The organism is Rhizobium sp. NZLR11 (assembly GCF_019685115.1).
Classification (GTDB): domain Bacteria; phylum Pseudomonadota; class Alphaproteobacteria; order Rhizobiales; family Rhizobiaceae; genus Rhizobium.
This window is the reverse complement of the sequence record NZ_JABDWD010000020.1, coordinates 1-113,461: the sequence shown is the minus strand read 5'-3', so window position 1 is coordinate 113,461 and position 113,461 is coordinate 1. Positions and strand designations below refer to the sequence as shown.

112 protein-coding genes, 1 tRNA gene and 1 other RNA gene (1 of these 114 cut by a window edge) are annotated in these 113,461 nt (G+C 61.6%); 64 read left to right on the top strand and 50 right to left on the bottom strand.

Going from position 1 to position 113,461, the window contains the following annotated elements:
* A protein-coding gene (locus HJB83_RS27365; protein WP_207582494.1) for a tetratricopeptide repeat protein crosses the window boundary here: on the top strand, nt 1-148 show its end. It extends 689 nt beyond the left edge of the window; the window shows 148 of its 837 coding nt (coding positions 690-837); the start codon falls outside the window, past its left edge; the stop codon is at nt 146-148.
* Between the two features lie 7 nt (nt 149-155).
* Here the strand turns inward: HJB83_RS27365 and HJB83_RS27360 are convergent, their stop codons facing one another.
* From HJB83_RS27360 to HJB83_RS27315, 10 genes are all read right to left on the bottom strand, one after another.
* The gene (locus HJB83_RS27360) at nt 156-788 is read right to left on the bottom strand and encodes a LysE family translocator (protein ID WP_221132981.1); all 633 of its coding nucleotides are present in this window, start codon (nt 786-788) and stop codon (nt 156-158) included.
* Between the two features lie 76 nt (nt 789-864).
* The gene (locus HJB83_RS27355) at nt 865-1,851 is read right to left on the bottom strand and encodes a type II secretion system F family protein (protein WP_207582492.1); all 987 of its coding nucleotides are present in this window, start codon (nt 1,849-1,851) and stop codon (nt 865-867) included.
* 17 nt (nt 1,852-1,868) lie between these two features.
* Complete coding sequence (locus HJB83_RS27350; RefSeq protein WP_207582491.1) at nt 1,869-2,876, bottom strand: type II secretion system F family protein; 1,008 nt, start codon at nt 2,874-2,876, stop codon at nt 1,869-1,871.
* A 5-nt stretch (nt 2,877-2,881) separates the two neighbouring features.
* A complete protein-coding gene (locus HJB83_RS27345; RefSeq protein ID WP_207582490.1) occupies nt 2,882-4,357 on the bottom strand; it encodes a CpaF family protein in 1,476 nt (491 codons plus the stop codon).
* Between the two features lie 31 nt (nt 4,358-4,388).
* Entirely contained in the window at nt 4,389-5,666 is a 1,278-nt protein-coding gene (locus HJB83_RS27340) for a CpaE family protein (RefSeq protein WP_207582489.1), read from the bottom strand.
* A gap of 14 nt (nt 5,667-5,680) precedes the next feature.
* Entirely contained in the window at nt 5,681-6,439 is a 759-nt protein-coding gene (locus HJB83_RS27335; RefSeq protein ID WP_221132980.1) for a CpaD family pilus assembly protein, read from the bottom strand.
* Entirely contained in the window at nt 6,436-7,935 is a 1,500-nt protein-coding gene (locus HJB83_RS27330; RefSeq protein WP_221116500.1) for a type II and III secretion system protein family protein, read from the bottom strand. Before HJB83_RS27330 ends, HJB83_RS27335 begins: the two co-directional genes overlap by 4 nt.
* Before the next feature lie 12 nt (nt 7,936-7,947).
* Complete coding sequence (gene cpaB, locus HJB83_RS27325) at nt 7,948-8,763, bottom strand: Flp pilus assembly protein CpaB (RefSeq protein ID WP_209879989.1); 816 nt, start codon at nt 8,761-8,763, stop codon at nt 7,948-7,950.
* A 110-nt stretch (nt 8,764-8,873) separates the two neighbouring features.
* Nucleotides 8,874-9,386: a prepilin peptidase gene (locus HJB83_RS27320; RefSeq protein ID WP_221132978.1), complete on the bottom strand. Its 513-nt coding sequence runs from the start codon at nt 9,384-9,386 to the stop codon at nt 8,874-8,876.
* A 123-nt stretch (nt 9,387-9,509) separates the two neighbouring features.
* Nucleotides 9,510-9,695: a Flp family type IVb pilin gene (locus tag HJB83_RS27315; RefSeq protein WP_007634070.1), complete on the bottom strand. Its 186-nt coding sequence runs from the start codon at nt 9,693-9,695 to the stop codon at nt 9,510-9,512.
* A gap of 380 nt (nt 9,696-10,075) precedes the next feature.
* On the opposite strand from HJB83_RS27315, the gene HJB83_RS27310 reads away from it, so the two are divergent.
* The 7 genes from HJB83_RS27310 (at nt 10,076) to HJB83_RS27280 (ending at nt 15,546) form a co-directional block, all read left to right on the top strand.
* Entirely contained in the window at nt 10,076-10,486 is a 411-nt protein-coding gene (locus tag HJB83_RS27310; RefSeq protein ID WP_221132977.1) for a pilus assembly protein N-terminal domain-containing protein, read from the top strand.
* 111 nt (nt 10,487-10,597) lie between these two features.
* A complete protein-coding gene (locus tag HJB83_RS27305) occupies nt 10,598-11,233 on the top strand; it encodes a TadE/TadG family type IV pilus assembly protein (protein ID WP_221132976.1) in 636 nt (211 codons plus the stop codon).
* Nucleotides 11,233-11,814 carry a TadE/TadG family type IV pilus assembly protein gene (locus tag HJB83_RS27300; RefSeq protein WP_207582482.1) on the top strand — a complete coding sequence of 194 codons (582 nt, stop codon included), beginning with the start codon at nt 11,233-11,235 and terminating at the stop codon, nt 11,812-11,814. Before HJB83_RS27305 ends, HJB83_RS27300 begins: the two co-directional genes overlap by 1 nt.
* Before the next feature lie 109 nt (nt 11,815-11,923).
* The gene (locus HJB83_RS27295; RefSeq protein ID WP_221132975.1) at nt 11,924-13,144 is read left to right on the top strand and encodes a phosphopentomutase; all 1,221 of its coding nucleotides are present in this window, start codon (nt 11,924-11,926) and stop codon (nt 13,142-13,144) included.
* Nucleotides 13,141-14,109: an adenosine deaminase gene (locus tag HJB83_RS27290; protein ID WP_221132974.1), complete on the top strand. Its 969-nt coding sequence runs from the start codon at nt 13,141-13,143 to the stop codon at nt 14,107-14,109. Before HJB83_RS27295 ends, HJB83_RS27290 begins: the two co-directional genes overlap by 4 nt.
* A gap of 111 nt (nt 14,110-14,220) precedes the next feature.
* Nucleotides 14,221-14,850, top strand: coding sequence for a uracil phosphoribosyltransferase (gene upp, locus HJB83_RS27285; RefSeq protein ID WP_003544477.1), 630 nt, complete (start codon nt 14,221-14,223; stop codon nt 14,848-14,850).
* Between the two features lie 126 nt (nt 14,851-14,976).
* Nucleotides 14,977-15,546 carry a TIGR02281 family clan AA aspartic protease gene (locus tag HJB83_RS27280; protein ID WP_221132973.1) on the top strand — a complete coding sequence of 190 codons (570 nt, stop codon included), beginning with the start codon at nt 14,977-14,979 and terminating at the stop codon, nt 15,544-15,546.
* A 5-nt stretch (nt 15,547-15,551) separates the two neighbouring features.
* Here HJB83_RS27280 and deoA read toward each other — a convergent pair whose 3' ends face one another.
* From deoA to HJB83_RS27235, 9 genes are all read right to left on the bottom strand, one after another.
* Nucleotides 15,552-16,859: a thymidine phosphorylase gene (gene deoA / locus HJB83_RS27275; RefSeq protein ID WP_221132972.1), complete on the bottom strand. Its 1,308-nt coding sequence runs from the start codon at nt 16,857-16,859 to the stop codon at nt 15,552-15,554.
* 1 nt (nt 16,860) lies between these two features.
* Nucleotides 16,861-17,637, bottom strand: coding sequence for a deoxyribose-phosphate aldolase (deoC, locus tag HJB83_RS27270; protein WP_207582477.1), 777 nt, complete (start codon nt 17,635-17,637; stop codon nt 16,861-16,863).
* Nucleotides 17,630-18,439, bottom strand: a complete 810-nt coding sequence (locus HJB83_RS27265) for a purine-nucleoside phosphorylase (RefSeq protein WP_221132971.1) — start codon at nt 18,437-18,439, stop codon at nt 17,630-17,632. Before HJB83_RS27265 ends, deoC begins: the two co-directional genes overlap by 8 nt.
* Nucleotides 18,436-18,825 (bottom strand): cytidine deaminase, encoded by a 390-nt coding sequence (locus HJB83_RS27260; protein WP_207582475.1) that lies wholly within the window; start codon nt 18,823-18,825, stop codon nt 18,436-18,438. The genes HJB83_RS27265 and HJB83_RS27260 overlap by 4 nt, the downstream gene beginning before the upstream one ends.
* Before the next feature lies 1 nt (nt 18,826).
* A complete protein-coding gene (locus HJB83_RS27255) occupies nt 18,827-19,798 on the bottom strand; it encodes an ABC transporter permease (RefSeq protein ID WP_207582474.1) in 972 nt (323 codons plus the stop codon).
* Between the two features lie 10 nt (nt 19,799-19,808).
* Nucleotides 19,809-20,912: an ABC transporter permease gene (locus HJB83_RS27250; protein WP_207582473.1), complete on the bottom strand. Its 1,104-nt coding sequence runs from the start codon at nt 20,910-20,912 to the stop codon at nt 19,809-19,811.
* Between the two features lie 7 nt (nt 20,913-20,919).
* Entirely contained in the window at nt 20,920-22,431 is a 1,512-nt protein-coding gene (locus HJB83_RS27245) for an ABC transporter ATP-binding protein (protein ID WP_207582472.1), read from the bottom strand.
* A gap of 88 nt (nt 22,432-22,519) precedes the next feature.
* Nucleotides 22,520-23,512, bottom strand: coding sequence for a BMP family protein (locus HJB83_RS27240; protein ID WP_207582471.1), 993 nt, complete (start codon nt 23,510-23,512; stop codon nt 22,520-22,522).
* A gap of 316 nt (nt 23,513-23,828) precedes the next feature.
* Entirely contained in the window at nt 23,829-24,146 is a 318-nt protein-coding gene (locus tag HJB83_RS27235; RefSeq protein WP_207582470.1) for a hypothetical protein, read from the bottom strand.
* A 227-nt stretch (nt 24,147-24,373) separates the two neighbouring features.
* Between HJB83_RS27235 and HJB83_RS27230 the strand changes: the two genes are divergently transcribed.
* Nucleotides 24,374-24,463 (top strand) — tRNA-Ser (locus tag HJB83_RS27230).
* Nucleotides 24,464-24,716: 253 nt separating this feature from the next.
* On the opposite strand, the gene HJB83_RS27225 is transcribed toward HJB83_RS27230, so the two are convergent.
* Complete coding sequence (locus tag HJB83_RS27225) at nt 24,717-25,454, bottom strand: hypothetical protein (protein ID WP_207582469.1); 738 nt, start codon at nt 25,452-25,454, stop codon at nt 24,717-24,719.
* 221 nt (nt 25,455-25,675) lie between these two features.
* On the opposite strand from HJB83_RS27225, the gene HJB83_RS27220 reads away from it, so the two are divergent.
* Both HJB83_RS27220 and HJB83_RS27215 read left to right on the top strand, forming a co-directional pair.
* On the top strand, nt 25,676-25,885 hold the full coding sequence (locus HJB83_RS27220; RefSeq protein WP_207582468.1) for a KTSC domain-containing protein: 210 nt from the start codon (nt 25,676-25,678) through the stop codon (nt 25,883-25,885).
* A gap of 378 nt (nt 25,886-26,263) precedes the next feature.
* On the top strand, nt 26,264-26,503 hold the full coding sequence (locus tag HJB83_RS27215) for a CrpP-related protein (RefSeq protein ID WP_207582467.1): 240 nt from the start codon (nt 26,264-26,266) through the stop codon (nt 26,501-26,503).
* Here the strand turns inward: HJB83_RS27215 and pncB are convergent.
* The 8 genes from pncB to HJB83_RS27175 form a co-directional block, all read right to left on the bottom strand.
* A complete protein-coding gene (gene pncB, locus HJB83_RS27210) occupies nt 26,485-27,789 on the bottom strand; it encodes a nicotinate phosphoribosyltransferase (RefSeq protein ID WP_207582466.1) in 1,305 nt (434 codons plus the stop codon). The genes HJB83_RS27215 and pncB overlap by 19 nt on opposite strands.
* A gap of 187 nt (nt 27,790-27,976) precedes the next feature.
* Nucleotides 27,977-28,342, bottom strand: a complete 366-nt coding sequence (locus HJB83_RS27205) for a hypothetical protein (RefSeq protein WP_221132970.1) — start codon at nt 28,340-28,342, stop codon at nt 27,977-27,979.
* A 130-nt stretch (nt 28,343-28,472) separates the two neighbouring features.
* On the bottom strand, nt 28,473-29,429 hold the full coding sequence (locus HJB83_RS27200) for a glyoxylate/hydroxypyruvate reductase A (protein WP_207582464.1): 957 nt from the start codon (nt 29,427-29,429) through the stop codon (nt 28,473-28,475).
* Between the two features lie 8 nt (nt 29,430-29,437).
* Nucleotides 29,438-31,075 carry an ABC transporter ATP-binding protein gene (locus HJB83_RS27195; protein WP_207582463.1) on the bottom strand — a complete coding sequence of 546 codons (1,638 nt, stop codon included), beginning with the start codon at nt 31,073-31,075 and terminating at the stop codon, nt 29,438-29,440.
* A complete protein-coding gene (locus HJB83_RS27190; protein ID WP_207582462.1) occupies nt 31,072-32,220 on the bottom strand; it encodes an ABC transporter permease in 1,149 nt (382 codons plus the stop codon). Before HJB83_RS27190 ends, HJB83_RS27195 begins: the two co-directional genes overlap by 4 nt.
* Nucleotides 32,220-33,308, bottom strand: coding sequence for a microcin C ABC transporter permease YejB (locus HJB83_RS27185; protein ID WP_221132969.1), 1,089 nt, complete (start codon nt 33,306-33,308; stop codon nt 32,220-32,222). Before HJB83_RS27185 ends, HJB83_RS27190 begins: the two co-directional genes overlap by 1 nt.
* 150 nt (nt 33,309-33,458) lie before the next feature.
* Nucleotides 33,459-35,288, bottom strand: a complete 1,830-nt coding sequence (locus HJB83_RS27180; RefSeq protein WP_221132968.1) for an extracellular solute-binding protein — start codon at nt 35,286-35,288, stop codon at nt 33,459-33,461.
* Nucleotides 35,289-35,304: 16 nt separating this feature from the next.
* A complete protein-coding gene (locus HJB83_RS27175; protein ID WP_207582459.1) occupies nt 35,305-35,508 on the bottom strand; it encodes a hypothetical protein in 204 nt (67 codons plus the stop codon).
* Between the two features lie 46 nt (nt 35,509-35,554).
* Here HJB83_RS27175 and mepA point away from each other — a divergent pair, with 46 nt between their 5' ends.
* The 6 genes from mepA (at nt 35,555) to HJB83_RS27145 (ending at nt 41,599) form a co-directional block, all read left to right on the top strand.
* Nucleotides 35,555-36,631: a penicillin-insensitive murein endopeptidase gene (gene mepA / locus HJB83_RS27170; protein ID WP_207582458.1), complete on the top strand. Its 1,077-nt coding sequence runs from the start codon at nt 35,555-35,557 to the stop codon at nt 36,629-36,631.
* A gap of 111 nt (nt 36,632-36,742) precedes the next feature.
* Nucleotides 36,743-37,123, top strand: coding sequence for a methylglyoxal synthase (locus HJB83_RS27165; RefSeq protein WP_164006080.1), 381 nt, complete (start codon nt 36,743-36,745; stop codon nt 37,121-37,123).
* 17 nt (nt 37,124-37,140) lie between these two features.
* Nucleotides 37,141-38,166 carry a glucokinase gene (locus HJB83_RS27160; RefSeq protein ID WP_221132967.1) on the top strand — a complete coding sequence of 342 codons (1,026 nt, stop codon included), beginning with the start codon at nt 37,141-37,143 and terminating at the stop codon, nt 38,164-38,166.
* 148 nt (nt 38,167-38,314) lie between these two features.
* The gene (locus HJB83_RS27155; protein ID WP_207582455.1) at nt 38,315-40,102 is read left to right on the top strand and encodes an ABC transporter ATP-binding protein; all 1,788 of its coding nucleotides are present in this window, start codon (nt 38,315-38,317) and stop codon (nt 40,100-40,102) included.
* A gap of 15 nt (nt 40,103-40,117) precedes the next feature.
* The gene (gene dapB / locus HJB83_RS27150; RefSeq protein WP_207582454.1) at nt 40,118-40,942 is read left to right on the top strand and encodes a 4-hydroxy-tetrahydrodipicolinate reductase; all 825 of its coding nucleotides are present in this window, start codon (nt 40,118-40,120) and stop codon (nt 40,940-40,942) included.
* 21 nt (nt 40,943-40,963) lie between these two features.
* Complete coding sequence (locus HJB83_RS27145; RefSeq protein ID WP_164006076.1) at nt 40,964-41,599, top strand: 2,3-bisphosphoglycerate-dependent phosphoglycerate mutase; 636 nt, start codon at nt 40,964-40,966, stop codon at nt 41,597-41,599.
* Between the two features lie 44 nt (nt 41,600-41,643).
* On the opposite strand, the gene phnF is transcribed toward HJB83_RS27145, so the two are convergent.
* On the bottom strand, nt 41,644-42,381 hold the full coding sequence (gene phnF, locus HJB83_RS27140) for a phosphonate metabolism transcriptional regulator PhnF (RefSeq protein ID WP_207582453.1): 738 nt from the start codon (nt 42,379-42,381) through the stop codon (nt 41,644-41,646).
* 106 nt (nt 42,382-42,487) lie between these two features.
* On the opposite strand from phnF, the gene phnG reads away from it, so the two are divergent.
* The 15 genes from phnG (at nt 42,488) to HJB83_RS27065 (ending at nt 55,180) form a co-directional block, all read left to right on the top strand.
* Entirely contained in the window at nt 42,488-42,964 is a 477-nt protein-coding gene (gene phnG / locus HJB83_RS27135; protein ID WP_207582452.1) for a phosphonate C-P lyase system protein PhnG, read from the top strand.
* The gene (gene phnH / locus HJB83_RS27130; RefSeq protein WP_207582451.1) at nt 42,964-43,572 is read left to right on the top strand and encodes a phosphonate C-P lyase system protein PhnH; all 609 of its coding nucleotides are present in this window, start codon (nt 42,964-42,966) and stop codon (nt 43,570-43,572) included. Before phnG ends, phnH begins: the two co-directional genes overlap by 1 nt.
* A gap of 4 nt (nt 43,573-43,576) precedes the next feature.
* Complete coding sequence (locus HJB83_RS27125) at nt 43,577-44,683, top strand: carbon-phosphorus lyase complex subunit PhnI (protein WP_221132966.1); 1,107 nt, start codon at nt 43,577-43,579, stop codon at nt 44,681-44,683.
* Complete coding sequence (locus HJB83_RS27120) at nt 44,680-45,555, top strand: alpha-D-ribose 1-methylphosphonate 5-phosphate C-P-lyase PhnJ (protein WP_207582449.1); 876 nt, start codon at nt 44,680-44,682, stop codon at nt 45,553-45,555. Before HJB83_RS27125 ends, HJB83_RS27120 begins: the two co-directional genes overlap by 4 nt.
* Entirely contained in the window at nt 45,552-46,328 is a 777-nt protein-coding gene (gene phnK, locus HJB83_RS27115; RefSeq protein ID WP_207582448.1) for a phosphonate C-P lyase system protein PhnK, read from the top strand. The genes HJB83_RS27120 and phnK overlap by 4 nt, the downstream gene beginning before the upstream one ends.
* Before the next feature lie 80 nt (nt 46,329-46,408).
* Complete coding sequence (gene phnL, locus HJB83_RS27110; RefSeq protein ID WP_221132965.1) at nt 46,409-47,116, top strand: phosphonate C-P lyase system protein PhnL; 708 nt, start codon at nt 46,409-46,411, stop codon at nt 47,114-47,116.
* Nucleotides 47,113-47,730 (top strand): DapH/DapD/GlmU-related protein, encoded by a 618-nt coding sequence (locus HJB83_RS27105; protein ID WP_207582446.1) that lies wholly within the window; start codon nt 47,113-47,115, stop codon nt 47,728-47,730. Before phnL ends, HJB83_RS27105 begins: the two co-directional genes overlap by 4 nt.
* 128 nt (nt 47,731-47,858) lie before the next feature.
* The gene (phnC, locus tag HJB83_RS27100) at nt 47,859-48,704 is read left to right on the top strand and encodes a phosphonate ABC transporter ATP-binding protein (protein ID WP_221132964.1); all 846 of its coding nucleotides are present in this window, start codon (nt 47,859-47,861) and stop codon (nt 48,702-48,704) included.
* Between the two features lie 86 nt (nt 48,705-48,790).
* Complete coding sequence (phnD, locus tag HJB83_RS27095; protein WP_221132963.1) at nt 48,791-49,696, top strand: phosphonate ABC transporter substrate-binding protein; 906 nt, start codon at nt 48,791-48,793, stop codon at nt 49,694-49,696.
* Nucleotides 49,697-49,761: 65 nt separating this feature from the next.
* On the top strand, nt 49,762-50,721 hold the full coding sequence (gene phnE, locus HJB83_RS27090; protein ID WP_221132962.1) for a phosphonate ABC transporter, permease protein PhnE: 960 nt from the start codon (nt 49,762-49,764) through the stop codon (nt 50,719-50,721).
* A 7-nt stretch (nt 50,722-50,728) separates the two neighbouring features.
* Entirely contained in the window at nt 50,729-52,072 is a 1,344-nt protein-coding gene (gene phnE, locus HJB83_RS27085; protein ID WP_221132961.1) for a phosphonate ABC transporter, permease protein PhnE, read from the top strand.
* Nucleotides 52,073-52,216: 144 nt separating this feature from the next.
* Entirely contained in the window at nt 52,217-52,912 is a 696-nt protein-coding gene (locus HJB83_RS27080) for a DUF1045 domain-containing protein (protein ID WP_207582441.1), read from the top strand.
* A gap of 13 nt (nt 52,913-52,925) precedes the next feature.
* On the top strand, nt 52,926-54,065 hold the full coding sequence (locus HJB83_RS27075) for an alpha-D-ribose 1-methylphosphonate 5-triphosphate diphosphatase (protein ID WP_207582440.1): 1,140 nt from the start codon (nt 52,926-52,928) through the stop codon (nt 54,063-54,065).
* The gene (phnN, locus tag HJB83_RS27070; RefSeq protein ID WP_207582439.1) at nt 54,062-54,658 is read left to right on the top strand and encodes a phosphonate metabolism protein/1,5-bisphosphokinase (PRPP-forming) PhnN; all 597 of its coding nucleotides are present in this window, start codon (nt 54,062-54,064) and stop codon (nt 54,656-54,658) included. The genes HJB83_RS27075 and phnN overlap by 4 nt, the downstream gene beginning before the upstream one ends.
* Nucleotides 54,659-54,676: 18 nt before the next feature.
* Nucleotides 54,677-55,180, top strand: a complete 504-nt coding sequence (locus tag HJB83_RS27065; protein WP_221116486.1) for a GrpB family protein — start codon at nt 54,677-54,679, stop codon at nt 55,178-55,180.
* A 29-nt stretch (nt 55,181-55,209) separates the two neighbouring features.
* Here the strand turns inward: HJB83_RS27065 and HJB83_RS27060 are convergent, their stop codons facing one another.
* Both HJB83_RS27060 and polA read right to left on the bottom strand, forming a co-directional pair.
* Nucleotides 55,210-57,555, bottom strand: coding sequence for a DNA translocase FtsK (locus HJB83_RS27060; RefSeq protein ID WP_207582437.1), 2,346 nt, complete (start codon nt 57,553-57,555; stop codon nt 55,210-55,212).
* A gap of 267 nt (nt 57,556-57,822) precedes the next feature.
* Nucleotides 57,823-60,822: a DNA polymerase I gene (gene polA, locus HJB83_RS27055; RefSeq protein WP_207582436.1), complete on the bottom strand. Its 3,000-nt coding sequence runs from the start codon at nt 60,820-60,822 to the stop codon at nt 57,823-57,825.
* A gap of 509 nt (nt 60,823-61,331) precedes the next feature.
* On the opposite strand from polA, the gene HJB83_RS27050 reads away from it, so the two are divergent.
* Nucleotides 61,332-61,748, top strand: coding sequence for a MarR family winged helix-turn-helix transcriptional regulator (locus HJB83_RS27050; protein ID WP_164006058.1), 417 nt, complete (start codon nt 61,332-61,334; stop codon nt 61,746-61,748).
* A 19-nt stretch (nt 61,749-61,767) separates the two neighbouring features.
* Here the strand turns inward: HJB83_RS27050 and HJB83_RS27045 are convergent, their stop codons facing one another.
* Nucleotides 61,768-64,146, bottom strand: a complete 2,379-nt coding sequence (locus HJB83_RS27045; RefSeq protein WP_221132960.1) for an EAL domain-containing protein — start codon at nt 64,144-64,146, stop codon at nt 61,768-61,770.
* 222 nt (nt 64,147-64,368) lie between these two features.
* On the opposite strand from HJB83_RS27045, the gene HJB83_RS27040 reads away from it, so the two are divergent.
* From HJB83_RS27040 to HJB83_RS27010, 7 genes are all read left to right on the top strand, one after another.
* Nucleotides 64,369-65,757: a dipeptidase gene (locus HJB83_RS27040; RefSeq protein ID WP_207582434.1), complete on the top strand. Its 1,389-nt coding sequence runs from the start codon at nt 64,369-64,371 to the stop codon at nt 65,755-65,757.
* A 360-nt stretch (nt 65,758-66,117) separates the two neighbouring features.
* A complete protein-coding gene (locus HJB83_RS27035) occupies nt 66,118-66,786 on the top strand; it encodes an SH3 domain-containing protein (protein WP_221132959.1) in 669 nt (222 codons plus the stop codon).
* Between the two features lie 459 nt (nt 66,787-67,245).
* Entirely contained in the window at nt 67,246-67,467 is a 222-nt protein-coding gene (locus tag HJB83_RS27030) for a hypothetical protein (RefSeq protein ID WP_164006054.1), read from the top strand.
* Between the two features lie 333 nt (nt 67,468-67,800).
* The gene (locus tag HJB83_RS27025) at nt 67,801-70,140 is read left to right on the top strand and encodes a transglycosylase domain-containing protein (protein WP_207582432.1); all 2,340 of its coding nucleotides are present in this window, start codon (nt 67,801-67,803) and stop codon (nt 70,138-70,140) included.
* A 381-nt stretch (nt 70,141-70,521) separates the two neighbouring features.
* Complete coding sequence (gene dnaK / locus HJB83_RS27020) at nt 70,522-72,438, top strand: molecular chaperone DnaK (protein ID WP_007634141.1); 1,917 nt, start codon at nt 70,522-70,524, stop codon at nt 72,436-72,438.
* A gap of 86 nt (nt 72,439-72,524) precedes the next feature.
* Complete coding sequence (dnaJ, locus tag HJB83_RS27015; RefSeq protein WP_207582431.1) at nt 72,525-73,652, top strand: molecular chaperone DnaJ; 1,128 nt, start codon at nt 72,525-72,527, stop codon at nt 73,650-73,652.
* A gap of 384 nt (nt 73,653-74,036) precedes the next feature.
* The gene (locus HJB83_RS27010) at nt 74,037-74,237 is read left to right on the top strand and encodes a hypothetical protein (RefSeq protein ID WP_007634143.1); all 201 of its coding nucleotides are present in this window, start codon (nt 74,037-74,039) and stop codon (nt 74,235-74,237) included.
* A gap of 145 nt (nt 74,238-74,382) precedes the next feature.
* Here HJB83_RS27010 and HJB83_RS27005 read toward each other — a convergent pair whose 3' ends face one another.
* Nucleotides 74,383-74,748: a helix-turn-helix domain-containing protein gene (locus HJB83_RS27005; RefSeq protein ID WP_221132958.1), complete on the bottom strand. Its 366-nt coding sequence runs from the start codon at nt 74,746-74,748 to the stop codon at nt 74,383-74,385.
* Between the two features lie 376 nt (nt 74,749-75,124).
* On the opposite strand from HJB83_RS27005, the gene recF reads away from it, so the two are divergent.
* Genes recF through HJB83_RS26990 form a run of 3 tightly spaced genes read left to right on the top strand, consistent with a single transcriptional unit; the run spans nt 75,125 to nt 77,555 of the window.
* The gene (gene recF / locus HJB83_RS27000; RefSeq protein ID WP_207582429.1) at nt 75,125-76,249 is read left to right on the top strand and encodes a DNA replication/repair protein RecF; all 1,125 of its coding nucleotides are present in this window, start codon (nt 75,125-75,127) and stop codon (nt 76,247-76,249) included.
* Nucleotides 76,246-77,070 carry a molybdopterin-synthase adenylyltransferase MoeB gene (locus tag HJB83_RS26995; RefSeq protein ID WP_221132957.1) on the top strand — a complete coding sequence of 275 codons (825 nt, stop codon included), beginning with the start codon at nt 76,246-76,248 and terminating at the stop codon, nt 77,068-77,070. Before recF ends, HJB83_RS26995 begins: the two co-directional genes overlap by 4 nt.
* Entirely contained in the window at nt 77,067-77,555 is a 489-nt protein-coding gene (locus tag HJB83_RS26990) for a GNAT family N-acetyltransferase (RefSeq protein WP_207582427.1), read from the top strand. The genes HJB83_RS26995 and HJB83_RS26990 overlap by 4 nt, the downstream gene beginning before the upstream one ends.
* A 22-nt stretch (nt 77,556-77,577) precedes the next feature.
* Here the strand turns inward: HJB83_RS26990 and HJB83_RS26985 are convergent, their stop codons facing one another.
* On the bottom strand, nt 77,578-78,579 hold the full coding sequence (locus HJB83_RS26985) for a D-glycerate dehydrogenase (RefSeq protein ID WP_221116479.1): 1,002 nt from the start codon (nt 78,577-78,579) through the stop codon (nt 77,578-77,580).
* A gap of 184 nt (nt 78,580-78,763) precedes the next feature.
* Here HJB83_RS26985 and HJB83_RS26980 point away from each other — a divergent pair, with 184 nt between their 5' ends.
* Nucleotides 78,764-79,303: an SH3 domain-containing protein gene (locus HJB83_RS26980; protein WP_207582425.1), complete on the top strand. Its 540-nt coding sequence runs from the start codon at nt 78,764-78,766 to the stop codon at nt 79,301-79,303.
* Here the strand turns inward: HJB83_RS26980 and HJB83_RS26975 are convergent.
* On the bottom strand, nt 79,296-80,288 hold the full coding sequence (locus HJB83_RS26975; RefSeq protein WP_221132956.1) for an adenosine kinase: 993 nt from the start codon (nt 80,286-80,288) through the stop codon (nt 79,296-79,298). The two genes, HJB83_RS26980 and HJB83_RS26975, sit on opposite strands and share 8 nt — an antisense overlap.
* 510 nt (nt 80,289-80,798) lie before the next feature.
* Between HJB83_RS26975 and HJB83_RS26970 the strand changes: the two genes are divergently transcribed.
* Nucleotides 80,799-81,746, top strand: a complete 948-nt coding sequence (locus HJB83_RS26970; protein WP_207582423.1) for an AEC family transporter — start codon at nt 80,799-80,801, stop codon at nt 81,744-81,746.
* A 72-nt stretch (nt 81,747-81,818) separates the two neighbouring features.
* On the opposite strand, the gene HJB83_RS26965 is transcribed toward HJB83_RS26970, so the two are convergent.
* Nucleotides 81,819-82,376 carry a cytochrome c family protein gene (locus tag HJB83_RS26965; protein WP_221116478.1) on the bottom strand — a complete coding sequence of 186 codons (558 nt, stop codon included), beginning with the start codon at nt 82,374-82,376 and terminating at the stop codon, nt 81,819-81,821.
* A gap of 153 nt (nt 82,377-82,529) precedes the next feature.
* Here HJB83_RS26965 and HJB83_RS26960 point away from each other — a divergent pair, with 153 nt between their 5' ends.
* Both HJB83_RS26960 and HJB83_RS26955 read left to right on the top strand, forming a co-directional pair.
* A complete protein-coding gene (locus tag HJB83_RS26960) occupies nt 82,530-83,285 on the top strand; it encodes a 3-deoxy-manno-octulosonate cytidylyltransferase (RefSeq protein WP_207582421.1) in 756 nt (251 codons plus the stop codon).
* Between the two features lie 10 nt (nt 83,286-83,295).
* Entirely contained in the window at nt 83,296-84,150 is an 855-nt protein-coding gene (locus tag HJB83_RS26955; protein ID WP_207582420.1) for a prephenate dehydratase, read from the top strand.
* A 65-nt stretch (nt 84,151-84,215) separates the two neighbouring features.
* On the opposite strand, the gene HJB83_RS26950 is transcribed toward HJB83_RS26955, so the two are convergent.
* The 5 genes from HJB83_RS26950 to HJB83_RS26930 form a co-directional block, all read right to left on the bottom strand.
* Nucleotides 84,216-84,584, bottom strand: a complete 369-nt coding sequence (locus HJB83_RS26950) for a VOC family protein (RefSeq protein WP_207582419.1) — start codon at nt 84,582-84,584, stop codon at nt 84,216-84,218.
* A 131-nt stretch (nt 84,585-84,715) separates the two neighbouring features.
* Entirely contained in the window at nt 84,716-84,976 is a 261-nt protein-coding gene (locus HJB83_RS26945; protein WP_207582418.1) for a hypothetical protein, read from the bottom strand.
* A gap of 72 nt (nt 84,977-85,048) precedes the next feature.
* Complete coding sequence (locus HJB83_RS26940) at nt 85,049-85,741, bottom strand: YafY family protein (protein ID WP_049731259.1); 693 nt, start codon at nt 85,739-85,741, stop codon at nt 85,049-85,051.
* A 4-nt stretch (nt 85,742-85,745) separates the two neighbouring features.
* Nucleotides 85,746-86,705, bottom strand: a complete 960-nt coding sequence (gene nudC / locus HJB83_RS26935) for an NAD(+) diphosphatase (RefSeq protein ID WP_207582417.1) — start codon at nt 86,703-86,705, stop codon at nt 85,746-85,748.
* A complete protein-coding gene (locus HJB83_RS26930; RefSeq protein ID WP_207582416.1) occupies nt 86,702-87,112 on the bottom strand; it encodes an HIT domain-containing protein in 411 nt (136 codons plus the stop codon). Before HJB83_RS26930 ends, nudC begins: the two co-directional genes overlap by 4 nt.
* An 88-nt stretch (nt 87,113-87,200) precedes the next feature.
* Between HJB83_RS26930 and ffs the strand changes: the two genes are divergently transcribed.
* From ffs to HJB83_RS26915, 3 genes are all read left to right on the top strand, one after another.
* Nucleotides 87,201-87,297: signal recognition particle sRNA small type (ffs, locus tag HJB83_RS26925), an RNA gene on the top strand.
* Between the two features lie 45 nt (nt 87,298-87,342).
* The gene (locus HJB83_RS26920) at nt 87,343-89,220 is read left to right on the top strand and encodes a DNA polymerase III subunit gamma/tau (protein ID WP_221132955.1); all 1,878 of its coding nucleotides are present in this window, start codon (nt 87,343-87,345) and stop codon (nt 89,218-89,220) included.
* 22 nt (nt 89,221-89,242) lie between these two features.
* On the top strand, nt 89,243-89,566 hold the full coding sequence (locus HJB83_RS26915; RefSeq protein ID WP_007634163.1) for a YbaB/EbfC family nucleoid-associated protein: 324 nt from the start codon (nt 89,243-89,245) through the stop codon (nt 89,564-89,566).
* A gap of 28 nt (nt 89,567-89,594) precedes the next feature.
* Here the strand turns inward: HJB83_RS26915 and HJB83_RS26910 are convergent, their stop codons facing one another.
* Nucleotides 89,595-90,224, bottom strand: coding sequence for an MOSC domain-containing protein (locus tag HJB83_RS26910; protein ID WP_207582414.1), 630 nt, complete (start codon nt 90,222-90,224; stop codon nt 89,595-89,597).
* A 57-nt stretch (nt 90,225-90,281) separates the two neighbouring features.
* On the opposite strand from HJB83_RS26910, the gene recR reads away from it, so the two are divergent.
* On the top strand, nt 90,282-90,887 hold the full coding sequence (gene recR, locus HJB83_RS26905; protein ID WP_003589338.1) for a recombination mediator RecR: 606 nt from the start codon (nt 90,282-90,284) through the stop codon (nt 90,885-90,887).
* An 11-nt stretch (nt 90,888-90,898) separates the two neighbouring features.
* A complete protein-coding gene (locus HJB83_RS26900; RefSeq protein WP_221132954.1) occupies nt 90,899-92,137 on the top strand; it encodes a lytic murein transglycosylase in 1,239 nt (412 codons plus the stop codon).
* Nucleotides 92,138-92,143: 6 nt separating this feature from the next.
* Here HJB83_RS26900 and HJB83_RS26895 read toward each other — a convergent pair whose 3' ends face one another.
* Both HJB83_RS26895 and HJB83_RS26890 read right to left on the bottom strand, forming a co-directional pair.
* On the bottom strand, nt 92,144-92,599 hold the full coding sequence (locus tag HJB83_RS26895) for a GNAT family N-acetyltransferase (protein WP_221132953.1): 456 nt from the start codon (nt 92,597-92,599) through the stop codon (nt 92,144-92,146).
* Between the two features lie 8 nt (nt 92,600-92,607).
* Nucleotides 92,608-94,239: an MFS transporter gene (locus tag HJB83_RS26890; RefSeq protein ID WP_221132952.1), complete on the bottom strand. Its 1,632-nt coding sequence runs from the start codon at nt 94,237-94,239 to the stop codon at nt 92,608-92,610.
* Between the two features lie 244 nt (nt 94,240-94,483).
* Here HJB83_RS26890 and rimP point away from each other — a divergent pair, with 244 nt between their 5' ends.
* From rimP to HJB83_RS26840, 10 genes are all read left to right on the top strand, one after another.
* A complete protein-coding gene (rimP, locus tag HJB83_RS26885; RefSeq protein WP_012559489.1) occupies nt 94,484-95,089 on the top strand; it encodes a ribosome maturation factor RimP in 606 nt (201 codons plus the stop codon).
* Nucleotides 95,090-95,148: 59 nt separating this feature from the next.
* Nucleotides 95,149-96,756, top strand: coding sequence for a transcription termination factor NusA (gene nusA / locus HJB83_RS26880; RefSeq protein WP_221132951.1), 1,608 nt, complete (start codon nt 95,149-95,151; stop codon nt 96,754-96,756).
* Nucleotides 96,753-97,451, top strand: a complete 699-nt coding sequence (locus HJB83_RS26875) for an RNA-binding protein (protein WP_207582409.1) — start codon at nt 96,753-96,755, stop codon at nt 97,449-97,451. The genes nusA and HJB83_RS26875 overlap by 4 nt, the downstream gene beginning before the upstream one ends.
* Before the next feature lie 101 nt (nt 97,452-97,552).
* A complete protein-coding gene (infB, locus tag HJB83_RS26870; RefSeq protein ID WP_221132949.1) occupies nt 97,553-100,309 on the top strand; it encodes a translation initiation factor IF-2 in 2,757 nt (918 codons plus the stop codon).
* Nucleotides 100,310-100,468: 159 nt separating this feature from the next.
* Nucleotides 100,469-100,873 carry a 30S ribosome-binding factor RbfA gene (gene rbfA / locus HJB83_RS26865; RefSeq protein WP_164006026.1) on the top strand — a complete coding sequence of 135 codons (405 nt, stop codon included), beginning with the start codon at nt 100,469-100,471 and terminating at the stop codon, nt 100,871-100,873.
* A gap of 13 nt (nt 100,874-100,886) precedes the next feature.
* The gene (truB, locus tag HJB83_RS26860; protein WP_221132948.1) at nt 100,887-101,819 is read left to right on the top strand and encodes a tRNA pseudouridine(55) synthase TruB; all 933 of its coding nucleotides are present in this window, start codon (nt 100,887-100,889) and stop codon (nt 101,817-101,819) included.
* A gap of 99 nt (nt 101,820-101,918) precedes the next feature.
* A complete protein-coding gene (locus tag HJB83_RS26855) occupies nt 101,919-102,770 on the top strand; it encodes an alpha/beta fold hydrolase (RefSeq protein ID WP_207582406.1) in 852 nt (283 codons plus the stop codon).
* 153 nt (nt 102,771-102,923) lie between these two features.
* The gene (gene rpsO / locus HJB83_RS26850) at nt 102,924-103,193 is read left to right on the top strand and encodes a 30S ribosomal protein S15 (protein WP_007634179.1); all 270 of its coding nucleotides are present in this window, start codon (nt 102,924-102,926) and stop codon (nt 103,191-103,193) included.
* A 357-nt stretch (nt 103,194-103,550) separates the two neighbouring features.
* A complete protein-coding gene (gene pnp, locus HJB83_RS26845) occupies nt 103,551-105,689 on the top strand; it encodes a polyribonucleotide nucleotidyltransferase (RefSeq protein ID WP_207582405.1) in 2,139 nt (712 codons plus the stop codon).
* A gap of 132 nt (nt 105,690-105,821) precedes the next feature.
* Entirely contained in the window at nt 105,822-106,838 is a 1,017-nt protein-coding gene (locus HJB83_RS26840) for a class I SAM-dependent methyltransferase (protein ID WP_221132947.1), read from the top strand.
* Nucleotides 106,839-106,936: 98 nt separating this feature from the next.
* Here the strand turns inward: HJB83_RS26840 and fabI are convergent, their stop codons facing one another.
* The 3 genes from fabI to fabA are packed head-to-tail and all read right to left on the bottom strand — an operon-like array spanning nt 106,937 to nt 109,539.
* The gene (gene fabI / locus HJB83_RS26835) at nt 106,937-107,743 is read right to left on the bottom strand and encodes an enoyl-ACP reductase FabI (RefSeq protein WP_221132946.1); all 807 of its coding nucleotides are present in this window, start codon (nt 107,741-107,743) and stop codon (nt 106,937-106,939) included.
* Between the two features lie 4 nt (nt 107,744-107,747).
* A complete protein-coding gene (gene fabB, locus HJB83_RS26830) occupies nt 107,748-108,980 on the bottom strand; it encodes a beta-ketoacyl-ACP synthase I (protein ID WP_207582402.1) in 1,233 nt (410 codons plus the stop codon).
* 43 nt (nt 108,981-109,023) lie between these two features.
* A complete protein-coding gene (gene fabA / locus HJB83_RS26825) occupies nt 109,024-109,539 on the bottom strand; it encodes a 3-hydroxyacyl-[acyl-carrier-protein] dehydratase FabA (RefSeq protein WP_007634186.1) in 516 nt (171 codons plus the stop codon).
* 300 nt (nt 109,540-109,839) lie between these two features.
* Between fabA and irrA the strand changes: the two genes are divergently transcribed.
* Nucleotides 109,840-110,259, top strand: a complete 420-nt coding sequence (gene irrA / locus HJB83_RS26820) for an iron response transcriptional regulator IrrA (RefSeq protein WP_164006019.1) — start codon at nt 109,840-109,842, stop codon at nt 110,257-110,259.
* Between the two features lie 13 nt (nt 110,260-110,272).
* On the opposite strand, the gene HJB83_RS26815 is transcribed toward irrA, so the two are convergent.
* Nucleotides 110,273-110,908, bottom strand: coding sequence for a trimeric intracellular cation channel family protein (locus tag HJB83_RS26815; RefSeq protein ID WP_207582401.1), 636 nt, complete (start codon nt 110,906-110,908; stop codon nt 110,273-110,275).
* Nucleotides 110,909-111,087: 179 nt separating this feature from the next.
* Between HJB83_RS26815 and HJB83_RS26810 the strand changes: the two genes are divergently transcribed.
* Nucleotides 111,088-111,561 (top strand): hypothetical protein, encoded by a 474-nt coding sequence (locus HJB83_RS26810; RefSeq protein ID WP_207582400.1) that lies wholly within the window; start codon nt 111,088-111,090, stop codon nt 111,559-111,561.
* Nucleotide 111,562: 1 nt separating this feature from the next.
* On the opposite strand, the gene HJB83_RS26805 is transcribed toward HJB83_RS26810, so the two are convergent.
* Both HJB83_RS26805 and HJB83_RS26800 read right to left on the bottom strand, forming a co-directional pair.
* Nucleotides 111,563-112,351 (bottom strand): YdcF family protein, encoded by a 789-nt coding sequence (locus HJB83_RS26805; protein ID WP_207582399.1) that lies wholly within the window; start codon nt 112,349-112,351, stop codon nt 111,563-111,565.
* 68 nt (nt 112,352-112,419) lie between these two features.
* Nucleotides 112,420-113,142 (bottom strand): YoaK family protein, encoded by a 723-nt coding sequence (locus tag HJB83_RS26800; RefSeq protein WP_221132945.1) that lies wholly within the window; start codon nt 113,140-113,142, stop codon nt 112,420-112,422.
* Nucleotides 113,143-113,461 lie beyond the last annotated feature (319 nt).

The following is a 113,461-nucleotide window of genomic DNA, read 5'->3' as shown; positions in this document are numbered from 1 at the left end:
GCAGATCGCCCGGCGCGAACTTTCGCCGCAGCAGGCCGATGCCAATGTCGCCTATCTCAGAGGCATGCTCTCGCAGCAGAATTCCTGGCAGAAACTCGCCGCCAAGGACAAGACGCCGGGTGCCGCGGAGGCCAGCAATACCAACTAACAGTGGTCTAGCGGACACTCAGGCCCGAAAGAATGAGACGAAGTCCGAGGCCGCCCATCACGGCACCGGCGGCCCGGTCTATCCAGCTCTTCGCAGCGAGATAGAGCCGCCGCGGATGGCGGGCCGAAAAGGCGAAGGCCACGATCGAATACCACCCCGCTTCCACCGCAAAGACGCCAAGCGGCAGCGCAACCATTAGATCGAGCGGCACCGTCCTCGGTAGAAGCGCGGCAAAGAGGCTGGCATAGACGATGATGGTCTTCGGGTTGCTGAGTTGGGTCAGCAGCGCGGTCGTGAAGCTCAGCATCGGCGCGCGTTGGCTATCGCCGGCGTCGGAAACCTCCAGCGGCTGGCCAGCACCTCTCCAGATATTGACGGCGATATAAATGAGATAGGCGCCGCCTGCGACCTTCAGCAAGACATAGAGCCATTCGAACTGAGACAGCAGCGCCGTCAGCCCGGCGAGTGCCAGCACGGCAAAAACGACGCCGCCGGCGCCCATGCCGAGTGCGGCCGCAAGACCATCCAGCCGTGACCGCGAAATGGCAATCCTGGAGACGACGACGAAGCTCGGGCCGGGGCTCATCGCGCCGACCATCAAGGCTGCCATGATGCTGATGAAAACGCCTGCGGAAGACATCCGAAAACCCTCGTTTGAGATCGGAGGTTTACCGCATAATTCCTCAAATCGGAATCGATTTAAGCGGCGGCAATCATCAGAACTTGTCTGAGACCTGAATGCCGGCCGGGCCAAGAATAACAGCGATCAGCACCGGCAGGAAGAACAGGATCATCGGCACCGTCAGTTTCGGCGGCAGGGCGGCCGCCTTCTTTTCGGCTTCGTTCATGCGCTCGTCGCGGCCTTCCTGGGCGAGGACACGCAGCGCCTGCGCGACCGGCGTGCCGTAGCGATCGGCCTGGATCAGCGCTTGAGTGACCGAGCGTACCAGCTCGATCTGGGTGCGCGTGGCAAGATTTTCGAGCGCCATGCGGCGATCCGGCAAGAAGGAGAGTTCAGCCGTGGTCAGCACCATCTCCTCGGCGAGCGCCGGCGACTGCTCGCCGAGTTCTTCCGACACGCGACGCATCGCGGCCTCGATCGAGATGCCGGATTCGACGCAGATCAGCATCAGGTCCAGCGCATCCGGCCAGGCACGTTTGATCGAGTGCTGGCGCTTGCCCATGCGGTTCGAGACATAGATGTTCGGCGCGTAGAAACCGACATAGCCGATGGCGATGACAGCGAACATGCGGATGGGCAGGCCCCTTTCGGCGAGATGGCCGAGACCGAAGACCCAGAAGACGGCAAGCGCCAGGAAGAGGAAGGGCAGCAGGAAACGCGCCACGAGGAAGGTATTCAGCGCATTCTCGGAGCGAAATCCGGCAGCACGCAGCTTGTTGACGGTATTCTCGTCGACGAGCGCCTTGCGCAGGTTGAAGCGTTCGACGATCTGGCGGACCGAACGATTGTTCTGGCTCCGGAGCGAGGCTTTGCCGGCGCCGGTTTCGGCGTTCATGCGGGCGCGTTCGCGAGCGCGGATCTGCTCGCGCTCGGTCGAGACGGCCTTCATACGCTTGTTGAGATCGCCGCGCTCGAAGAAGGGGATGGCGATCGTGTAAAACGTGGCGAAGACGGCGACCGCGACGAAGAGCGCGATCAGCATGCTCGGATTGGTCAGGGTTGCGGCAAGGTCCTGCGACATGGGGTGCGTCCTTCCGTCTAGATGTCAAAATTGACCATGTTGCGCATGACGAAGATGCCGATCGACATCCAGATCGCCGAGACACCCATGATGAAATGGCCGCGCGGATCGGTGAAAAGGATCATCATGTAGTTCGGCGACGTGAGATAGACGAGGGTCGCGACGATGAAGGGCAGAGCACCGATGATGACGGCCGACGCCTTGGCTTCCATCGAAAGCGCCGAGACCTTGGCCTTCATTTTCCTGCGCTCGCGTATCACCTTGGAAAGGTTGCCGATTGCTTCCGACAGATTGCCGCCAGCCTGCGACTGGATGGCGATGACGATGGCGAAGAAGCTGACTTCCTGGAGCGGCATTTGGGTCGTCATGCGGGCGCAGGCGTCGGGGATGCTGAGGCCCACCTGCTGCGCCTCGATCACGCGCCGGAACTCGCTCTTCACCGGCTCGGTACCTTCGGTGGCGATGAGACGGATCGCATCGTTGAGCGGCAGGCCCGATTTGATCGAGCGGGTGATGACGTCAAGCGCATTGGGGAGCTCGTTGAGGAACTTGTTCTGGCGGCGCTTGATCAGGAAACCGACGATCCAGCGCGGCAGGCCGAGACCGGCGACGACGGCAATACCGATTATCACCATCAACGATACACCGATGATGAAAGCCATGAGCAGCAGCACGCAGGCGAAGATGGCGCTGATGAGATAGAATTTCCCGACCGTGATCGTCAGGCCGGCCTGCACCAGCCGGGATTTCATCGTCAGGGTCTTCTTGGTCTTTTCGTGCTGGCGCTTTTCCAGATCCTTCAGATTGTCCTGCACCGATTTCCGGCGCTTCGACATTTCCTGCACCCGGTCGCGGGCGGCCTTGACCTTGACCCGGTCGCTTTCAGCCGATTTGACGCGGTTGATGCGGCTTGCCGATTTCTTGTCGGCCTCGATCCGGGAAAACATCAGGGCATAGGCGACCGCCGCCGCGGAGATGGCGGCGAGGACGACGATTGCCAGCACTATCGGATCGAACCCGAACATCTCGCCTAATCCTTCGTTTTCGCTTCCATCGCGTCAAGGGCAGCGGCAAGACGCTTTTCCTCGTTGAAGTAACGGGCGCGATCCCAGAAATGCGGCTTGCCGACGCCGGTCGACATGTGCCGGCCGATCAGGCGGCCGCCCGCATCCTCGCCTTCGATCTCGTAACGCATCAGGTCCTGGGTGATGATGACGTCGCCTTCCATGCCGATCACCTCGGTGATCTGGGTGATGCGGCGCGAACCGTCGCGAAGGCGCGCCGCCTGGATGATCACGTCCACCGAGCTGGAGATGATCTCACGCACCGTCTTTGCCGGCAGGGTGAAGCCCCCCATGGCGATCATCGATTCGATACGGCTCAGGCATTCGCGCGGCGTATTGGCGTGGATGGTGCCCATCGAGCCGTCGTGACCGGTGTTCATCGCCTGCAGCAAGTCGAAAACCTCAGGTCCGCGCACTTCGCCGACGATGATGCGCTCGGGACGCATACGCAGGCAGTTCTTGACGAGATCGCGCATGGTAATCTCGCCCTCGCCTTCGATATTCGGCGGGCGCGTTTCGAGACGTACGACATGCGGCTGCTGCAGCTGCAGTTCGGCGGTATCCTCGCAGGTGATGACGCGTTCATCCCTGTCGATATAGTTGGTGAGGCAGTTCAGCAGCGTCGTCTTGCCCGAGCCGGTACCGCCCGAAATGACGACGTTGCAGCGCACGCGCCCGATGATCTGCAACACGGTCGCGCCTTCCGCCGTGATCGCACCGAAACGGACGAGCTGATCGAGCGTCAGCTTGTCCTTCTTGAACTTGCGGATGGTGAGCGCCGGCCCGTCGATCGACAGCGGCGGCGCGATAACGTTGACACGCGAGCCATCGGGCAGGCGGGCATCGCAGATCGGGCTCGATTCGTCGACACGGCGGCCGACCTGGCTGACGATGCGCTGGCAGATCGAGAGAAGCTGCGCATTGTCGCGGAAGCGGATCTCCGATTCGATCGTCTTGCCGCCGACTTCGATGAACGTCTGGCCGGCGCCGTTGACCATGATATCGGCGATATCGTCGCGCGCCAGCAATGGCTCCAGCGGACCGTAGCCGAGAACGTCGTTGCAGATATCCTCGAGCAGCTCTTCCTGCTCGGAGATCGACATCGCATAGTTCTTGATGGTGATGATGTCGTTGACGATGTCGCGGATTTCCTCGCGCGCGCTTTCGCCGTCGAGCTTGGAAAGCTGCGAAAGATCGATCGTATCGATCAGCGCGGAAAACACCTGCGCCTTGGTGTCGTAATATTCATCGGTACGAACAGGGCGCTTGCGCTGCGGCGTCTGCATCGGCGGCGGCGTCACCTGCTGGCGTGCGGGCTCGCGAGCGGGTTCGACCAGAATCGAGGGGGAAGAGGCCGCAGGGGCAGCGGCCGGAGCCGGCGGCGGGGGAGCAATCGCCCCTCCAACCTTTCCGGAACCTTCGTTTCCGCGTTTTCCAAACATGCCGCTTAATCCAATCTGCTTGTTCTACTTGCTACTTGCGCTTCAGGAGGCCCAGCAGTCCGCCCTTCTTCGCCTTCTTGATCGCGACACGGCCGGTGACGATGTGCGATATCTGCGAAAAGGTTTCCGCCGTCGGCGACTTCGGGTCGACTTCCGAGATCATCCGGCCGCTATTGGCGGCATTGCCGAAAAGATGGATGTCGAAGGGAATGATGGCGATCGGATCGATCTCCAGCGGCTCACAGAAATCCGATGGTGAAATCTCCGGACGTTTCGGCATGCCGACCTGGTTGAGGATCAGATGCGGCGGCTTGTCGTTCGGCCGCATCTTGCGCAACGCGTCCAGCATGTTCTTGGCATTGCGCAGGTTGGCGAGATCGGGAACCGCTGTGATGACCACTTCGTCGACACTCGACAGCACCGAGCGTGTCCATTCCGACCATGTATGCGGAACGTCGAGCACGGTAACGGGCGCGCTGCGCTGCAGCACATCGAGCACCGGCTGGAACGCCTGGCCATCGAAATCATAGGCACGGTCGAGCAGCGAGGGTGCCGCAAGCAGGGAGAGATGTTCGGAACATTTCGTCAGCAGGCGGTCCAGGAAGACCTCGTCGAGACGGTCGGGCGCGAAGACAGCTTCGGCGATGCCCTGGGCCGGATCCTGGTCGAAGTCGATGTTCGCGGTGCCATAGGGCAGGTCGAGATCGGCGAGGATCGTCTCGGATGAGAAGAGGTTGGAAATGCCGAAGGCACAATTATGCGCGATGGTCGAGGCGCCAGTACCGCCCTTCGAGCCGATGAAGGCGATGCTGCGGCCGAGCGGCTCGGCTTCCGGATCGACGAAGATCGAGGCCATCGACGCCAGGATATCGGGCATGGCAACGGGCTGGACCATGTATTCGGAGATGCCGTTGCGGATGAGGTCGCGATAAAGCCCGATATCGTTGTAGTAGCCGATAATGACGACTTTGGTCGTCGGATCGCAGACGGCGGCGAGCGGCGCGAGTTCGGAGAGAAGGTTTCCGGCATTCGCCTTGGTCTCGAGGATGATGAGGTTCGGCGTCGGGGCGCCGGAGAACATATTGGCGGCAGCGGCGATGCCGCCGCTGGTGATGCGCATGCTGACCTTGGCCACGCGCCGATCATTGGCGCAGCGTTCCATGACCTGCTGCAGAGCCTCGCTCTCACAGAAGGCATGCACGGAGATGCGCGGCAGCGGCCGCATGTTTTCCAGATCGGCCATGCGCACCGCCTCCTCGGCGTGGCGAAGCTCGCTTTGATTCTTGATTTCGTACTCTATCGCGCTCATCGTCCCGTTCCGCCTCAGAAGCTGCTGTCGCTGCCGGCGACCTCTTCGATCGTCGATGTCGTCGTCCGATATTCCTGGATCGCGTTGTTGCGGCGCTGCGCGTCGATCGGGGTCATGCCGCGGGGCGCCACCAGATCCTCCGGATTGGCGATCTGGGCGGCGAGGTTGTTCTGCGAGGCGCAGCCGAAATTATAATAATTCTGGTTGGTCAAATCGCTAGAGATGTCCTTCGGCCACTGGCCGCATTGCGTGGTGATCGCCGTGGTGCCGGTAAAGCTCAGCCGGATCGGCGCCGCATCGCCGGGGCCGACGGCGGCGTAGGAGGTGTTGACGATTTTCGAGCTTGCGATCCCCCTCCTCGCCAGCTCGGCACGGACCTGATTGCGCAGTTGATAGGCTGCCGCCGAGTTGGGCGAGCCTTGCGGCGACAGCACGTAAACCGGACCCGAGGCGCGCGCGATGTAGTTTGCGGCAAAACCGCGAATGAGGTCGCGCTGGGCGTTGGTCAGGCGGCGATCGGTGGAGGCGACGGGAATGTCCACCGTCTGCTCCGCTTCGGTCACGATGATCGGGTGACGCGCGCGATAGTCGTCGGGAATACCGCCGGTCGTCAGCTGGTCATGTGGGCCGGCGCATCCGGAAAGGACGGCCAGCGACATGGCAACCGTGGCAAAAAGCGCCTTCGAGATTCCGAGGCGGGGTGTCGTCGAATTGATATGGGCCATCACCTGATCCCTGTTCTCTTCCATTGCTGCCGACCATGCGCCGCTCATTTGTAGATGAACCCAATTGAGCCGTGGAACTGCGCGTCGGCAACGGGCGCCTCGCGGCGGCCATAGACTTTGTTGACTCGGTTGAGGAAGAAGGTTGCACCGTCATTCTCAGGGCTGAAATTGTCGTCCGGCCGGTTGAGCTGATTGCGCGCCACCGGACGCACGAGATAGGGCGTTGCGATGATGACGAGCTCGGTTTCCTGACGCTCGAAACCCTTCTGACGGAAGAGGGTGCCGAGCAGCGGGATCTTCGAGACACCAGGCGTGCCGCCCATCGTCTGGGAAACGTTGTCGCGGATCAGGCCGGCCAGCGCGATCGAGCCGCCCGAGGGCAGCTCCACCGAGGTCTCCGCCGAGCGGCGCTGATAGGTCGCGCCGCCGCTGCCGGCCACCGGTTCGGAGACATTGGTCTTGATCTGCAGGCTGATGCGTCCCGATGAGAGCACGACCGGCTTGAAGGCGAGGTTGATACCGTAGTTGAACGGCACGACGGTGACGTTGCCGTTGCTGTCGGTTGTCGAATAGAGCTGTTGGCCGCCGGAATTGAAGGTCGCGGCCTGGCCCGATATTGCCGTCAGCGTCGGCTCGGCAAGCGTCTTGACGACCTTGGCCTGCTCCAGCGCGTTGAGGTAGGTCGAAATGTCGTATTTTCCGATCGTGCTCTTGAACAGCGCCGCCAGGCCGCCGCCAACGACGGATGTGGCGCTGTCGGCGCTGGGGCTGCCGAGCTGTGCGACTGTCATGCCGGAGGAATTGGAAACCAGATTGTCGAAGCCGAGCTGCTTCAGCACCTCGCGGCGGACCTCGGCGATCGTCACCTTGAGGGTGACCTGGTCCTCGCCCTCGATCTGCAGCAGGTTGACAACCTGCGAGCTCTGACGGGCTTCGGCAAAGAGCGCCACCGAACTGTCGCCGCCGGTGCCCGATGCCGTCTCGCTTCTGGTCGTCGCTTCGCCGCCCTTCAGGAAGACCTGCGCCAGATCGGCCGCCTGTGTGGCATCCTGCGGGGTGCGCACGGTGCCGGTCAGCACGATGTTGTCGGAGACGATTTCGACGTTGATGTTGGAGTCTGGAATGAATCGGCGGAGATTGACTTCGAGGCCGGAAACGTCGCGCTCGATCTCGATGTCGAGATTGACGATTTCCTGTCCACCGGCGCCGAAGACGAAGATATTCGTCTGGCCGACCTTTTTGCCGAACAGGTAGATGCGCCGCGAGGTGCGGGTCACGGCATCGGCCATGGTCGGATCGGATACGAGGATATCATGCGCATCCTCGGGCAGATCGACGACGACAGCCTTGTTCAGCCCGAGCTTCAGCCGGCGGTGGGCATCGCGGCCGGTTTGCGAGATGCGGACCAGGTTTTCGGAATCGGCGCGCGCCTCGCCTGGTACAAGAAGCAGCGCGAAAGAGGCCGACACTATACCGGAGACGGCGACTGCCAGCGACAGGCAGCCTGTCAGGAGAAGTCCGGCGCGCCGCGTAGAATTGCCCATGTGCACGTCCCTTTACTCCGCCTTCGGCGCTGCGCTGGCATCGGTGACGATGGCGCCGGATTTGATGACCTGGATGCTCGCACTGCCGTTATCGCCGCTCAGCAGATAGTCGGCTGCGCTGGTGTCCTGCTCCTGCGCATCAGCGACCGAGCGTAGCGCGAGCGACAGCCGGTCCGCCATCTGCTGGGCGACAGCGAGCACCTTCGTTTGATCGGGGGTGAGTTCGAGCGTCGCCGTCGTGCCGACCACGGCCTTCGAGCCGTCGTCTTTTTCCTGGATCTGCTGGTCGATGGCCAGAACGCGGACATTGCTCAGCACGGTCTCGGTGATGAGCTTGTTGGCTTCGGTGCCCTTGCGGACCATGATGACGTCGACGCGGTCGTTCGGCAGGATGAAGCCGCCGGCACCTGTTGCCACCGATATCTCGGTCGCGACGGCGCGTTTGCCGGCCGGCAACAGCGAGGAAAGGATGCGGCTGCTGGAATCGGCGACCTTTTCCGGCCGGATCGGTTCGCCTTCGAAGATCGGCAGGCGCACGACGGCACCCTGCAGATCCTTGATCGCATCCGGCTTGTCGGCTTCGGTGATCAGGCCCGGGACAACGGCGCCCTGTGGCCAGGCCATCCAATGAACGGACTGGTCGCCCAGCCTTTCGCCGACCGCCAGATTGGCGCTCGAGACCAGGACGTTGACGGTCGGTTCCTTCTCGATGACCGACTGGACCTGGGTAACGACACCGCCACTGCCTGCCATGCGCATCGCCAGGAGGCCGGCGAGGCCGGCTGCCACCACGGCGACAGCAAGGATTATAAGGCGGGCCGGTTTCATCGATCATTCCTCAGGGCACGATATGTTCGCCCTGCAGAATGCTCAGCAATTGGTATAATTATGGTTAATGGAACGCTTACATTTTAAGTTAACGGGCATTTAAAATGCCGTTATTTCAGGCTTTCCAGCGCAGCTAGGAAGAGCGGCGAAGAAGGGAAGGCCATGAAGCCGCCGATCGCGATGGCGATGCCGTAGGGGATCTTCTTGGCCAGCAGGACCGAATTCGGCACCGGCAGGCCGATGGCAAGGATGGTGTTCGATTGCGCTCTCACCAGCAGGATCAGCAAGGTTATCAGACCGCCGATCATGGCGACGTCGACTATCAGAAAGGCGAGCGATTGATTCAGACCAAACCAGAGCGCGGTGGCGCTCAACAGCTTGGCGTCTCCGCCGCCCATCACATTGAAGGCAAAAAGAGCGAAGCAGGCACTAAAGACGATTGCCGCGCCGGCAAGATGCATGCCGATCATCTCCCAGCCCAGGCCAGACAGCGGCGCGAGGATGAAGAAAGAGGCAATCAGGATCAGAGAAACGCGGTTCGGAATCGTCATGGTGAACAGATCGGAAAAGGCCGCCATGGCGAGGCAGAGCGGCAATATCACAAACACTGCAGCGGCGATCATGTGTATACCCCGTCATAACGAGATGCGAAAAGGCTCACGGCCATTCAGCCTGTGAGCCCGCTCGATAGATCAGTCGGAGCCGATCCGGCCGTATAATATGGGCGCCAAGTGGCTGCCCCTATCTTAGTTCGACGCCGTAACGCCGGTGTTCATCTTGGTGCTCAGATTGTTGAACGTGGTGCTGATGCTGTTGCCGAGAGCCGTTGCGCCGGTAATCAGCGCTACGGAAATGAGGGCAGCGATCAGGCCGTATTCAATTGCGGTCGCGCCGGATTCGTCCTTCAGAAAACGGCTAAAAAGCTTGGTCATGGTAACTCCTAACTCCAGTTGATGTTCAGCACGTCCGCCAACTGTTTGCCGTTGATCGGATGGCATCAACCTAGCGAATGGGCGTTTCCATCGGCTTAAAGAAAAGAGTTAACGAGGCGTCAACGAGACACCAGCCCCTTGCAGGGTAAGTATTTTCTTATGCGACTACTTCAATATTTAACAATCTTCCCGGAATAACCGCTGGATTCATCCGGTAATAGCACAGGTCTTACTTCCAACCGGAGCGTGTGCGGTCCTGAGGCCGTGCCAAATCGGATCATTGCGCCTCATCCCGGAACAGGGAGGCGGGCTTAAGGCTTCGTTCACCATTTTTTTCCATTCTATGCGGATATTGCGCTGTGATCGTGAAAGAGGACCAAATGTCATCGAGCGGCAAAACCATTTTCTTTGCCGGCATGATCGCCGTTTTCGGTATTTCGGGAGTTTCCGCGGCCGCAGACGATGACATGCTGCGCGTCTATATGGATCACGCGCGCGTATTGAAGCTCGACCGCCCTGTCAGCAAGGTCATCGTCGGCAATGCCAAGGTCGCCGATGCAACCGTCGCCGACGCCAAGACCATCGTTCTCACAGGACGCAGCTTCGGCACCACCAATCTGGTGCTGCTCGATGCCGATGGCAATGCGATCCTCGACGAGCGTATTCTGGTGTCGATCGATGAGGGCAATACGGTGCGCGTCTACCGGCAGACCGAACGCTCAGTGCTGTCCTGCACGCCGAACTGCGAGCAGCATGCACAGCAGGCGACCACCAGCACTACCTCACCCTGATTGTCTTACCTCTCTTCGGCCATTCGTTAAAATCGTCGCCTCAGACTGAAACGGAAAATCAACGAACGGACCCTAGTGTGGCGGACAGAGAATGTCGCTCGGGTCCAGGCAATGACGGTAATTGATCAGAAGACGGAAAAAGCGCGCGTCTCCGCGCCGTTCCGTTTCTCACGGTTTCGCGCTCTCGGCCGATCGCGCGAGGGTTCCGCGGCGATCGAATTCGCCTTGCTTGCTATTCCCTATTTCCTGGTGATTTTCGCAGTCCTTGAAACCTTCGTCGCCTTTGCTGCCGAGGAACTCGTCTCGAACGCCGTCGATACGATGAGCCGCAAGATGCGAACCGGGCAGATAACCTATAATCTTGGCCGCACGACCGATATGAACCAGGCGCAGTTCCGCCAGGCTTTCTGCGATGAGATCTCGATCCTGATCCGCTGCTCGACGAGCGAAGTGGCTACGCCGAGCAAGCTCTACCTGGATGTACAGACATTCAGCACCTTTTCGGCCATTCCGACGACGATTCCCAAGCTTTCGACCGACAAATATGCCGACCTCAACACGGCGGCCTTCAAATACGCGCCGGGCGGCGCCGGCACCATCAACATGGTCCGCGCCTACTACCGCTGGGAAATCACCGCGGATCTGGTTCGGCCCTACATCACGACCATACGTCCCTCCGACGGTTCGATGCCGAGGGAATATCTGATCATCGCGACCGCGGCCTTGCAGAACGAGCAGTATCCATAATGGCGTTACGCAACCCGTTCAGCAGACTGGTATTGACGGCGCGGCGGCTGGCCCGAGATCGCAAGGGCGCCGGGGCGATCGAATTCGCGATCCTCTTTCCCGTGCTCGTCATGCTCTATATCGGCGCTTTCGAGATCACGATCGGCCTCAGCGTCAGCAAGCGGGTGACACGCGCTGCAGGGACGGTGGCCGACCTCGTCACCCAGCAGCAATCCATCACGAAGAGCACGCTTGCACAGATGCCGTCGGTCGCAACCGCGATCTTCGTGCCTTACAACAACACGTCGCTGACGCTGAAGATCACCGGAATTACGATCGACGCCAGCGCCAATGCGAAAGTGCTGTGGTCGTGGGCGCAGGACGGGACCTCGCCCTATGCCAAGAATACGGCCGTGAGCAATGTGCCGTCCGACATGAAGACCGCCAACAGCTTCCTTGTTCGCACCGAGCTCAGCATCCCCTATACGATGTTCCTGTTTGCGCCGAATTTCCTGCCGGACGGCATGCGCACGATCACCATCAGCCGCAGTTATTTCTACCGCCAGCGGCAAGGCGACTCGATCGCCTGCAGCGACTGCTGACAGCCCTCCCCTTCTTCCCGAATTTGCCAAGCCGGCCGCAGCATTATATGCCTGAGGCTCTGCCGCTCCGACGTCCCTGGGGCCGGCGATCGGCTCTCTCGGGTGTAAAATGGCGCGTGCCTTTCTTTTCGTTCTGGATTCTTTCGGCGTCGGCGGAGCGCCGGATGCGGCGGCCTATGGCGACGAGGGCGCCGATACGCTCGGCCATATCGCCGAGTTCTGCGCAGCCGGAGCCGCAGATCGTGCCGGATTGCGCAGCGGGCCGCTTTCCCTGCCCAACCTGTCGGAACTCGGGCTGATGCAGATCGCCCGATCGGCCTCCGGCCGGTTCCCGGCCGACATGCCCGTTCCCGAGAAGGTCTACGGCATTTATGGTGCCGCCACCGAAATCTCCCGCGGCAAGGACACGCCATCAGGCCATTGGGAGATCGCAGGAACACCTGTCAGTTTCGATTGGGGTTACTTCCCGATGGAGGGCGAGGCCTTTCCTGCCGAATTCATCGAGGCATTGTGCAGGGAGGCCGATGTGCCCGGCATTCTCGGCAACTGCCATGCCTCTGGAACGGAGATCATCGCCCGGCTCGGCGAGGAGCATATCCGCACCGGCAAGCCGATCTGCTACACCTCCTCGGATTCGGTCTTCCAGGTCGCTGCGCACGAGGTGCAGTTCGGTCTCGATCGCCTGCTCACTTTCTGCCGTCTAGCCCGCGGGATGCTCGATCGCTACAATATCGGTCGCGTCATCGCCCGGCCCTTCATCGGTCAGTCCCCCTCGACCTTCCAGCGCACCGGAAACCGGCGCGACTTCTCCGTGCTACCGCCGGAGCCGACGCTGCTCGACCGGCTTATCGAACACGGCCGGCACGTGCATGCTGTCGGAAAGATCGGCGACATCTTCGCGCATCAGGGCATTTCCAGGGTCATCAAGGCAAATGGCAACGATGCGCTGATGGATGCATCGCTCTCAACCATCGACGAGGCCGAGGACGGCGATCTCGTCTTCACCAATTTCGTCGATTTCGACATGTTTTACGGCCATCGCCGCGATGTGCCGGGTTATGCCGCGGCACTCGAAGCCTTCGATGCCCGCTTGGCCGAAGTCCACAAGAAGCTGAAGCCAGGCGATCTCGTCGTGCTCACCGCCGACCACGGCTGCGACCCGACCTGGCGCGGCACGGACCATACGCGCGAGCGCGTGCCCGTCATCGCCTATGGCCCCGGCATCCGGTCGCGTTCGATCGGCGTGCGCCGCAGCTATGCCGATATCGGCGAAAGCATCGCGCGCCATCTCGGGATTCCGGCAGGACCGCATGGAAGGAGTTTTCTGTGACGTCGCATTTGAAGAAGGTCGAACTGCACTGCCATCTGGAGGGTGCGGCACCTCCTGAATTGACCGAGGCGCAGGCGCACAAATACGGCGTCGACATCAGCGGCGAGCTTCGCGGCGGCGCCTATGTCTGGCATGATTTCGCAAGCTTCCTCGACTGTTACGACAAGGTTTCCGAGGTCTACAGGACCGAGGAGGACTATGCGCTTCTGACCGAAACCTATCTCGACCAACTCGCCGGCATCAATACGATCTACAGCGAACTGATCGTTTCGCCCGACCACGGCAAACGCATCGGGTTGGGTGCCGACGCCTATATATCAGGCATCTGCGAAGGCGTCCGGCGGGCCAGGGAAAAGAGCGGTATCGAGGCCCGGCTGATCGTCACCGGCGAGCGGCATTTCGGTCCGGAGAGCGTGATCGGCGCCGCCGAATACGCGGCAAAGGCCGGCAATCCTCTGATTACCGGCTTCAACCTTGCCGGCGAGGAGCGGATGGGGCGCGTCGCCGACTATGCCAGGGCCTTCGATATCGCCCGCGATGCCGGCCTGGGGCTCACCATTCATGCCGGCGAGGTCTGCGGCGCCTTCAGTGTCGCCGACGCGCTCGATGCCGTGCGCCCCTCGCGCATCGGCCATGGCGTGCGCGCCATCGAGGATCTCGATCTGGTGAAGCGGCTTGCCGATCTCGGCACCGTGCTGGAGATCTGCCCGGGCTCCAATATCGCGCTTAAGGTCTTTCCCGATTTCGCTTCGCATCCGCTGTGCCGGCTGAAGGACGCCGGCGTGCGCGTGACGATAAGCTCGGACGATCCGCCGTTCTTTCATACCTCACTGGAGCGGGAATACGAACTTGCCGCCGAGGCTTTCGGCCTCAGCGACGACGAGATCGATGCCATGACGCGCACGGCGATCGAGGCGGCCTTCGTCGACGATGAGACACGCAAGGCCCTGCTCGCCCGACTTTGAGAGCCAAATGTGGAGCGAGGCTGGGGATGATCGGCGCAAATTGGCCGCCACTCTTGCAGTCGGGCCGATTTCCGTGAAAGAAACATTCGATAGAAAATGAAAGGCTTCCCCATGGACGGCGTCACGGTCATCGATCACCCGCTGGTGCAGCACAAACTCACCATCATGCGGCGCAAGGAGACATCGACGGGAAGTTTCCGGCGGTTGCTGCGCGAAATCTCGACGCTGCTCTGTTACGAGGTGACCCGCGATCTCGAACTGACAATGGAAACGATCGAGACGCCGCTGCAGACGATGGAATCGCCAATCCTCGAAGGCAAGAAGCTGGTCTTCGCCTCGATCCTGCGCGCCGGCAACGGCCTGCTCGAAGGCATGCTCGATCTCGTGCCTTCCGCCCGCGTCTCGCATATCGGCGTTTACCGCGACCACGAAACGCTGCAGCCGGTCGAATATTACTTCAAGGCTCCGGAAGACGTGGCCGAGCGGCTGATCATCGTCGTCGACCCGATGCTTGCAACCGGCAATTCGTCGATCGCCGCGATCGACAAGCTCAAGGAACGCGGCGCCCACAATATCCGCTTCCTCTGCCTGCTTGCCGCTCCCGAAGGCATCCGCAACTTCCGCGCCGCGCATCCCGATGTTCCGGTGTTCACCGCGTCGATCGACAGTCATCTCAACGAAAAGGGCTATATCATGCCCGGCCTCGGCGATGCCGGCGACCGCATGTACGGCACCAAGTAGTTTCAGCTTTCGTTTACCAAATCGAAAGACTTGAAGGCCCGGTGGTTCATTCCGGGCCTTTTTGTTGGCGATATTAGCAACTTGTCAGCACTTGAGGTTTAGCAATTCCGAAGCATGAGGCCCCGCATGAAGCGGGGTTTATACAGGAAGGATTTCTGTTTCATGCTCGTGCGTACCGTCCTATTCGCCAGCATCGCCGCGGTGCTCGCAACACAGGTGCCTTCCTTCTTCGGAGACACCGGCCAGCGGTCTGCTGACGCGCTTTCCGCCAATTACCTATCGACCGAAAGCGACAAGCCCGCGGCACCCGCACCGGTCTCAGGCAGCAATGCGATCCGTCTGCAAGCGGATGCCCAGGGCCATTATACCGGCGGCTTCAAGATCAACGGCAAGCCGGTGCAAGGCCTGATCGATACTGGCGCCACCTATGTCGCGCTTAACGAGACGCTCGCCCGCCGACTGGGCTTCACCGCCAACCAGCTCGATTTCCGCTATGGGGTGAACACCGCAAACGGCCAGACGAAGGCGGCGCATGTGATGCTCGACCGGGTGGAAATCGGCGGTATCCGCGTGCGCGATGTCGAAGCCTTCGTTCTCAAGGACGAAGCGCTGACGACGACCCTGGTCGGCATGAGCTTCCTGCAAAAACTCGCCTCCTATTCCGTCGCCGACGGTTCGCTCAGCCTGAAGCAGTAAAGCGATCAGATCCGGGTCGAAATCACCGGCTCCAGCTCCGGCTTTTCCTTGGTGATGCGGTAATGCGCGGCGAGTGCCGCCGCTGCCCGTTCCGCCGCCGCTTCGTCGGCGGCGTGAACCAGCGCGATCGGTTCGCCGGCGCTGACACGGGTGCCAAGCGGCAGAAGTTCGGAGAAGCCGACGCGATGATCGATCCGGTCGGCCGGATGACGTCTTCCGCCGCCGAGATCGATGACGCTGATGCCGATACCGCGCGCATTGCAGGCTGCAAGCCAGCCAGATCGGGCGGCGAGGACAGGTTTTTCCACAGGCGCCCTGGCCAGATATTTGTTCGGGTTTTCAATGAGATCGGCCGGGCCGCCGAGCATCGAGACCATGCGGCCGAAAACCTCGGCCGCCTGTCCCGATGACAGCGCCTTGCGCGCCATCCCCTCGCCTTCATCAGCGGAAGGCACAATGCCCGATTTCACCAGCATCTCGGCGGCGAAGGCAAGAACGACGGTTTCGAGCCGCGTGTCTGCCTTCCCACCCGCCAGGAAATCAAGGCAGTTGCGCATCTCGACCGCATTGCCGGCGGCATCGGCGAGCGGCTGGTTCATGTCGGTGATCAGCGCCGACGTCTTCACGCCTGCGCCATTGGCGACCTCGACCAGCGACTGCGCCAGGATCTCCGCCTGGGCCCGGTCGGACATGAAGGCGCCATTGCCGACCTTGACGTCCAGCACCAGCGTCTGAAGCCCGGCCGCAAGTTTCTTCGACAGGATGGAGGCGGTGATGAGGGGAATGGAATCGACGGTTGCAGTCACATCGCGCACGGCATAGAGCCGGCCGTCGGCAGGCGCAAGGGCCCCAGTCTGGCCGATGATGGCGCATCCGACCTCCTTCACGACCTTGTGGAACAGGTTCGCATCCGGGGTAATCATATAGCCGGGAATGGATTCGAGCTTGTCCAGCGTGCCACCTGTATGGCCAAGGCCGCGCCCGGAAATCATCGGAACGGCGAGACCGCAGGCGGCAGCGATCGGCGCCAGCATCAGCGAAACATTGTCGCCGACGCCACCGGTCGAATGTTTGTCGGCGATCGGGCGGTCGATATCGGCCCATTGCAGCCTGTCGCCGGAGTCGGCCATCGCCAGCGTCAGGGCGACGGTCTCGGCCCGCGACATGCCCTTGAACCAGACGGCCATGGCGAAGGCGCCGATCTGGCCTTCCGACAGCTGACCGGCAGCGAGTGCTGCGATGAAGGACCGGATATCGTCGGGGTCGAGCTCGTCGCCATCGCGCTTACGCCGGATGATCTCCTGCGGGATCATCTCAATAGCTCGACGCCGCAGCCGGTGCAGACTGTGTTCCGCTCAGAACCGCCAGGATATCGTCAAGCAGACTGGAAGCGCCGAAACGGAAGGTCGACGGCATCGCCCAGTCGGGCGCCATGATGGTTTCGGCAAGACTCAGATAGAGCGCGGCATCAGCCACCGAACCGATGCCGCCGGCTGGCTTGAACCCGACCTTGCGGCCGCTTTCGCGAATGGCGCGGATCATGATGTCGGCGGCCTCGAGTGTCGCATTGACGGCGACCTTGCCGGTAGATGTCTTGATGAAATCGGCGCCGGCGTCGATGGCGAGTTCAGAGGCGCGGCGGATCAATGCCGCATCCTTCAACTCGCCGCTCTCGATGATGACCTTCAGAAGGACAAGGCCGGCGCATTCGGCGCGCACGGCCCTGACCATATCGGTCACCGCCTTCTCATTGCCGGAAAGCAGCTTGCGATAGGGGATGACCAGATCGATCTCGTCGGCGCCGTCGGCAATCGCCTCGCGTGTCTCGGCGGCGACGTCGGCCACTTCCATATCGCCGGAGGGGAAGTTGACGACGGTAGCGATGCGCACGGCATGGCCGATGCCGAGGATATTGCGGGCCTGAGCGACGAAGCGCGGCCAGATGCAGATTGCAGCGCTGTTGCCGTAGGGCGTCTGCGCGCGGGCGCAGAGCACATCGATCTGCGCCTCGGTGCAATCGTCCTTCAAATTGGTGAGATCGAGAAGGGAAAGGGCGACAGCCGCCGTTTCCCGGATGGAATGGCTATTCATCTTTACTTCCTCCGGCCGCAATCATGTCTTTCAATATGGCGGCGAGACGGGCGCCGCCGATGGGCGCCATGTCCTTGGTTTCTTCATGGCTGAGCTCATTGCCGGTCATGCCAGCCCCATAGTTGGTGATAACCGAGGCGGCGGCAACCCTCAGGCCCAGCATTCTTGCAATGATGACCTCGGGCACCGTCGACATGCCGACGGCATCGGCGCCGAGGATGCGGGCCATGCGGATTTCGGCCGGCGTTTCGAAGCTCGGGCCCGAAAACCACATATAGACACCGCGCGCCAGCTCGATTTCGAGTTTGGCCGCTGCCCTTTGCATCGCCCCAGCAAGGCCCGCATCATAGGCATTGGTCATACCGACGAAACGATGGTCGCTTTCCTCGCCGATCAGCGGGTTCATGCCGGAATAGTTGATGTGATCGGTGATTTGCATCACCGAACCGGGCGGCAGGTCGTCGCGCAGCGATCCGGCAGAATTGGTCAGGATCAGCGCTTCGACGCCGAGCGCCTTCAGCACCTCGATCGGCAGGCGCATGGCGCCGGCATCGCCCTTTTCGTAATAATGCACACGGCCGGAGAGCATGACGACAGGCACGCCTCCAAGGCGGCCGGCGACGACTTCGCCCGCGTGACCGGAGACGGCACTGACGGGAAAGCCCGGCAGGTCGCGATAGGGAACACGCACGGCGCCGTCCAGCTGGCCGACCAGGGAGCCGAGACCGGAGCCGAGCACGATGCCGTGGCGCGGCTTGATGCCGCCGAGCAAAGCGGCAAGCAGGTTGACTGTCGCCTTCATCCGAGTTCGGTCTCGAAGCTGAAGGGAAGAAGCTCTTCCATCGTCATCGTCTTCTGCACGCCTGCGTCATCACAGAGATAGATCTTCGTCTCCTTGGAGGCGAATTCGGAGATCTTCTGGCGGCAACCGCCGCAGGGCGGGCAGAGCGGCAGCTTCTCGGCAATGACCGCCATTTCGACGATCTTCTTGGCGCCGCCCATGATCATGGCGCTGATCGCCGTCGGCTCGGCACACCACCCTTGCGGAAAGGACAGGTTTTCGATGTTGGCGCCGGTATAGACCTTGCCGTCCTCGGCGCGGATCGCCGCACCGACCGGGAATTTCGAATAGGGCGCATGGGCAAAAGCCATCGCGCCGCGGGCGGCTTCGAACAGGTCGTGGGACATATCAACGCTCCTTCGTATAGGGCACGCCGCCGGCTTTCGGCGGGGTCGCGACGCCGATGAAGCCGGCAAGCAGGACGCAGGTCAGGATATAGGGCAGCGCCTGAAAGACCTGCACTGGCACTTCGCCGATCAGCGGCACCTGCTTGCCCTGCATGAAATTGGCCAGCGCATCGAGGAAGCCGAAGAGCAGGCAGGCAAACATCACCGGCACCGGCTTCCACTTGGCGAAGACGAGGGCGGCGAGCGCGATGTAGCCCTTGCCGGCCGACATGTCCTTGATGAAGGCGGCGGACTGGGCGATTGCCAGATAGGTGCCGGCAAAGCCGCAGAGGATGCCGGCGCACATGACGGCGCGGTAGCGCAGCCAGGCGACCGAGATGCCGGCCGTATCCACCGCACCGGGGTTTTCGCCGACGGCGCGCAGCCGCAGGCCGAAGCGGGTGCGGTAAAGCACCCACCAGGAAAACGGCACGGCAAGAAAGGCGAGGTAGGTCAGAATATTGTTGCCCGATATGACATTGGCATAAAGCGGGCCGAAGATCGGTATGTCGCGGGCGGCATCGGCACCCGGCAGGATGATCGGTGCGAAACGCGCATCCGGCGACAGCTGCGGCGTGCGCCCGCCTTGGCCGAACCAGGCCTGACCGAGCACGATGGTGATGCCGGCGATGAAGAAGTTGATCGCCACACCCGAGACGATCTGATTGCCGCGGTTGGTGATCGAGGCAAAGCCATGCACCAGGCTGAGCGCCACCGAACAGACGATGCCGGCACCGAGCCCGAGCCAGGCCGAATCGGTGAGATAGGCGATGCAGGCGGCAGCAAAGGCCGAGCCCAGCATCTTGCCCTCAAGGCCGATATCGAAGATGCCGGCGCGTTCCGAAAACAGACCGGCAAGGGCGGTGAAGATCAGCGGGATCGACAGGCGGATGGTCGAGCTCAGAACGCTGATGAAGATGTCATAATAATCCATCGCCCGCTCCTTAACCGCGCTTGAACTGTTGGTAGAGCCGCACCATCGCCGGCCGGAACATGTATTCCAGCGCGCCGGCGAAGAGGATCACCAGACCCTGGATGACAAGGATCATCTCGCGGGTGATGTTCGGCATTTCGAAGGAGACCCAATCGCCACCCTGGTAGAGGATGCCGAACAGGATCGCCGCCATGATGATGCCGAGCGGATGGTTGCGGCCCATCAGCGACACGGCGATGCCGACGAAGCCGGCACCACCGACGAATTCCACCTGCAGGCGGGCCGACGAACCCATGACGGGGTTCAGCGCCATCATGCCGGCAAGGGCGCCGGAGAGCAGCATGGCGACAATGACCGTGCGGGCATAGGGGATGCCGGCATAGTCGGCCGCCGTTCGGCTGACGCCCAGCGTGCGCATCTCGAAGCCGAGCTTGGTGCGCCAGATCAGGACCCAGACAAACCAGGCGGCAAGAAGGGCGATGATAAAGGAGACGTTGAACGGCGCAGCACCCAGCTTGGCTCCGAACGTCGTCATGAGCCAACCAAGCTTTGGAAGCTGCCCTCCCTCAAGGAAGGTGCGGGTTTCAGGCGCCATCTTGCCCGGCACGATCAGCACGTGCACCAGCAGATACACCATGAGGGCGGCGGCGATATAGTTGAACATGATCGTCGTGATGACGATGTGGCTACCGCGCTTTGCCTGGAGGAAAGCGGGGATGAAGGCCCAGGCCGCACCAAAGAGACCTGCGCCGATGACGGCGATCGGCATCGTCACATACCAGGGCACGTAACGATCGAGCGCCAGTGCCACCAGCGCGCAGCCGAGACCGCCGACATAGGCCTGGCCTTCGGAGCCGATGTTGAAGAGGCCGGCATGGATTGCCACCGCGACGGAGAGGCCAGTAAAAATGAAGCTCGTCGCATAGTAGAGCGTGAAGCCGATGCCTTCGCCGTTGCCGAGCGCGCCCTCGAGCAGCAGCGACAGCGCGTCTAGCGGGCTTTCGCCGATCAGCCAGACGACAAAACCGGAGATCAGGAAGGCGACGACGAGGTTTAAAAGCGGAATCAGGCCGTAGTTGATCCAGTGTGGTAGCGGAACGGAAGCAGTGCTCATAAAGGCCTCACGCGGCAATGCCGGCCATCATCAGGCCGAGGGTCTGTTCACCGGCATCGGGCGTCTTCTCGCCGACCACATGGCCGGCAAACATGACAAGGATACGGTCTGAAAGGGAGCGGACTTCATCGAGTTCGACGGAGACGAGCAGGATCGCCTTGCCGGCGTCACGCATTTCGATGATCCGGCGGTGGATGAATTCGATGGCGCCAATATCGACGCCGCGGGTCGGCTGGCCGATGATCAGCATCTTCGGATCGCGCTCGATCTCACGGGCAACGACGATCTTCTGCTGGTTGCCGCCGGAAAAATTCGCCGTCTTCAGCCGCGGGTTCGGCGGACGGATATCGTATTTCTCGATCATCTCCATCGCATCCTTGCGGATCGCTTCGAGATCAAGTAGCGGACCTTTGCTGTAGCCCGGGCGCCGGTGATAGCCGAGCACGGAATTTTCGTATTCCTCAAATTTCAGCACCAAGCCCATGTGGTGGCGGTCTTCGGGAATATGGGCGAGACCGAGTTCGCGCAGGCGGGCGGGATCGGCCTTGTCGATCGTCTGGCCGTCGAGAAGGATTTCGCCGGAGGTCGGCTTGCGGATGCCGGCAATCGCTTCCAGCAATTCGGACTGGCCGTTGCCGGCAACCCCGGCAATGCCGACGATCTCGCCGGCGCGCACGTCGAAGGAGACATTGTCGACCATGGTGACGCCGCGATTGTCCTTGACCGAAAGGTTGCGGACGGAGAGCACGGCGGCGCCGGGGTTCGCCTCGCCTTTCTGTACGCGCAGCAGCACGCGGCGACCAACCATCAGCTCGGCAAGCTCCTCCACCGTCGTTTCCGCCGTCTTGCGGGTCGCGACCATCTCGCCGCGGCGCATGACCGAGACGGTATCGGTGATCGCCATGATCTCGCGCAGCTTATGGGTGATGAGGATGATCGTCTTGCCCTGGTCGCGCAGCACCTTGAGGATGCGGAAGAGGTGATCGGCCTCTGCCGGCGTCAACACGCCGGTGGGTTCGTCGAGGATCAGGATCTCGGCGCCGCGATACATGGCTTTCAGGATTTCGACGCGCTGCTGCAGGCCGACCGGAAGCTCTTCGATCAGCGCATCCGGATCGACCTCGAGACCGTATTCCGTTTCCAGCCGCTTGAGTTCGGCGCGGGCCGATGCAACACCTCTCGCCAGCAGCATGCCGCCTTCGGCGCCGAGCATGATGTTCTCAAGCACCGTGAAATTGTCGACCAGCATGAAATGCTGGTGCACCATGCCGATGCCGGTGGCGATCGCCGCCTGGCTGTCGCGGATGGTGACGGGATTGCCGTTGACGCGGATCTCGCCGCTATCGGCATGGTAGAAACCGTAGATGATCGACATCAGCGTCGATTTGCCGGCGCCGTTTTCGCCGATGATGCCGTGGATCGTCCCCCTGGCGACGGTGAGGTTGATGTCCTTGTTGGCATGGACGGCACCGAATTTCTTATCGATGCCGACAAGCTCGATAGCGGGCTTATCTGTCACTGCAGGCTCCAAATAAGAAAAGGGCGTATGGCGAAAATCCCCTCCGCCATACGCCCGATCTCAATCGTCGATCATTTCCGGGCGCGGATCACTTCGGGCAAGCGTTGTCCGAGGTGTAATCGTGAACCTTGATGGTCCCCGCGATGATATCGGCCTTGGCCTTGTCGACGGCCGCCTGCATTTCCGGCGTGATCAACGACTTGTTGTTGTCGTCGATCGCTGCGCCGACACCCTCTTCCTTGACGCCGAGCGCCTGGACGCCACCGGTGAACTTGTCGTTCTTAGTGTCGGTATAGGCGTTGTAGACGGCGAGATCGACGCGCTTGACCATCGAGGTCAGAACAGAGCCCGGATGCAGATGGTTCTGGTTGGAATCGACGCCGATCGAAAGCTTCTTGTTGTCGGCGGCCGTCTGCAGAACGCCGAGACCGGTAGCACCAGCTGCCGCGTAGATGACATCGGCGCCCTGATCGATCTGGTTCTTGGTGAGTTCGCCGCCGCGAACCGGGTCATTCCAGGCTGCACCCGTGGTGCCGGTCATGTTCTGGAAAACTTCGACATCGGCCTTGGCGGCGCGTGCGCCCTGTTCATAGCCACATTCGAACTTGCGGATCAGCGGAATGTCCATGCCGCCGACGAAGCCGACCTTGCCGGTCTTCGATGCCATGCCGGCGAGAACGCCGACGAGGTAAGAGCCTTCTTCTTCCTTGTAGACCACCGAGCGAACGTTCGGTTTATCGACGACGGAGTCGACGATGATGAACTTGGTGTCGGGGAATTCGGCTGCGACCTTCTCGATGGCCGAGGTCCAGGCGAAGGAAACGGCTACCACCGGATTGAAACCGCGGCTTGCAAAGTTGCGGATGGCCTGTTCGCCCTGGGTGTCGCCCGTCGGCTCGAAGTCGCGATAGGCAATGCCGGTCTCGGCCTTGAACTTCTCGGCGCCGTTGTAGGCCGCCTCGTTGAAGGACTTATCGAACTTCCCGCCGGTGCCGTAAACCAGCGCCGGCTTGACATCGGCAGCGAGCGCCGTCGTCGACATGGCAGCCACGGCAAGGAGAGTGAGAAGGGTTTTTTTCATTGTGCAGCCCTGTTGTTGCTATTCGTTAGGGGTCCTCCCGCAAGTCCTTTTCGGACATGTCTGCGGAACCACCGACCTCCCCCCGGAGGCCTGGCTGCGTGCATCCTTGCATGGCTCACGGAAAAATTCACCAGAAATTTTTCAGCTGGTAAAGATTTGCAGCGATTGCCGAAAATCCGTTCTTCGGGGCTGATTTTTAGACATTTCCGTCGTCGGGATGCGAAATTTCCAGCCAATCCGGCAGCCATGTCGGGGCTACGGAAACAATGGAGGCCGATCGGATTCCCGGCCGGGTCGCGGCGGCAAAACGGCTTGCCTATGCGGTGAAGCGACCAGCCACCGGCGGCTTCTTATAACCGATCATCCAGAGAAGCAGCGCGATCACCAGGAAAACGGCAAAGGCCGGCTGGAGCATCAGCCATTGGAAGATGAAGGTGTAGAACCGCGGGTGGACATAGTAGGAAAGGGAGGATTGCAGCGACATGAGGGTTGTCGGGCTCACATCCTGCCAGGCATCGGATATCGGCGTCATCACCACTGAGGACGCTGCAACCGATTGGATCGAATCGATGGTCCCGGCAATAACGGCCGCCGCAAGCGCGACAAGGCTGGCCAGACGCAACAGGAAACGCATCAATTCCTCCGACGCTCGTTATGCCAGACAATTCCGGCCGGCCGCGCCATTCTCCACCTTGAGAATTACATAGTCATCGATGATGTGAAGCACAATGGACGGGTCGAGGCGAGTTTTATCTGAAGAAGTCAAAAAACTGTTAGATTTCGGTTGATCGACAAAAATTCATCGGTATATATCGCGCCGTTCCGACGATTTGCTCCTATCCAGGCGCGAACGCCAAAGAAGGACAGGTGGCCGAGTGGTTTAAGGCGCACGCCTGGAACGCGTGTGTACGTGAAAGCGTACCGTGGGTTCGAATCCCACCCTGTCCGCCATACCGCAAGGGGACCCCTTGCATCTTCAGCCACACCGCAAGATTCGAGAAAATCGATTGCGCGCCCGAAGGCGCGTACCCGGAGCAGTCTGCGCTTGCAGACATCTGCGCTTCTCACCTGACCATGACGAAACCGACTCGAAGAAGCTTGAGGCTCCGACTTGTGGGACAGAACTCAAAAGCCTTTTCGCTCAGCCGCCCGGCGATCGAATTGCCTGCCAAGAACGATCCAACGTGATCACGGTTACGGATACCTATTGGAAAATTTCCGAGATCTCGCTTGTCGCTGAGATTGTATGAAGCCCTCCCTCGGACATCTGAAATTTGCGAGCCAGAACGATGGAGGCATAGCATATTCCAAATGTCCCTAGGCTTTGCGAAACAATAAGCAGTGCCAAAGCCGCGAGGCTTATTTTTCCACCCTGAAAAACAGCAGCCGCTTGGTATGACATAGACGCCGCTATGGCCATCAATAGAAACGGAACGATAGAGGGAAGAATAATCCCGGCAAACAGGCGCAAAAAGGTTGGAACGAAGCCATGTCGGCCCCTGGCAAAGGCATCTGCAAGTCCGCTGGTTGAACCTGCAATTCCGGCAGTCGGCCAGGTTCCGACAAGGGCGAGGAGCGACGGATAGCTAATTGCGAACAGCCCGCCGCATACCAGTACAAGTCCACCCGTCGACAAGGAAGCGGCGCCGAAGGCGAGAGGGAGGCCGATTACGATAGCCATTACGACAAGCACAATGAGGAAATTTTTCCAGATGTAGCTGCCAAACCCAACCATCCCTCGGTTGATCTGCACTCGTTCCGTTCCGCTCAATATGGTATTTTGGGCACAATATCCTAAATATAGCGCAACAAAAAACTGAGTTGAACCGCCACGACTGCTCTCATTGTACTCAGAAAATACTATGACCGCGCAACTTATTGCAACAACAAAACAAATAAGAAACAGATTATGCCTTAGGAAGGAAATCGTGTCACTCAGCATTGTCACCCCTGCTAGCCTGCCGCTCGCTGCCGAGTCGAGATATCGTCATCAAAATACAGCGCTGTCAAATGCAGGGCGCGTCATCAACGTGCTGGGAACCAAGAATATGTCGACGGCCCACAGCGCGTCGAACGATTCCTGATTTTTTACCATGCCGCTTCACCGCGTCTTTGCACGTTTGGGTTTATCTTCTGCCAAACTAAAACACGGAGATTAAACAGGTGGAAGAACTGTCGGTAAAGTCGAAGATCATCAAGTCCGTCTATTTCAGCCAGGAAGACGCGCGGCTCAGGATTTGCTTCAAGAATGGGGAGGAGCGGCTGTTCGAAGGCGTTCCGTCCTCGGAAGCCCATGCGATGACAGTGGCGCCGTCTCCCGGCCATTATTACCTCGACCGGATCAGAACCCGGTTTCGGAGACTGGCTGCCTGACAAGCGGAGGCGCCAGCTTACGTCCCGGAATGCTCCCGATCGGGACAGGTCCGGTGGATATTAACGGCCCTTTAACCCTCCTTGTTATCTTGGTTGGATCGCGTCGGCCGGAAGGCGGCAACGTGTCGGCGCTGCCGGCTTGTTCAGGGTCGGCTAGCCGGGAGGCTCGGTGGCGGACCAGCCAGAAAGCCGGGCCTCCCCGTCACGCTATTTTCGTTGATCGTGATCGCATGATCCCGGGTCGTTGCGGTCTCCGTTACCCCTGAACTAGCGATTTGGGGCTAATCCTGTGAAAAACTCCAATCATCGAATCCGGACTCGACAATGTTTTATTAGCATGATTGCATAAATCTATCGGATAGGACCAAGGGGGTGACGATGTTCGAGACTCTGCTTGAGATGCAGGAGCGTGGCGTACGGGACCGTGCGCGTGGCCGCAGCTTGGCCGACAATCCGATGTCGAAGCCGGATATTCTGCCGATCACCGATTTCCAGGAATGGTACTCGATGTTTGACGCCTGGCGCTTCGGCTGGTCGATCGAGGATGCGATGGCGGGGCAAAGCAATGCGCCACGGGATGGCGGCGCATTGTCGCTCGCCTACACCAGAACGGTCTGATCGATCCTGTCCTCGGCGCCGAAGAATTTCAGGTAGCGCTCGACCTCTGCGGGGTCACCCGTCGCCTTCTGCGGATTGTCGGAGAGCTTGACCGCCGGACGGCCGTTGGCGTCGCTGACCTTGCAGACGACCGAGATCGGGTTGAGGCCGGATATTTCGATCGGCGCACAGCCGGAAAAATCGTTCGTCAGGTTCGTGCCCCAGCCGAAGCTCATGCGCACGCGGCCTTCGAAATGCCGGTAGGTATCGATGATGGCGTCGACATCGAGACCGTCGGAGAAGATCAGCAGCTTCTGGCGCGGATCGCGACCCATTTTCTTCCACCAGTCGACAATCTTTTCACCGCCTTCGATCGGCGGGGCACTGTCCGGGCGAAAGCCGGTCCAGTCGGCGACCCATTCCGGCGCGTCGCGCAGGAAAGCGGCAGTGCCGAAAGCATCCGGCAGGACGATCAGAAGGTTGCCGCCATAGAGCTTGTTCCAGTCGCGCAGGATCTTGTAGGGCGCGTTGCGCAGCTGCTCATCGGTTTGCGCAAGGGCGGCAGCCACCATCGGCAGTTCGTGGGCATTGGTGCCGACGGCCTCGAGATCGGAATCCATCGCCAGCAACACGTTGCTGGTGCCGGTAAAGGCCGGGCCGATGCCTTCCTTCAGCGCTTCGACGCACCAGCGCTGCCAGAGGAAACTGTGACGGCGGCGGGTGCCGAAATCGGAAATGCGCAGGCCCGGCAGTTCCTTCAGCCGTTCGACCTTCGACCACATCCTCGCCTTGGCGCGGGCATAAAGCACATCGAGGGTGAAGGGACCGAGCGCCTTCATCGCCGAGCGCGACCGCAATTCGTTGACGATGGCGAGCGCCGGGATCTCCCACATGGTGGTTTCCTTCCAGGCCCCATGGAAATCCAGTACATATTGACCGTCCTTCTTCGACAGCTCGTATTCGGGCAGCTGAAAGTTGGAAAGCCAGGCGAGGAATTCCGGCTCGAAGATCTGGGCGCGGCCATAGAAACTGTTACCCGCCAGCCAGATCATCTCCTTCTTGGCGAGTTTCAGCGTGCGGGCGTGATCGAGCTGTTCGCGCAATTCGCCTTCGTCGATCTCATCGGCAAGGCGCACGCGCTTGGTCCGATTGATGAGGGTAAAAGACGCGTTCACGTCAGGATAAAGCTTCCAGATCATCTGCAGCATCAGAAGCTTATAGAAGTCGGTATCGATCAGGCTGCGAACGATCGGATCGAGTTTCCAGGCGTGATTGTAGACGCGTCTTGCAATATCGGTCCTGGCCATAAAATTCCTGCCCCTGTCCACTCCGGTCAGGTGCTGCCAAATTCCCGGCTATTGCCAAGTCCGGGCCGGCGCACGAACCGGCTCGTGCGCCTTCTTATCGAAAAATCGACAGACAAAGTCCAGATAAAACAACAAGCATCCCGCGGCGCGAATGGCGGCGGGATGCGAGAGGTCATTTACCGAATGCTTATTGGGCCGGCGCTACGGGTTGGGCCGGCGCTGCAGGCGTGACACCAGGGGCGGCCGGCTTAGTGTTTGGCGTCTCGGTCGGAACCGCAGTGCCGTTTTGCAGCGTTGGCGCAGGTGCCGTGGCAGGCTGCTGCGACTGCAGCTGCTGGCCGGGCTGCTGCGGCGCCACCTCGTTTGCTTCGCGCTTGCCCCAGATCTCCACCGGGATCCAAACCACGAAAGCCAACACCAGCGCGGCGAGCAGCACCAGCAGGATGCGATAACCCGTGCGCCCCTGCCTCGCCTTCACCGGGGGGATCTGCTCTTCCTCGTGAAGCTTGCCGTCAGACTTTTCCCAGCGTGTTTCCGTCTGATGTGCCATCATCGTCTCCTTCCGCTGTCTTGACGGGCCGATCCGGCCCGAGAATTCCACAGGGAAACGGGTGGCCGTCTGGAAGGTTCCGGGGGCCTAGATCCGGATGATTTTAGGCGCTGACAGGTTTCTGCATGACGCTCTAATAGCCGACGGCGCGGTCGACCACGAATTGCAGCGGCTCGCCGCGCTCGAAACGGGCGATCTGCGTCTCGACATGGCGGAACAGCGCGTTTTCTTCGGAGACCGCCGCGTCGTGCGGCGTGATGAAGACGTTCTCCAGTTCCCACAACGGGTTGTCGAGCCCAAGCGGCTCCACCTCGAAGACATCCAACGAAGCGCCGCCGAGGGTGCCGTCGCGGATCGCGGAAACGATATCGGCTTCGACCTGGCTCTTGCCGCGGCCGGCATTGATGAGGATCGGGCGCCCGAGCGCGCCGTCGCAGCGCAGCTTTTTGAATAGCCCGCTATCATAAAACCCCGTCGTCTCAGCGGTGAGCGGCAGCAAGCCGACAAGGATGTCGGTCCTTGCGAGGAACCCGTCCAATGCGCCGGCATCAAAGGTTTCGACGCCGTCGATCTCCTTGCGGGTGCGCGACCAGCCGATGACGTTAAAACCCATCACCTTCAGCTTGGCGACCACATCCAACCCGAGAATGCCGAGGCCCATGACGCCGACCGTCACCTCCGCCGCTTCCGGCGCGATCAGCTTGGCCCATTGGCGCTGCCGTTGGTGGCTGTCATGGGCATATTGCCCCCGCAGATGCATCAGGCACTGCATGACCACCCATTCGCTCATGCGGGTCGTCAGGCTGCGATCGACGAAACGGACGATCGGGATCTCCGGCAGACCGTCCATGCCGATAATATGGTCGACGCCGGCGCCGCCGGAGAAGATCACCTTGAGGTTTGGCGCCCGTGCGAAAAGGTCGGCATCCGGCTTCCAGAGCAGCGCATATTCGGCCTCGCGGAGATCGCGCATCCGATCGGCCGCATCGGCGAGATTGATGCTGCCGCGATCGGAAAAGGCCGTCTTCAACACGCGGGCGACGCCTTCGGGATTGAACTTGATATCGACGAGAACGGGAGGTGTCGGCATGATCATCTTTACTGCTGCACGGCAGGCGTCGGCACCGCCTCGATGTTGAAAGCGGCCGCCATCAGCGCCCTGGTGTATTCGTCCTTCGGCGCGCGGAAGATTTCCGATGACGGGCCCTGCTCCACCACCTTGCCAAATCGCATGACGATGACGTCGTTGGCGAGCGCCTTCACCACCTTCAGGTCATGACTGATGAAGAGATAGGCGAGATCGTGCTTCCTCTGCAGATCGCGCAAGAGATCGACCACCTGGGCCTGCACGCTCATGTCGAGCGCGGAGGTTGGCTCGTCGAGCATGACGAAGCGCGGTTTCAGCACCATCGCGCGGGCAATGGCGATGCGCTGGCGCTGACCGCCGGAGAATTCGTGCGGATAACGCCAGCGGGTCAGGGGATCGAGACCGACTTCCTCCAGCGCCCAGCAGACGCGCTGGTCGCGCTCTTCCGATGTCAAAGAGCGCTCATGGACCTTCAGCCCTTCGGCGACGATATCGCCGACCGACATTCGCGGGCTGAGCGACCCGTAGGGATCCTGGAAAACCACCTGCAGCTGGTTGCGCAACGGCCGCATCTCGCTGAACGAATAGCCGGCTATATCCTTGCCGACGAAGGCAATTCGCCCTTGCGAGGAAATCAGCCGGGTGAGCGCCAGGCCAAGCGTGGTCTTGCCGGAACCGGATTCGCCGACGACACCGAGCGTCTGCCCGGCACGCAGCGAAAGATCGATGCCGTCGACCGCCTTCACGTGATCGACGACGCGGCGCATCAGACCTGCTTTGATCGGGAACCAGACGCGAATGTCGGAACCTTCCATCACCATCGGCTTTGCGGGATCGGCAAGCGGCGGCTCGCCGCGTGGTTCGGAGGCGAGGAGGTGGCGGGTATACTCGTGCTTCGGATTGGCGAAGACGTCCTCGACCGTTCCGGTTTCGACGATCCTGCCCTTGGTCATGACGCAGACGCGATCGGCAAATTTACGCACGATGCCGAGGTCATGGGTGATGAACAGCATCGACATGCCGTGCACGGCCTTCAACTGCCGGAGCAATTCGAGGATTTGCGCCTGGACGGTGACATCGAGGGCGGTGGTCGGCTCGTCGGCGATCAGCAATTCCGGCCGGTTGGCGAGCGCCATTGCGATCATGACGCGCTGGCGCTGGCCGCCGGAGAGCTCGTGCGGATAGGCCTTCAAGCGCTTCTCAGGCTCGCGGATGCCGACCTGGTTCAACAGTTCCAGTATGCGCTGGCGCGCCGGCTGGCCGGTGAGGCCCTGGTGCAGCGCCAGGATCTCGGCGATCTGCTTCTCGATCGAATGAAGCGGATTGAGCGAGGTCATCGGCTCCTGGAAGATCATGGTGATGTCGTTGCCGCGCACTTCGCGCAACGCCCGTTCCGACGCTTTCAGAAGGTTCTTGCCCTTGAACAGGATCTCGCCGGAGGGATGGCTTGCCGAGGGATAGGGCAAAAGCCGCAGGATCGAGTTGGCCGAGACCGACTTGCCGGAACCGGATTCGCCGACCAGCGCCACGACCTCACCCTTGGCGATATCGAAGGAGATGTGATCGACAGCAAGCGAGGTCTCGCCGCCCTGATGAAAGGCAACAGAGAGATCGCGGACGGAAAGGAGCGGTTCTGTCATGTCACTCATTGAAACGTCTTCCTCGGGTCGAAGGCATCGCGCACTGCTTCGCCGATGAAGATCAGCAGGGAAAGCATGATCGACATGGCGAAGAAGGCCGTCAGCCCGAGCCACGGCGCCTGCAGGTTGCTTTTGCCCTGAGCGATCATTTCACCGAGCGAAGGGGAGCCAGGCGGCATGCCGAAGCCGAGGAAGTCGAGCGAGGTCAGGGTGGTGATCGAGCCTGAGAGGATGAAGGGCAGGAAGGTCAGCGTCGCGACCATGGCGTTCGGCAGCAGGTGGCGCCACATGATGGTGCGATTGTTGACGCCGAGCGCGCGGGCGGCGCGGACATATTCGAAATTGCGGGCACGCAGGAATTCGGCTCGCACGATGCCGACGAAGCCGACCCAGGAAAAGAGCAGCATGATGCCGAGCAGCACGAAGAAGCCGGGCGGCAGCAGGGCCGCGATGATCAGTAGGATGTAAAGCACCGGCATCGACGACCAGATTTCAATGAAACGCTGCAAAAGCAGATCGGTCCAGCCGCCGAAATAGCCCTGCACCGCACCCGCGGTCACGCCGATGATCGCCGAGCAGATGGTCAGCACCAGGCCGAAGAGCACCGAAATCCGGAAACCGTAGATGACGCGCGCCAGCACGTCGCGGGCCTGGTCGTCGGTGCCGAGCCAGTTGAGATTGCCCAGCGTGCAATCCGGATCGTTCACGGCCTGCGGATAGCCGGCGCAGCGCTCCTCCCTGGTCATCAGCCAGAAGGGGGCAGTCGGTGCCGAATGCGGAATGTTTGAGTTGACCGAGCGGTAGGAATAACGGATCGGCGGCCAGATCATCCAGCCATTGGCATTGATCTCATCCGATATCACCGAGGAACGGTAGTCGGTCTCGGCGAGGAAGCCGCCGAACTTCTCCTCGGGATAGTCAATGAGAACCGGCAAGAGGATCTCGCCCTTGTAGGAGGCGATGATCGGCCGGTCGTTGGCGAGGAACTCGGCAAACAGGCTGAGGACGAACAGCAGCAGAAACAGCCACAGCGCCCAGTAACCGCGGCCATTCGCCCGGAAATTCTGCCAGCGACGGATGTTGGTCGGCGACAGCAGGCCCTTGCGCGGCGGCTTGACGGGCGCTGCAACAGCAGGATTTGCGGCGGCGTCCATCAGACATCCCTCCGCTCGAAATCGATGCGCGGATCGATCCAGGTGTAGATCAAGTCGGAAACCAGGCTGACCGCGAGGCCGAGCAGCGAGAAGATGTAGAGCGTGGCAAAGACGATCGGGTAATCCCGATTGATGACCGAAAGATAGCCGAGACGGCCGAGGCCATCCAGCGAGAAGATGTTCTCGATCAGCAGCGAGCCGGTGAAGAAAGCCGAGATGAAGGCGCCGGGAAAACCAGCGATGATGATCAGCATGGCGTTGCGGAAGACATGACCGTAGAGCACCTGCCGCTGGTTCAGGCCCTTGGCGCGGGCAGTGACGACATATTGCTTCTTGATCTCCTCGATGAACGAGTTCTTGGTCAACAGCGTCGTCGTGGCGAAGGCCGACAGCGAAAGCGAGATCAGCGGCAAGGTGAGATGCCAGAAATAGTCGAGCGGCTTCTGCCACCAGGCCAGCTGGTCGAAATTATCGGAGACCAGGCCGCGCAGCGGAAACCAGTCGTAGAAGGAGCCGCCGGCAAAAAGCACGATCAGCAGAATGCCGAAGAGGAAGCTTGGTACGGCATAACCGACGACGATGACGCCGGACGTCCAGACATCGAAGGTCGATCCATCCTTGATCGCCTTGCGGATGCCGAGCGGGATGGAAATCGCATAGGAGAAGATCAGGATCCAGATGCCGAGCGAGATCGACACAGGCAGCTTCTCCTTGACGAGTTCGAGCACGGAGGTATTGCGGAAGAAGCTCTCGCCGAAATCGAAGCGGATGTAATTCCACATCATTTCGCCAAACCGCGTCAACGGCGGCTTGTCGAAGCCGAACTGCTTTTCGAGCTTGGCGATCAGTTCCGGATCGAGGCCCTGGGCGCCTCGATATCTAGAGCCTTCGTCGTTACCGCCGCCGCCGAGAAGATCGCCACCGCCGGACAGACGCTGGTCGGCACTGTCGGCCTGACCGGTCAATTGGGCGATCACCTGCTCGACGGGGCCGCCGGGGGCGAACTGAATGACGGTGAAGGAAATCGCCATGATCCCGATGATGGTCGGGATCATCAATAGCAGGCGGCGAAAGATATAGGCGCCCATCAGCCTTCAGCCTCCGGGAATGATTTTTCTGCCTGCCCGCCGTCCAGTCCAATGCCGCTCAATCCGTCAGCCTTCCGTTGCCGGCCCTGCCGACGTGTCGTGATTCGCTCGTGCCATTTGGAGCCCAGGACCCCTGTATTGCAAGCCCGCTCATTTTGCCGAGGTCGACCACCAGGCATCGGGGAAGCCAAGGCTGTAGGCCGGAAACTCGGCCGGATGCGTGACGGTGTTCCAATAGGCGATGTTGTAGGTATCACGGTAGAACAGCGGGATGACGTAGTGATTTGCAAGCAAGACCCGGTCCATGGCCTTGATCGCAGCGACCTGTTCGTCGCGGTTCGGCGCGAAGATAATCATGCGAATGAGCTCATCCACGGCCGGGTTGGCAATGCCGGCGTAGTTGCGAGAACCCTGCTGGTTGACCGAGCCGGATCCCCAATAGTCGGCTTGCTCATTGCCCGGATTCATCGTCTCCGCCCAGACATTCCAGATCATATCGTAATCAAAGCTGCGTTCGCGGTTGACAGCTTGCGAAGCGTCGACTGTCCGAACCCGCGCATCTATGCCGATTTTCTTGAGATTGCTGGCATAAGGCACCGCCCAGCGCTCCAACATGGCGCTCGACAACAGTATCTCGAAACTCATCGGCTGGCCGGTCTTGGTATTGACCATGCGATTGCCCTTCAGCTCCCAACCGGCTTCTTTCAGAAGAGCAATCGCCTTGCGGAGGTTGTCGCGGCTCTTCTGCGGATCGCCGCCGACGGGATTGGTGTACGGCGTTGTGAAGACCTCCGGGGGAATCTTGTCTTTCAGGCCTTGCAGTAATTCGAGCTCACGCCCCTGCGGCAGACCGGAGGAGGCGAGGTCGGTGTTCCAGAAATAGCTGTCGATGCGCTTGTAACTGTTAAAGGCAACGGTGCGGTTCAGCTCCTCGAAATCGAGGCCGTAGTTCAGCGCCTCGCGGACCCGCTCGTCCTTGAAGAGGTCACGCCGCATGTTGGGTACGAGCGCTTGCAGGATGCCGGTGGAGCGTAGCGGATTTGCAACCTCCTCCTTCTTGATGCGTCCTTCCTTCATCGCGGGAAAATCATATCCAGTCGCCCAGCGGGCAGCCGTCGTCTCCTGCCAATAGTCGCTACTGCCGGCGCGAAAGGCTTCGAACTCGACATCCCGATCACCGAAATAGGTGTAGATGACATTGCGGAAATTGTTCTGGCCGACATTCACATTGAGATCCTTGCCCCAATAGTCGTCACGCAGTTCATAACGGATCGTGGCGCCGGGCGAGAAGGAAGCAATCTTGTAAGGCCCGGAACCCATCACCGGCTCCAGAGTCGTCTTGGTAATGTCGCGCGGCTTGCCATCCGGTCCGGCCGCCTCCCACCAATGTTTCGGCACGATCATCAACTGGCCAAGAATGTTTGGCAGTTCGCGGTTGTTCTTCTCGTCGAAGATGAAGGTGACGTCCCGATCGCCGGTCTTTTCCGCCTTGACGACGTGATGGTAATAGTTACCGGCGAGGGGGTTCAATTCCTTGGTCTTGTCCAGGCTGAAGATGACGTCTTCGGGCGTTACCGGCTGACCATCTGCCCATTTCGCCTCCTTGCGCAGGCGAAATGTCGCGCTGGAGACGTCAACGGGATAGGATAGCCCCTCGGCAAGCAGACCGTAGGAGACCAGGAGTTCGTCATCTGCCGGCTTCATCAACGTGTCGTAGGCAAGCGACAGACCTATCGCTGTTTGGCCTTTTGCCAGCAGAGGGTTGAAGGTGTCGAAGGCGCCGCTTGCTGAAAGGCGCAGATCTCCGCCTTTCAGTGCATCAGGATTGACATAGTCGAAATGCGCAAAGCCCGGCTTGTACTTCATCTCGCTGATGACGGAGCTGCCGATCTTAAAGGGCTGGTCCTGACCCGTTGCCGTCATGGGCGCCAAGGCCCCCGCAAGCGATAGAAATACACCGATCTTCGACCACAGAGCCATTCACGCTTTCCCCTGATTATTGATGGGTTCGACAATACGAAAAATACCGGCGAAAAACAGGAGAGAGTTTGGTTTTTGCCGGGCACGCGAAAATTTGACCTGGCTCGGCCGCGTCAAGGTTGAAAGCGTCAGCGGGATCGGGCGAGCGCTGCGGCGATCCGTCACCGCCTGCGGCGATCCCCGCCAGCCAAATCATCGATTCACCAAAATCGCTTTTCACGATAGATTCGACGCAAATCACTTCGGCAGCGGTTCAAGGAAATAGTATGGCTTTCGGCTTCGCGCAGGCTTTCAGGAGATTCGGCAAACTGACGCTTGCCGGCGCAATCGGCGCAGGCCTTGCCGCCGGCGATGTCGGCGCTGAGCAGAAGACGCCAAGCCCAGGCAGCGCCAAAGGCCAGTTCGGCGCCGTCAGCATGCCGACCCAGGGGTCAGCGCAGCCGATCGGCTTTTACGCCAAGGGCTGCATGACCGGGGCGGTGGCGCTGCCGACCGACGGGCCGACCTGGGAGGCGATGCGGCTTTCGCGCAATCGCCGCTGGGGCAATCCGGCGATGATTTCGCTGCTCGAACGTCTTTCTGAGGACGGGGCCAAATATGCCGGCTGGCCGGGTATCCTCGTCGGCGATATTGCGCAGCCGCGCGGCGGGCCGATGTTCAACGGTCATGCCTCGCACCAGATCGGCCTCGATGCCGATGTCTGGTTTACGCCGATGCCGGCGCGCCGCATGACGGCCAAGGAGCGCGAGGACCTGCCCTTCACCACGATGCTGCAGAAGGACAAGTTCCTGACCGTCGACCCGAACGTGTGGACGCAATCGCGAGCGCGGCTGCTGATGCTGGCGGCAAGCTATCCCGAGGTGCAACGCATATTCGTCAACCCGGCGATCAAGAAGAAGATGTGCGACACCTGGACGGGCGACCGCACCAATCTCGGCAAGCTTCGGCCGGAATACGGCCATGACTCGCATTTCCACATCCGCATCAAATGCCCGGCCGGTGCGGCCGGATGCACGCCGCAAGCCCCTGTTGCCGCCGGCGATGGCTGCGACAAGTCGCTCGCCTGGTGGTTCACGCCGGCCCCCTGGGCGCCGCCGAAACCGCCGAAGCCCGGCGCCAAACCGCCGAAGCCGCCGCGCGAGATGATGGTTTCGGACCTGCCGAAGGGCTGCGCCGCGGTGCTCGATGCCGCTGCCGTCGCCTCGATGCAGGCCGCCACCTATAGCGGAGCTTCCGCCGCAAGCGCGCTCACCGCCGCTCCGGCAGCAGAGCCGGCCGCCGATCCCGATGGGGCACTGCCGGATGTCGGGCCGGTTCCAAACGACAAGCCGGCGATACAATGAAGGGCGGCCCGAGACCGAGGCGCCGAGGGAGGGCGCGCTGTCTTTCAAATCGCAAATTCTTGGTATAGAAGCGGTCAAATCGATTGAATTGCTTGGGCGGAGATTGGGTTCATGGCCGGCGGCAAATGCCTTGCATTGATTGCGCATGACCAGAAGAAAGACGACATGGCGGATTTCGCCCGCGCTCACCGGGACATCCTCTCCCGCTGGAAGATCGTCGCCACCGGCACGACCGGCGGGCGGGTGCTCGACGCCGCCCCGGATCTCGACGTCACCAGGCTGAAAAGCGGACCGCTCGGCGGCGACCAGCAGATCGGCGCGCTGATTTCGACCGGCGAGGTCGACGCCCTGATCTTCTTCGTCGACCCCTTGACGCCGATGCCGCACGATGTCGACGTCAAGGCGCTGATGCGGCTGGCGATCTTTTACGATATTCCGATGGCGCTCAACCACGCGACCGCTATAAAACTTCTTCCCACACTCGAAGCCTGATCAGCACGGAACCGGCCATGCCAAAACCGAACAACAGCACCGCTCCGCTGCCTTTCCCGATCCTGATCGGCGATATCGGCGGCACGAATGCCCGCTTCTCCATCCTGACCGATGCCTATGCCGAGCCGAAGCGGTTTCCGAACGTGCGCACGGCGGATTTCGCGACGATCGAGGAAGCGATCCAGCAAGGCGTGCTCGACAAAACAGCCGTGCAGCCGCGTTCGGCGATCCTTGCTGTCGCCGGCCCGATCAACGACGACGAGATCCCGCTGACCAATTGCGACTGGGTGGTGCGGCCAAAGACGATGATCGAGGGCCTCGGCATGGAGGACGTGCTCGTCGTCAACGATTTCGAGGCGCAGGCGCTGGCAGTCGCCGCCCTTTCGGATGAGAACCGCGAACGCATCGGCGACGCCACCGGCGACCTGATCGCCTCCCGCGTCGTGCTCGGACCGGGCACCGGTCTCGGCGTCGGCGGGCTGGTGCATGCCCAACACAGCTGGATCCCGGTTCCCGGCGAAGGCGGCCATGTCGATCTCGGACCGCGCAGCAAACGCGACTATCAAATCTTCCCCCATATCGAGACGATCGAAGGCCGCGTCTCCGCCGAGCAGATCCTCTGCGGGCGCGGCCTCGTCAACCTCTACCACGCCATCTGCGTGGTCGACGGCATCCAGCCGACGATGAAGGATCCGGCCGACATCACCTCGCACGCACTTGCCGGCAGCGACAAGGCGGCCGTTGAGACCGTCTCGCTGTTTGCCACCTATCTCGGCCGGGTGGCGGGCGACATGGCGATGGTTTTCATGGCGCGCGGCGGCGTCTATCTGTCCGGCGGCATCTCACAGAAGATCCTCCCGGCGTTGAAGAGGCCGGAATTCCGCATCGCCTTCGAGGACAAGGCGCCGCATACGGCGCTGCTTCGCACCATCCCGACCTATGTGGTGACGCATCCGCTGGCAGCGCTTGCCGGGCTTTCCTCCTATGCCCGCATGCCGGCGAATTTCGGCGTCTCGACGGAAGGCCGCCGCTGGCGGCGCTGACCCCGGCGCGCAGAGCAATAGAGCGCCCCTTTCGCGTCCTATCCGGACGCGCGGCGCTCTAGCCAAACCAGTCCCAACTCTTTATAGAGCCGGCAAAAGTACGCGTCGCCCCCGCGCCGCGTTTGGTCCGAGACAGGAAACCTCATTTTTGGAAGCGGCGGAAAGCAGAACGCAGAGCGTCAGCAGCGATACCGTAACCGGCATCCTGAAGCGCATCATCGCTGAAAACGGCCGCGATCATCTCTGGGGCTATGTCTTTGCGATTGCCTGCTTGATCGTGGTGGCGCTTTCGACGGCGTTTACCGCGTGGATCATGCGGGCGATCATCGACGAGGCCTTCGCCAACCGGCGCGCCGACGTCGTCTGGATCATCTGTCTTTCGATTTTCATCGCTTTCGTGCTGCGCGGTTTTGCCAGTTACGGCCAGGCGGTGACGCTTTCCAAAGTCGGCAACGATATCGTCGCGCGTTACCAGCGCCGGCTCTATTCGCATCTGATGACGCTTTCGGTCGGCTTCTTCAGCGAGGCCCGCTCTGCCCATATCGCCGCGCAGGTGAGCCAGAACGTCAGCGGCATCCGCGATGTGCTCAACTTGACGATCACCTCGACGGTGCGCGACCTGCTGACCTTCATTTCGCTGCTGGCCGTGATGATCCTCCAGGATCCGTTGCTCAGCCTTGCGGTGTTCATCATGGCCCCGCCGCTGCTTTATGCGCTGCGTTATGTTTCCAAGCGGCTGCGCTCGGCGACGCGCGAAGCCGTGCATTTGAACAGCCACGTTCTCGGCGCCATGCAGGAGACGATCCAGGGCATCGCCATCGTGAAAGCCTTCACGATGGAAGACGAACTGGAACGCAAGGTCACCAAGCTCATCAAGGGTGCCGAAAACAGGGCGAACCGGATTGCCCGGCTTTCCGAACGCACGTCTCCGCTGACAGAAAGTTTCGCGGGCTTTGCCGTCGCCAGCGTGCTGGCCTATGCCGCCTACCGCTCAATCTACTACAATGTGCCGCCCGGCGCCTTTTTCTCTTTCGTCACGGCGCTGCTGCTTGCCTATGACCCGGCCCGCCGGCTTGCCCGCCTGCAGGTGCAGATGGAGCGTGCCGTCGTCAATGCGCGGATGATCTATGAATTGCTCGACATGGAGCCGCGCCAGCGCGACCTGCCGGATGCCCAGCCGCTGACGGTGACGCAAGCCAGAATCGAATTCCGCAACGTTTCCTTCGGCTATGGCAGTGAGAGCGTGTTGAGCGGTGTGAGCTTCATCGCCGAGGGCGGCGCGACCACGGCGCTGGTCGGCCCTTCGGGGGCCGGCAAATCCACCGTCATCAACCTCATTCCGCGCTTCTACGATCCGCGCGAGGGCGAAATCCTGATCGACGGACAGGACATCGCCCACATCACCAAGAAGTCGCTGCGCCAGCAGCTCGCCTATGTCTCGCAGCAGCCCTACCTGTTCGAGGGCACGATCCGCGACAATATCCGCTATGGCCGGCCGGAAGCGACCGATGCCGAGGTGGAAGAAGCGGCCCGGCTTGCCTATGCGCATGATTTCATCTCAGCCCAGCCGCAGGGTTACGAGACGCCGGTCGGCGAAAACGGCGTGACGCTTTCCGGCGGCCAGCGCCAACGGCTGTCGATTGCGCGTGCCCTGGTGCGCAATGCGCCGATCCTGCTTCTCGACGAGGCGACCTCAGCCCTCGACACCGAATCCGAAGCGGCCGTGCAGAAGGCGCTCGACGAGGCGATGACCGGCCGTACCGTCGTCGTCATCGCCCACCGGCTTTCGACCGTGGTGCGCGCCGACAAGATCGTCGTCATGCAGCAGGGCCGCGTCGTCGAGGAAGGCAATCACGAGACGCTTGCGAAGGTCCGCGACGGTCTTTACGCTCGCCTCAACAATCTGCAGAGGCCTTCGGCCTCAGATTCAAACTGACCTGGTGAGCATGACATGAGCGATGCTGCGATGAAACTGGTGGTGGTTGGCGCAGCCGGGCGCATGGGGCAGACGCTGATCCGGCTCATCCATTCCATTGAGGGCGCCACACTCCATGCCGCAGTCGAGCGCAGCGGTTCGCCCTTTATCGGCAAGGATGCCGGCGAGATCGCCGGTCTCGGCCCGACCGGTGTCATTATCGGCGACGATCCGCTCAATGCCTTTCTGGATGCCGAAGGCGTGCTCGACTTCACCTCGCCTGCCGCAACAACGGAATTCTGCGGCCTCGCCGCTCAGGCCCGCATCGTCCATGTCGTCGGCACGACCGGCTGTTCGGCTGAAGACAATGCCAAGATCGCCGCCGCCGCCCGCCATGCCCGTATCGTCAAATCAGGCAATATGAGCCTCGGGGTCAATCTGCTCAGCGTGCTCGCCGAGCAGGCCGCGCGTGCGCTCGAGCCTGATGACTGGGATATCGAGATCCTGGAAATGCACCACAAGCACAAGGTGGATGCGCCTTCCGGCACCGCCCTTCTGTTCGGCGAGGCCGCAGCAAAGGGGCGCGGCATCGATCTTGCCGCAAAATCCGTGCGTGTGCGCGACGGCCATACCGGCGCCCGGCAAGCCGGCACGATCGGCTTTGCGACGCTGCGCGGCGGCTCCGTCATCGGCGAGCATTCGGTGCTGTTCGCCGGTGAAGGCGAAATCGTCACCCTGTCGCACAGCGCAGCCGACCGCTCGATCTTTGCGCGCGGCGCCATCAAGGCCGCACTCTGGGCGCGCGACAAGAAGCCGGGTCTCTATTCCATGCTCGACGTGCTCGGGCTTTCTTCTTCATAACGATATTGCGGAGGCAAATTCATGAGCGGTACCCTCGTCCTCGTTCGCCACGGCCAGAGCGACTGGAACCTGAAGAATCTCTTCACCGGCTGGAAGGATCCCGATCTGACGGCGCTCGGCATCGAGGAGGCCAATGCCGGCGGCAAGGCGCTTGCCGAATACGGGATCAAATTCGACGTCGCCTACACCTCGGTGCTGGTGCGCGCGCAGCACACGCTGAAGCTCATCCTCGACAAGGTCGGCCAGCCCGATCTGCCAACGATCCGCGACCAGGCGCTGAACGAGCGCGACTATGGCGATCTCTCCGGTCTCAACAAAGACGATGCTCGCGCCAAATGGGGCGAGGAACAGGTGCATATCTGGCGCCGCTCTTATGACGTGCCGCCGCCCGGGGGCGAGAGCCTGCGCGATACCGGCGCCCGCGTCTGGCCCTACTACCTCACAGAAATCCTGCCGCGCGTGCTCAACGGCGAGAAGGTGCTGGTTGCGGCACACGGCAATTCGCTGCGCTCGCTTGTCATGGTGCTCGACAAGCTGAGCAAAGAAGGCGTGCTTGCCCTCAATCTCGCGACCGGCGTTCCCATGGTCTACAAGCTGAAGGCGGATTCCACCGTCGCGTCGAAGGAAGTGCTCGGCGATATGTCCGGCGCACACTGAATTCTGTCGTCCGTGCCAGCCGGAGTCGGCTGGCACCTCATGTCTCAATTCTCGATGGTGAACTGCACCCGGTCGGCTGCGAACCGGCTGATCGAATATTGCACCGGCACGCCATCGAGATCAGTGTTCATCGCCTTTGCGATCAGCAGGATCGCGCCGGGGGTGAGTTCGAGGTCGGCCATATCGGCTGCATTCGCATGGGCGGCCGTCACCTCGGTCGTTGCACGGACATAGTCCGACAGGCCGAGCTCGGCGAAAGCCTTGGTGATCGATTCGTGCTTGCGGTAGGCCTCGCCGATCCCGGCAAAACGCCCGGCAGGAAACCAGCTCGTCGCCTTTGAAACCGGCCGCCTGTCGGCATGGCGCAATGTTTCCAGCCGGATCACCTGCCCCCCTGGCTTGATATTCAGCCAGCGGGCGACCTCGGCGCTGGCCTCCTCCTTCACCTCGTCGAGCAGAAGGCCGCGCATCTCGCGCGCCTGATCGCCGATGCCGGCGGTAAATCGCGTGCGCCGGGCAATCGGGAAATTCAGCCGCTCCTTGCGCTCGATCAGCGTGCCGCGACCTTGTACCGCACGGACGATCCCTTCCTGCGCCAAGGCCGCCAAAGCGCTCCGCACCGTATGCCGGTTGACGCCGAATTGCAGCGCCAGGACCGTCTCCGGCGGCACCATTCCGGTCTCGTCATAGGTACCGCTGCTGATCGCTTCGCGGATCCGATCGGCGATCTGGCGCCAGAGCGCCACGCCGGTCTGCCTTTGCACCTGCTTTAATCCTGGCATTCCGCCCCCGTTCCCACGTCCGATGTCACGCTTGTCACCACATCGATTTAAGCGTAGGTATATCTTGTATGGTTGTCTATATCAATAGACATTTGAGGAAGCGACAATGATATCAGCGGATAGGACAGGCGCAACGCCACAGACGGCATCCGGGCGCAAACGCGCCGCCGACCTGCTGGCGCGCGCGGAACTGAGCGAACTCTCGGCGGTCTGGAACGCGTTGCCGGAAAAGCCCGCGGCACATCCGGTGCGCGGACCGGAGACCGGGTTGGTGATGGTCCGCGGCCGCATCGGCGGCGGCGGCGCTCCCTTCAATCTTGGCGAGGTCACAGTGACCCGGGCCACGGTCCGGCTCGTCTCCGGGGCGATCGGCCATGCCCAGGCGCTGGGCACCGACCGTGAGAAGGCCCGGCTGGCGGCGATCTTCGACGCGCTCTGGCAGGAGGAGGCGACGAAGGATTTTGTCGAACAGGCACTGCTTTTGCCCGTCGCCGAACGGATCGCCGATGCCGAACGCCGCAAGGCGGACGAGACGGCAGCGACCCGCGTCGATTTCTTCACCATGGTGCGGGGAGACAACTGATGGGACTGAAGACAGAAGCCCTCACAGGTGGCTTTGCCGACCCGGTCTTCCACGCCCAGAGCGTCTTCAAGATGCTGATGGACGGCATGGCTCGCCCCGGCACGATCCACACCGTCCGGCCCGATGTCGCGCCGCCTGTGCCGTTCGGTATTGGCGCCGGCACGATCGCGCTGACGCTTTGCGACCACGACACGCCTGTCTGGCTGTCCCAGGGACTGGCGAAATCGGCCGCGCCGGAGTGGCTCGGCTTCCACACCGGCGCGCCGCTGACCGGTGAAAAGGCTGAGGCCCGCTTCGCCTTCACGGAGGCCGGCACCGCGCTTTGCTCCTTCGGCCTGTTTGCATCGGGCACGCAGGAATATCCCGACCGCTCGACGACTGTTGTCATCGAGCTCGCCGATCTCGAGGGTGGACGCAGGCTGGCGCTGATGGGGCCCGGTATCCAGACTGTGACGGAAATCGCGCCTGTCGGGCTGCCGGAGACCTTCCTGCGGCTCTGGACCGAGAACCGCGCGCTCTTCCCGCGCGGCATCGACATCGTGCTGACGTCGGCCGAGCGTTTCCTCTGCCTGCCGCGCACCACCAAGATCACAGCAACGGAGATCTGAGCTCATGTATGTTGCCGTCAAGGGTGGCGAGGCCGCCATCGCCAATGCCCACCGCCTGCTGGCCGACCGCCGCCGCGGCGACCGTTCGTTGCCGGCGATCGGCATCGAACAGATCGTGGCGCAGATGGCGCTCGCCGTCGACCGGGTGATGGCCGAGGCCTCGCTTTTCGACCGCACACTCGCAGCGCTTGCCGTCCGCCAGTCGCGCGGCGATATGATCGAGGCGATCTTCCTGCTGCGCGCCTACCGCACGACGCTGCCGCGTTTCGGCTATTCCAAGCCGCTTGACACGGCTGATATGACGATCGAACGCCGCATCTCGGCGACCTACAAGGATCTGCCGGGCGGCCAGCTTCTTGGGCCCACCTTCGATTATACCCACCGGCTGCTCGATCCGTCGCTGCTTTCCGACGAGGCGGTCGAGACGCCTGCCCAGCGCACAGCCGAGACCGGCCGCGTCATGCGCGTCTCCGAGATCCTCGGCGAGGAGGGGCTGATCGAGGCCGACGGCGACATGCCTGAGGATCACGAGATCGGCGACCTGACCCGCGAGCCGATGGAATTTCCGATGACCCGCGATCTGCGCCTGCAGGCGCTCGCCCGCGGCGACGAAGGTTTTCTGCTGGCGCTCGGTTATTCCACCCAGCGCGGCTACGGCCGCAACCACCCCTTCACCGGCGAGATCCGTATCGGCGAGGTCGAGGTGGAATTCGACGTGCCGGAACTCGGTTTTGCCGTCTCGCTGGGCACGATCCAGATCACCGAGTGCCAAATGGTCAACCAGTTCAAGGGTTCGGCGAAGGCACCCCCGCAATTTACCCGCGGCTACGGCCTGGTCTTCGGCCAGAGCGAGCGCAAGGCGATGGCGATGTCGCTGGTCGACAGGGCGCTTCGTGCCGAAGAGCTCGGCGAGGATATCACCGCCCCGGCACAGGACGAGGAATTCGTCATCTCGCACTCCGACAACGTCCAGGCGACCGGCTTCGTCGAGCACCTGAAGCTTCCGCATTATGTGGACTTCCAGGCCGAACTCGATCTCGTCCGCCGCATGCGTCGCGAATTCGAAGCCGCCCGCAACGCTGGCGAAGACATGAAGGAGGCCGCCGAATGAGCGATCTGGCCAGCTACAACTTCGCCTATCTCGACGAACAGACCAAAAGGATGATCCGCCGCGCCATCCTGAAAGCGATCGCCATTCCCGGCTATCAGGTGCCTTTCGCTTCGCGCGAAATGCCGATGCCTTACGGCTGGGGCACCGGTGGCGTGCAGGTGACGGCCTCGATCATCGGACCGGATGACGTGCTGAAGGTCATCGACCAGGGTGCCGACGACACGACCAACGCCGTTTCCATCCGCGCTTTTTTCCAGAAGGTCGCCAATGTCGCGGTGACGACGCGCACAGGCGAGGCGACGATCATCCAGACGCGCCACCGCATTCCGGAAGAGAAGCTCGGGCCCGGCCAGGTGCTCGTTTACCAGGTGCCTATCCCCGAGCCGCTGCGTTTCCTCGAACCGCGCGAGACCGAGACGCGCAAGATGCATGCTCTCGAGGAATACGGCCTGATGCATGTGAAGCTCTACGAGGATATCGCCCATAACGGCCGCATCTCCAAGACCTATGCCTATCCGGTGAAGGTACACGGCCGTTACGTCATGGACCCGTCGCCGACGCCGAAATTCGACAATCCGAAGATGCATATGTCGGACGCGCTGCAGCTTTTCGGCGCGGGACGCGAGAAGCGCATCTATGCGGTTCCGCCCTATACCGACGTCGTCAGCCTGGATTTCGATGACTATCCCTTCGACATCCAGCGCTTCGACAAGCCCTGCGCCCTTTGCGGTGCCGAGGATGTCTATCTGGACGAGGTGGTTCTCGACGACAAGGGCGGGCGCATGTTCGTCTGCTCCGACACCGATCACTGCGAAGACCGCCGCGCCCATGGGCATGCCGGCGAGATGTTGGCCCGGGAGGCTGCAGAATGAGCGATATCCCGCTTCTCAAAGTCCATGACGTTTCGAAATTTTACGGCAACCGGATCGGCTGCCGCGACGTCTCCTTCGATCTCTGGCCGGGCGAAGTGCTCGCCATCGTCGGCGAGTCCGGCTCCGGCAAGACGACACTGCTGAACTGCCTCTCCACCCGGCTGCTGCCGAGCACTGGCAGCGTCGAATACCACATGCGCGACGGCAGCTACCGCGACCTCTACCGCATGAACGAGGCCGAGCGGCGTTTCCTGATGCGCACCGACTGGGGCTTCGTGCACCAGAATCCGGCCGACGGCCTGCGCATGACCGTCTCCGCCGGCGCCAATGTCGGCGAACGGCTGATGGCGATCGGCGACCGGCACTATGGCACGATCCGCGCTTCGGCGATCGATTGGCTGGAGCGCGTCGAGATCGACGCCGACCGCATCGACGACCAGCCGCGCGCCTTTTCCGGCGGCATGCGCCAGCGCCTGCAGATCGCCCGCAACCTCGTCACCGGCCCGCGCCTCGTCTTCATGGACGAACCCACGGGCGGCCTCGACGTCTCGGTGCAGGCACGCCTGCTCGATCTGGTGCGCGGCCTTGTTAACGATCTCGGCCTGTCGGCGATCATCGTCACCCACGATCTCGCCGTCGCCCGCCTGCTCTCACACCGGATGATGGTGATGAAGGACGGCTACGTAATCGAACACGGGCTCACCGACCGGGTGCTCGACGACCCGCGCGAACCCTACACGCAACTGCTCGTCTCCTCGATCCTGCAGGTCTGAGCAATTCAAGATTTTACAGCGTCCTTGCGCGTCTTTTCAGGGGCCGGCGCTGTAAATCCGAAACCAGGAAAGAAGACATCATGCCAACGCCCCTCGTCGTTTCCGAAGTCTCGAAAAGCTTCACCATGCACCTGCGCGACGGCATCAGGCTGCCCGTCGTTTCCAATGTCGCCTTCTCGGTCGCCTCAGGCGAATGCGTCGTGCTCGGCGGCCCATCGGGCGTCGGCAAGAGCTCGCTGCTCAAGATGATCTACGGCAATTATGCCGTCGACACTGGCCAGATCCTCATACGCCACGATCAGCGCATCGTCGAGCTCGCCGCCGCCGATCCGCGCACCGTGCTCAACGTGCGGCGCCACACGCTCGGCTATGTCAGCCAGTTCCTGCGCACAGTACCGCGCGTCGCGGCGGTCGATGTGGTTGCCGAACCGCTTGTGGCGCGCGGCGAAGACGCCGCCACGGCACGGGAAAAGGCGGGCGCCCTGCTTGCCAGGCTCAACCTGCCGGAAGCGCTCTGGCAACTTCCACCCGCCACCTTCTCCGGCGGCGAGCAGCAGCGCGTCAACATCGCCCGCGGCTTCATCACCGAGCACACGATCCTGCTTCTCGACGAACCCACAGCCTCGCTCGATGCCAAAAACCGTGCCGTCGTCGTCGGCATGATCGAGGAGAAGAAGAAGGCGGGTGTCGCGCTTCTCGGCATTTTCCACGACGAGGAAGTGCGCGAGGCGGTCGCCGACCGCATCCTCGACGTCCAGCTGTTCTCGCCTGGAAAGATCGCCGCATGAGCCGCAAGCTTGGCATCGAGCCCTATGTGCATGAGACGGCATCCGTCAGCGATTCCACCTTCGGTCGCTATACGGAGGTCTCCGAGCGCTGCCGCATCAGCGAGGCCACGTTCGGCGACTATTCCTACATCATGCAGGATGGCTCAGTCTGGTGCGCAACGATCGGCAAGTTCGTCAATATTGCCGCCGCCGTGCGCATCAACGCCACCAATCATCCGACCTGGCGGGCGACGCTGCATCATTTCACCTATCGTGCCGCCGACTACTGGCCGGACGGCGACATGGAAACCGATTTCTTCGCCTGGCGGCGGGCAAACCGCGTGACGATCGGCAACGATGTCTGGATCGGCCATGGGGCGACCATCCTGCCCGGCGTCACCGTCGGCAACGGCGCGGTGATCGGCGCCGGTGCGGTGGTATCGAAGGATGTCGCTCCCTACGCGATCGTCGGCGGCGTGCCGGCCAAACCAATCCGCGAACGCTTTCCAAGAGAGATCGGTGAACGGATGGACAGGCTTTCCTGGTGGGATTGGGAGCACGACCGGCTGCGCCAGGCGCTGCAGGATTTCCGCAACCTGAGCGCGGAAGATTTCCTGTTCCGCTACGGTGGTTAAACCGCCGATATAGATGCGCAACAAGCGCGGGGATATGTGACAGGACTTACACAAATATGACATGGGAGGTTCATCAAGCGGGACTAATGCGATGCTGACCAAGGCCTGGAGTGCAAAGGGAAAGCATGATGTTCGAGCTGAAGAATGTCACACGTCGTTTCGGAAAAAAGCTCGCCGTCGATTCCGTCACGCTCGACATTCCTCAGGGCCAGATGGTCGGCATCATCGGCCGATCCGGCGCCGGCAAGTCGACGCTCTTGCGCATGATCAACCGGCTGCAGGAACCGAGCTCCGGCTCCATTCATTTCGCCGGCGTCGAGGTCTCCGGGCTTCGCGGCCGGGCGTTGCGCAACTGGCAGCGCGATTGCGCGATGATCTTCCAGCAGTTCAACCTGGTGCCGCGCCTCGACGTTCTGACCAATGTCATGCTCGGCCGCCTCAACCACCGCTCGACGCTTCTGAGCCTGCTCAACATCTTCACCCGCGAGGAACGTGTACATGCCATCGCTGCGCTCGAACGCCTCGGCATCGAGCAGACGGCGTTGCAGGCATCCGGCACGCTTTCCGGCGGCCAGCAGCAGCGCGTAGCGATTGCACGGGCGCTGATGCAAAACCCGAAGATGGTTCTTGCCGACGAGCCGATCGCCTCGCTCGATCCGCTGAATGCCAAGATCGTCATGGATGCGCTGCGCGATATAAACGAGCGCGAGGGCATCACCGTCATCACCAACCTTCACACGCTCGACACCGCCCGCAACTATTGTGAGCGCATCGTCGGCATGGCCGGCGGCCGCGTCGTCTTCGACGGCAAGGCTTCGGAACTGACCGCCGAGGCAGTGAAGGCAATCTACGGGACGGACAAGGATGGCGCCGGCATCGACGAAACGATGACCTCGACGTCCATCAATATCGCTCCCGAGCGGGCAGACAATCAATCCGCCGGCGCCCAACCGCTGGCGCTGGCCGGTCTCTGAGCGAGCCGGCCGCGATCGAGCGCCCGCGTCAAGGGCACACTTCTTCGTAACGGAAGACCGGGGGCACCGGTCAATAGGAGAGACACATGTTGAAGAAAGCACTCTTTGCGGCAACGGCGCTCTTCGCGCTCGTCGGCGCCGCCAACGCGGCAGATCTCAAGGAATTCCGCATCGGCATTCTCGGCGGCGAAAACGAAACCGACCGCCTGCGCAACTATGCCTGCCTTGCCGACCACCTGAAGCAGGAATTCGGCTTCGAGAAGGTGTCGCTGTTCCCCGCCGCCGACTATGACGGCGTTATCCAGGGCCTGCTCGGCGGCACGCTCGACTTCGCCGAACTCGGCGCTTCCGGCTATGCAGCCATTTACATCAAGGACGAGAAAGCTGTTACGCCGATCCTGACGACGCAGCAGAAGGACGGCTCGACGGGTTACTACTCGGTCGGTCTCGCCCTGAAGTCCTCCGGCATTAAGAATATCAAGGACGCCAAGGGCAAGAAGCTCGGCTACGCCGATCCGGATTCCACCTCCGGCTATCTCGTGCCGCTGACGCAGATCCCCAAGGACACGGGCATGCCGAACGACAAGTTCTTCGCCTCGACGCAGTTCAACGGCGGCCACGAGAACAACCTGCTTGCCGCTTATGACGGCAAGGTCGACGTTGCCGTCGACGACTCGTCGGGCATCGGCGAATTCAAAGACGGCTACACCTCCGGCACCTTCCGCAAGGAAGTCGACAAGGGCGCCGTCGATCCGAACAAGCTGGTTGAAGTATGGCGTTCGCCGCTGATCCCGAACGGCCCCCTCGTCGTTCGCAACGCCCTCGGCCAGGACTGGCAGACGAAGCTTGCAGCCTTCTTCACGGCTCTGCCGGAGAAGGATCACAAGTGCTTCGCGGCTGTCGAAGGCGGCGACTACAAGGGTTACGCCCCGGTCAAGCACGACTTCTACAACGCCGTCGTCGAAGTTCGCAAAGCTGCCATCGGCGGCTGATCGGTTTCTGGAATGCGGGGCGGCCGGAAACGGCCGCCCTTTATCTTTGATCGGGCGAGGCGTCCATGACTATTGCCGATACACAGCCGCACATGCAGAGCACGCAGGAGATCGGCACCGCCTGGGAGCGGATGGTCGCCAAGCGCCGCTTCTACACTATCCTCGGCCTGGTTATCTTGATTGCTGCCTTCGTCAGTTCCGTCCGCTTCGCCGACGAGAGCAATGCCGGCCATTTCTTCGACCGCCTGCCGCATCTCTTCGACTTTTTGAGCTGGCTCATCCCCAGGGACTGGAACGATGTCTGGCGTGCGCTGTTCGACATTGCGAGCGTCAACGACAAGGGCGGCGAGGAATTCAATTTCGACAAGGGCCGCGTCTACATCTGGGGCGCTTTCTACATCCCCGAATACTTCGAGCTGATGATCGTCACCATCAACGTGGCGCTGATCTCGACAATCATCGCCTTCGTCTTTGCCGTTCCCTTGAGCTTCTTTGCCGCCCGCAACCTGACGAGTTCATGGCCGCTGCGCATCGTCGCCAAGCGCCTGATGGAATTTTTGCGCGCCTTCCCTGAGATCGTTATCGCCGGCCTGTTTTCCGCGATCCTGTCGATCGGGCCGGTGGCTGCCATCATCGCCATCACCCTGCACACGATCGGCGCGCTCGGTAAACTCTTCTACGAAGTGGCCGAGAATATCGACATGAAGCCCGATGAGGGCATGAAAGCCGTCGGCGCCAACTGGTGGGAGCGCGTCCGCTTCGCCGCTCTGCCGCAAGTGCTGCCGAATTTCACCTCCTATGCGCTCTTACGCCTAGAGATCAACGTGCGCGCCTCGACCATCATCGGCGCCGTCGGCGGCGGCGGCATCGGCGAGGAGTTGAAGCTTTCGATCTCGCGCGGCTTCGGCGCGAAGACGATGGCGCTCGTTCTGCTGCTGTTCGTGACGATCGTCGCCGTCGACCAATTCTCCGCATGGCTGCGCCGCCGCCTCGTCGGCGAGCACGCCTTCCTTCTGCAACATTGAGGCCGCCATGACGGTGATCGACGCAAACCGCATGCATGAGATAGAAACACGCTATCCGGAATATTTGCACCGGTCGTTCCGCCAGCGTTTCGGCGGGCTGATGATCCTGATCGCGACGCTGCTCTATAGCCTCTATGCCGTCTGGTTCTTCGACCTGCCCAAGCTTTTCGCCGAAGCCCATTGGGAGCGCGTCGGCATCTATCTCAGCCAATGGGTGAGCTACGACGTTCAGCCGGAATTCCGCATCGGGGATGACGGTTCGATCGACATCCACTATCCACGCTTCTCGCCGCTCGGCGACAATCCGCATGCGGACTGGCTGGTCAACAATCCCGATGGCAGCATCACGGTTTCGATCAGCGGCACCAGCCGCACCGTCACCGTCTCGAAGAGCGAGACGACCGTCACCGCGCATGGCATCAGCGTTCCCGTCGAGGTTTCGAGCGGTGCGCCGAAAGTTGTCGGGCCGGTGCCCGGCTGGATGACCGTCTATGACGACAATGTGCTCGCCGATCTCGGCTTTGCCGGCGACGTCAGCATTTCCGTCGACCGGGTGAAGATCCGCAAGCGTTTCATCGGCTGGGCGAATTTCATCTTCGACACGCAATCGTCCTTCTTCGACAAGCCGGTCGGCGAGGTCGTCAGTCTCATCGTTTCCGGCCCGCGCATCAAGCCCGACCAGTCCAACCTGGCGCTCGCCTTCGACGACATTTGGAACAACAGCGAATGGCAGCACGGCGATGTCTGGACCAAGCTTTTCCAGACGATCGTCATGGCATTCCTCGGAACGCTGCTCGGCTCGCTCACAGCCTTCCCGCTGGCCTTCCTGGCGGCGCGCAACATCACGCCGAACCGGCTGCTCAATCAGATCCTGAAGCGCTTTTTCGATTTCCTGCGCTCGGTCGACATGCTGATCTGGGCGCTGTTCCTGACGCGCGCCTTCGGGCCTGGCCCGCTTGCCGGCAGCGGCGCGATCTTCCTCACCGAGACCGGCACGCTCGGCAAGCTCTATTCCGAAGGGCTGGAGAATATCGACAACAAGCCACGGGAAGGCATCAAATCGACCGGCGCTCAGACCGTGCTCGTCCATCGTTACGGCATTATGCCGCAGATCGTTCCCGTCATCGTCAGCCAGACGCTCTACCAATGGGAATCGAACGTGCGCGGCGCGACCATCATCGGCGCCGTCGGCGCGGGCGGCATCGGCCTCAAATTGTGGGAGGCCATGCGCACCAACGCCAACTGGGAAAACGTCGCCTACATGGTCATCCTGATCCTGATCGTCGTGTTCATTTTCGACGCCGCCTCGAACGCGCTGCGCCACCGGCTGATGGGCACGAAAACCCACTGATATATCCGCTCCAAAGGCCGTGGCGGCGCTGCCGCCATCATCATTCTGTCACGGAAATCTTTTAGCCGGGAGCCTGCTTGCGGTTCGCCGCCAAATCACTGCACATTGCGCTCCCCCGTTTCGATGATCCTCAGGATAAAAGCCTTGCGCTATGCTCTCTATTTCTCGCCGCCGAAGGACGATCCCCTGACCGGCGAGGCGTCGCTCTGGCTCGGCCGCGATGCGTTCACCGGCGAGACCTATTCTGCGTCAGAACATGAGAGACTGGGTGCGGCGGAGCAGTTCGAGCTGACCGCGGATCCTCGCCGCTACGGCTTTCACGCGACGATCAAGGCACCGTTTTCGCTCGCCGCCTCGGTCACCGAGAAGGATCTCATGGCCGTTGCCGAGGATTTTGCCGCGCGCACTGAAGCTTTCGAGATTCCTGAACTCGTGCTGGGCCAGCTCGGTCGTTTTTTTGCCCTCGTTCCCGGTTCTCTTCATCAACCTCTTCAGGATTTCGCCGCGAAGGTGGTAAGGTCCTTCGAACCGTTCCGCGCAACGCTTTCCGAGGCCGATATGGCGCGGCGCAACCCGGAGAAGCTCAGCGACAGCCAGCGCACCCATCTGCAGCGCTGGGGTTATCCTTATGTGATGGAGGATTTCGGCTTCCACATGACACTCACCGGCCAGGTGCCCGAGACACGCGCCGCAGTGATGAAAGCGATCCTGACCGAGCGTTTTGCCGATTTCACCGGTCGGCCGCTTACGATTTCGGGCCTTGCCGTCTTCACCGAAGAAACGCGCGGCGCCCCGTTTAAAGTTCATTCCTGGCTGCCGCTTGCCGGCGCCAAAAGCTGAAAGACCAGACGAGATGAGCAAAGAGACCGTGTTTTCCAACGCCCGCATCGTTCTTGAGGATGACATCCTCTCCGGATCGATTCTCATTCGCGACGGCAAGATCGCCGACATTTCCGAAGGCAACTCGGTAGCCGGCGAAGATTTCGAGGGCGACTACGTCATTCCCGGCCTCGTCGAGCTGCATACCGATCATCTTGAAGGCCATTATCAGCCGCGTCCCGGCATTCGCTGGAACAAGACCGCCGCAATCCAGGCGCATGATGCCCAGATCGTCACTTCAGGCATCACCACGGTGTTCGACTGCCTGCGCATGGGCGCGGACGAGGACGGCGGCTTCGAACATGGCGAGATGCGCGAGATGGCCGACGCCATCCAGTCGGCGGAGAAGGAAGGCCGGCTGCGCGCCGAGCACCTGATCCACCTGCGCTGCGAGGTCTCGGCCGACAATGTGCTCGAACATTTCGCCGATTTCGAAAACGATCGGCATGTGCGGCTGGTCTCGCTGATGGATCATGCGCCCGGCCAGCGTCAATTCCAGACGATGGATCAATATATCTTCTACTATCAGAAGAAGCGCGGCCTGAGCGACGAGGTCTTCGCGCGTTTCGTCGCCAAGCGCCAGGCGGAATCGGCGCGCAACTCGACGCCGCATCGCAACGCCATCGCCAAGGTCTGCGCCGAACGCGGCATCACCGTGGCAAGCCACGACGACGCGACGCTCTCCCATGTCGGCGAGGCGATCGACAACGGCGTGCGGCTTGCCGAATTCCCGACCAGCTTCGACGCAGCCCGCGCCTCGCACGGTCACGGCATGAGCGTGCTGATGGGCGCGCCGAACATCGTGCGCGGCAAATCCCATTCCGGCAATATCGCTGCCCGCGACCTTGCCGAGATGGGCGTGCTCGACGTGCTTTCCTCCGATTACGTGCCGCTCAGCCTGCTGCATGCACCCTTCATCCTCGCCGATGAAGTCGAGAGCATTACCCTGCCGAAGGCGATCGCCATGGTGACGTCGACGCCCGCCCGCACCGTCAGCCTCGACGATCGCGGCCGGATCGCCACCGGACTGCGCGCCGATCTCGTCCGCGTCCACCGTTCGCATGGCGTGCCGGTGACACGCTCCGTCTGGCGCCAGGGACGCCGTGTCGCATGAGCCCTTACGAACCCCATCCAGGAGCCGGAGCCGAGCGCGGCATCATGGTCGTCGTCGTCGGGCCGAGCGGCGCCGGCAAGGACACGCTGATGAACCTCGCCGCGCGGCATTTCGCCGGCCGCGCCGACGTACATTTCACCCGCCGCGTCATCACCCGCCACCGCGACGCCGGCGGCGAAGACCATCTTTCCGTCTCCCTCGAAGGGTTTGCCGCGATGGAGCAGTCGGGCTCGTTCGCCGTCTGGTGGGAGGCGCATGGCTTGAAATATGGTATTCCGGCCGAGGTCTCGGTGGCATTGTCGCGCGGCCATGTCGTTGTCGCCAACGGCTCGCGCTCGGCGCTTCACCGTTTCCAGGCGGCTTTCCCGCGGCTCAAGGTGATCAACGTCACCGCTCGCCCGGAAGTGCTCGCGAGCCGGCTGGAGGCGCGCGGGCGCGAGACGCATGAGGATATCATGGCGCGGCTTGCCCGCGGGCCGCTGACGGTGCGCGGCGACTACGACGTGGCGGAGCTCGACAATAGCGGCTCGCTCGAAGAGGCCAAGCAGAAGATGGTCACGATCCTCGACGGGCTGCTCGCCGAGATTCACTGACCGAGATCGGAAGGAAGCATGCGCGCCATCAAAGTGGTCGACTACGATCCCTCCTGGCCGCTGCTGTTTGCCCAAATCAGCAGTGAAGTCTCTATTTTGCTCAGTGATTCCGTGCTGTCCATCGATCATATCGGCAGTACGTCTGTGCCTGGTCTGGCGGCCAAGCCGAAGATCGACCTCGATATCGTCGTGATCTCAGACGCCGTTCTGCCGACGGCGATCGAAGCGGTGCGCTCTGCCGATTTCGTCTTCCACGGCGACGCTGGAGAGAACCGGTGGGCCTTCACCCGAGATCATGACGGCTACGGGTTCAGGCTCTGTGTCTGCGGACCCGATCATCGCGGACACCAGGAGCGCATCCTGTTTCGCGACTATCTCGTGGATCACCCTGAGAGAGCTGCAGCCTATGCCGACCTGAAACGTCGGCTGGCTGCGGAGGCAGACGGAAATTGGGACTTTTATACCGGCGGAAAGACCGAGTTCGTCAGCGAGACGGTGCGGTTGGCAGTCTCAAGAATGTGAACGGAGTGCGTGGCGCACTCCGCGCCTGATTAGTCGCCGTCACCCCGCCCGGAAACGATCTCGCGCTTGCCGACATGGTTGGCCGGGCCGACCAGACCTTCCTTCTCCATGCGCTCCACCAATGAGGCGGCTCTGTTATAGCCGATGCCGAGGCGGCGCTGGATGTAGGAGGTCGAGCACTTCTTGTCGCGCAGGACGACCTTCACCGCCTGTTCGTATAGCTCGTTGCCATCCTCGGAGGCCATGGCGCTCTTGTCGAAGACGGCGCCGGCTTCTTCCTCTTCCGTTTCTTCCTCTTCGTCGGCGGTGACGGTGTCGAGATATTCGGGGCGGCCCTGGGTTTTCAGATGGGCAACGACCTTTTCAACCTCGACGTCAGAGACGAAGGGACCGTGGACGCGGGAAATCCGGCCGCCGCCCTGCATATGCAGCATGTCGCCCTGGCCGAGGAGCTGCTCGGCGCCCTGTTCACCGAGGATGGTGCGGCTGTCGATTTTCGAGGTCACCTGGAAGGAGATGCGGGTCGGGAAGTTCGCCTTGATCGTACCGGTGATGACGTCGACCGATGGGCGCTGCGTCGCCATGATCAGATGGATGCCGGCGGCGCGGGCCATCTGGGCGAGGCGCTGGATCGCACCTTCGATCTCCTTGCCGGCGACCATCATCAGGTCGGCCATTTCATCGACGATGACGACGATATAGGGCATCGGCGTCAGGTCGAGCGCCTGGCTTTCCTCGATCGGGACGCCGGTGCCCTTGTCGAAGCCGACCTGGACCATGACATGGATCGTCTCGCCCTTGTCGCGGGCCTGCGCCACGCGCTCGTTATATCCGTCGATATTGCGGACGCCGAGGCGCGACATCTTGCGATAACGCTCCTCCATTTCGCGCACGGCCCATTTCATCGCCATCACCGCCTTCTTCGGATCGGTGACGACAGGCGTCAGAAGATGCGGGATGCCGTCATAGACGGAAAGTTCGAGCATCTTCGGGTCGACCATGATCAGCCGGCACTGTTCCGGCGTCAGGCGGTAGAGCAGCGACAGGATCATCGTGTTGATGGCGACCGACTTGCCGGAGCCGGTAGTGCCGGCGACGAGCAAATGCGGCATCTTGGCGAGTTCGGCAATAACCGGCTCGCCGCCGATGGTCTTGCCGAGACCGAGCGCCAGCTTGTAGCCGCTCTTCTCGAAATCCTGGCTTTCGATCATCTCGCGGAAATAGACGGTTTCACGAGTGACGTTCGGCAATTCGATGCCGATGACGTTGCGGCCGGGGACGACGGCGACACGGGCCGAGAGCGCCGACATCGAGCGGGCGATATCGTCGGCAAGACCGATGACGCGCGACGATTTCACGCCCGGCGCCGGCTCGAATTCATAAAGCGTGACGACTGGGCCGGGGCGGACATGGATGATTTCACCCTTGATGCCGAAGTCCTCGAGTACACTTTCCAGAAGCCCGGCATTCTGCTCCAGCGTCTCCTGCGACATGATCTCGCCGAGGCGTTCCGGCGGTTCCTGCAGGAGGGCACGCGGCGGAAACTCATAGCCGGATGCGTCGATCTTTTCGGGTCTTGTCACACGACGCGGCGAGGGCAGGACCGCGGCGACGGGCGGCGTAGAACGGGGTGTCGGCGCAGCCTCAGGCGCCAACGCGACTTGAGGAGCTGGCGCAATCTGAGGGGCTGGCGCAGCCTGGGGGGAAGGTACGACCGGTGCCTCGACAGGAATGCGCCGGAGCCGTTCCAGGGATATTGCGGCCGGAGGGCGGACGGCGAGCTTTGCGGAGACCGCGGCGGGCGGCTGAACCGGGCGGGAGGCGACGGGCGCGGGGGCCGGCCGGCCGGGGCGCCATTCCATGATGCGGAACAGCGACGTGATCGATTCGGGCGCAGTCTCGACCTTCGGGAACGAGATCAAGGCAGGCGCGCGAACCGGCTCACCTTCTTCGAAGGCCATGACTTCCCAGAAGGCGAAATCCGAAATGGAAGAAAGCTCGGCACTGGCGCGGAAGGCAGGCGCGGCGGGCCCTTCGGGCAAGGGTGACGGTTGCAGTTCGATCACGTGCGGTGCTGCGGAAAGTTCGTAGGGCTCCGGCAGATAGGCATCGAACGGCACGTCGACGGCGACCGGCTCGATGCGTATCGCCTGCTGTCCAATCTGCGAATCATCCCGAACAAGCTCATTCGGCGCCCGCCGCTTGCTGATCAGCGTTTCCGGCGTGCGGGTGAAACGGACATTCGGCGCGAGAGAAAAATTGCTCTGCCAGATCGGTGCCGCCGGCTTTTCTCCGGGATTTATCTCCGGAAGCTCGGTTTCAATCTCGCTGGAAAAGTCCCCGGCGTCCGTCAAATTGGTTCTGGGAAAACGCATGCGTCCGCTACTCACTCATGCCTAACAAATTACGACCCTACCGGGATAGAAAAGGAAGGTTAATAAGTTCCTTCCCGCCGTATCGTTCTGATACGGCTCCCGTCGCTAAATCGCTGCGATTTCAGTGAGTTGAGTTAAGCGGAAAAATCTTTGCCAATTTTGTGAGGACCCGAAGTGCGGCGCATCGACTCTGATGATGCGGAGCCTATCAGGCCCTCGTTTTCTGCATGTCGTTTACCCAAGATGCACACATTTGGGCGACATGGATCAATGCGCCTCGTCCCAATTGCTGGCAGCGCGCGCATCGACCCTCAGCGGCACGCGCATTTCGAGCGCCGGCATAGTGGCGTTTTCCATGACCGAGACGATGATCGGCATCGCCTTTTCGACATCCTCGTCCTCGACTTCGAAGATGAGTTCGTCATGCACCTGCAGCAGCATGCGGACGCGATCGCCAAGGCCGACTTCAGCCAGCGCCGGCTCCATCTTGATCATCGCCCGGCGAATGACGTCGGCAGCCGAGCCCTGGATCGGCGCGTTGATCGCCGCACGCTCGTTGAAGGCGCGTACCGACGGGTTGGAAGAGCGGATTTCGGGATAGTTGATTCGCCGCCCGAAGATCGTCTCGACATAACCCTTGTCGCGCGCCATGGCCTTTCGGCTTTCCATATAGTCGCGGATGCCCGGGAAACGCTCGAAATACTTCTTGATGTAGTCGCCGGCTTCCGAACGCTCTATCGATAGCTGATTGGCGAGGCCGAAGGCCGAGATGCCGTAGATGATGCCGAAATTGATCGCCTTGGCGCGGCGACGCACCTCGCCCGGCATGCCCTCGACCGGCACACCGAACATTTCCGACGCGGTCATCGCGTGAATGTCGACGCCATCCTCGAAGGCCTTGGTCAGCTGCGGGATCTCGGCCACATGGGCAAGCACGCGCAATTCGATCTGGCTGTAGTCGGCAGAAATCAGCTTGTGGCCAAGTGTCGAGATGAAGGCGGTGCGGATCTTGCGGCCTTCGGCGGTGCGCACCGGAATGTTCTGCAGGTTCGGCTCGGAGGAGGACAGGCGTCCCGTCGTCGTCGATGCCAGCGAATAGGAGGTGTGGACCCGTTTGGTTTCTGCGTGGACATAGCCCGGGAGCGCGTCGGTATAAGTGGACTTCAGCTTGGTGACCTGGCGCCAGTCGACGATTTTGCGCGGCAGCTCGAAACCGGCGGCGGCCAAATCCTCGAGCACCTGCGCGGAGGTGGACCATTGCCCGGTTTTGGTCTTGCTGCCGCCGGCAAGGCCCATCTTGCCGAACAGGATGTCGCCCAGCTGCTTCGGCGAGCCGATATTGAAGCGCTCGCCGGCCAGCACATAGATCTCGTCTTCCAGCCTGGCGGCGCCCTGGGCCAGCTCGCCGGACAGGCGCGACAGGATCTGCCGGTCGACGGTGATGCCGCGCGCTTCCATGCGCGCCAGCACCGGCAGCAGCGGCCGCTCCAGCCGTTCATAAACGCTGGTCAGTCCTGCCGCCGCCAGCCGTGGCTTCAGCACCAGCCAGAGGCGCAGCGTCACGTCGGCATCCTCGGCCGCATAATGGGTGGCGCGATCGATATCGACGAGATCGAAGGTGACATTCGCTTTGCCGCTGCCGGCCACGTCCTTGTAGGGGATCGGGGTATGACCGAGGAATTTTTCCGAGAGCGGGTCCATGCCATGGGCGCCGGTGCCGGCGTCGAGCACGTAGGAGATCAACATCGTGTCGTCGAAACTCCTGGTCTCGATGCCGTAGCGCTTCAACAGCAGATAGTCGTATTTCAGGTTCTGCGCGACCTTGAGAACCGCCCCGTCCTCCAGCAATGCCTTCAGCCGCGGCAAGGCATCGCGCATGGCGACCTGGTTTTCGACAAGGCCGCCGCCGAGCAGATCGCCGACGCCGTTCTTGTGGGTGAGCGGCACATAGGCGGCGCGGATCTTGGTGCCGGTGGGATCGGCCACATTGTCGGCGATCGCCAGCGAAAAGCCGACAAGCTCGGCCTGCATCGCATCGAGCGAGGTGGTCTCGGTATCGAAAGCAACGAGGCCGGTATCGCGCGCATCGGCGATCCACCGGTCGAGCGTCGCCAGATCGCGGATCGTCACATAGGCCGAATGATCGAAGGGCAGCGTCGCAAAGGCGTCGGCGCGCGCCTTGGCAAGATCGGCGGGTGAGAAGGCGCCTTCGACGGCGGTCTTTGCCTTCGCACGGGCTGGCACCGGCACCGATTCGCCGGAAACCTCGGGGATGCCGCCGGCAACGGGGGCCGGCTCGGCCGCATCGAGATCGGGGCCGTGGGCAGCCTTACCCCATTCGACGTTGACGATCGCCGGTTCGATGGCGTTCGCATCGCAATCGCAGACTTCGGCGACGCGGCGCGTCAGCGTCGTGAATTCCATGGTCTTGAGGAAGCCTATCAGCTTCGGGCCGTTCTGCGGCTCCAGCACCAGCGCGTCGAGATCGAGATCGAGCGGCACATCGGTGCGCAGCCGCACGAGGTCGCGCGAGAGCCTCGCCATATCGATATTGGCGAGGATCGTCTCGCGGCGCTTGACCTGCTTGATCTCGGTGGCGCGTTCGAGCAGCGTGTCGAGATCGCCGTATTCCTCAAGAAGCTGGGCGGCGGTTTTCGGGCCGATGCCGGGAATTCCGGGAACGTTGTCGACGGAATCACCGGTCATCGCCTGCAGATCGATCATCTTTTCTGGCGGCACGCCCCATTTCTCGATGACGTCAGGAATGCCGATCTGCTTGTCCTTCATGCTGTCATACATATGGACATTGGGACTGACGAGCTGCATCAGGTCCTTGTCGGAGGAGACGATGGTGACATCGGCGCCGGATGCCTCAGCCTGGCGGGCGTAAGTGGCGATGATATCGTCGGCCTCAAAACCTTCGGTCTCGATGCAGGGCAGGTTGAAGGCGCGGGTGGCTTGGCGGATCAGGCCAAATTGCGGGATGAGCTCCTCCGGCGGGGCGGACCGGTTCGCCTTATATGCGTCGTAAAGATCCTTGCGAAACGTCTTGGCGGAATAATCGAAGATGACTGCAAGGTGTGTCGGCGTCACGCCGACATCGGTATTGCGCGCATCCCTCAACAACTTCCACAGCATGTTGCAGAAACCGGAAACGGCGCCGATCGGCAGGCCATCGGTCTTGCGGGTCAGCGGTGGCAGTGCATGAAACGCCCGGAAGATGAATCCGGAACCATCGATTAGGAAGAGGTGATCGCCTTTTTTCATGGGTGCATGGATAGCGCGGGCACGGGACGAGGTCTATATAAAGTTCGGCGCGCGAAAAGGGTTACGCACCTCTATTCAGAGGCGCAAAGGACGCTGTCGCACTTTGAATGGACGCATAATTTTTTCCTTAAACCGCATTCCGAATCGAGGAATTGTGCAGCGGAGATTCCGCTCACCAAACTGTTACCGATTTGTAACGGTCGCCCTCCCTTGAAAAACCACATTCACAGGCACAAATCCATGTCACCGGCGCTTGATCGCGCCGCGGGTCTGACTACCGGCTTGTCCCCCGCCGCGTCAGGCTTGGACAAAGGCCTTATCCCCCTCTCCGGGCCTTTGTCCCCACTTTAAGGTCGCCATGGCCAACCTCCAGGCCATGGCGACTTTTGTTTTTCCCGGGCACTCGAAATTATCATCGTCGCTTGCATATTTTGAAGCATCGCATGCGATTTGCTGCATTGTCTCCAGCATGGTTTTGAGCCTAACTTGCAATCATGGGATTTAACCGCATGGATTCGGGAGCCTACCTTGCCAGCCAGCTGGCGAAGGGTTTTGCCCGCTCGCTGCACCAGCGCGCGGTCGGGCTCGGTTTTTCTCCGGGCCAGTTCCCCATTCTGCTGGAACTCTGGGCCGAAGACGGGCTGACCCAGAAACAGCTTCTCGAGCGGGTCGATATCGAGCAGGCGACCATGGCCAACACGCTTTCGCGCATGGTCCGCGACGGGTTGATCGAACGCCGGCCGCATCCATCCGATAAGCGGGCGCAACTGCTCTTCCTGACGCCGAAGGCCAGCGCCATGGAGGCCGAGGCGATCGAGACCGCGCGTGAGGCCGACCTTGCGCTGTTTAAAGGTTTTCGGGTTTTCGAGCGCGAGCTGACACTTGAATATATCCGCCGGCTTCTGGAAAACGCCAAGGCGCTCTGACCGGGATTATTTGCTGAGATTATTCGTTGACAAGGCGTATGCGCCGTCGCGGCGGCATGCCGGGTCCGGCCTGCCGGACGTTTTTACCGACGGCTAGCTTCAAGCTCGGCTCGATATCCGGCTTGCCGAGCAACAGGCCCTGCACCTGTGCGCAACCTTCCTCGACGACGATCTGGCGCTGCATCTCCGTTTCCACACCCTCGGTGACGACGGGCATGCCGAGGCTGTGGCCGAGACCGATGATAGCGCGCACGATCGATCGCGCCGCCGCGTCATGCTCCAGCACGCCGGTGAAGCTGCGGTCGACCTTGATCTTGTCGAAGGGAAACGAGCGCAGGTTCGAGAGCGAAGAGTAACCGGTGCCGAAATCGTCCATGACAATGTGCACCCCCAACCTCCGCAGGCGCTGCAGCATTGCCATCACCCGGTCGCGATCGCGGATCAGCGCTGCCTCGGTGATCTCAAGCTCCAGCCGATCGGGTGCGAGCCCGGTCTCGGCAAGCACCGCCTCGATCCGCTCGCACAGGTTGGGCAGCATGAACTGCACCGGTGAAACATTGACTGCAATCGTCAGCGGCTGCGGCCAGCGCGCGGCCTCCATGCAGGCCTGCCGCAATATCCATTCGCCGAGCTGAACGATCGAACCGCTTTCCTCGGCGACGGGGATGAAAATGTCGGGCTCGGTCATGCCGTGGCCCGGCCGGTGCCAGCGCATCAAGGCCTCGTAGCCGCTGATCTCGCCGCTCTGTGCATTGAGGATCGGCTGATAGTTGACATGGAGTTGATTGCGGATGATTGCATGGCGCAGGTCGCTTTCGATCTGGCGGCGGTTCCGCGCCGCTTCGTCCATCTCCGCGTCGAAGAAACAAGCCCGGCCGCGACCATCATGCTTGACGCGGTAGAGTGCGGTATCGGCATTGTTGCAGAGTTCTTCGGCCGTGCGCCCATCTCTTGGATAGAGCGCGATGCCGAGGCTGACGCCGACGGCTGTGGGGTCACGGGCCGTGTCCATCTCGGCGGCGAATTCGTCGATGATATCAGCCGCAAGCTTTTGCGCCGACGCCGGCTGCTGCCCAGCGGATTGGATGATGGCGAATTCGTCGCCGCCGAGCCGGGCGATCGTATCGCTCTCACCGGCCACCCGGCGCAGGATAGAGGCAACCTTGCGGAGAATGCGGTCGCCTTCGGCGTGGCCGAAGATGTCATTGACGGCCTTGAATCGATCGAGGTCGAGACAGAACAGCGCCACCTCGGTGTTCTTTCGCTCCGCCACCTGCAGCGCCTGCCGGATGCGGGTGTCGAACAGCGACCTGTTCGGCAGATCGGTGAGCACGTCGTGATGGGCGAGATGCTCGATCATCTCCTCGGCCTGCTTGCGCTCGGTGAGATCGCGCACCGCCAGCACCTCGCAATTGCGGCCACGATAAACGATCTTGCTGGAGGTCGCTTCTACGGCAATCTCTCGGCCGGCGCGGGTGTTTAGCAGCGTCTCGCCGGGCCGGTTCTCCCGAGGTCCCTGAACGACCGTCAGCACATCCGAGGGGACCTTACCCGAGAGATCGGCAAGCTTCCAGCCTGATAAGGCCTGGAATCGTTCGTTGGCATCGATGATCCGGCCTTCGCGCAGGATCAGCAACCCCTCCTGCGAGGCATTGGCAAGCCCGCGCAGATCCGTCAGATGGCTTTGGACGAAGACCACGGCAAGTGCGACCAGGATAAGAGCCGTTGCCGCCACCACGACGATCGCCGCAAGCACCCTGGTGTCGAGCACCGATGTGGGAACCTCCATACCGGGGTCCGGGACGAGCGTAATGCTGCCCATCGAAATGAAGTGAAGAGTGCAGATGGCGAGGACGAACACCAGCGATGAGGTGAGGAGACGCCTCATCCCCTTCAGACTGAAAAAGATATGGAAAGCGGCGCTCGACAGAAGCATTCCGGCAAGGACCGCCGTCAGTGTCATCAGAGGATCGTAGAGGATAACAGCCTGCGCCTCGATCGCCTGCATGCCGGTCAGGTGCATGGAAGCGATGCCGAGGGCCATCAGAACGCCGCCGCGGATAGAGGAAAATCTTCCGTCACGTTGCGAAGCGGCGAGGATCGCCACCCATGAGCCGACCACCGACAGGAGAAAGGAAAGCAGCGTCAGGTCGAGCGCGTAGCTGATTGGCGTGCCGCCATCATAAGCGAGCATCGCGATGAAATGCGTTGCCCATACGCCGGTGCCGAAGGCAAAGCCCGACGCGCCGATCCAGAGCTTGCGGCGTCCGGCGTCGCAGTCCTGGGCACGGGAATACAGCAGCATCGCCGCCATGACGCCAACCAGGCAGACCGCGGCCGCCGCCACGACTAGCCGCCAATCGTGATTGTCGCGAATACATGCAATGACCGAAAACATCTGCGCCCCCGAACAGCTGGTTTTGGCCGATGCTATTTAGGTTGTGCTAATTAACTGTAAATTGAATTAGGTCTTTCTTTATTATCGTGAAACGGCCCTCCATAAGACCGATCCACGTCGCTTCAGCACTCTTGCGCCTCCCGCCTGATTTTTACGTTTTCCGCCTCGCCTGCTTTCCTGGTTTGGTCTATCGTCCGGCCAAATTTCGAAAAGGAGTCGAAAATGACCGATATACAACCGGTGCTTTCGCGCGCGGATCAGAACCTTTCATCAAGCCTCGAAAAATTGTTCGAACTGCTGCGCATCCAGTCGATTTCCACCGATCCCGCCTACAAAGCCGAATGCCGCAAGGCCGCCGAATGGCTTGTCGCATATCTCCAGACGCTCGGCTTCGAAGCCTCGGTGCGCGACACACCTGGCCATCCGATGGTGGTCGCCCATCATGCCGGCGCGTCCACCGATGCGCCGCACGTTCTGTTCTATGGCCATTACGACGTTCAGCCGGTCGATCCGATCGAGCTCTGGGAAAACGACCCCTTCGAACCATCGATCAAGGATGTCGGCGACGGCCGCAAGATCCTGACCGGCCGCGGCACGTCCGACGACAAGGGCCAGTTGATGACTTTCCTCGAGGCCTGCCGCGCCTATAAGGAGATCCACGGCGCACTTCCCTGCCGCGTCACCATTCTCTTCGAGGGCGAGGAAGAATCCGGTTCGCCGTCGCTGAAGCCTTTCCTCGAAGCCAATGCCGCCGAGCTTAAGGCCGACTGTGCGCTGGTCTGCGATACCGGCATGTGGGATCGCGACACGCCGGCGATCGCCGCCGCGCTGCGCGGCCTTGTCGGCGAAGAAGTAACCGTGACGGCCGCCGACCGCGACCTGCATTCCGGTCTCTTCGGAGGCGCTGCCGCCAACCCGATCCATATTCTCGTCGAGGCTCTCGCCGGCCTGCATGACGAAACCGGCCGCATCACGCTCGACGGCTTCTACGACGGCGTCGAGGAAACCCCTGAGAACATCAAGGCGTCATGGGAGACGCTGGGCAAGACCGCGGAGAGCTTTCTCGGCGAAGTCGGCCTTTCCGTTCCCTCGGGCGAAAAGGGCCGTTCGGTGCTCGAACTCACCTGGGCGCGGCCGACCGCCGAAATCAACGGCATCTGGGGCGGATATACCGGCGAAGGCTTCAAGACAGTGATCGCCGCCAAGGCTTCGGCGAAGGTTTCGTTCCGCCTCGTCGGCACGCAGGATCCGGCCGCCATCCGCGAGGCTTTCCGCAGCTATGTCACCTCGAAGATTCCCGCCGATTGCTCGGTCGAGTTCCATCCGCATGGCGGTTCGCCGGCTATTCATCTCTCCTATGATTCGCCCGTTCTGACCAAGGCGAAGACCGCGCTTTCCGACGAGTGGCCGAAACCCGCCATCGTCATCGGCATGGGCGGCTCGATCCCGATCGTCGGCGACTTTCAGAAGATGCTCGGCATGGAATCGCTGCTTGTCGGCTTCGGCCTCAGCGATGACCGCATCCATTCGCCGAACGAGAAATACGAGCTCGTCTCCTACCACAAGGGTATCCGTTCATGGGTCCGGATTCTCCAGGCGCTCGCCGCCTGAAGGAAACGCAATAACAAAAAGGCCGGTTAAAACCGGCCTTTCGTCATCCACTCGCTCAGTGCCAGTTCATCCGTGGTCAATGAGAAGCGGGTATGGCAGCCAGACTGCCTCCGAAAGGTTAACGGATCGTTAACGGCGCACGCGATCGCCAGGTTGTCGGAAGCACTGCGCCACATCGATAGAAATTCCCCGTTCAAGCTACGTTCATCACGGACCACTATAAGCCATTGAAAGACAAAGTGAATAATAACGCTCTCGCAAGTGCGGGGCGGTCGTTCCACCTTTCCTTTCAGACGGCAGATGCCAGGCAAGTGCAGCCGGGCGCAGCCCCAAAATGCGCCTATGAGGAGTGAGAAAAGCGTGAAAAATCTGTTTGCTAAAATCGCCGCGGCTGGTCTCTTCATGCTGGCGCCTGTCATGGCGCAGGCTGCCGAGGGCTATTCGACGGCGAACGTCAACATGCGCGCCGGTCCGAGCACCCGATACCCCGCCGTCGCGGTGATACCCGCCGGTTCTTCCGTCGAGATCCGCGGGTGCCTTTCCGACGTCAACTGGTGCGATGTGGAGTTCTACGGCGGCCGCGGCTGGGTATCCGGCCAATATGTGCAGGCTCTCTACCAGCAGCGCCGTATCTTTGTCGGTCCGCAATATTACCGTCCGCTCGGCATCCCGGTCATCCGCTTCAGCGTCGACAATTACTGGGATCGCTACTACCGCAACCGCGATTTCTATCGCGAGCGGGACCGCTGGAGCCGCGGCCCGGACGACTATTACCGCGACAATCGAGATCGCGACATTCGGGATCGCGACAATCGCGATCGCGACAACCGGGATCGAGACAACCGGGATCGCGATCGGAAATGGCGCGACGGGGATCGCAACCGGGACGGCGATAGAGACTGGCGCAATCGAAATGGCAATCAGGATGGGCGCGACGACAATCGACGGGGCGACCGGAGAGATGGAGATCGCAGACCCAATGGCAGGGATTTTGATTGCCGGCCCGGCGATCCCTCCTGCGACCAATGAGATCCAAAGGGGCGGCCGCAGCGCCGTCCCTTTCGAGGTTTTCCCGGGCACCGGCGGGTACGCAAGAAAAAGCCCGGCGCTCCCGAGAGGGATGCACCGGGCCTGATGTCGATCGGCGCGTGTTGAGGGGAGACGGCCGATCATGCGCGGGACGTGAGGGGTTGTCCCGCTTTTCCCTAAACAATCGCGGCGCCAATTGGTTCCGACCAGCAGACAGAAGATGTGCGGCGAACGCAGCGCGCGCATTTCGGCGTCACGCCGATAAAGATCATCCGGCGGCTTTGCTCCGTCCCGTCGAGAGTGAGATTTTTGACAGTCGCCATGACTGGCATCCATGCCTGCAACAGGCCACCGACAAATTGATCTGAGAGCACGCTTGATGCTCTTGTCTTGCGGGATTCTTTGTTGCAGTTTTGAGACGTTGCGGATCGATTTCGATCCGTTCGAGGCTGGACCCTGATGACGCAAGACTACTTGGCTTTCCTAGGGCTTTTCGGCGCTCGGGCAGCCGCGATAGACGTTACCGTATGGCATAAACACAACCCACTCCTTCCTGTGCGACTTACCGATGGGGCGAACCTCAACCCTTCCGGCCAGATCTGGCGCCGCTTTCATCTCGGCGAGTGGGAATATAAGCAGGACCCGGAAACGCTCGACGATTACGAGGCCCGCCAGTTCTGAGCGCCAACGCATGTCGCCCAAAAGTGCGCAGCGGTTTTGGGATAAAGCGCATCGCATATAAAGCAGGAATGACGCGACGCGCTTTTTGGCGCGATCTGCTTTGCTTTCCATAATTAATACCCCGTTAAATCGCCGCATTTACAGTTCAGTCGGATGATCACGGCGCCCGTTGCATGATTCCCTAAATCGGAACCGATTTGGGGATAGAATTATGCAGCCATTCAAAGTGCTACAGCGTCCTTTGCGCGTCTGAGAAGACGCGCGGCGCTGTGGAAGAGTGCCGTTGTGCGAAGTCACGCTTCGCGATCGAACATGGGGTGTGACCGGTCGGCGATGGCAGGCAGAAGCAGATCAGGCGACAGAATCGAACCGTCCTTCAACGGCCGCCCGGCACGCGACGATGACGCATTTTCGCTCGATGCCGACGATCGCATTGCCGGAAGCCGATCCCCGCGGCGCGGCGGCTCAAAACCGCCGCCGCAACGTGCCGTCCCTCGGCGGCGGCGCGAGCCGCGGGAGCGCGAAGGCGGCGGCTTTTTCGGCTTCCTGCGCCGCGTGATCTACTGGTGCGTCGTGCTGTTCATCTGGGCCGGCATCGGCGTTGCCGGGCTTGTCGTCTATTATGGCTCGCGCATGCCGAGCGCCAGCACATGGGCGATCCCGGAACGGCCGCCGAACGTCAAGATCACCGCCGTCGACGGCAGCGTCATCGCCAATCGCGGCGCCACCGGCGGCGAAGCGCTGTCGCTCGAAAACATGTCGCCCTATATTCCGGAAGCCGTCATCGCCATCGAGGATCGGCGTTTCTATTCGCATTTCGGCGTCGATCCGCTCGGCCTCGGCAGGGCGATCGTGACCAATTTTACGGCTGGCCACATGGTGCAGGGTGGCTCGACGCTGACACAGCAGCTTGCCAAGAACCTCTTCCTCTCCCCCGAAAGGACGCTGGAACGCAAGGTGCAGGAGGTGCTGCTCTCGCTCTGGCTGGAGCAGAAATACACCAAGGACCAGATCCTTGCGATGTATCTCAACCGGGTGTTCTTCGGATCGAACGCCTATGGCGTCGAAGCGGCCTCACGCCGTTATTTCAATAAATCGGCGCGTGACGTGAACCTCGGCGAGGCCGCGGTGCTGGCCGGCCTGCTCAAAGCGCCGTCGCGACTTTCGCCGGCCCGCGACCCGGAAGCCGCGAATGCGCGCGCCCAACTCGTGCTTGCGGCAATGCGCGAGCAGGGCTTCATTACCGATTCCGAAGTCAAGACCGCGATGTCGCAGACCCCGGCTTCGGCCAAGAGCTATTGGTCAGGGGCCGGACACTACGTCGCCGACATGGTGATGGACGAACTGCCGGGCCTGATCGGCGACGTCAAGGAAGACGTCATCGTCGATACGACCATCGACAAGTCGCTGGAAAAGAAGGCCGAGCAATCGCTGGTCGACGTGCTCGACAAGGAGGGCGGGAAGCTCGACGCTTCGCAGGCGGCCCTCGTGTCGATCGACGGCACCGGTGCGATCCGGGCGCTCGTCGGCGGCAGAGACTATGCGACGAGCCAGTTCAACCGCGCCGTCAAGGCCAAGCGCCAGCCGGGCTCCTCGTTCAAGCCCTTCGTCTATGCTGCCGCCCTGGAGAAGGGGCTGACGCCCTATTCGGTGTTCAATGACGCGCCGATCCGGATCGGCGACTGGACGCCCGAAAATTACGAGAAGAAATACAATGGCGAAGTGACGCTGGCTACCGCACTTGCCAAGTCGCTGAACACCGTGGCCGCCCAGCTGGTAATGTATGACGGGCCGGATCAGGTGATCAAGCTTGCCCACCGGCTCGGCATCGAAAGCGAGCTGCAACCGAACGCCTCGATCGCGCTCGGCACTTCAGAAGTGTCGCTGATGGAACTCACCGCCTCCTATGCCGCCTTCATGAATGGCGGCTACAAGGCGACGCCGCACGTCATCCGCCGGGTGACGACCGCCGAAGGCAAGGTTCTCTACGAAAATACCTATGACAGCCCGCCACGTGTGCTGTCCGAGCAGATCGTCGCCGAAATGGATGCGATGATGATGGGCGTCATCGACAACGGCACCGGCAAGAGCGCCAAGATCCCCGGCTGGCAGGCGGCAGGAAAGACCGGCACGACGCAGAATTCGCGCGACGCGCTCTTCGTCGGCTTCACCAGCAACCTCACCACGGGGGTCTGGTTCGGCAATGATGACGGCAAGCCGATGAAGAAGGTGACCGGCGGCGGCTTGCCCGCCAAGGCCTGGAAGGAATTCATGGTCGCCGCCCACAAGGGACTTTCGCCAGCGCCGCTCTTCGGCAACGGCCAATTGATCGCCGATCCGAACAATGGTCAGCCGATGGCGCAGACAGCACCCGGGGCTGGACAATCTGGAAGCGGGCAACCGATGACGGCCGAAGCGTCGCCTTCGACGATCGGTGGGATCATTTCCGGCGTCTTCGGCGGCAACGACAATGCAAATCGCTATCCGCAAGCGCCTGCCCGACAGCAGGCGGCGACCTCCGGCAACGGCCCGGTTCCGCCTGGAGACATTGCCGGAGGCGGCGGTTCTGGCTACGAGGGCATGGTTCCACCCGGCGATGTCGGGGCGCCACAGACAACCTCTACCGTCCAGCCGCGGCGCACGACGCTGCTCGATCTGATCATGGGCCAGTGAGAGTTTTGCTGCATGCACGGCGCGGGCCCGATGCTCAGAAGCGCGTTGCGTCGGAATTGGTTCAGCGACGCACTTTGGTCTTTGTTTTGATGCACGCCGTTATTCCGGAACCGCTTCACACGTGAGGACGACAGGCATCAGAAATCGGCGGCTTTCCGGACATGGGGCGACCTCCTTCCCGGTGACTGTAAAAAATGAATGCAACACATTCGTTTTGCTGGATTCCGGGCGATTTCTCGCCTTGCAGTCCAGAAAACCGCTCCTTATATACGCCGCATCACCGCAATCACGATTGCGTAATCAAGTAGACCCATCCCGTAAGGGGCTGTCAGGGAAATGCCTTCTCGGGGTTCCGACAGCTTGCTTCAAGGAGAGAATGACATGGCAAAAGTAATTGGTATCGACCTTGGAACGACGAATTCCTGCGTCGCAGTCATGGACGGCAAGGACGCGAAGGTTATCGAGAATGCGGAAGGTGCACGCACGACCCCTTCCATGGTGGCATTTTCCGAGGATAGCGAACGCCTCGTCGGGCAGCCGGCCAAGCGCCAGGCGGTCACCAACCCGACGAACACACTCTTTGCGGTCAAGCGCCTGATCGGCCGCCGCTATGAGGACCCGACCGTCGAGAAGGACAAGCACCTCGTTCCCTTTACCATCGTCAAGGGTGACAATGGCGACGCCTGGGTCGAAGCCAATGGCAAGGGCTACTCGCCCGCACAGATTTCCGCGATGATCCTTCAGAAGATGAAGGAAACTGCCGAATCCTATCTCGGCGAAAAGGTCGAGAAGGCCGTCATCACTGTTCCCGCCTATTTCAACGACGCGCAGCGACAGGCAACCAAGGATGCCGGCCGCATCGCCGGTCTTGAAGTTCTGCGTATCATCAACGAGCCGACCGCTGCCGCACTCGCCTACGGCCTCGACAAAAAAGAAGGCAAGACGATTGCCGTCTACGACCTTGGTGGCGGTACCTTCGATATCTCCATCCTCGAGATCGGCGACGGCGTCTTCGAAGTGAAGTCCACCAACGGCGATACGTTCCTCGGCGGTGAAGACTTCGACATGCGCCTCGTCGAATATCTCGTCGGCGAATTCAAGCGGGACAACGGCATCGACCTGAAGAACGACAAGCTTGCCCTGCAGCGCCTCAAGGAAGCTGCGGAGAAGGCGAAGATCGAGCTTTCGTCCTCGCAGCAGACCGAAATCAACCTGCCGTTCATCACGGCCGATGCCTCCGGCCCGAAGCATCTGACGCTGAAGCTGACCCGCGCCAAGCTCGAGAGCTTGGTCGACGATCTGGTTCAGCGCACGATCGCGCCGGCCAAGGCAGCGCTCAAGGATGCCGGCGTCACCGCCGCCGAAATCGACGAAGTGGTTCTCGTCGGCGGCATGAGCCGCATGCCGAAGGTACAGGAAGTCGTCAAGCAGCTGTTCGGCAAGGAGCCGCACAAGGGCGTCAACCCGGATGAAGTGGTGGCCCTCGGTGCCGCCATTCAGGCCGGCGTTCTGCAGGGCGACGTCAAGGACGTGCTGCTTCTCGACGTGACGCCGCTGTCGCTTGGCATCGAGACACTCGGTGGTGTCTTCACCCGCCTGATCGAACGCAACACGACGATCCCGACGAAGAAGAGCCAGACCTTCTCGACAGCCGAAGACAACCAGCAGGCCGTTACCATCCGCGTTTCGCAGGGCGAGCGTGAAATGGCTGCCGACAACAAGCTGCTCGGCCAGTTCGACCTCGTCGGCCTGCCGCCGTCGCCGCGCGGCATGCCGCAGATCGAAGTCACCTTCGACATCGACGCCAACGGCATCGTGCAGGTTTCGGCCAAGGACAAGGGCACCAGCAAGGAACAGCAGATCCGCATCCAGGCTTCCGGCGGACTTTCCGACGCCGACATCGAGAAGATGGTGAAGGATGCCGAAGCCCATGCCACCGAGGACAAGAAGCGTCGCGAGTCCGTCGAAGCCCGGAACCAGGCCGAAAGCCTGATCCATTCCACGGAAAAGTCGTTGAAGGATTATGGCGACAAGGTTTCCGAGGCCGACCGCACCGCGATCTCGGATGCAATCGCCGCGCTGAAGACGGCTTCGGAAGCATCCGAGCCGGATGCCGACGACATCAAGGCGAAGACCCAGACGCTGATGGAAGTGTCGATGAAGCTCGGCCAGGCGATTTATGAAGCGCAGCAGGCCGAAGGCGGCGCTGCCGGCGATGCCTCTGCGGAAGGCGGCGACAATGTCGTCGATGCCGACTACGAGGAAATCAAGGACGACGACCGCAAGAAGTCCGCGTAATCCGCGACGGCGTGGTTATGCTTCAACATCTGATCCGGCTGCTCACCATGGCAGCCGGAAAATCCATTTCCGGGGTTTAATTCTTAATGGCAAAAGCGGACTATTACGAAACTCTGGGTGTAGCCAAGACGGCGGACGAGAAAGAGCTGAAGAGCGCCTTCCGCAAACTGGCGATGAAATTCCATCCGGACAAGAACCCGGATGACAAGGACGCCGAACGCAAGTTCAAGGAAATCAACGAAGCCTACGAGATGCTCAAGGACCCGCAGAAGCGGGCGGCCTATGATCGTTATGGCCACGCGGCCTTCGAGCATGGCGGCATGGGCGGCGGGGGCGGCGGATTTGCCGGCGGCGGCTTCTCCGACATCTTCGAGGATATCTTCGGCGAGATGATGGGCGGAGGGCGTGCGCGCCAGCGCTCGTCGGGCGGCCGCGAACGCGGCGCCGATCTCCGCTACAACATGGAAATAACGCTGGAAGAATCGTTCGCCGGCAAGACGGCGCAGATCCGCGTTCCCACCTCGATCACCTGCGACGTCTGTTCGGGTTCGGGTGCCAAGCCCGGCACGCAGCCGAAGAATTGCGGCACCTGCCAGGGAAGCGGGCGCGTGCGCGCCGCACAGGGCTTCTTCTCGATCGAGCGGACCTGCCCGACCTGCCACGGCCGCGGCCAGATCATTCCCGATCCCTGCCCGAAATGCCACGGCCAGGGCCGGGTGACGGAAGAGCGTTCGCTCTCGGTCAATATTCCGGCCGGCATCGAAGACGGTACACGCATCCGCCTGCAGGGCGAGGGTGAAGCCGGCGCCCGCGGCGGGCCGGCAGGCGACCTCTATATCTTCCTGTCCGTCAAACCGCATGAGTTCTATCAGCGCGACGGAGCCGATCTCTATTGCGCCGTTCCGATCTCGATGACGACGGCCGCTCTCGGCGGAACTTTCGACGTGGCGACGCTCGACGGCACCAAGTCGCGCGTCAGCGTGCCCGAGGGCACGCAGGCCGGCAAACAGTTCCGCCTGAAGAGCAAGGGCATGCCGGTGCTGCGTTCGGCGCAGTCGGGCGACCTCTACATCCAGATCCAGATCGAGACGCCGCAAAAGCTCACCAAGCGCCAGCGCGAACTGCTGCAGGAATTCGAGCAGCTTTCCTCGAAGGAGAACAATCCCGAATCGACCGGCTTCTTCGCCCGGATGAAGGAATTCTTCGAGGGCTAATGCATGTCATCAGGAAGTGTGCGGCAGTTCCGGGATAACGACATGCCTAAAAACAAAAGCCTAAAGCGCGTCGGATGAATCAAATTTGACGACGGGCTTTGGCCGCAATCGACATCACCATTTCCAAGGCCGGGGACGGAAACGCCTCCGGCTTTTCGTTCAGCAGATCCCGATTTGAGACATTTGCCGTGCATCTCCGCCGCCTTGTCCCAGATCGACACGGCCGCGCGCCGGAACACGACTTGCGTTAACGCAGCCACGTGATGTCGCTTGCAAGTTTTCCAAATGAATTCAGTCTCTGCCGTCAGCGCATAACCCGAAAATCAAAATCGATTTTCGATACGCGGCGCTCTACCGGGAACAATTAAACCAAGGGTATCTGCCATGGCGCCAGCCTTTTCCTCCCAGTCCGACGACGTCGACGTTCTCGCCGGCGCCCTCTACACATGGTGCGCCGAGCGCAACATCAAGCTTCGCAGCCAGCAGGGGCTTTCCGTCGCCAGCATCGCGATCGACCTCTATCATGCCGGCCACCAGACGCAGGACGATCTGCTGATGGCGCTGCACGAATGCGACATTCACTAAAACGCGCGACGTAGAATCTCAATCAACAGACATGCGTCCGGTCTTCGTCTTGATGCACGTCGCCTCCCCAAATTGCCGCACGGCTATATGTGTCCAGATATCATCCGGATCCGGGCAGGTCATGCTTTGCGTGGCGCTCGGTGAATCAGGCGGCGGTTTCGACCGCTTGGCCAGTCATCAGGGTGACGATGGTCTTGACCGCTTCCTTGCCTGCCGGCGAGCTCAGTCTGTCGTAGCTCAGCGCCAGCGCATAGGCGTCGGGGCTGAGTTCGATGCGGCTGCCGAATTGCGATATGCCGGCTCCCTCGAAAAGAGCAGATATCTCAACATCAAGAAAAACCGCGATCTGATGCAGCTTGCTGGCGGAAACGCGGTTCGTCCCCTTTTCGTATTTCTGGATCTGCTGGAAAGTCAGTCCGAGTGCTTCGCCAAGCTCGAGCTGGGAAACACGGCGAAGGGTGCGAAACTGCCTTACGTTGCGACCAACGATAATATCAACCGGATCTGGCACTTCATCACTCTCTGATACATAAACCGTTCGTTTACCATATCGTTTTTGCAGGATAACTCAACCCTGCAGTTGCAAACTTCAACTTGCTTTTTTGTGCCTTACGTCACGTCAGCCGCCTGAGGTAATTGTGGCGAAACCCCGAATATCCGGGGTTCGAAGGGACTGAAAGATGCCGTCGCCCATACTGCCTCGGCAACGTTGGCGCCTCCTCCAAAGGTTGTATTTTTAGCGAGAGTTGAACCCGCCTAGCGTCGTGCTCGGAGCTTATCGCGCACCGATCGACAGTAGCGACAACGTTCCGCGGCGACGAAGCTGCGAGCCTTGCCATCAACGCCGCTTAGGCTTAGCTGTCACGCTTCACGATTCCGGACATTCGATGCCGCACAAGGTTGCTCTTTCCCGTCTGAAGCTGACAGATTTCCGCAACTATGCGGCGGCGTCCCTTGCCCTTGACGGTCGGCACGCCGTGCTGACGGGGGACAATGGCGCTGGCAAGACCAATCTCATGGAGGCAGTCTCGCTGCTTTCGCCTGGCCGCGGTCTGCGCCGCGCCGCCTATGGCGACATTACCCGTGTCGGTGCGGCCGGCGGTTTTTCGATCTTCGCCGCGCTCGACGGCATGGAAGGCGAAGTCGAGATCGGCACCGGCATCGAAACAAGCGAGGAAACCACCTCGCGCAGACTGCGGATCAACGGCACCCCCGCCAAGACCGCCGATGAACTGACTGACCATCTGCGCCTTCTCTGGCTAACACCGGCGATGGACGGCCTCTTTACCGGCGCCTCCTCCGACCGGCGCCGCTTTCTCGACCGGCTGGTGCTATCGCTCGATCCCGCCCATGGCCGCCGCGCCAGCGATTTCGAGCGTGCCATGCGCAGCCGCAACAAATTGCTGGATGAAGGCCGTTTCGACCCCTCCTGGCTCGCCGGTATCGAACAACAAATGGCCAGCCTCGGCATCGCCATGGCGCTCGCCCGACAGGAGATGCTCGGCCTGCTGACCCGCCTGATCGAGGAAAGGCCGGAAAGTTCACCCTTCCCCTCGGCAGCGCTGCAGCTCTCAGGCTTCATGGACGGTCAGTTTTCGCGGCCCTCGGTCGACCTCGAGGACGACTATGCGGCAATGCTGGCGGAGAGCCGTTACCGCGACGCCGGCGCGGGGCGCACGCTGGAGGGGCCGCACCGGGCCGACCTCATCGTGCACCACCGCGAAAAAGCGATGGAGGCGGAACGTTGTTCCACCGGCGAGCAGAAAGCGCTGCTTATCGGCCTGGTGCTTGCGCATGCGCGCCTCGTCGGCAATCTCACCGATCATGCGCCGATCCTGCTGCTCGACGAGATCGCCGCACACCTCGACGAGGGCCGCCGCGCCGCGCTGTTCGACCTCATCGACGGGCTCGGCGGCCAGGCCTTCATGACCGGAACGGATCGCGAGATGTTTTCGGCGCTCGGCGACAGGGCTCAGTTCTTCACCGTTGCCGACGGGAAAGCTTTCGAATGACCGAGGCGGCTTTTCCCAGCGCCGGGCGCCATGATAATATCGGCGCTATGGAACCGCTCAGCCCGGACGAAATCGCCCGCTATCACCGCCACATCCTGCTCCCCGAGATCGGCGGCGCCGGCCAGCAGCGGTTGAAAGCCGCCCGTGTGCTGGTGATCGGTGCCGGCGGCCTCGGTGCGCCGGTGCTGCAATATCTCGCCGCAGCCGGGATCGGCACACTCGGTATCGTCGACGACGACCGGGTGTCGCTGTCGAACCTGCAGCGCCAGGTGATCCATGATTCCGGCACGATCGGCGAGTTGAAGACGGAAAGTGCCGCCTTGGCCATCGCCAGGCTCAATCCGCATGTCCGGCTGATCCGCTTCGAGGAACGCTTTTCCCCGGAAACTGCCCGCCGGCAATTGTCCGGCTTCGATTTGCTGATCGACGGCTCCGACAATTTCGACACGCGCTACGCCGCCGCCGATGCGGCGGAGGAAGCACGTATTCCGCTCGTCAGCGGTGCCGTCGGGCGTTTCGATGGCTCGCTGACGGTTCTCAAGCCTTATGAGAGCGCCGAGGACGGGACGCCCAACCCCAGATATCCCGACCTCTTTCCGGAAGCGCCGCCGGCGGGGCTGATTCCGGCCTGCGCCGAGGCCGGCATCATCGGCGCGCTCACCGGTGTCATCGGCACGATGATGGCGATGGAGGCGATCAAGCTCGTCACCGGCACCGGGGAGCCGCTGGTCGGGCGGCTGCTGCTCTACGACGCGCTCAAGGCCCGGTTCGACACTGTGCGCTATAAACGGCGCCGCACGACAGAAAGACAGGGCGGATGACGATTATCCCTCTTGATCATCGTTTCACGCGCTGGGACGAGCTGCTCGCACTCATCCTCGCCTCCTTCGCTTCGATGAACGGCAGGATTGATCCGCCTTCCTCGGCGCTCGCGCTGACGGCGGGGTCGCTGGCGGAAAAGGCCGATGCAGAGATCGGCCATGTCGCCATCGACGGCGACAAATTGATCGGCTGCCTGTTCCTGCGGCCGGAGGCCGATTGCCTCTATGTCGGCAAGCTCGCCGTTCTGCCTGAGGTGCAGGGCAAGGGCCTCGGCAAGCGTCTGCTGGCAATTGCCGAACTGACGGCCGCAAGGCTCGGTCTTCCTGCTTTGCGGCTGGAAACCCGCATCGAGCTTACCGACAATCACGCCGTCTTTGCCGCCTGGGGATTTTCCAGAACCGCCGAAAAGGCGCATCCCGGCTTTGCCAGAACGACATTCGTCGAGATGCGCAAAATGCTTGCTCCTCAGATCCGCATCGTCTGAATCCAGCTCGACGCGGCCTCCTTCAGCGGCCGGGCAGCACCCGGTTCGGCGGCCTGTGGCCGTCGATGAAGGCGCGGATATTGATGATGACCTTGTCGCCCATGTCGATGCGGCCTTCGATCGTCGCCGAACTCATATGCGGCAGCAGCACGACCTTGCCCTCATTGGCGAGCTTGATGAGCTTCGGATTGACGGCGGGTTCGTTTTCGAAGACGTCGAGGCCGGCGCCGGCAATCCGACCCTCCCTCAGAGACTTGATCAGTGCAGCTTCATCGACGACGTCGCCGCGTGCGGTGTTGACGAGATAGGCCGTCGGCTGCAGCAGCGCCAGCCGGCGGGCCGAGATCAGGTGGAAGGTTGCCGGCGTCGATGGACAATTGACCGAAACGATGTCGACGCGGGCAAGCATCTGGTCGAGGCTTTCCCAATAGGTCGCCTCCAATTCGTCCTCGACGGCCGGATTGACGCGTTTGCGGTTGTGATAATGGATCGACAGGCCGAAAGCCTTGGCGCGGCGGGCCACCGCCGTGCCGATGCGGCCCATGCCGACAATGCCGATGCGCTTGCCGTGAATGCGCCGGCCGAGCATCCAGGTGGGAGACCAGCCGGCCCATTCGCCCGGCTTGTCGGTCAGCACGCGCGCGCCTTCGCCGAGCCGTCTCGGAACCGCGAGGATGAGCGCCATGGTCATATCGGCGGTATCCTCGGTCAGGACGTTCGGGGTGTTCGTGACGGTGATACCCTTGCGCGCCGCCGCCTCGACGTCGATATGATCGGTGCCGTTGGAGAAGCTGGCAATCAGCTTCATCTGCGGTCCCGCCTGATCGATCAGCGCCGCGTCGATGCGATCGGTGACGGTCGGCACCAGCACCTCGGCGGTCTTGACCGCGGCGACAAGCTCGGGAACGGAACGCGGCGCGTCGTCGATGTTCAGCTCGGCGTCGAAGAGCTCCCGCATCCGGGTTTCGACGGCATCGGGCAGCTTGCGGGTGATGTAGACCTTCGGTTTTTTCTTCGCTGTCATGGCTGGCTGTGGTGCCTTGTTCAGAGGTCTTTAACCAAGAGGGGTGATAATTTTCCCATCCGGGCATTTTCTACCAGACCCGCACGCGAAGACAAACAAAACTCGCGGTGCGGCCGGGGAATGTCAGAGCCCGGACCGCGAGCAGGCCGGGCCTGTCCGCGAATTCGAGCAAACGGAAACTTCCATGCGCAGCAAAGTCCTGAAGTCCTGCCTCGCCCTGGCCATCGCTCTGGCCGCATCCATGGGAACCGTCGAATTTGCCCATGCGCAGGCCGCCAAGGGTCCAAGCGGACTGCCATTGCCGCGTTTCGTCACGCTGAAATCCAAGCGCGTCAACCTGCGCATCGGCCCGGGAACGGATTATGCCGTTTCGTGGATGTACCTGAAATCCGGGTTGCCGGTGGAGATCATTCAGGAATACGACAACTGGCGCCGCATTCGCGATGCGGACGGTACCGAAGGCTGGGTCAACCAGTCACTGCTGTCAGGCCAGCGTGCGGCGATCGCCGCCCCGTGGATGAAGACGAAGGGTAAGGGCGTCTTTGTCAATCTGCGGCGCGAGGCGCAGCCCTCCGCATCGATCGTCGCCAAGCTGGAACCCGGCGTAATGGTGACGATCGGCGAATGCAACGGTGACTGGTGCCGCGCCGAAACCGACGGCGCCTCCGGCTGGGTGGCGCAGTCGGAGATCTGGGGCGCCTATCCCGGCGAAGCCTTCAAATAAGCCCAGCCTGTTTGGCAGCCTCGGAAAGCGAGGTCATCGGGCGCGGGCCGATCTGCTGGATAACGATGCCGGCGGCGAGGCAACCGAGCTTGCCGCAATCCTCCAGAGAGCGTCCCTGCGTATAACCATAGAGGAAGCCGGAGGCAAAGAGATCGCCGGCACCTGTCGTATCCACAACTTCCCTGATCTTGATCGCATCGACGTAATAACGCTCGCGGCCCTTCAGGATGACGGCGCCGTCCTCGCTCATGGTCACGGCGGCGATCTTGCAATCGGCGGCGATCCTGTTCAGCGCCTCTTCGAAATCGTCGGTTTCATAGAGCGACAGCGCTTCCTGGAGATTGGCGAAGACGATATCGACCTTGCCGGAGCGCATCAGATCGAGGAATTCGCCGCGATAGCGGCCGACGCAGAAGCTGTCGGACAGCGTCATCGACATTTCGCGGCCGTTTTCATGGGCGATGCGGGCACAATCGAGGATCGCTTCCTTGGCGCGTGGCGGATCCCACAGATAACCTTCGAAATAGGTGACCTTGGCGTCGGCCACGACGTCGGTCTCGACGTCCTCAGGCCCGAGTTCGACGCAAGCGCCGAGATAGGTATTCATCGAACGCTCGCCGTCCCCGGTGACGAAGATCATCGAACGGGCCGTCGGCGGGAAGGTGCCCTTGGGCCGGGTCTGGTAGTGGACGCCTTGGGCGCGGATGTCGTGGGTAAAGATGTCACCCAACTGATCTGCGGCGACATTGCCGAAATAGGCAGCCTTGCCGCCGAGGTTAGCCACGCCCGCGGCCGTGTTGCCGGCGCTGCCGCCGGAGGCTTCGAGCGCCGGTCCCATGCGCGAATACAGCAGTTCGGCGCGCTCGGCATCGATGAGGTTCATGGCCGCCTTGGTGATCTGGTTGTCAATGAGGAACTGGTCGTCACAACGGGCAATGATATCCACGATTGCGTTGCCGACTGTCAGAACATCGAATCTTGTCATGAAATGGGGAGTCCCGGATTTGTGATAGCCGGGGTTTGGTCTTAGCGAAATTTCTACAGTTTGGAAGGATAAATGGCGGATGGCACATCTATTTCTTCGCAAAACTGCCGCCTATTCGTCATGCCCGTGTCATCTTCAAAATCTAGAAACAGTCGCAAGAAGACCGGCATGAGCAGCTTTCGGTTGCAGCCGGGCGCCCGAGGGATGATCCCTTCGATCTTACCGGCGCGATGCTGACCACGGATGAACTGGCAGCTTCGCGATCGGATATCCGGCAGGTCCGGAGCGGAAAAGCGGGCTGTGCCCGCTTTTTTTGCTCTGCGGATGCTGCCGGATTGGCGATTGGCTTTTCAATCCAGAAGGCTTGCTGCTGTCGCGCCGCTATGCCTTCTTAGACGCGCAGCGCCGTAGAACTTTGAATTGCTGGATAATTTTCTCCTTAAACCGATTCCGATTTGAGGAATTATGCAGTAGAGGTTGATACTCCCCCCGCGCAAAGCAGCCTCCCCCATGTCAGCCATCATTCTCGACGTTCTTCCCATCTTCATCCTGATCCTCATCGGCTGGGTGATCGTCCGCAGCGGCCTGATGGCATCGAATGTCGGCGAAGCGCTCAGCGAATTTGTCTTCAAGATCGCCGTGCCGCTACTGCTGTTTCGCACCATCGCCGAGGCGGATTTTCATGGCGCCTCGCCTTTCCGGCTGTGGATCGTCTATTTCTCAGGCGTTGCCATCACCTGGGCGACCGGCCATATCGCCGCCACGCGGCTCTTCGGCCGCGACGAACGGATCGGCGTGCTGGCCGGCGTTTCCTCCGCCTTCGCCAACAATATCTTCATCGGCCTGCCGCTCGTCGAGCGGACCGTTGGCGATGAGGGGCTGGTGGCGCTGTCGATCCTGCTTGCCGTGCATTTGCCGGTGATGATGGTCGCCGGCACCGTGCTGATGGAGCATGCCGAGCGCAAGATCGCCGGCAAAAGCGATCGCAGCATGATGCTCGTGCTGCGCCAGATCGCCGTCAATCTGGTGCGCAATCCGCTGGTGATCGGGCTTGCGGCCGGCATGGCCATGCATCTTTCCGGTCTCACCATGCCCGTAACCCTGGCAACGGTCGTCAAGCAGATCGCCGGCATTGCCGGTCCGGCGGCGCTGATCTCGCTCGGCATGGCGCTGGAGAAATACGGCATTTCCGGCAATCTCGGCATCGCCAGCGTCACGTCAAGCTTGAAGCTGCTGATGCTGCCCGGCTGCGTATGGGCGGCGAGCCATCTCCTCGGCCTCAGCCCCGAATGGACGGCGGCGATCGTGCTGACCTCCTCGGTGCCCACAGGCGTCAACGCCTGGCTAATCGCCAACCGCTTCGGCGTCGGTCATAGCATCGCTGCCTCGACGATCACGGTGACGACGGCGCTCGGTGCAATCACGGTGTCGCTCTGGGCCTATTTCCTGGGTGCCTGAAAAACTCTTTGCACAACAAAAAGCCCGGCTTCGCGGGCCGGGCTTCTATGACATGCGATTATTCCGTCCGCGTCACTGCGTCGCGGTCGGCAGCGGCACCGGCGAATCGGCGAGCGTGTGCAGGTAGAGGATAACGTTGGCGCGATCCTGATCCTTCGGCAGACCGGCAAAGCCCATCGCCGTGCCGGGAACATCCTTCTTCGGCGCCATCAGGAACTTGTTGAGAAATTCGAAGGTCCACTTCTCGCTGCTGCCCTTGGAAAAATCCTTGATGGCAGCGGAATAGGCAAAGCCCTCATGCGAGGCGATCGGGCGATCCACGACACCAAAGAGGTTGGGACCGACCTTGTTCGGTCCCCCTTTGGTGCCGTCATGACAGGCCTGACACTTCTTGAAGACCGTTTCACCGGCCTTGGCATCGGCAGAAGCGAGCAATTGCGCGATCGGAACGGCAGCAGCGGCAGGCGCAGCTTCGCCACCAGCGGCGGGCGCCTCTTCGGCAACGATCGCGAAACCTTCCTTTTCCGGTGCTTCGGAATGGAAGATCCCTTCGGACGCGATGGAGACCGACATCAGAACGAAAATCGTTCCGAGCAGCGCCCCAACGGCCGTATTGACGTATGAATTCATCTGCAATGCTCCCCTTGCAGCCGGCAGACCATAACCCGACCATCTTGAAATCGCGCGGAACCTATGTCTTTTGGCTGATCGTTGCAACTGTCTAAATGGTCTTGTGCGTGAGACTTTTTGACACTTTTCAGCCCGGAATAGAAGGCCCGACCAATGAGTGATTCAAATTTAGATGACGTGCTTGTATTGATCCCGGCGCGTATGGCCTCCACCCGACTTCCGGGCAAGCCGCTCGCCGATATTTGCGGGCTGCCGATGATCGTCCAGGTGGCGATGCGCGCCAGGGAGGCAGCCATCGGCCGCGTCGTCGTCGCCGTCGACGACGCCCGGGTGTTCGATGCCGTTTCGGCCGCCGGCTTCGAAGTCGTCATGACCAGCAGTGATCATCAATCTGGTTCCGATCGGATCTTCGAGGCGCTGAAGAAAGTCGATCCTGCCGGCAGGGCAAAATTCATCGTCAACGTCCAGGGCGATCTGCCGACGATCGATCCGGAAACCGTGCGCGCGGCTTTGCGCCCTCTCGAGAACGAGGCGGTCGATATCGGCACGCTGACGACCGAAATCGACAATGAAGCTGATAAAACCGCGCCGCATATCGTCAAGGTTGTCGGTTCGCCCGTTTCCGACACCCGACTGCGCGGGCTCTATTTCACGCGTGCGACGGCACCTTACGGCAAGGGCCCGCTCTACCACCATATCGGCCTTTATGCCTATCGGCGCGCGGCGCTGGAACGGTTCGTCGCGCTCGGGCCTTCAACGCTCGAAAGGCGCGAATCGCTGGAGCAGTTGCGGGCGCTGGAGGCCGGCATGCGCATCGACGTTGAGATCGTTGACACGGTTCCGCTCGGTGTCGATACTCCCGCCGACCTCGAAATAGCGCGGCGCATCCTCTCCGCAAAGTCGAACTGACGGAACCATCATGAACATCAAGACCAACAGGATCGCCTTCCAGGGCGAATTCGGCGCCAATTCCGACATGGCCAGCCGGGACATGTTTCCGACCATGGAGCCGCTGCCCTGTCAGACCTTCGAGGATGCGTTCACGGCGGTCGACAACGGCGACGCCGATATCGGGATGATCCCGATCGAGAACACGATCGCCGGGCGCGTCGCGGATATCCATCATCTGCTGCCTGAATCGCGGCTGCACATCATCGGCGAGTATTTCATGCCGATCCGCTTCCAGCTGATGGTGCTGCCGGGGGTGACCAAGGACGAGATCCGCACCGTGCACAGCCACATTCACGCGCTCGGCCAGTGCCGCAAGATCGTTCGGGCCAATGGCTGGAAGCCTGTGATCGCCGGCGATACGGCAGGCGCGGCAAAGCTGGTGAAGGAAACCGGCGACCGCTCGATGGCCGCCCTGGCGCCGCGGCTTGCCGCCGATCTCTACGGGCTCGAGATCATCGCCGAAAATGTCGAGGATACCGAAAACAACGTCACCCGCTTCGTCGTGTTGTCGCGCGACGAGGAATGGGCGCAACGGAATTCGGCGGACGAAAAGGTCGTTACCACCTTCGTCTTCAACGTTCGCAACATTCCGGCCGCGCTCTACAAGGCGCTCGGCGGGTTCGCCACCAACAATATCAACATGACCAAGCTGGAAAGCTATCAGCTCGGCGGAAGATTCGTGGCGACACAGTTCTACGCCGATATCGAAGGCCATCCGAACGATCCAAACGTGCGGCGGGCATTGGAAGAACTGCGGTTCTTCTCCGAGAAGGTGCGCATCCTCGGCGTCTACAAGGGGCATGCGATGCGAGGCCTGCTTTAGTTTTTTGCATAACGCCCGGAACCACCTTCCGGGCGGCATGCATGAGAGGCCTCGCATATCAGCTATTATTTATCCGGCTCACAGACACGCAGGCGATGACCATCCGGATCGAGCACGACGAAGGTCGGGCCGAAGTCCAGTTCGGTTAGTTCCTGGGCGATCGGCAGGCCGCGCTTGCGCCAGTCCTCATAATGGTTGGCGACAGCATTTTCCCCCGCAACCATGAAGGCCACCTCCCCGCGGTTGCCGATGGCGGAGGGCTGCGGTTCGACCTTGCTGCGCCGCCAGAGGCCGAGGGTGAAGCCGCCATCGAGCGGAAAGGCGACGAAATTCGGTGCTTCCACGGTCGGTTCGCGGTTCAGGAGGTTCCGGTAGAAGCTTGCGCTTTCGCCGGGGTCCTTGACGTAGAGGATAATCAGATTGGGGCTGGTCATTTTGGTTCTCCCGGTGGTGTTAGATGGTGGACGAGGAATTACCTGCTGCCAATTTATGGCAGCAGGGCACAAAGGGCGTTGCCGAAGCAACGCCCTCGTCTCCTCGCGGATGCGGATAACGATGAGGTGGCCTAGAGCGGGAAACCATCCTTGTGGCGTGGGTTGCGCCCATCCATGAAGCCAAGGTCGCGCTTCAGATAGTCGGGTGTCGCTTCAACGTCGAGCTTGGAGCGGCTTCCCCCGGGGATCCAGAAAAAGCTGATGGCCAGGCGCAGCAGGCCGGAGCGTGCCGATTGGCGGACGTCGGCGAAAGTTTCGGCCGAAATGATGTCGGCAAAGCTATCAGTGGCGAAGCGGTCGCCGGCCCGCTGAATGACTGGAGGCATTGCCATGATCAGTACTCCTTCCTGTTGAAGTGGTACTGATGATAACCCCGACTGCTGACAGTTTATGGCAGCAGCGTTTCAGTTCTCGAGCGGCACGTCCTGCTCGCGCCATTCCTTGAGAAGAACCGTGCGGCGGCGCGGATAACGCACCTCATGCAGCGTCATGTCGATGATGCGGTCGGTGCGGAAATGGCGGAAGTCCTGGCGCAGTTCGCACCAGGCCATGAGGACGCGTACATGCTCGAAATAGCCGAGTGCGAAAGGCCAGACGCGGCGACGCGAGATCCGGCCCTGCTCGTCGCCATAATGCAGTTCGAGGATCCGCTCCAGGCGGATCGCCCGGCGGATGGCCGAGACATCCGCCTTGTCCTCGTCCCGGCGTTTGGGGCCGACGAAAAGGGCTGCCGAATCGATCATCTCCCGCATATCGGCCGGCAGCACGGCGGCAATCTTGGCGAGCGCATCGGCGCCGGCGCCGGCCAGGCGCGGTTCGGCGGCGCGGGCGACCCAGCGCGAGCCGAGCACCAGTGCTTCCAGCTCCTCTTCGGAAAACATCATCGGCGGCAGCATGAAACCCGGCTTCAGCACGTAGCCGATGCCGGCTTCGCCTTCGATCATCGCACCCTGGGCCTGCAGGCTGGCAATATCGCGATAGAGCGTGCGCAGGCTGACGCCGGTTTCCTCTGCAAGCACGATGCCGGTCACCGGCCGCCGGTAACGCCGGAGCGTCTGGAGCAGCGTCAGCAGCCGTTCCGAGCGGGCGACCGGCATGGCGTTACCGCTTCCACTCCACCCAGTCGCGCATCAGGCGGTGGGCGATCGCCCCTTTCGGCGGAGAGGCCTTGCCTGTCGCGCTCGGGCGTTCCAGCATCTCGATCGTTTCCTCGCGGGTGAACCAGCGGCAATCCTCCAACTCCGTCTCGTCGCGGGTGATTTCGGCGGATCTGGCCTCGGCGTAACAGCCGATCATCAGGGAATGTGGCATCGGCCAGGGCTGCGAGGCGTGGTAGCGGATGCGGCCGGTGCGGATGCCCGATTCCTCCAGCGTTTCGCGGCGCACGGCGTTCTCGATGGTCTCACCAGGTTCAACGAAGCCAGCAAGACAGGAATACATGCCGGGCGCGAAATGCGGACTGCGGCCGAGCAGACAGAGGTCGCGGCTCTCATCGATCGTCAGCATGATGACGACAGGGTCGGTGCGGGGGAAGATCATGTGTTCGCAGGCAGCGCAGACACGTTTGTAGCCGCCGATGTGGATCTCCATCGCCGAGCCGCAACGGCCGCAGAAGCGGTTGTCGCCATTCCAGCGGATGAGGCTCGCGGCCTGGGCGAATTCGCCGAGCAGCACCTCGTCGATCAGCATTTCGCGAAACAGCGTGCGGCCGTCGGCAGGCTTGTATTGGCTGGTGAGATCGTCGACGTCGATACCGACGGGAACCGCAAGGCGCGGCTCGCCTGATTTGCGGTAGCCGAGAAGCACCGTCTCGTCCCAATTCGGCCGAAGCTCCTGAAGCTCATAGCGGGCAAAGAGCGGATCGAGCACCTGGCCGTCATGCTTCAGCACCAGCTTGTCGCCGGCGAAGGCGAAGATATGCGTGCCCTCCTTGGCCAGCGCTTTTTCGACGGAGCGTTCGTCGCGATGTTCGGAATCGCGATTGAGGTCGTTGGCGGCAAAAGCCGTGAGATTGCTGGGCTCCGGATGCGGCACATCCGAATCGAAAAGCGAATGACTCATGATGAAAGGGCTTCCCGCAGCTTCGCTGTGAATTCGTCTCTCTTTTCGTCTTCGTAGGGTTCCGCGCGTCCGAAGCCCCAGACGGGACCCGGCCAGTTGGCATCGCCTTCGAAGCGGGCAATCACATGAACATGAAGCTGGCGGACGATATTGCCAAGAGCCCCGATATTGATTTTTGCGGCACCGGTGATCTGCTTCAGCGCCGTGGCAGTGAGCTCGGTCTCGAAGGCAAGCAGCACCTGGTCGAGCGGCGTCAGCTCGAAGATTTCGGTGATGCCTGCCCGGCGCGGCACGAGAATGAGCCAGGGCCAGCGGGCATCCCTCGACAATCTCAGATCACAGAGGCCCGTGATCATGATGCTGACGCTGTCGTTTTCCAGCCGAGGGTCGAGCATAAAGCCGTTCAAGGGCATTCCTCCTGTCTTTTCCAACGACTAGCAGTTTTTTATCATGTTGGCTTGCTTTTGATGACGATATTGCCGATATGTGCATTCGGGAGGTTGGTGGTGGACGAGCCACTCGCCAACCGGGTCAGGTCCGGAAGGAAGCAGCCCTAACGAGCCCGGCACGGGTCATCGTGCCAGCCTCCCACCTTCTCTCCACGAAGTGCCCGACGATCCGGGCGACAAGCAGGGCGATGAGCGACACCGAGCGACAATCAAAAGATGCCGCCTCGACGGGCACCGGATACCGGGTGCTGGCTCGCAAATACCGCCCCAAGGATTTCACGGACCTGATGGTCGGCCAGGAGCCGATGGTCCGCACCCTTACCAACGCCTTCGAGACCGGCCGCATCGCCCAGGCCTACATGCTGACCGGCGTGCGCGGCGTCGGCAAGACGACGACTGCGCGCATCCTGGCGCGAGCGCTGAATTACAAGACAGCTGATGTCGACAAGCCGACGATCGACCTTCGCACGCCCGGCGAGCACTGCCAGGCGATCATGGAAGGCCGGCATGTCGACGTGATCGAGATGGATGCCGCCTCCCATACCGGCATCGACGATATCCGCGAGATCATCGAGCAGGTGCGCTACCGGCCGGTTTCGGCGCGCTACAAGGTCTACATCATCGACGAAGTGCACATGCTGTCGACGCAGGCCTTCAATGGCCTCTTGAAGACGCTGGAAGAACCGCCGGAGCATGTGAAGTTCATCTTCGCCACGACCGAGATCCGCAAAGTGCCGATCACCGTGCTGTCACGCTGCCAGCGCTTTGACCTGCGCCGCATCAGCGCGTCGGATCTCGTCGGGCTGTTTTCGACGATCGCCGCCAAGGAAGGCATCGAGGCGGAACCGGACGCCCTGGCAATGATCGCGCGTGCCGCCGAAGGCTCGGCGCGCGACGGGCTGTCGCTGCTCGATCAGGCGATCGCTCATGGTGCCGGCGCCGTGCAGGCGGAAGCCGTGCGCGGGATGCTCGGTCTTGCCGACCGCGCCCGGATCGTCGATCTCTTCCAGCATGTCGTCCAGGGCGACGTGGCCGCAGCCCTCGGCGAATTCCAGAGCCAGTACGAGGCCGGCGCCAATCCCGTGGTGGTGCTGACCGATCTTGCCGATTTCACCCATCTGGTGACGCGGCTGAAATATGTGCCGGATGCGGCGAACGACCCCTCGCTCAGCGAAGTCGAGCGCACCAAGGCGGCGGAATTCGCCAAGGGCGTTGCGGTAACGACGCTGTCGCGCATCTGGCAGATGCTGTTGAAGGGCATTCCGGAAACGGAAGGCTCGTCGCGGACGGCAGGTGCGGCCGAAATGGTGCTGATCCGGCTGGCGCATGCGGCGCATCTGCCGGCACCCGAAGACGCGGCGCGGCGGCTTGCCGAATTTTCCGGCGACAATGCCGGCCCGCGGCCCGCGGCCCCGCCTTCCGGCAGTGGCGGCGGCAACGGCACGCGGGTTCCCTATCAAAGCAGTGTCGCGGCCCGCGCGCCGGAAATCGCACCTGGCAAGCCGCAGGCGTCCGCGCCGGTGGCAATGCTGCGTGCGGTGCCGAGCAGCCAGCCCGAGACGATGCCTGTCGGGCGGATCGAGACGAAACCGGCGGAAGCGCTAAAGTCGCTCGTCCAGGTCAATTCGGTCAGCGATATCGTCGATCTCGCCGCCGAGAAGCGCGATCCGAAGTTGAAGGCGATGGTGCGCGCCTTTGTGCGCCCGGTCCGGATCGAGCCCGGCCGCCTTGACGTCAGCCTGACCGAGGGCGCGCCGACGACACTGCTCAACGAGCTTGCCGTCAAGCTGAAGGAATGGACCGGCATTCACTGGATCGTCAGCCTCAGCCGCGAAGAGGGCAAGCCGACGCTGGTGGAAGCGGAGGCCAGGACCCGGGAGCAGCATGTCATCGACGCCCGTCAGGACCCTGACGTGGCAGCGATCCTGGCGCATTTTCCAGGGGCGAAAATCATCGACGTGCGCGTGCGGGCGCCCGAACCGGAAGAGGAAGGCGAGGCAACGCCACCGGCCGCCGCCGAATCCGAGGAAGGCGACATCCTGCCTGGCGACGACATAGAGTTCTAGAGTTTCAACAAGGAGCAAGACGATGCGCGACATCATGGGCATGATGGGCAAAGTCAAGGAAATGCAGGCCAAGATGGAGCAGATGCAGGCGGAGATCGCCGAGCTCACGGCCGAAGGCAAGGCCGGCGGCGGCCTCGTCACTGTGCTCATCTCGGGCAAGGGCGAGCTGAAGAGCCTGAAGATCGACCCATCGCTGTTCAAGGAAGACGATGTCGAGATCCTCGAGGACCTAATCGTCGCCGCCCACAAGGACGCCAAGGACAAGGCCGAGGCGCTCGCCGCCGAAAAGACCAAGGCACTCACCGCCGGCCTGCCGATCCCGCCCGGTTTCAAGCTGCCGTTTTGATCGAGCCGCAAACAAAATAGGCCCGCGCCTATGCCCAGTGTTCGTGCGCGGCTTCCAACACTGCTTTCAGTTTGTAGTGGATCGGTGATGCGAGATATCTCGCCCGGTCCACCTCAGACAGCCGCCGGCCGAAGGTTTCCATTAGCTCCGGCATCGTCACCTTCTCTCCCGCAAATGGTTGGTGATCGACCGGCATTCCGGCCTCGGCCACCCCACCCCTGATCACGCGGCAATAGATGCCGGGACGGGCGGCGGCGGTGTAACGCTTGACGAATGTCGGATCGTCCATCCTGGCGGCGAAGGTAGCGCAGGGAATTCGACATGAGGTGACTTCTAGGACGAGATCGCCCGCGGCAAAGCGGTCGCCGACGGCGACGTCGCGGTTGTCGAGATCTGATATCACCATGTTTTCACCGAAAGTGCCGGGCTCGTATGGCCGGCCAAGCTCCCCGCTCCACCAGTCGAGCGTCAGCGACCCCTCGACATAAACTGCCTGATCGACTCCGCCATGGTGTTTTCGGTTGCAGATGGCATCACCGACCAGTCCTTCAGCATCGATTATCACCGCGCCGTTGACGGCATGCTTGAAGATGCCGGTCTTATAGCTCTTGCCCGGCAGTTTTTCCGGATTGCCGGTGCACAGCGCCAGGATTTTCATGGGACGGCCGATCCTTCCGCGATTCCGTTTTCGTTCCATATCAGTTAAGAACGGCGCATGGCAAAACGAGTCACCGGCCCCGAAATCGAAAAACTCATCCAGCTTCTGGCGAAGGTGCCGGGCCTCGGGCCGCGCTCGGCACGCCGGGCGGCACTGCATCTGATCAAGAAGAAGGATCAGCTGCTTGGCCCGCTGTCGAATGCGATGGGCGAGGCCTATGACAAGGTGAAGATCTGCTCGCGCTGCGGCAATGTCGATACGGTCGATCCGTGCACAGTCTGCACCGACACGCAGCGCGATCAATCCATCATCATCGTCGTCGAGGATGTATCGGACCTCTGGGCGCTGGAGCGAGCAGGCGCGATGAACGCCGCCTATCATGTGCTCGGCGGTACGCTGTCGCCGCTCGACGGGATCGGGCCCGACGATCTCAATATTCGCGGGCTGATCGACCGGATCGGCGAAGGCGGCATCCGCGAGCTGATCATCGCCGTCAACGCCACCGTCGAGGGCCAGACGACGGCGCATTACATCACCGATCAGTTGCAGGGGCTTGAGGTGAAGATCACCCGCCTGGCGCACGGTGTGCCGGTCGGCGGAGAGCTCGACTATCTCGACGAGGGCACGCTTGCGGCGGCCCTTCGGGCGCGGACGGTGATATGAGAGGCTTATCTATGCCGCGGATATTCGCACTTGCTTTGACACTCGCCCTCCTCCCCTTCCCCGCCCTCGCAGCCCCATCGAAAGCCGATGTCGAGGTGCAATTCGAAAGCTGGGTGCAGAAGGACCTCTGGCCCGAGGCGAGGGCAAACGGCATTTCGGAGAAGACCTTCCAGGCCGCTTTCTCTGGCATCACGCTGAACTGGAACCTGCCCGATCTCGCGCCGCCCGGCTTCCCGCCGCCGAAGGAGCAGAAGCAGACGCAGGCGGAATTTTCTTCGCCCGGTCCCTATTTCAACGAGGACCATCTGAAGAGGCTTGCCGCAACGGGGCGCGGCTTTGCCACGCAATACGGTTCGACGCTGAAGCGGATCGAGAAGACCTATGGCGTGCCGGGCTCGATCGTGCTTGCCATCTGGGGGCGGGAGACCGGCTTCGGCGCGGCGAAGATCCCGAATTCGGCGATCGAGGTGCTGGCGACCAAGGCTTTCATGTCGACGCGTAAGGAGATGTTCCGCACCGAACTGGTGGCGGCGCTGCATATTCTCGACGGCGGCGACGTGACGCCCGCCGATTTCAAGGGTTCGTCGGCGGGCGCGCTTGGCCAGCCGCAGTTCATGCCGACCAGTTATCTGAAATACGCCGTCGATTTCGACGGCGACGGCCATCGCAACATCTGGACCTCGGTGCCGGATACGCTCGCCTCGATCGCCAATTTCCTGGTCAAGAAGGGTTGGCAGCGCTACCGCGACTGGGGCTTCGAGGTATCGATACCGGAGGCGGTCTCCTGCGCGCAGGAAGGGCCGGATCTCGCAAAGCCGCTGTCGCACTGGGCCTCGCTCGGCATCGACCGCATCTCCGGCAAGGGTTTCCCCTCGGGCGAAATGAAGGCTGAGGGCATGATGCTGGTGCCGGCCGGCCGCGACGGGCCGGAATTCGTCGTCACGCCGAATTTCTACATCATCAAGGAATATAATAATTCCGATCTCTACGCGCTTTACATCGGTAATCTCGCCGACCGGATCGCCGATAATGGCGGCGCCTTCCAAGGCCGATGGGGCGATGTCGGCAAGATGCTGCGCTCGGATGTCGCCGCCATGCAGAAGGCACTGGAACGGGAGGGCTACGATGTCGGCGGTTCCGACGGCCTGCCGGGCTACAAGACCCGGCGTTCGATCGGCCAGTGGCAGGCAAAAAACGGTATGAAGCCGACCTGCTTTCCCGAAGCGACGATGAAGGGCAAGCTGAAGTAGTCCGCTTCAGAACGTGCGCTTCAGCCCTTCATGGCTGGCGACGAAGCCGAGCTTCTCGTAAAAGCGGATCGAATCTGCCCGCGTCTTGTCCGATGTCAGCTGCACGAGGCCACAGCCGCGCGCGGCGCATTGGGCGATCGCCCATTCGATGAATTCTGCGCCGAGGCCCGAGCCGCGACGATCGCTTGCGACACGCACACTTTCGATCTGGCCGCGCCACATGCCTATCCTCGACAGGCCGGGAATAAAGCTCAGTTGCAGGCAGCTGACCACCCGATCGGCCGCATCGATTGCAACGGCCAAAAGCTGATTGGCATCCGCCTCGATCGCGGCAAAGGCCGAGAGATACCGCGCATCGACGGGGTCGGCGACGATTTCCCTGGTGCCGCCAAGATCGTCGTCGGCCAGAAGCCGGACGATGGCGGCGAGATCGGACTGGCGGGCGAGCCTGAAACTGTGCATGCCTGGCCTCAATGATGCAGATCGATCGGCGCCTTGTGGAAGACATCGTCGCCGGGCGGGATCGCCTGGCGTTCGATCATCCGGTGAACATGCAGCGGACCTTCGCCGCGGTGAAGCGCACGCAGCCTGTCGGTGTTTTCGGCATCGGCCTGCGTCCGTCGCTGGTTGTGTCTGATGTATTCCACCCAGGTCGGCGTGTGGTAGGTTTCCGTCCACAGTCCGGGGTTTTCGAGATCGCGCATCAGCGCCCAGTTGCGGGCGCCATCGCGGATGCGGATACGGCGCCGTTCGCCCATCAGCTCCATGAATTCGGCCAGGTCGTCATCTCCGATCTCATAATCGACCTGAATGACGATCGGGCCGCTGCGCGGCGTGATGTCGAGACTGAGGGCCGGCTCGGTGAAGCGGTTCAGCGGATCGAGATTGAGCGAGGCGAAGGCCGGCATGGAAAAACGCATGCCGATCACGATGCCGAGCAGCATGACGGTCGATGACATTAGCAGCGCATCGGCGACGCCGTATCGATCGGCGGCAATACCCCATAGCCAGCTGCCGCCGGCGATGCCGCCGAAGGTGACGGTCTGGTAGAGTGACAGCGCGCGGCCGACCACCCAGCGCGGCGTCGAAAGCTGGACGATGGTGTTGAAGAGCGAAAGTGCGGAAACCCAGCAAGCGCCGGAGACGAGCAGCCCGGCAGAGGTAAGGACAGCGCTTGGGCTGAAGGCGGCGATGACGGCGCTCAGCGCGAAGCCGGCGAAAGACAGGCGGATGATCATCTCGCTGGAAAGCATTTGGCGCAGTCGCGCATTCAGCACCGCCCCGCCGATCGCACCGATGCCGAAGGCGCCGAGCATGAAACCATAGGTCAGCGGGCCACCGCCGACGAGATCGAGCGCGACGATCGGCAGCAGCGCCAGGATCGAGCTGGCGCCGATGCCGAAGAGCAGTCCCCTGAGGAGAACCTTTTCGAGATTGGGCGACATCGAGACATAACGCAGGCCAGCGAAGATGGCGCTGCCGAGCGCCTCCCGCGGCAGAGTCGAGACCGGCGTGCTCGGCCGCCAGCGCAGCAGGGCATAGATCAGAGCGAGGTAGCTTACGGTGTTCACTCCGAAAGCTGCAGCGGCGCCGGCTGCGGCGACGATGACGCCGCCGATCGCCGGCCCAACGCTGCGAGTAATGTTGAAACCCATGCTGTTCAGCGTGACGGCGCCCGGCAGATCGGCGCGCGGCACCATGTCGCCGACCGAGGCCTGCCAGGAGGGATTGTTGAGTGCTGTGCCGCAGCCGATCAGGAAGGTGAAGAAGAGCAGCAGCCAGGGGGTGATCCAGCCGAGAAGGGCGAAGATCGTCAGCAGAGCCGAAACCGTCAGCATCATGCATTGCGCCGTCAGCATGACCCGCCGGCGGTCGTAATTGTCGGCGAGCGCACCCGATATCAGCGAAAACAGCATGATCGGCAGCGCCGTCGAGGTCTGCACCAGCGCGACCATATCCTCCGAGGCGCTGATCGTCGTCATCATCCAGGCAGCACCAACCGCCTGGATCAGGCCGCCGAAATTCGAGGACAGGCTGGCGAACCAGATGGTGCGGTAGGTATCGTGCCGCAGGGGCGCCAATGTCGACGAAGTGTAGGCCACGATTTCTCCGCTTTTGTTGTTGCGCCGCAACGGCAATATATGCGCAAGATCGGCGCTGGCCATAGGCCCACCGACGTCACCCGACACGAATTGGCGGAATCAGCCGCAGACCTTGCAATTTCGGAAAAACCCGACTATATGGCTCTCAAATTCTTGATCGCTTGATGAAGAGTGGGCCGCAAGGACCCGCTCTTTTTTATTAGCGCGATCCCTAAAAAGCATGAAATTGCGAGGAGCGCACCGCTTGTCGGACATGACAAACGCAGGCAACGAACTTGAGCCGCGGCTGATTACCGAAACCGGGCTCGACCAGCGTCTTGCCGATATCATCGAACCTGTCCTCATCGGCATCGGCTTCCGGCTTATCCGCGTCCGCATGCTGAACCAGAACGGCGTGACGATGCAGGTGATGGCCGAACGCAACGACGGGACGATGACGGTTCAGGACTGCGAAGAAGTCTCGATGGCGATTTCTCCTGTCCTCGATGTGGAAGATCCGGTCGATAAAGAGTATCATCTCGAAGTGTCTTCGCCCGGCATCGACCGTCCGATGGTGCGGAAATCCGATTTCGTCCGCTGGCAGGGCCACCTCGTGAAATGCGAGACGTCGATCTTGATCGACAATCGCAAGCGCTTCCGCGGCAAGATCGTCGAAGCAGGCGTCGATGGTTTCACGCTCGAGCGTGACCAGGTCGCTTACGGGGAAGAGCAGAAGGTCACCATTCCCTTCACGGCGCTTAGCGATGCGAAGCTCATTCTGACCGACGACCTGATCCGCGACGCGTTGCGCGCCGACAAGCTGGCGAAAGCCGAGGCCGCCAACCAGAACGAAGCGGACGACCAGGAATAACCGATCAACAGACCGCTACAGGGACGGGAACCCTGGAGTAAAGACGGAGAAACAAGACAATGGCAGTCAGTGCGAACCGGCTCGAACTTCTGCAGATCGCAGATGCAGTGGCGCGCGAAAAGGTCATCGACCGCGAGATCGTGCTGGCCGCAATGGCCGACGCCATCCAGAAGGCGGCACGCTCCCGTTACGGCACCGAGTCCAACATCCGGGCCGATATCAATCCGAAGACCGGCGAAATCCGTCTGCAGCGCCTGCTCGAAGTTGTAGACAAGGCTGAGGATTATTCGACGCAGATCCCGCTGGAGCTTGCCCGCGACCGCAACCCGGACGCCGCACTCGGCGATTTCATCGCCGATCCGCTGCCGCCAATGGATTTCGGCCGCATCGCCGCACAGTCCGCCAAGCAGGTGATCGTGCAGAAGGTGCGTGAAGCCGAGCGCGACCGCCAGTTCGACGAATTCAAGGATCGCGTCGGCGAAATCGTCAACGGCACCGTCAAGCGCGTCGAATATGGCAATGTCATCGTCGATCTCGGCCGTGGCGAAGGCATCATCCGCCGCGACGAAATGATCCCGCGCGAAAACGTCCGCTATGGCGATCGCGTCCGTGCCTATGTCTATGATGTCCGTCGCGAGCAGCGCGGCCCGCAGATTTTCCTGTCGCGCACGCATCCGCAGTTCATGGTGAAGCTGTTCACCATGGAAGTGCCCGAGATTTACGACGGCATCATCCAGGTGAAGTCGGTTGCCCGCGATCCGGGTTCGCGCGCCAAGATCGCCGTGATCTCGAACGATAGTTCGATCGATCCGGTCGGCGCCTGCGTCGGTATGCGCGGCTCGCGCGTTCAGGCTGTCGTCGGCGAACTCCAGGGCGAGAAGATCGACATCATTCCGTGGTCGCAGGACCCGGCGACCTTCGTCGTCAATGCCCTGCAGCCGGCCGAAGTCGCCAAGGTCGTTCTCGACGAGGATGCCGAGCGTATCGAAGTCGTCGTTCCTGACGAGCAGCTGTCGCTTGCGATCGGCCGCCGCGGCCAGAACGTCCGGCTCGCCTCGCAGCTGACCGGCTGGGACATCGACATCATGACGGAGGCCGAGGAATCGGAACGCCGCCAGAAGGAATTCAACGAGCGTACCAACCTGTTCATGGATTCGCTCGACGTCGATGAAATGGTCGGCCAGGTTCTGGCCTCTGAAGGCTTTGCAGCGGTCGAAGAACTGGCTTATGTCGATCTCGACGAAATCTCCTCGATCGACGGTTTCGACGAAGAGACGGCGCAGGAAATCCAGCAGCGTGCCCGCGAATTCCTCGAGCGTCTCGAAGCCGAGATGGACGAGAAGCGCAAGGCGCTCGGCGTTCAGGACGAGCTGCGCGAAATCGACGGTATCACCGCCCAGATGATGGTGGCGCTCGGCGAAGACGGCATTAAGTCGATCGAGGACTTTGCCGGTTGTGCCGCCGACGACCTCGTCGGCTGGACGGAACGCAAGAACGGCGAAACGAAGAAGTTCGAAGGCCTGTTCTCGAAGTTCGACGTCTCGCGCGTCGAGGCCGAACAGATGATCGTCCAGGCCCGCCTTTCGGCCGGCTGGATCACGCAAGAGGACCTGGCTAAGGGGACCGAAGAAGAGGTCGCCGAAGCCGAAGCCGAACAGGAAGTATGATGACCGCGCATGAGCCGGACGCTCTCCCTGATGAGGACGACGATCTTGCAGGTTATGACGTGAACGGACGCATGTGCATCGTGACGCGCGAAAGCGGATCGCCGGAAGAGCTGATCCGCTTCGTTGCCGCTCCCGATGGAACTATTGTCGCCGACCTGAAGCGCGAGCTTCCGGGACGCGGATGCTGGGTGAAGATCGACCGGTCGCTGGTCGACAGGGCAGTGGCGAAGAAACTCTTCGCCCGCGCGCTGAAAATGGATGTGAAGGCGGCAGACGATCTCGGCGCGAGCGTCGATCGGCTGCTCGCGGCGCAATTGATGCAGATGATGAACATGGGGCGGAAAGCCGGCCAGTTCGTCAGCGGATCCTCGAAAGTGGATGCCGCAGTTAGAAGCGGGGCAGCGCTTGCGGTGTTCCATGCGACTGATGCAGCGGACGACGGCGTCCGGAAAATCGACCAGGCCCGCAAGGCCTGGCACCTCGGAATGGAGACCGAGGAGGAGATACCTTCCTTCCGTCTCTTCTCGGAGAGCGAAATGGAAGGCCTGATGGGTCAGAATGCTTTTATCCATGCCGCAGTGCTTGCAGGGCAGGCGGGTGAGGGTGTAGTGAAGCGCGCAAAGATGCTCGAACAGTACCGTATTGGCGGTCAGTCCCGGGCAGCAGCGGGCGGCGCTGGCCGGCAAAAACAATGAGGCGGTCACCGGCATCGGCCGGTCGCATCCTCATTGATCGACAGTATTGAACGACAGGGTCTGATCTAGTCATCGCTCCCTGTCCGAAGGAACGGGAACGAATGACCGATAGTAACGACGACAAGACAATCAGCGTGACGGGCAAAAAGACGCTTACCCTGAAACCATCGGGGATGAGCCAGGGCACCGTTCGCCAGGATATGGGTCGAGGTCGCACCAAGGCGGTTGTCGTCGAGACCCGCAAGCGGCGCCCGATGCGCCCGGAAGACGAAAAGCCGATCACACCTGCCGCTCCGGTGGCCCCTGTGCGTGCTGCCGAACCGGCGCCTGCGCCTATGCAGGCGCGCCCGCAGCAGCCGACGCCGGCACCGCGGATCCAGCAGGGCAACAACAACCAGACGAACCAACGTTCGCAGCAGTCCCACCAGGCGCCGCGCCAGAACGATCGTCCGCGTCCGGTGGTGCTGAACCATCTGTCGCCGGAGGAAATGGACGCCCGCCGCCGTGCGCTTGCCGACGCCCAGGCGCGTGACGCCCAGGATGCGATCCGCCGCGCCGAGGACGAAAAGCGCCGTGCCGCCGAAGAGGTTGTCCGTAAGGCAGCCGAAGCAGAAGAAGCTGCCCGCAGGGCCGCTGAAGAGGCTATCCGACAGGCTGAGGCGCCCGCCGCCGTTGCTGAACCAGCAGCCGCGGCATCGGCTCCGGCCGAGGCAAGCGCCGACGCCCCACAGCCGCAGCAAACCGCATCGTCGGCACCAGCTGTGCGCCGGCCCGATGCGGCCGGAGCACCGGCTGCTGCCCGTCCGGCAGCGGGCGCTGCTGTTCCCGGCGCCGTTCGCGGCCGTCGCGACGAAAAGGAAGAAGAAGATCGGGGTGCCGCGCGCGGTGGTCCGGTCCGTGGCCGTGTCGTTCGCCCGGAACCGGCAAAGCCGGTCACCACGCGTCCGAAGACGGATGAAGAGCGCCGTCGCGGCAAGCTGACGATCTCCACTGCCAACGTCGACGGCGACGACAATGCCCGCGGGCGTTCGCTCTCGGCGATGCGCCGCCGGCAGGAGAAGTTCCGCCGCGGTCAGATGCAGGAAACCCGCGAGAAGATCTCCCGCGAGGTGGTTCTGCCAGAGACCATCACCATTCAGGAACTGTCGCAGCGCATGTCCGAACGCGCTGTCGACGTCATCAAGTACCTGATGAAGGAAGGCCAGATGATGAAGCCGGGCGACGTCATCGACGCCGACCTTGCCGAACTCATCGCCGGCGAATTCGGCCATACGGTCAGGCGCGTGTCGGAATCCGACGTCGAACTTGGTATCTTCAACGTGTCCGACGAGGATGGCGAACTGGTTTCGCGCCCGCCCGTCGTCACCATCATGGGCCATGTCGACCACGGCAAGACCTCACTGCTCGACGCCATCCGTCATGCCAACGTGGTTTCCGGCGAAGCCGGTGGCATCACGCAGCATATCGGCGCCTATCAGGTGGAGCAGAGCGGTCAGAAGATCACCTTCATCGATACGCCCGGCCACGCCGCCTTCACGGCAATGCGTGCCCGCGGTGCGCAGGCGACCGACATCGCGATCCTGGTCGTCGCAGCCGACGACAGCGTGATGCCGCAGACGATCGAATCGATCAACCACGCCAAAGCGGCCGGTGTTCCGATCATCGTTGCGATCAACAAGGTCGACAAGCACGAAGCCGATCCGCAGAAGGTGCGCAATCAGCTGCTGCAGCACGAAGTCTTCGTGGAATCCATGGGCGGTGAAGTGCTCGACGTCGAAGTTTCGGCAAAGACCGGCAAGAACCTCGACAAGCTGCTCGAGGCGATCCTGCTGCAGGCGGAAATTCTCGATCTCAAGGCCAATGCGAACCGGACTGCTGAAGGTACCGTCATCGAAGCCCAGCTCGATCGCGGCCGTGGTTCGGTCGCGACCGTGCTTGTCCAGAAGGGCACGCTGCGTCCGGGCCAGATCATCGTCGCCGGTGACGTCTGGGGCCGCGTGCGCGCGCTTGTCACCGACAAGGGCGACCATGTGAAGGAAGCAGGTCCGGCAACCCCGGTCGAGGTTCTCGGTCTTTCCGGTACGCCGCAGGCGGGCGACAAGTTCGCCGTCGTCGAAAGCGAAAGCCGCGCCCGCGAAATCTCGGAATATCGCCAGCGTCTTGCCCGTGACAAGGCGGCTGCCCGCCAGTCGGGACAGCGCGGTTCGCTGGAACAGATGATGATGCAGCGCCAGAGCGTCGGCATCAAGGAGTTCCCGCTGGTCATCAAGGGCGACGTGCAGGGCTCGATCGAAGCGATTGCCGGCGCGCTCGAGAAGCTCGGCACCGACGAGGTCCGCGCCCGCATCGTCCATTCGGGCGCCGGTGGCATCACCGAGTCGGATATTTCGCTCGCCGAAGCGTCGAACGCGGCCATCATCGGCTTCAACGTTCGTGCAAATACGCAGGCACGTCAGTTTGCCGAGCGCGAAGGCATCGAAATCCGCTACTACAACATCATCTACGACCTGGTGGATGACGTGAAGGCAGCGATGTCGGGCCTCTTGTCTCCGGAACGACGCGAAACCTTCATCGGCAATGCCGAAATCCTCGAGGTGTTCAACATCACCAAGGTCGGCAAGGTCGCAGGCTGCCGTGTCGTCGAAGGCAAGGTCGAGCGTGGCGCAGGCGTCCGCCTCATCCGCAACGACGTCGTCGTTCACGAAGGCAAGCTCAAGACCCTCAAGCGCTTCAAGGACGAAGTGTCCGAAGTGCCGATGGGCCAGGAGTGCGGCATGGCCTTCGAAAACTACGAGGATATGCGCGCCGGCGACGTCATCGAGTGCTTCCGCGTCGAACATATCACGCGCACGCTCTAAACCGCTGCGGCTGAGCGCAGCATCAGCCTTCCGAAAGCCATTCGCCAGCCGGCGGATGGCTTTCGGGTACCTGCGACTTGACCTTTTCTGCCAAAAGAGTCATGGACGCTCTCCTTTGACGGGTTCGATTCCCAGCCGCATCGGCAAATAGAGATAACAATGACCAGATCGACTTCTTCCGCGCCTTCGCAGCGCATGCTGCGCGTTGGCGAACAGGTTCGCGCCGCGATCACCCAGGTATTGCAGCGCGGCGAAGTGCGCGACGACGTCATCGAAGCGACCGTGATCTCGATCTCGGAAGTGCGCATGTCGCCCGACCTCAAGATGGCCACCGCCTATGTGACACCGCTCGGCGTTTCCGACCACAGCATCGTCATCGAGGCGTTGAACCGTAATGCGAGGTATATCCGCGGCAGGCTCGGGCAACAGCTTCGGCAGATGAAATACATGCCGGAGGTGCGGTTCCGCGACGATACCAGCTTTGACAACTACAAGAAAATCGACGAGCTGCTGCGTTCGCCCGAGGTGCAACGCGACCTCGACGGCGATAATGACGAACAATAAACAGAAGAGACGCATGTCCAAACCACGCAAACCCAAGGGCCGGCCGATTTCCGGCTGGCTGATCCTCGACAAGCCGGTGGATTTCGGCTCGACGGAAGCCGTTTCCAAGATCAAGTGGCTCTTTAAGGCGCAGAAGGCCGGTCATGCCGGCACGCTCGATCCGCTCGCCTCCGGCATGCTGCCGATCGCGCTCGGCGATGCGACCAAGACCGTTCCCTATGTGATGGACGGCCGCAAAATCTATGAATTCACGGTCAGCTGGGGCGAGGAACGCGCGACGGACGATCTCGAGGGCGACGTGACCGAAAGCTCGGACAAACGCCCGAGCGAACAGCAGATCCGCGATATCCTAGCCAGCTATATCGGCACCATCAGCCAGGTGCCGCCGCAGTTTTCGGCGATCAAGATATCGGGTGAACGCGCCTATGATCTGGCGCGCGAAGGCGAAGTTGTCGAGATCCCCTCGCGCGAAGTCGATATCTTCCGGCTGACATTGCTCGCCTGCCCGGATGCCAATACCGCGCATTTCGAAGTCGAATGCGGCAAGGGCACCTATGTCAGGGCGCTCGCCCGCGATTTCGGCCGGGAGCTCGGCTGCTATGGCCACGTGTCCGGGCTGCGGCGCACCTTCGTCGCGCCGTTCGCGGAAGAGGCCATGGTGCCGCTCGCAGACCTTGTGGCGCTGGAGGGAATCGAGGATATGGACGAGCGGCTTGCCGCCCTCGATGCGCTGCTGATCAACACCTGCGAGGCGCTTTCCGCCCTGCCCCATCTCGTCATCAACGACGATCAGGCGCACCGGCTGAAGATGGGCAACCCGATCCTCGTGCGTGGCCGCGATGCGCCGGTTGCCGAAAGCGAAGCCTATGCGACGGCCCGCGGCAGGCTGATTGCGATCGGCGAGATCGGCCAGGGCGAGTTTCGCCCGAAGCGGGTTTTCGGCTGAGTCTGTACAGCTAACGATTGTCAGGCGTTAGCGATGCGATATCTTCCTTTCGGGCCGTGGCGGCCCGAAGGGCCATGGCGGCCCGACAAGGGGATGATTATGCGCGCAACCACTATCGGCATACTGACGTTCTTTTCGATGTTCCTGACTGTTGCCGGCGCTCAATCCGCCGAGCGCTGGGCCGAGCTCCCGGCCTTTCCTGCAATGCCCGTGCCGAAGACGAGCGGCATGGCCGATGTGAACGACATCAAGATGTATTACGCCGAATATGGTGAAGGCGACCCCATCCTCTTCATCCATGGAGGTCTTGGAAATGCCGAGGTCTGGGGTCATCAGATCGCCGATTTTGCCAAGGATCATCTGGTCATCGTTGCCGACAGCCGCGGACATGGGCGCTCGACGCGCAGCCGACAGCCCTTCGGCTACGATCTGATGACATCGGATTATGCCGCGCTTCTCGACCATTTGCAGATCGGCAAGGTGACGCTGGTGGGATGGTCCGACGGCGGCATTATCGGCATCGACATGGCGATGAAACATCCGGAAAAGCTGACGCGCGTCATTGCGCAGGCCGCCAATGTCACCACCGACGGCGTCAAGCCTGACGTCTTGAGAAACAAGACCTTCAACGACTACATCAACGTCGCCGGTGAACAGTACCGGAAGCTGTCGCCGACGCCGAACGAATATGATGCCTTCGTCACCCAGATTTCCGAGATGTGGGCGACACAGCCGGCCTGGACGGCGGCGGACCTTGGAAAGATCACGATACCGGTCACGCTCGCCATCGGCGACCATGATGAAGCCGTGAAGCTCGACCATACGGAGATGATGGCCAAAGAAATTCCGGGCGCAAAGCTCGTGATCCTGAAAGACGCCAGCCATTTCGCCATGCTGCAGGATCCCGCAGGTTACGATGCAATGATCCGGGAGGCCATGGCGGGCCGCTGAAAACCGCCGCGGGAGCTCCCCTCTTTCCATCGCTGCTTATTTGGTTTATAGGCAGCGCCAGCGTCAGGTTCGCCTGCTCGCATTCACGGCCAAAGCTGGACGACATCCCGGCTTTTGGCGACCTTTATCTCCTCTCTTAGAAAGGATCACCCGATGTCGATCACTGCTGAGCGCAAGTCTGCGCTGATCAAGGAATACGCAACCGTCGAAGGCGATACCGGTTCTCCGGAAGTCCAGGTCGCGATCCTGACCGAACGCATCAACAACCTGACCGGACACTTCAAGGACCACAAGAAGGATAACCATTCCCGCCGTGGCCTGTTGACGATGGTTTCGAGCCGCCGCTCGCTTCTTGATTATCTCAAGAAGAAGGATGAAGGCCGCTATTCCAAGCTGATTTCCAGCCTGGGTATCCGCCGCTAAGATTGTCCGGCGGGCGCTTTCCAAGTGCCCGCCGGATCTGTTTCGGGACATGGTTCCCGATGAAATGTTCCAGCCGCGCCCTATCTTCAAGCGGTGGAAAAGACCGGCGGACCCGGATGGGCCGGTTCTGCCAAACCAACCGTTGACCTGTCATGGGGCAGGATTGCCGGATGCTTTCGGCCAAGGCTTCTCGAGGCTTTGGCTTGGTTTTCTCAGGGACCCTCGGATTTATCGAGGAAACCAAGGATGAAAAGCCTCCCGTTGTCTTGCCCGTGATACGTCACATTATTTGCGGTCGACTGTGCGCTGCGCCTTGATATCGGCGATGGCGCGTGCTCCCGCATTGAAGGACAAGTCATGTTTAATACCCACACAGTCGAAATCGAGTGGGCCGGCCGCCCGCTGAAGCTCGAAACCGGCAAGATAGCCCGTCAGGCCGACGGCGCGGTTCTCGCCACCTATGGCGAAACCGTGGTTCTCGCCACCGTCGTTTCGGCCAAAGCGCCAAAGCCCGGCCAGGACTTCTTTCCGCTGACGGTCAACTACCAGGAAAAGACCTACGCAGCCGGCAAGATCCCCGGCGGCTATTTCAAGCGCGAAGGTCGTCCGTCTGAAAAGGAAACGCTGGTTTCCCGCCTGATCGACCGCCCGATCCGCCCGCTGTTCCCGGAAGGCTACAAGAACGACACGCAGGTCGTCGTGACCGTCGTTCAGCACGACCTTGAGAACGATCCCGACGTATTGTCGATGGTTGCTGCGTCTGCAGCGCTCACGCTCTCCGGCATTCCCTTCATGGGCCCGGTCGGCGGCGCGCGCGTCGGCTACATCAACGGCGAATATGTTCTCAACCCGCATCTCGACGAGATGGACGAATCGAGCCTCGACCTCGTCGTCGCCGGCACCTACGACGCCGTGCTGATGGTCGAGTCCGAAGCCAAGGAACTGAACGAAGACGTCATGCTCGGCGCCGTCATGTTCGGCCACAAGGGCTTCCAGCCGGTTCTCGACGCGATCATCAAGCTCGCCGAAGTTGCCGCCAAGGAACCGCGTGATTTCCAGCCGGAAGACCATTCCGAACTCGAGGCCGAAATGCTCAAGCATTTTGAAGCTGAACTGCGCGAAGGCTACAAGATCACCCAGAAGGCTGATCGCTATGCAGCCGTCGACGCCGTCAAGGCAAAGGTCAAGTCTCACTTCTTCCCCGAGGGCGTCGAGCCCAAGTACAGCGCCGAAGTCATCGGCGCCGTCTTCAAGCACCTGCAGGCGAAGATCGTTCGCTGGAACATCCTCGACACCAAGAGCCGCATCGACGGCCGCGACCTCGAAACCGTTCGTCCGATCGTTTCGGAAGTCGGCCTCCTGCCGCGCACCCATGGTTCAGCGCTGTTCACCCGCGGTGAAACGCAGGCGATCGTGGTTGCCACGCTTGGCACCGGCGAAGACGAGCAGTATGTCGACAGCCTGACGGGCATGTACAAGGAGCGCTTCCTGCTCCATTACAACTTCCCTCCCTACTCGGTTGGCGAAACCGGCCGCATGGGCTCCCCGGGCCGCCGCGAAATCGGCCACGGCAAGCTCGCATGGCGCGCGATCCGTCCGATGCTGCCGACGCCTGAGCAGTTCCCCTACACGCTGCGCGTCGTCTCCGAAATCACCGAGTCGAACGGCTCGTCCTCGATGGCGACCGTCTGCGGTACTTCGCTCGCTCTGATGGACGCCGGCGTTCCGCTGGCAAAGCCGGTTGCCGGTATCGCCATGGGTCTGATCCTGGAAGGCGATCGCTTCGCCGTCCTCTCCGACATTCTCGGTGACGAAGACCACCTCGGCGATATGGACTTCAAGGTTGCAGGGACCGCCGACGGCATCACCTCGCTGCAGATGGACATCAAGATCGCCGGTATCACCGAAGAGATCATGAAGGTCGCCCTTGGCCAGGCCCAGGGCGGTCGCGCCCACATTCTCGGCGAAATGTCCAAGGCCATCACCGAAAGCCGCGGCCAGCTCGGCGAATTTGCTCCGCGCATCGAAGTCATGAACATCCCGGTCGACAAGATCCGTGAAGTCATCGGCTCCGGCGGCAAGGTCATTCGCGAAATCGTCGAAAAGACCGGCGCGAAGATCAACATCGAGGACGACGGCACCGTCAAGATTGCCTCCTCCTCCGGCAAGGAGATCGAAGCGGCGCGCAAGTGGATCCACTCGATCGTTGCCGAGCCCGAGATCGGCCAGGTCTACGAGGGCACGGTCGTCAAGACCGCCGACTTCGGCGCCTTCGTCAACTTCTTCGGCGCCCGCGACGGCCTCGTCCACATCTCGCAGCTCGCTTCCGAGCGTGTTGCCAAGACGCAGGACGTCGTCAAGGAAGGCGACAAGGTCTGGGTCAAGCTGCTCGGCTTTGATGAACGCGGCAAGGTTCGCCTGTCGATGAAGGTTGTCGACCAGGCCACCGGCCAGGAGATCCCGAACGAGAAGAAGAAGGAAGAAGCGGCCGAATAAGCCGCGCCTTCCAGATTTAATTCCGGGCGCGGGAATGATTCCGCGCCCTTTTTGTATCCTGGTTTTGCGCATGTCGTGGTCGCAAAACCGCTCAACACCTTTGCGCGACATGCTTTTAACGAGACGAGACCCATGAGCCGCGAGACGCTGAAGACCCTGTTCCATCCCTTTGCCAGCGACACAGTCGCGGTGCCCAGTGAGGGCGAGCGCGTGCTCTTCCTCGGCGCCGAGGCCGGCTTTGCGCTGCCGGACGGCTTTGCCGCCTCGCTCAGCGCCGTCCAGGGCTTCCGGCCGCTCTACCGGCAGCTGCTGGCGCAGCGGATCGAAGCAAAGCCCGAGATCGACGGCGAGGACTACGATGCCGCCCTGGTGCTCTGCACGAAGCACAAGGGCGAGAACGAGGCCAATCTCGCCGCGGCAATCGCCCGCACGCGGGTCGGCGGCCTGATCGTCGTTGCCGGCGCCAAGGAAGACGGCATCCAGCCGCTGCGCAAGCGCCTTGAAGGTTTCAACCTCGCAATCGACCATATGCCGAAATATCACGGTGTCGCTTTCTGGTTCGGCCGCCCTGCCGATGGCGACGACATCGTCTCCAAGCTGGTAAAGGCGCCGGTGCGCGTCGACGGCCGATTCCATGCGACCGCCGGCATGTTCTCGCATGACCGGATCGATGCCGGGTCGGAACTGCTCGCCTCGCGGCTGCCGCAGGATTTTACCGGCGACGTTGCGGATTTCGGCGCCGGATGGGGTTATCTCTCCGTCGAGATGGCGCAGAAGTCGCGCGGACTGACCCGCCTCGACCTCTACGAGGCCGATCACGCGGCTCTGGAGGCTGCGAGGGATAATCTGGCGGAGAACTGCCCGAAAGCGCCTGCGCGCTTTTTCTGGCATGATCTGGCGGGAGAGCCGGTCAAGGACAAATACGATCTCGTCATTATGAACCCGCCCTTCCACGAAGGGCACGCCGCCGATCCGGCTCTCGGCCAGGCAATGATCAAGACAGCCGCATCCGCGCTTCGCGGCGGCGGCCGCCTGATGCTCGTCGCCAATCGCGGGCTGCCCTACGAGCCGGTTCTGGCGGCGAATTTCAGGGAAAGCGGCGAAACCTGCCGCAACGCCCGTTTCAAGGTGCTGTGGGCGAAGAAGTAAGGGTCAGGGCTCGAACCGTTCCCTTTCGTCGATCGAAAGAAAAAAGGCCGTGCGCACCATCTGCGCACGGCCTTTTGAGTTTCAGATCGAGATAGCAGCTAGTCGACGTCCGCCCTGCGCAGCGTGTCCAGCGTCGGCATGGAGGTGACATTGAAGCCGGCGTCGACGAAATGGATTTCGCCGGTGACGCCGGCGGAAAGGTCGGAGAGCAGGTAGAGAGCCGAACCGCCGACCTGATCGATGGTCACGGACTTGCGCAGCGGCGCATTGCGCTGGTTCCAGGAAAGGATCGCGCGCGCATCGGAGATGCCGGCGCCGGCCAGCGTCCGGATCGGGCCGGCTGATATGGCGTTGACGCGGATGCCGCGCGGACCGTAATCGGCGGCGAGATAACGCACCGAAGCCTCGAGCGCTGCCTTGGCGACGCCCATGACGTTGTAATTCGGGATCACGCGCGTCGAACCGTTATAGGTCAGTGTCAGCATCGCACCGCCGTCTTCCATCAACGGAGCACAGCGCTTGGCGATCTCGGTGAAGGAGAAACAGGAAATGACCATAGTGCGGCTGAAATTCTCCCGCGTCGTATCGGCGTAGAGACCCTTCAGCTCGTTCTTGTCGGAAAAACCGATGGCGTGGACGATGAAATCGAGTTTGCCCCAGCGCTCGCTGATCGCGTCGACCACGGTATCGACCGAGGCGACGTCCTCGACATCGCAGGGCAGCACGAAATCCGAGCCCACTTCGGCAGCCAGCGGCTTGACGCGCTTGCCCAGCGCATCGCCCTGATAGGTGAAGGCGAGTTCCGCACCCTGTGCGGCGAGAGCTTTTGAAATCCCCCAGGCGATCGAATGGTTGTTTGCGACGCCCATGATGAGGCCGCGCTTACCCTGCATGATTCCCGACATGTTGTTATCCGTTATAACGCTGGAAGACCAGCGTGGCGTTGGTGCCGCCGAAGCCGAAGGAGTTGGAGAGGGCGATATCGATCTTCGCATCGTCGATACGCTTGCGCACGATCGGCACGCCTTCGAATTCCGGATCGAGCTCTGAGATATGAGCGCTTTCGCCGATGAAGCCATGTTGCATCATCAACAGGGAATAGATCGATTCCTGCACGCCGGCAGCGCCGAGCGAATGACCGGTCAGCGACTTGGTCGACTGAATATGCGGGATCTTGGCGCCGAATACCTCGCGGATGGCGCCGATTTCCTTGCTGTCGCCGACCGGCGTCGAGGTGCCGTGGGTGTTGACGTAGTCGACATCGCCTTTGACGGTGGCGAGCGCCTGGCGCATGCAGCGGATGGCGCCCTCGCCCGAGGGGGCGACCATGTCGTAGCCATCCGAGGTTGCGCCGTAGCCGACGATTTCGGCGTAGATCTTGGCGCCGCGGGCCTTGGCGTGCTCCAGCTCCTCGAGCACCAGCACGCCGGCGCCGCCGGCGATGACAAAACCGTCGCGGTTGACATCATAGGCGCGCGAAGCGGTATCGGGCGTATCGTTGTACTTGGAGGACATGGCGCCCATGGCGTCGAAGAGGTTGGACATGGTCCAATCGAGATCCTCGTGGCCGCCGGCAAACATCACGTCCTGCTTGCCCCACTGGATCATCTCGGCGGCGTTGCCGATGCAATGCGCCGATGTCGAGCAGGCAGACGAGATCGAATAATTGACGCCGTGGATCTTGAACCAGGTGGCAAGCGTCGCCGATGCGGTCGAGGACATCGCCTTCGGCACGGCGAAGGGGCCGATGCGCTTCGGGCTGTTGTTCTTCACGGTGATCTCAGCCGCCTCGATCAGGGTGCGGGTGGACGGACCGCCGGAGCCCATGATGATGCCGGTGCGCTCGTTCTGAGCGTAGTCCTTCTCTTCCAGCCCGGAATCGGCAAGTGCCTGCTTCATGGCGACATGGTTCCAGGCGCCGCCCTGCGACAGGAAGCGCATGGCGCGGCGATCGACCAGTTCCGCCAGCTCTGCCGAACCGAGCTTGGGGCTGCCCCAGACCTGGCACCTGAAGCCGTGCTCTGCGAAATCGCTGGAGAAGGAGATACCGGACTTTGCCTGCCGCAAGGATTCGGTGACTTCGGCGGCGTCGTTTCCGATCGAGGACACCACACCCAGACCCGTGACAACTACCCGTCTCATCTGATCAAACCTTTTTTGTTTCGTGAGCCGCTTGAGATACGGTTCAGGCCGTCTTGTCTTTCGAGAGACCGACGCGAAGATCGGCCGCCTGGTATATGGTCTCGCCGTCAGCCTTCAGCCAGCCGTCGGCCGTGCCGAGGACCAGACGGCCGCGCATGACACGCTTGAAGTCGATGCCGTATTCGATCAGCTTCGTCTGGGGCCGGACCATGCCCTTGAATTTCACTTCGCCTGTCGACAGGGCCATGCCGCGGCCTGCCTCGCCGAGCCAGCCCAGGAAGAAGCCGGTCAGCTGCCACATGCCATCAAGGCCGAGGCAGCCCGGCATAATCGGATTGCCTTCGAAATGGCAGGGAAAATACCAATCGTCAGGGCGTACGTCGTATTCGGCCCTGAGATAACCCTTGTCGAAAGTCCCGCCCGTTTCGGAAATATCGGTGATGCGGTGAACCATCAGCATGGGCGGCAGGGGAAGCTGCGCATTGCCGGGCCCGAACAGCTCGCCATGTGCGCAGGCGATGAGTTCGTCGTACGAGAAGCTGGACTGTCTTGTCGTCATAAAGTTTCTTTTCCCTCCCGCGTGAGCCCATGGTTATGAACATGTAGTCCAGGTTCTTCAGAAAATGAAGCACGAGCAAGGCAGCTTCATTCACGGTCCCGGACCAAGCTTGCGCTATTATTTGGTGGTCGCATACAGGAAGGCCAGGGCTGCGACCAGACCTATTTGCGTCAAAAGCCCGTTTTGGCCGCGTTTATCAGGCTCTTGTCCCCATTGAACTATTGAAAGGCTCCGGTGCAAAAGTTATACCGCTTGAAGAAACATGATTGAATTATGCAGGAATAACCGGAGTTGGTTTTGATGACGGGTGCACTCCCGATCGCAATAGAGGTAAGGCTGCGCGGCGCGGGCCTGCGCCCCACCCGCCAGCGTGTCGCGCTCGGCGACCTCCTGTTTGCCAAGGGCGACCGGCATCTGACCGTTGAGGAACTGCATGAGGAGGCGGTTGCAGCCGGCGTTCCGGTGTCGCTGGCAACGGTCTACAACACGCTGCACCAATTCACTGAAGCCGGTCTCATCCGCGTTCTCGCCGTCGAGAGCGCCAGGACCTATTTCGACACCAATGTTTCCGACCACCACCATTTCTTCGTCGAAGGCGAAAACGAGGTACTCGATATTCCGGTCAGCAACCTGACGATCGCCAACCTGCCGGAGCCGCCGGAGGGGATGGAAATCGCCCATGTCGACGTGGTGATCCGTCTGCGGGCGAAGCAGGGCTGAAGACACCGCTTCTTCACATCACATCGTCGGGATGCCGGCCGGGCTTGTGTCTGTAAGTCGGGAAGGTCCAGCCGAACCACAGTGCTCCGCCGCGCACCGCAAAGGCCGCCACGACGCCGCAGGCAGACGCCAGATAGAGCGGCATTCCCAGCGCATTGGCGAGCGTGAACACACCGGCGCCGACGAGGGCTGCGGTGACGTATATTTCCGGCCGCAAGAGCACCGAAGGCTCGTTTGCCATCAGATCGCGCAGAATGCCGCCGAAGGTCGCCGTCAGCGTGCCGGTTACGATCGCGATGGTCGGCGAACCGGTGGCGGCAAGGCCCTTGGCGGCGCCGAGCACGCAATAGGCGGCAAGACCGATCGCATCCAGCCAGATCAGCAGGCGATAGCGTGATTCCAGCAGGTGGGCGGTAAAGAAAACGACGATGCCCATGACGCAGCAGACGAGGATATAGGCGGGGTTCAGCACCCAGAAAACCGGCACGCGACCGAGCACGATATCGCGCACGGTGCCGCCGCCCGTTCCCGTCACCATGGCGAAAAACAGAAAGCCGATCAGGTCCAGCTGCTTGCGCGAGGCGGCAAGCGCGCCTGTCGCAGCAAACAGCGCAATGCCGGCATAATCGAGATAAACGAGCAAGGACATGCGGCCCCCAGAACCGGCTTATGTTTTTGCCGAAAGAACCATGATGGCAAGGGCGGCGCAAGGCGGCGGCGCCATAAAGCCAAAGTCTTTATACGATGCATGCCGTTGTCCCAAATCCGCTGCACACATTCGGGCGACATGCATCAGGCTGCAGAGCCTTTATCCAAAAGAGGAAAGCCGTGAAAACGCTGGTGCTCGCCGTTCTGAATATCGTCCTGCTGCTTTTCACGCCGGCTGTCGCCTTCGGCCAGCAATCGCTGATTTCCGATCCGGAGATCTACGAGAAGAAACATTTCCAGGAGCAGTGCAAGACGGCCGAGTTCGCCGACGGCTTCATCATCCGGCAGGACATCAACAATGACGGCCTGATCGATGCGGTGGTCAACGAGGGCCAGCTGACCTGCGACGGGCAGAAGGGGCCGCAGTGCAATGACGACGGCTGCACCTATAATTTCTATCTGCAGGTGGCGGAAGGCGGTTATTTCATGATCGCGACGGCGCAGATCTATGGCTACGACTTCGTCCAGCGCTTCGGCAACATGGTGCTGGCAATGAAGATGCATCCGCGTTTCTGCGACCGCACCGAAGGTGATCCCTGCACGGTGACGGCCCGCGTGCGCGGCACGAAATTCGTCACCATTTCAAAAAAGTAACTCAGCCCGGATAGAGCTCCGATGTCCGGCCGGCGAGATAATAGCCGACCAGGCCGTACCATTCGCGGATCGCCGTCGCCATGTTCTGGGCGTTGAGGCTCGGCTGGGTGAAATCCAACCCCGGCCTCACCTCACCGTCGGTGCGATAATCGGTCGGCCAGGGCACGATATCGATGCCGAGCTTGCGGAAGATGCCGACGGAGCGCGGCATATGAAAACCCGAGGTGATCAGCAGGCAATTGGCAAGCCCCTGGCTTGCGAGGAATTCCTTGGTGTTGACGGCGTTTTCGAAGGTGGTGCGCGATTGCTTCTCCTCGATCAGGCGATCCCTGCCGACGCCGAAGAGCGGGAAGAAGCGCTCGGATGCCGCCGCATCGCCTTCGTAGATGCCCGAGAGCGAGCCGTCGCCGCCCGACACCAGAATGTGCGACTGCGGAAATTTCTGTGCGAGCCGCAGGGCTTCGACGAAGCGGTCGGCCGCGGCGTTGAATTCTATGCCATGGCGCGCCGTGTTCACCTCGTTTTCGAAAGCGCCGCCGAGCACGATCATGCATTGCAGGCTATCCGGATCGGCGGCGGGCTTGGCGAAGCGCTGCTCGAGACCCTGCATCATGAGGTTGCCGGCCGTGGTGTAGAGCGTGACGAAGAGGATAAGGGCCGAACCGGCTGCGCCGAGGATACTTAAGGTACGCCAGCGCAAAAGGCCGGCAATGAGGGCAATGATGAGGAGGAAGAATGCCAGCGACAACGGCTGAGCGAAAATCCAGACGAGCTTCGAAATCAGGAACAAGACCTACTCCTTGAGGATGGGCGGCGGTCCTTCCTATCCGATTCGACGGTAACAGGAATGCGACGGCTCTATTTCGCCCGCGCGACGGCCGATCGATGCGGCGCGATCTTCTGGTTGAAGCGCCGCTGAAGCGGCCGGGGGATGAACATGGCGGCAAGCGCAAGCACCATCGCAAAAAGGGAGGCCAGCCAGAGCGCATGCGCGCCGGTCAGTCGCGTCAGGAGGGCGCCGGCAATCGCCCCGAGCAGCATGCCGCCCCAGGGCACGATCTGGATCGTCCATTCGATACGGCGATCGCCGATGATCCAGCGGCCGATGCCGCGGCCGAAGCGCGACAGGGCGCCTGTGACATAAGTCAGCCCGATCGGCAGGCCTTCGATTTGCTCGACGGCGGCGTTCACCATGCCCATGGCAAGAACGATCAAATAGAAGCGCGACAGCAGCAAGTTTTGCATCGTCATCATCGAAGCAAGTGCCAGGACGAGGCCGACGCATCCAAGCACCACGAAAATGCGGCGTTGCGAAAAATGGGCGACGACAATGCCGGCCGCATTGCCGAGCACGAAAACCAGAATGGCGGAGATCAGTACCGCCGCGTGATAAAGGTTGCCCTGGCTCAAGGCCAATGCCGCCCGCGTCGTATTGCCGGTCATGAAGGAGACGAAATCGCCGGTCAGCAGCAGGCCGGTCGCATCGGTCATGCCGGCAAGAAACGAAATCGAGCCGACGAGGGCGAGCCCGGTCATGGTCCGTCGGGTGCGAATGAGGCGGCGGCGTCTTGCTCTGGTCATTGCTCGAGGGTCCTGGGGCCGAATCGCTGAGATGCGGCAGAAGGATAAATCCTCTTCATTGAGGAATTGGCAAAGAGGATTGGCAAGGATGGGGCGGACCATGCTTCGCGAAGGACGAATAACACCATCACAGTTGATGTTTTGAAATCGGAGCCATCTGGAACGACGTTTTCACTATAGATCAAACGGATCTGACCTGCCACTGAACTTTCATCCAGCTGCGATTAGAGCCTCGGGGGTTTTGAATACGCCAAGTGGCGCGGTGTGAGCAACCGGCGGAAACGCGAAGCTTTCATCTTGCGCAGCGTTGGAGCCGGTT

Excerpts from the sequence above, each read along its gene's own strand:
- HJB83_RS27360 (WP_221132981.1), bottom strand. The coding sequence starts at position 788 with ATGTCTTCCGCAGGCGTTTTCATCAGCATCATGGCAGCCTTGATGGTC.
- HJB83_RS27355 (WP_207582492.1), bottom strand. The coding sequence starts at position 1,851 with ATGTCGCAGGACCTTGCCGCAACCCTGACCAATCCGAGCATGCTGATC.
- HJB83_RS27350 (WP_207582491.1), bottom strand. The coding sequence starts at position 2,876 with ATGTTCGGGTTCGATCCGATAGTGCTGGCAATCGTCGTCCTCGCCGCC.
- HJB83_RS27345 (WP_207582490.1), bottom strand. The coding sequence starts at position 4,357 with ATGTTTGGAAAACGCGGAAACGAAGGTTCCGGAAAGGTTGGAGGGGCG.
- HJB83_RS27340 (WP_207582489.1), bottom strand. The coding sequence starts at position 5,666 with ATGAGCGCGATAGAGTACGAAATCAAGAATCAAAGCGAGCTTCGCCAC.
- HJB83_RS27335 (WP_221132980.1), bottom strand. The coding sequence starts at position 6,439 with ATGAGCGGCGCATGGTCGGCAGCAATGGAAGAGAACAGGGATCAGGTG.
- HJB83_RS27330 (WP_221116500.1), bottom strand. The coding sequence starts at position 7,935 with ATGGGCAATTCTACGCGGCGCGCCGGACTTCTCCTGACAGGCTGCCTG.
- cpaB (WP_209879989.1), bottom strand. The coding sequence starts at position 8,763 with ATGAAACCGGCCCGCCTTATAATCCTTGCTGTCGCCGTGGTGGCAGCC.
- HJB83_RS27320 (WP_221132978.1), bottom strand. The coding sequence starts at position 9,386 with ATGATCGCCGCTGCAGTGTTTGTGATATTGCCGCTCTGCCTCGCCATG.
- HJB83_RS27315 (WP_007634070.1), bottom strand. The coding sequence starts at position 9,695 with ATGACCAAGCTTTTTAGCCGTTTTCTGAAGGACGAATCCGGCGCGACC.
- HJB83_RS27310 (WP_221132977.1), top strand. The coding sequence starts at position 10,076 with ATGTCATCGAGCGGCAAAACCATTTTCTTTGCCGGCATGATCGCCGTT.
- HJB83_RS27305 (WP_221132976.1), top strand. The coding sequence starts at position 10,598 with ATGACGGTAATTGATCAGAAGACGGAAAAAGCGCGCGTCTCCGCGCCG.
- HJB83_RS27300 (WP_207582482.1), top strand. The coding sequence starts at position 11,233 with ATGGCGTTACGCAACCCGTTCAGCAGACTGGTATTGACGGCGCGGCGG.
- HJB83_RS27295 (WP_221132975.1), top strand. The coding sequence starts at position 11,924 with ATGGCGCGTGCCTTTCTTTTCGTTCTGGATTCTTTCGGCGTCGGCGGA.
- upp (WP_003544477.1), top strand. The coding sequence starts at position 14,221 with ATGGACGGCGTCACGGTCATCGATCACCCGCTGGTGCAGCACAAACTC.
- HJB83_RS27280 (WP_221132973.1), top strand. The coding sequence starts at position 14,977 with ATGAAGCGGGGTTTATACAGGAAGGATTTCTGTTTCATGCTCGTGCGT.
- deoA (WP_221132972.1), bottom strand. The coding sequence starts at position 16,859 with ATGATCCCGCAGGAGATCATCCGGCGTAAGCGCGATGGCGACGAGCTC.
- deoC (WP_207582477.1), bottom strand. The coding sequence starts at position 17,637 with ATGAATAGCCATTCCATCCGGGAAACGGCGGCTGTCGCCCTTTCCCTT.
- HJB83_RS27265 (WP_221132971.1), bottom strand. The coding sequence starts at position 18,439 with ATGAAGGCGACAGTCAACCTGCTTGCCGCTTTGCTCGGCGGCATCAAG.
- HJB83_RS27260 (WP_207582475.1), bottom strand. The coding sequence starts at position 18,825 with ATGTCCCACGACCTGTTCGAAGCCGCCCGCGGCGCGATGGCTTTTGCC.
- HJB83_RS27255 (WP_207582474.1), bottom strand. The coding sequence starts at position 19,798 with ATGGATTATTATGACATCTTCATCAGCGTTCTGAGCTCGACCATCCGC.
- HJB83_RS27250 (WP_207582473.1), bottom strand. The coding sequence starts at position 20,912 with ATGAGCACTGCTTCCGTTCCGCTACCACACTGGATCAACTACGGCCTG.
- HJB83_RS27240 (WP_207582471.1), bottom strand. The coding sequence starts at position 23,512 with ATGAAAAAAACCCTTCTCACTCTCCTTGCCGTGGCTGCCATGTCGACG.
- HJB83_RS27235 (WP_207582470.1), bottom strand. The coding sequence starts at position 24,146 with ATGCGTTTCCTGTTGCGTCTGGCCAGCCTTGTCGCGCTTGCGGCGGCC.
- HJB83_RS27225 (WP_207582469.1), bottom strand. The coding sequence starts at position 25,454 with ATGCTGAGTGACACGATTTCCTTCCTAAGGCATAATCTGTTTCTTATT.
- HJB83_RS27215 (WP_207582467.1), top strand. The coding sequence starts at position 26,264 with ATGTTCGAGACTCTGCTTGAGATGCAGGAGCGTGGCGTACGGGACCGT.
- pncB (WP_207582466.1), bottom strand. The coding sequence starts at position 27,789 with ATGGCCAGGACCGATATTGCAAGACGCGTCTACAATCACGCCTGGAAA.
- HJB83_RS27205 (WP_221132970.1), bottom strand. The coding sequence starts at position 28,342 with ATGATGGCACATCAGACGGAAACACGCTGGGAAAAGTCTGACGGCAAG.
- HJB83_RS27200 (WP_207582464.1), bottom strand. The coding sequence starts at position 29,429 with ATGCCGACACCTCCCGTTCTCGTCGATATCAAGTTCAATCCCGAAGGC.
- HJB83_RS27195 (WP_207582463.1), bottom strand. The coding sequence starts at position 31,075 with ATGAGTGACATGACAGAACCGCTCCTTTCCGTCCGCGATCTCTCTGTT.
- HJB83_RS27190 (WP_207582462.1), bottom strand. The coding sequence starts at position 32,220 with ATGGACGCCGCCGCAAATCCTGCTGTTGCAGCGCCCGTCAAGCCGCCG.
- HJB83_RS27185 (WP_221132969.1), bottom strand. The coding sequence starts at position 33,308 with ATGGGCGCCTATATCTTTCGCCGCCTGCTATTGATGATCCCGACCATC.
- HJB83_RS27180 (WP_221132968.1), bottom strand. The coding sequence starts at position 35,288 with ATGGCTCTGTGGTCGAAGATCGGTGTATTTCTATCGCTTGCGGGGGCC.
- mepA (WP_207582458.1), top strand. The coding sequence starts at position 35,555 with ATGGCTTTCGGCTTCGCGCAGGCTTTCAGGAGATTCGGCAAACTGACG.
- HJB83_RS27165 (WP_164006080.1), top strand. The coding sequence starts at position 36,743 with ATGGCCGGCGGCAAATGCCTTGCATTGATTGCGCATGACCAGAAGAAA.
- HJB83_RS27160 (WP_221132967.1), top strand. The coding sequence starts at position 37,141 with ATGCCAAAACCGAACAACAGCACCGCTCCGCTGCCTTTCCCGATCCTG.
- dapB (WP_207582454.1), top strand. The coding sequence starts at position 40,118 with ATGAGCGATGCTGCGATGAAACTGGTGGTGGTTGGCGCAGCCGGGCGC.
- HJB83_RS27145 (WP_164006076.1), top strand. The coding sequence starts at position 40,964 with ATGAGCGGTACCCTCGTCCTCGTTCGCCACGGCCAGAGCGACTGGAAC.
- phnF (WP_207582453.1), bottom strand. The coding sequence starts at position 42,381 with ATGCCAGGATTAAAGCAGGTGCAAAGGCAGACCGGCGTGGCGCTCTGG.
- phnG (WP_207582452.1), top strand. The coding sequence starts at position 42,488 with ATGATATCAGCGGATAGGACAGGCGCAACGCCACAGACGGCATCCGGG.
- phnH (WP_207582451.1), top strand. The coding sequence starts at position 42,964 with ATGGGACTGAAGACAGAAGCCCTCACAGGTGGCTTTGCCGACCCGGTC.
- HJB83_RS27125 (WP_221132966.1), top strand. The coding sequence starts at position 43,577 with ATGTATGTTGCCGTCAAGGGTGGCGAGGCCGCCATCGCCAATGCCCAC.
- HJB83_RS27120 (WP_207582449.1), top strand. The coding sequence starts at position 44,680 with ATGAGCGATCTGGCCAGCTACAACTTCGCCTATCTCGACGAACAGACC.
- phnK (WP_207582448.1), top strand. The coding sequence starts at position 45,552 with ATGAGCGATATCCCGCTTCTCAAAGTCCATGACGTTTCGAAATTTTAC.
- phnL (WP_221132965.1), top strand. The coding sequence starts at position 46,409 with ATGCCAACGCCCCTCGTCGTTTCCGAAGTCTCGAAAAGCTTCACCATG.
- HJB83_RS27105 (WP_207582446.1), top strand. The coding sequence starts at position 47,113 with ATGAGCCGCAAGCTTGGCATCGAGCCCTATGTGCATGAGACGGCATCC.
- phnC (WP_221132964.1), top strand. The coding sequence starts at position 47,859 with ATGTTCGAGCTGAAGAATGTCACACGTCGTTTCGGAAAAAAGCTCGCC.
- phnD (WP_221132963.1), top strand. The coding sequence starts at position 48,791 with ATGTTGAAGAAAGCACTCTTTGCGGCAACGGCGCTCTTCGCGCTCGTC.
- phnE (WP_221132962.1), top strand. The coding sequence starts at position 49,762 with ATGACTATTGCCGATACACAGCCGCACATGCAGAGCACGCAGGAGATC.
- phnE (WP_221132961.1), top strand. The coding sequence starts at position 50,729 with ATGACGGTGATCGACGCAAACCGCATGCATGAGATAGAAACACGCTAT.
- HJB83_RS27075 (WP_207582440.1), top strand. The coding sequence starts at position 52,926 with ATGAGCAAAGAGACCGTGTTTTCCAACGCCCGCATCGTTCTTGAGGAT.
- phnN (WP_207582439.1), top strand. The coding sequence starts at position 54,062 with ATGAGCCCTTACGAACCCCATCCAGGAGCCGGAGCCGAGCGCGGCATC.
- HJB83_RS27065 (WP_221116486.1), top strand. The coding sequence starts at position 54,677 with ATGCGCGCCATCAAAGTGGTCGACTACGATCCCTCCTGGCCGCTGCTG.
- HJB83_RS27060 (WP_207582437.1), bottom strand. The coding sequence starts at position 57,555 with ATGCGTTTTCCCAGAACCAATTTGACGGACGCCGGGGACTTTTCCAGC.
- polA (WP_207582436.1), bottom strand. The coding sequence starts at position 60,822 with ATGAAAAAAGGCGATCACCTCTTCCTAATCGATGGTTCCGGATTCATC.
- HJB83_RS27050 (WP_164006058.1), top strand. The coding sequence starts at position 61,332 with ATGGATTCGGGAGCCTACCTTGCCAGCCAGCTGGCGAAGGGTTTTGCC.
- HJB83_RS27045 (WP_221132960.1), bottom strand. The coding sequence starts at position 64,146 with ATGTTTTCGGTCATTGCATGTATTCGCGACAATCACGATTGGCGGCTA.
- HJB83_RS27040 (WP_207582434.1), top strand. The coding sequence starts at position 64,369 with ATGACCGATATACAACCGGTGCTTTCGCGCGCGGATCAGAACCTTTCA.
- HJB83_RS27030 (WP_164006054.1), top strand. The coding sequence starts at position 67,246 with ATGACGCAAGACTACTTGGCTTTCCTAGGGCTTTTCGGCGCTCGGGCA.
- HJB83_RS27025 (WP_207582432.1), top strand. The coding sequence starts at position 67,801 with ATGGCAGGCAGAAGCAGATCAGGCGACAGAATCGAACCGTCCTTCAAC.
- dnaK (WP_007634141.1), top strand. The coding sequence starts at position 70,522 with ATGGCAAAAGTAATTGGTATCGACCTTGGAACGACGAATTCCTGCGTC.
- dnaJ (WP_207582431.1), top strand. The coding sequence starts at position 72,525 with ATGGCAAAAGCGGACTATTACGAAACTCTGGGTGTAGCCAAGACGGCG.
- HJB83_RS27010 (WP_007634143.1), top strand. The coding sequence starts at position 74,037 with ATGGCGCCAGCCTTTTCCTCCCAGTCCGACGACGTCGACGTTCTCGCC.
- recF (WP_207582429.1), top strand. The coding sequence starts at position 75,125 with ATGCCGCACAAGGTTGCTCTTTCCCGTCTGAAGCTGACAGATTTCCGC.
- HJB83_RS26995 (WP_221132957.1), top strand. The coding sequence starts at position 76,246 with ATGACCGAGGCGGCTTTTCCCAGCGCCGGGCGCCATGATAATATCGGC.
- HJB83_RS26990 (WP_207582427.1), top strand. The coding sequence starts at position 77,067 with ATGACGATTATCCCTCTTGATCATCGTTTCACGCGCTGGGACGAGCTG.
- HJB83_RS26985 (WP_221116479.1), bottom strand. The coding sequence starts at position 78,579 with ATGACAGCGAAGAAAAAACCGAAGGTCTACATCACCCGCAAGCTGCCC.
- HJB83_RS26980 (WP_207582425.1), top strand. The coding sequence starts at position 78,764 with ATGCGCAGCAAAGTCCTGAAGTCCTGCCTCGCCCTGGCCATCGCTCTG.
- HJB83_RS26975 (WP_221132956.1), bottom strand. The coding sequence starts at position 80,288 with ATGACAAGATTCGATGTTCTGACAGTCGGCAACGCAATCGTGGATATC.
- HJB83_RS26970 (WP_207582423.1), top strand. The coding sequence starts at position 80,799 with ATGTCAGCCATCATTCTCGACGTTCTTCCCATCTTCATCCTGATCCTC.
- HJB83_RS26965 (WP_221116478.1), bottom strand. The coding sequence starts at position 82,376 with ATGAATTCATACGTCAATACGGCCGTTGGGGCGCTGCTCGGAACGATT.
- HJB83_RS26960 (WP_207582421.1), top strand. The coding sequence starts at position 82,530 with ATGAGTGATTCAAATTTAGATGACGTGCTTGTATTGATCCCGGCGCGT.
- HJB83_RS26955 (WP_207582420.1), top strand. The coding sequence starts at position 83,296 with ATGAACATCAAGACCAACAGGATCGCCTTCCAGGGCGAATTCGGCGCC.
- HJB83_RS26950 (WP_207582419.1), bottom strand. The coding sequence starts at position 84,584 with ATGACCAGCCCCAATCTGATTATCCTCTACGTCAAGGACCCCGGCGAA.
- HJB83_RS26945 (WP_207582418.1), bottom strand. The coding sequence starts at position 84,976 with ATGGCAATGCCTCCAGTCATTCAGCGGGCCGGCGACCGCTTCGCCACT.
- HJB83_RS26940 (WP_049731259.1), bottom strand. The coding sequence starts at position 85,741 with ATGCCGGTCGCCCGCTCGGAACGGCTGCTGACGCTGCTCCAGACGCTC.
- nudC (WP_207582417.1), bottom strand. The coding sequence starts at position 86,705 with ATGAGTCATTCGCTTTTCGATTCGGATGTGCCGCATCCGGAGCCCAGC.
- HJB83_RS26920 (WP_221132955.1), top strand. The coding sequence starts at position 87,343 with ATGAGCGACACCGAGCGACAATCAAAAGATGCCGCCTCGACGGGCACC.
- HJB83_RS26915 (WP_007634163.1), top strand. The coding sequence starts at position 89,243 with ATGCGCGACATCATGGGCATGATGGGCAAAGTCAAGGAAATGCAGGCC.
- HJB83_RS26910 (WP_207582414.1), bottom strand. The coding sequence starts at position 90,224 with ATGAAAATCCTGGCGCTGTGCACCGGCAATCCGGAAAAACTGCCGGGC.
- recR (WP_003589338.1), top strand. The coding sequence starts at position 90,282 with ATGGCAAAACGAGTCACCGGCCCCGAAATCGAAAAACTCATCCAGCTT.
- HJB83_RS26900 (WP_221132954.1), top strand. The coding sequence starts at position 90,899 with ATGCCGCGGATATTCGCACTTGCTTTGACACTCGCCCTCCTCCCCTTC.
- HJB83_RS26895 (WP_221132953.1), bottom strand. The coding sequence starts at position 92,599 with ATGCACAGTTTCAGGCTCGCCCGCCAGTCCGATCTCGCCGCCATCGTC.
- nusA (WP_221132951.1), top strand. The coding sequence starts at position 95,149 with ATGGCAGTCAGTGCGAACCGGCTCGAACTTCTGCAGATCGCAGATGCA.
- HJB83_RS26875 (WP_207582409.1), top strand. The coding sequence starts at position 96,753 with ATGATGACCGCGCATGAGCCGGACGCTCTCCCTGATGAGGACGACGAT.
- infB (WP_221132949.1), top strand. The coding sequence starts at position 97,553 with ATGACCGATAGTAACGACGACAAGACAATCAGCGTGACGGGCAAAAAG.
- rbfA (WP_164006026.1), top strand. The coding sequence starts at position 100,469 with ATGACCAGATCGACTTCTTCCGCGCCTTCGCAGCGCATGCTGCGCGTT.
- truB (WP_221132948.1), top strand. The coding sequence starts at position 100,887 with ATGTCCAAACCACGCAAACCCAAGGGCCGGCCGATTTCCGGCTGGCTG.
- HJB83_RS26855 (WP_207582406.1), top strand. The coding sequence starts at position 101,919 with ATGCGCGCAACCACTATCGGCATACTGACGTTCTTTTCGATGTTCCTG.
- rpsO (WP_007634179.1), top strand. The coding sequence starts at position 102,924 with ATGTCGATCACTGCTGAGCGCAAGTCTGCGCTGATCAAGGAATACGCA.
- pnp (WP_207582405.1), top strand. The coding sequence starts at position 103,551 with ATGTTTAATACCCACACAGTCGAAATCGAGTGGGCCGGCCGCCCGCTG.
- HJB83_RS26840 (WP_221132947.1), top strand. The coding sequence starts at position 105,822 with ATGAGCCGCGAGACGCTGAAGACCCTGTTCCATCCCTTTGCCAGCGAC.
- fabI (WP_221132946.1), bottom strand. The coding sequence starts at position 107,743 with ATGTCGGGAATCATGCAGGGTAAGCGCGGCCTCATCATGGGCGTCGCA.
- fabB (WP_207582402.1), bottom strand. The coding sequence starts at position 108,980 with ATGAGACGGGTAGTTGTCACGGGTCTGGGTGTGGTGTCCTCGATCGGA.
- fabA (WP_007634186.1), bottom strand. The coding sequence starts at position 109,539 with ATGACGACAAGACAGTCCAGCTTCTCGTACGACGAACTCATCGCCTGC.
- irrA (WP_164006019.1), top strand. The coding sequence starts at position 109,840 with ATGACGGGTGCACTCCCGATCGCAATAGAGGTAAGGCTGCGCGGCGCG.
- HJB83_RS26815 (WP_207582401.1), bottom strand. The coding sequence starts at position 110,908 with ATGTCCTTGCTCGTTTATCTCGATTATGCCGGCATTGCGCTGTTTGCT.
- HJB83_RS26800 (WP_221132945.1), bottom strand. The coding sequence starts at position 113,142 with ATGACCAGAGCAAGACGCCGCCGCCTCATTCGCACCCGACGGACCATG.